General features: G+C 57.7%; 105 protein-coding genes, 2 tRNA genes and 1 pseudogene. 50 read left to right on the top strand and 58 right to left on the bottom strand.

The annotated features are described in order from the left end of the window. Positions 1 to 78 precede the first annotated feature (78 nt). Entirely contained in the window at positions 79 to 864 is a 786-nt protein-coding gene (gpr, locus tag DXB44_RS09475) for a GPR endopeptidase (RefSeq protein ID WP_118658551.1), read from the bottom strand. A 164-nt stretch (positions 865 to 1,028) separates the two neighbouring features. On the opposite strand from gpr, the gene rpsT reads away from it, so the two are divergent. After that, the gene (gene rpsT, locus DXB44_RS09470) at positions 1,029 to 1,289 is read left to right on the top strand and encodes a 30S ribosomal protein S20 (RefSeq protein ID WP_005943554.1); all 261 of its coding nucleotides are present in this window, start codon (positions 1,029 to 1,031) and stop codon (positions 1,287 to 1,289) included. A gap of 72 nt (positions 1,290 to 1,361) precedes the next feature. Here rpsT and DXB44_RS09465 read toward each other — a convergent pair whose 3' ends face one another. The 4 genes from DXB44_RS09465 to DXB44_RS09450 form a co-directional block, all read right to left on the bottom strand. Beyond that, complete coding sequence (locus DXB44_RS09465) at positions 1,362 to 1,610, bottom strand: peptidoglycan synthetase (protein WP_118658550.1); 249 nt, start codon at positions 1,608 to 1,610, stop codon at positions 1,362 to 1,364. A 109-nt stretch (positions 1,611 to 1,719) separates the two neighbouring features. Further along, entirely contained in the window at positions 1,720 to 2,076 is a 357-nt protein-coding gene (gene spoVAE / locus DXB44_RS09460) for a stage V sporulation protein AE (protein WP_055186569.1), read from the bottom strand. Between the two features lies 1 nt (position 2,077). Beyond that, a complete protein-coding gene (locus DXB44_RS09455) occupies positions 2,078 to 3,094 on the bottom strand; it encodes a stage V sporulation protein AD (RefSeq protein WP_118658549.1) in 1,017 nt (338 codons plus the stop codon). Positions 3,095 to 3,182: 88 nt separating this feature from the next. Further along, entirely contained in the window at positions 3,183 to 3,632 is a 450-nt protein-coding gene (locus tag DXB44_RS09450; RefSeq protein ID WP_097779383.1) for a SpoVA/SpoVAEb family sporulation membrane protein, read from the bottom strand. A 78-nt stretch (positions 3,633 to 3,710) separates the two neighbouring features. On the opposite strand from DXB44_RS09450, the gene DXB44_RS09445 reads away from it, so the two are divergent. The 6 genes from DXB44_RS09445 (at position 3,711) to DXB44_RS09420 (ending at position 9,211) form a co-directional block, all read left to right on the top strand. Beyond that, positions 3,711 to 4,565 (top strand): M15 family metallopeptidase, encoded by an 855-nt coding sequence (locus DXB44_RS09445; RefSeq protein ID WP_118658548.1) that lies wholly within the window; start codon positions 3,711 to 3,713, stop codon positions 4,563 to 4,565. Positions 4,566 to 4,890: 325 nt separating this feature from the next. Further along, complete coding sequence (locus DXB44_RS09440; RefSeq protein WP_118658547.1) at positions 4,891 to 5,460, top strand: DUF4358 domain-containing protein; 570 nt, start codon at positions 4,891 to 4,893, stop codon at positions 5,458 to 5,460. 166 nt (positions 5,461 to 5,626) lie between these two features. Continuing rightward, positions 5,627 to 7,045 carry an MBOAT family O-acyltransferase gene (locus DXB44_RS09435; protein WP_118658546.1) on the top strand — a complete coding sequence of 473 codons (1,419 nt, stop codon included), beginning with the start codon at positions 5,627 to 5,629 and terminating at the stop codon, positions 7,043 to 7,045. Positions 7,046 to 7,057: 12 nt separating this feature from the next. Next, positions 7,058 to 8,230: a DHHW family protein gene (locus DXB44_RS09430; protein ID WP_118658545.1), complete on the top strand. Its 1,173-nt coding sequence runs from the start codon at positions 7,058 to 7,060 to the stop codon at positions 8,228 to 8,230. A gap of 223 nt (positions 8,231 to 8,453) precedes the next feature. After that, a complete protein-coding gene (locus tag DXB44_RS09425) occupies positions 8,454 to 8,807 on the top strand; it encodes a hypothetical protein (RefSeq protein ID WP_055186576.1) in 354 nt (117 codons plus the stop codon). Between the two features lie 74 nt (positions 8,808 to 8,881). Then, positions 8,882 to 9,211, top strand: a complete 330-nt coding sequence (locus DXB44_RS09420) for a hypothetical protein (protein WP_005925259.1) — start codon at positions 8,882 to 8,884, stop codon at positions 9,209 to 9,211. Positions 9,212 to 9,396: 185 nt separating this feature from the next. Here DXB44_RS09420 and DXB44_RS14430 read toward each other — a convergent pair whose 3' ends face one another. The 6 genes from DXB44_RS14430 to hrcA all read right to left on the bottom strand — a co-directional run bounded on the left by DXB44_RS14430 (position 9,397) and on the right by hrcA (position 15,350). Beyond that, positions 9,397 to 9,621, bottom strand: a complete 225-nt coding sequence (locus DXB44_RS14430) for a hypothetical protein (RefSeq protein ID WP_147366428.1) — start codon at positions 9,619 to 9,621, stop codon at positions 9,397 to 9,399. A 10-nt stretch (positions 9,622 to 9,631) separates the two neighbouring features. After that, on the bottom strand, positions 9,632 to 10,150 hold the full coding sequence (locus DXB44_RS09415) for a hypothetical protein (protein ID WP_118658544.1): 519 nt from the start codon (positions 10,148 to 10,150) through the stop codon (positions 9,632 to 9,634). Between the two features lie 127 nt (positions 10,151 to 10,277). After that, positions 10,278 to 11,450, bottom strand: a complete 1,173-nt coding sequence (dnaJ, locus tag DXB44_RS09410) for a molecular chaperone DnaJ (RefSeq protein ID WP_118658543.1) — start codon at positions 11,448 to 11,450, stop codon at positions 10,278 to 10,280. Between the two features lie 284 nt (positions 11,451 to 11,734). Then, positions 11,735 to 13,561, bottom strand: coding sequence for a molecular chaperone DnaK (dnaK, locus tag DXB44_RS09405; RefSeq protein ID WP_118658542.1), 1,827 nt, complete (start codon positions 13,559 to 13,561; stop codon positions 11,735 to 11,737). Positions 13,562 to 13,662: 101 nt separating this feature from the next. After that, a complete protein-coding gene (locus DXB44_RS09400) occupies positions 13,663 to 14,280 on the bottom strand; it encodes a nucleotide exchange factor GrpE (protein WP_118658541.1) in 618 nt (205 codons plus the stop codon). Then, on the bottom strand, positions 14,277 to 15,350 hold the full coding sequence (hrcA, locus tag DXB44_RS09395; RefSeq protein WP_118658540.1) for a heat-inducible transcriptional repressor HrcA: 1,074 nt from the start codon (positions 15,348 to 15,350) through the stop codon (positions 14,277 to 14,279). The genes DXB44_RS09400 and hrcA overlap by 4 nt, the downstream gene beginning before the upstream one ends. Before the next feature lie 722 nt (positions 15,351 to 16,072). Between hrcA and DXB44_RS09385 the strand changes: the two genes are divergently transcribed. After that, a complete protein-coding gene (locus DXB44_RS09385; protein ID WP_118658539.1) occupies positions 16,073 to 17,791 on the top strand; it encodes a hypothetical protein in 1,719 nt (572 codons plus the stop codon). 70 nt (positions 17,792 to 17,861) lie between these two features. Here the strand turns inward: DXB44_RS09385 and DXB44_RS09380 are convergent, their stop codons facing one another. Beyond that, positions 17,862 to 18,404: a stage V sporulation T C-terminal domain-containing protein gene (locus tag DXB44_RS09380; protein ID WP_118658538.1), complete on the bottom strand. Its 543-nt coding sequence runs from the start codon at positions 18,402 to 18,404 to the stop codon at positions 17,862 to 17,864. A 157-nt stretch (positions 18,405 to 18,561) separates the two neighbouring features. On the opposite strand from DXB44_RS09380, the gene DXB44_RS09375 reads away from it, so the two are divergent. Then, on the top strand, positions 18,562 to 19,812 hold the full coding sequence (locus DXB44_RS09375; RefSeq protein ID WP_118658537.1) for an aminoacetone oxidase family FAD-binding enzyme: 1,251 nt from the start codon (positions 18,562 to 18,564) through the stop codon (positions 19,810 to 19,812). 50 nt (positions 19,813 to 19,862) lie between these two features. Here the strand turns inward: DXB44_RS09375 and DXB44_RS09370 are convergent, their stop codons facing one another. After that, on the bottom strand, positions 19,863 to 20,516 hold the full coding sequence (locus DXB44_RS09370) for an ECF transporter S component (protein ID WP_118658536.1): 654 nt from the start codon (positions 20,514 to 20,516) through the stop codon (positions 19,863 to 19,865). 166 nt (positions 20,517 to 20,682) lie between these two features. Between DXB44_RS09370 and DXB44_RS09365 the strand changes: the two genes are divergently transcribed. Beyond that, positions 20,683 to 22,125, top strand: coding sequence for a PLP-dependent aminotransferase family protein (locus DXB44_RS09365; RefSeq protein WP_118658535.1), 1,443 nt, complete (start codon positions 20,683 to 20,685; stop codon positions 22,123 to 22,125). On the opposite strand, the gene DXB44_RS09360 is transcribed toward DXB44_RS09365, so the two are convergent. Further along, positions 22,032 to 22,955 (bottom strand): hypothetical protein, encoded by a 924-nt coding sequence (locus tag DXB44_RS09360; RefSeq protein WP_118658534.1) that lies wholly within the window; start codon positions 22,953 to 22,955, stop codon positions 22,032 to 22,034. The two genes, DXB44_RS09365 and DXB44_RS09360, sit on opposite strands and share 94 nt — an antisense overlap. Positions 22,956 to 23,028: 73 nt before the next feature. Here DXB44_RS09360 and DXB44_RS15000 point away from each other — a divergent pair, with 73 nt between their 5' ends. The 3 genes from DXB44_RS15000 to DXB44_RS09350 all read left to right on the top strand — a co-directional run bounded on the left by DXB44_RS15000 (position 23,029) and on the right by DXB44_RS09350 (position 26,545). Next, positions 23,029 to 23,154 carry a hypothetical protein gene (locus DXB44_RS15000; protein WP_279220769.1) on the top strand — a complete coding sequence of 42 codons (126 nt, stop codon included), beginning with the start codon at positions 23,029 to 23,031 and terminating at the stop codon, positions 23,152 to 23,154. Between the two features lie 507 nt (positions 23,155 to 23,661). After that, complete coding sequence (locus DXB44_RS09355; RefSeq protein WP_118658533.1) at positions 23,662 to 25,101, top strand: alanine/glycine:cation symporter family protein; 1,440 nt, start codon at positions 23,662 to 23,664, stop codon at positions 25,099 to 25,101. An 88-nt stretch (positions 25,102 to 25,189) separates the two neighbouring features. Then, the gene (locus DXB44_RS09350) at positions 25,190 to 26,545 is read left to right on the top strand and encodes an MATE family efflux transporter (protein ID WP_118658532.1); all 1,356 of its coding nucleotides are present in this window, start codon (positions 25,190 to 25,192) and stop codon (positions 26,543 to 26,545) included. Between the two features lie 489 nt (positions 26,546 to 27,034). Here DXB44_RS09350 and DXB44_RS09345 read toward each other — a convergent pair whose 3' ends face one another. The 10 genes from DXB44_RS09345 to DXB44_RS09300 all read right to left on the bottom strand — a co-directional run bounded on the left by DXB44_RS09345 (position 27,035) and on the right by DXB44_RS09300 (position 38,078). Next, positions 27,035 to 27,883 (bottom strand): putative RNA methyltransferase, encoded by an 849-nt coding sequence (locus tag DXB44_RS09345; RefSeq protein ID WP_118658531.1) that lies wholly within the window; start codon positions 27,881 to 27,883, stop codon positions 27,035 to 27,037. Continuing rightward, on the bottom strand, positions 27,880 to 29,763 hold the full coding sequence (locus tag DXB44_RS09340; RefSeq protein ID WP_118658530.1) for a DEAD/DEAH box helicase: 1,884 nt from the start codon (positions 29,761 to 29,763) through the stop codon (positions 27,880 to 27,882). Before DXB44_RS09340 ends, DXB44_RS09345 begins: the two co-directional genes overlap by 4 nt. 10 nt (positions 29,764 to 29,773) lie before the next feature. After that, positions 29,774 to 31,066 carry a DUF1015 domain-containing protein gene (locus DXB44_RS09335; protein ID WP_118658529.1) on the bottom strand — a complete coding sequence of 431 codons (1,293 nt, stop codon included), beginning with the start codon at positions 31,064 to 31,066 and terminating at the stop codon, positions 29,774 to 29,776. A gap of 127 nt (positions 31,067 to 31,193) precedes the next feature. Next, complete coding sequence (locus tag DXB44_RS09330; protein WP_118658528.1) at positions 31,194 to 32,303, bottom strand: putative glycoside hydrolase; 1,110 nt, start codon at positions 32,301 to 32,303, stop codon at positions 31,194 to 31,196. A gap of 24 nt (positions 32,304 to 32,327) precedes the next feature. After that, on the bottom strand, positions 32,328 to 32,939 hold the full coding sequence (locus DXB44_RS09325; protein ID WP_118658527.1) for an Rnf-Nqr domain containing protein: 612 nt from the start codon (positions 32,937 to 32,939) through the stop codon (positions 32,328 to 32,330). Further along, positions 32,936 to 33,661 carry an Rnf-Nqr domain containing protein gene (locus DXB44_RS09320; RefSeq protein WP_118658526.1) on the bottom strand — a complete coding sequence of 242 codons (726 nt, stop codon included), beginning with the start codon at positions 33,659 to 33,661 and terminating at the stop codon, positions 32,936 to 32,938. Before DXB44_RS09320 ends, DXB44_RS09325 begins: the two co-directional genes overlap by 4 nt. Continuing rightward, positions 33,658 to 34,677, bottom strand: a complete 1,020-nt coding sequence (locus DXB44_RS09315; RefSeq protein WP_118658525.1) for an RnfABCDGE type electron transport complex subunit D — start codon at positions 34,675 to 34,677, stop codon at positions 33,658 to 33,660. Before DXB44_RS09315 ends, DXB44_RS09320 begins: the two co-directional genes overlap by 4 nt. A gap of 12 nt (positions 34,678 to 34,689) precedes the next feature. After that, a complete protein-coding gene (gene rpe / locus DXB44_RS09310; RefSeq protein WP_118658524.1) occupies positions 34,690 to 35,340 on the bottom strand; it encodes a ribulose-phosphate 3-epimerase in 651 nt (216 codons plus the stop codon). Between the two features lie 510 nt (positions 35,341 to 35,850). After that, entirely contained in the window at positions 35,851 to 37,380 is a 1,530-nt protein-coding gene (locus tag DXB44_RS09305; RefSeq protein ID WP_118658523.1) for a HAMP domain-containing sensor histidine kinase, read from the bottom strand. Then, positions 37,380 to 38,078 (bottom strand): response regulator transcription factor, encoded by a 699-nt coding sequence (locus tag DXB44_RS09300; RefSeq protein ID WP_005921458.1) that lies wholly within the window; start codon positions 38,076 to 38,078, stop codon positions 37,380 to 37,382. The genes DXB44_RS09305 and DXB44_RS09300 overlap by 1 nt, the downstream gene beginning before the upstream one ends. A gap of 240 nt (positions 38,079 to 38,318) precedes the next feature. On the opposite strand from DXB44_RS09300, the gene DXB44_RS09295 reads away from it, so the two are divergent. The 3 genes from DXB44_RS09295 (at position 38,319) to DXB44_RS09285 (ending at position 41,250) form a co-directional block, all read left to right on the top strand. Further along, the gene (locus DXB44_RS09295) at positions 38,319 to 39,215 is read left to right on the top strand and encodes a DNA-binding protein (protein WP_118658522.1); all 897 of its coding nucleotides are present in this window, start codon (positions 38,319 to 38,321) and stop codon (positions 39,213 to 39,215) included. A gap of 86 nt (positions 39,216 to 39,301) precedes the next feature. After that, positions 39,302 to 40,435, top strand: a complete 1,134-nt coding sequence (gene ychF, locus DXB44_RS09290) for a redox-regulated ATPase YchF (RefSeq protein ID WP_118658521.1) — start codon at positions 39,302 to 39,304, stop codon at positions 40,433 to 40,435. Between the two features lie 131 nt (positions 40,436 to 40,566). Next, the gene (locus tag DXB44_RS09285; protein WP_118658520.1) at positions 40,567 to 41,250 is read left to right on the top strand and encodes a 5'-methylthioadenosine/adenosylhomocysteine nucleosidase; all 684 of its coding nucleotides are present in this window, start codon (positions 40,567 to 40,569) and stop codon (positions 41,248 to 41,250) included. Between the two features lie 60 nt (positions 41,251 to 41,310). Here DXB44_RS09285 and DXB44_RS09280 read toward each other — a convergent pair whose 3' ends face one another. The 3 genes from DXB44_RS09280 to DXB44_RS09270 form a co-directional block, all read right to left on the bottom strand. Continuing rightward, on the bottom strand, positions 41,311 to 43,194 hold the full coding sequence (locus tag DXB44_RS09280; protein WP_118658519.1) for a heavy metal translocating P-type ATPase: 1,884 nt from the start codon (positions 43,192 to 43,194) through the stop codon (positions 41,311 to 41,313). Positions 43,195 to 43,452: 258 nt separating this feature from the next. Further along, positions 43,453 to 43,674, bottom strand: a complete 222-nt coding sequence (locus tag DXB44_RS09275; protein ID WP_055186604.1) for a cation transporter — start codon at positions 43,672 to 43,674, stop codon at positions 43,453 to 43,455. Between the two features lie 40 nt (positions 43,675 to 43,714). Beyond that, positions 43,715 to 44,050: a metalloregulator ArsR/SmtB family transcription factor gene (locus DXB44_RS09270; protein ID WP_055186601.1), complete on the bottom strand. Its 336-nt coding sequence runs from the start codon at positions 44,048 to 44,050 to the stop codon at positions 43,715 to 43,717. A gap of 895 nt (positions 44,051 to 44,945) precedes the next feature. Here DXB44_RS09270 and DXB44_RS09255 point away from each other — a divergent pair. Continuing rightward, positions 44,946 to 45,335: a hotdog domain-containing protein gene (locus DXB44_RS09255; protein ID WP_005922594.1), complete on the top strand. Its 390-nt coding sequence runs from the start codon at positions 44,946 to 44,948 to the stop codon at positions 45,333 to 45,335. Here DXB44_RS09255 and DXB44_RS14535 read toward each other — a convergent pair. Further along, positions 45,332 to 45,487, bottom strand: coding sequence for a hypothetical protein (locus DXB44_RS14535; protein ID WP_154251355.1), 156 nt, complete (start codon positions 45,485 to 45,487; stop codon positions 45,332 to 45,334). The two genes, DXB44_RS09255 and DXB44_RS14535, sit on opposite strands and share 4 nt — an antisense overlap. A gap of 303 nt (positions 45,488 to 45,790) precedes the next feature. Between DXB44_RS14535 and DXB44_RS09250 the strand changes: the two genes are divergently transcribed. Both DXB44_RS09250 and DXB44_RS09245 read left to right on the top strand, forming a co-directional pair. Beyond that, positions 45,791 to 47,464, top strand: a complete 1,674-nt coding sequence (locus DXB44_RS09250; protein ID WP_118658517.1) for a Na+/H+ antiporter NhaC family protein — start codon at positions 45,791 to 45,793, stop codon at positions 47,462 to 47,464. A gap of 278 nt (positions 47,465 to 47,742) precedes the next feature. Next, the gene (locus DXB44_RS09245) at positions 47,743 to 48,198 is read left to right on the top strand and encodes a MarR family transcriptional regulator (protein WP_118658516.1); all 456 of its coding nucleotides are present in this window, start codon (positions 47,743 to 47,745) and stop codon (positions 48,196 to 48,198) included. An 83-nt stretch (positions 48,199 to 48,281) separates the two neighbouring features. Here the strand turns inward: DXB44_RS09245 and DXB44_RS09240 are convergent, their stop codons facing one another. Then, positions 48,282 to 49,202 (bottom strand): sugar phosphate nucleotidyltransferase, encoded by a 921-nt coding sequence (locus tag DXB44_RS09240; RefSeq protein ID WP_118658515.1) that lies wholly within the window; start codon positions 49,200 to 49,202, stop codon positions 48,282 to 48,284. Positions 49,203 to 49,685: 483 nt separating this feature from the next. On the opposite strand from DXB44_RS09240, the gene thrS reads away from it, so the two are divergent. Next, positions 49,686 to 51,470: a threonine--tRNA ligase gene (gene thrS / locus DXB44_RS09235; protein WP_118658514.1), complete on the top strand. Its 1,785-nt coding sequence runs from the start codon at positions 49,686 to 49,688 to the stop codon at positions 51,468 to 51,470. Between the two features lie 76 nt (positions 51,471 to 51,546). Here thrS and DXB44_RS09230 read toward each other — a convergent pair whose 3' ends face one another. The 11 genes from DXB44_RS09230 to DXB44_RS09180 form a co-directional block, all read right to left on the bottom strand. Continuing rightward, positions 51,547 to 51,837, bottom strand: coding sequence for a type II toxin-antitoxin system YafQ family toxin (locus DXB44_RS09230; RefSeq protein WP_118658513.1), 291 nt, complete (start codon positions 51,835 to 51,837; stop codon positions 51,547 to 51,549). Continuing rightward, positions 51,834 to 52,106, bottom strand: coding sequence for a type II toxin-antitoxin system RelB/DinJ family antitoxin (locus tag DXB44_RS09225; RefSeq protein ID WP_097779340.1), 273 nt, complete (start codon positions 52,104 to 52,106; stop codon positions 51,834 to 51,836). Before DXB44_RS09225 ends, DXB44_RS09230 begins: the two co-directional genes overlap by 4 nt. Positions 52,107 to 52,367: 261 nt before the next feature. Continuing rightward, the gene (locus DXB44_RS09220; protein WP_118658512.1) at positions 52,368 to 54,107 is read right to left on the bottom strand and encodes an ammonium transporter; all 1,740 of its coding nucleotides are present in this window, start codon (positions 54,105 to 54,107) and stop codon (positions 52,368 to 52,370) included. Between the two features lie 237 nt (positions 54,108 to 54,344). Beyond that, the gene (locus tag DXB44_RS09215; RefSeq protein ID WP_015537140.1) at positions 54,345 to 54,761 is read right to left on the bottom strand and encodes a DUF1622 domain-containing protein; all 417 of its coding nucleotides are present in this window, start codon (positions 54,759 to 54,761) and stop codon (positions 54,345 to 54,347) included. 15 nt (positions 54,762 to 54,776) lie between these two features. Beyond that, the gene (locus DXB44_RS09210) at positions 54,777 to 55,412 is read right to left on the bottom strand and encodes an RpiB/LacA/LacB family sugar-phosphate isomerase (protein WP_055186868.1); all 636 of its coding nucleotides are present in this window, start codon (positions 55,410 to 55,412) and stop codon (positions 54,777 to 54,779) included. 43 nt (positions 55,413 to 55,455) lie between these two features. Beyond that, a complete protein-coding gene (locus DXB44_RS09205; RefSeq protein WP_081028488.1) occupies positions 55,456 to 55,800 on the bottom strand; it encodes a cupin domain-containing protein in 345 nt (114 codons plus the stop codon). Between the two features lie 96 nt (positions 55,801 to 55,896). Then, on the bottom strand, positions 55,897 to 56,706 hold the full coding sequence (locus tag DXB44_RS09200) for a gluconate 5-dehydrogenase (protein WP_006735344.1): 810 nt from the start codon (positions 56,704 to 56,706) through the stop codon (positions 55,897 to 55,899). A gap of 552 nt (positions 56,707 to 57,258) precedes the next feature. Continuing rightward, positions 57,259 to 58,032, bottom strand: a complete 774-nt coding sequence (locus DXB44_RS09195; protein WP_118658511.1) for an SDR family oxidoreductase — start codon at positions 58,030 to 58,032, stop codon at positions 57,259 to 57,261. 157 nt (positions 58,033 to 58,189) lie between these two features. Next, entirely contained in the window at positions 58,190 to 59,251 is a 1,062-nt protein-coding gene (gene trpS / locus DXB44_RS09190) for a tryptophan--tRNA ligase (RefSeq protein WP_118658510.1), read from the bottom strand. 220 nt (positions 59,252 to 59,471) lie between these two features. Continuing rightward, positions 59,472 to 59,548 (bottom strand) — tRNA-Asn (locus tag DXB44_RS09185). A gap of 41 nt (positions 59,549 to 59,589) precedes the next feature. Continuing rightward, positions 59,590 to 59,664: transfer RNA gene (locus DXB44_RS09180), tRNA-Glu, on the bottom strand. Positions 59,665 to 59,934: 270 nt separating this feature from the next. Between DXB44_RS09180 and DXB44_RS09175 the strand changes: the two genes are divergently transcribed. The 10 genes from DXB44_RS09175 to sstT all read left to right on the top strand — a co-directional run bounded on the left by DXB44_RS09175 (position 59,935) and on the right by sstT (position 69,068). Next, positions 59,935 to 60,462: a twin-arginine translocation signal domain-containing protein gene (locus DXB44_RS09175; protein WP_097779336.1), complete on the top strand. Its 528-nt coding sequence runs from the start codon at positions 59,935 to 59,937 to the stop codon at positions 60,460 to 60,462. Between the two features lie 37 nt (positions 60,463 to 60,499). Further along, positions 60,500 to 60,991, top strand: a complete 492-nt coding sequence (locus DXB44_RS09170) for a twin-arginine translocation signal domain-containing protein (RefSeq protein ID WP_118658509.1) — start codon at positions 60,500 to 60,502, stop codon at positions 60,989 to 60,991. Positions 60,992 to 61,232: 241 nt separating this feature from the next. Then, positions 61,233 to 62,126, top strand: a complete 894-nt coding sequence (locus tag DXB44_RS09165; protein WP_118658508.1) for a phosphate ABC transporter substrate-binding protein — start codon at positions 61,233 to 61,235, stop codon at positions 62,124 to 62,126. A gap of 208 nt (positions 62,127 to 62,334) precedes the next feature. Beyond that, positions 62,335 to 63,249, top strand: a complete 915-nt coding sequence (gene pstC / locus DXB44_RS09160; RefSeq protein ID WP_118658507.1) for a phosphate ABC transporter permease subunit PstC — start codon at positions 62,335 to 62,337, stop codon at positions 63,247 to 63,249. Further along, positions 63,242 to 64,099 (top strand): phosphate ABC transporter permease PstA, encoded by an 858-nt coding sequence (pstA, locus tag DXB44_RS09155; protein WP_118658506.1) that lies wholly within the window; start codon positions 63,242 to 63,244, stop codon positions 64,097 to 64,099. Before pstC ends, pstA begins: the two co-directional genes overlap by 8 nt. Before the next feature lie 17 nt (positions 64,100 to 64,116). Next, a complete protein-coding gene (gene pstB, locus DXB44_RS09150) occupies positions 64,117 to 64,884 on the top strand; it encodes a phosphate ABC transporter ATP-binding protein PstB (protein ID WP_097779331.1) in 768 nt (255 codons plus the stop codon). 19 nt (positions 64,885 to 64,903) lie between these two features. Continuing rightward, entirely contained in the window at positions 64,904 to 65,572 is a 669-nt protein-coding gene (gene phoU / locus DXB44_RS09145) for a phosphate signaling complex protein PhoU (RefSeq protein ID WP_118658505.1), read from the top strand. Positions 65,573 to 65,840: 268 nt separating this feature from the next. Then, positions 65,841 to 66,239 (top strand): helix-turn-helix transcriptional regulator, encoded by a 399-nt coding sequence (locus DXB44_RS09140; protein ID WP_118658504.1) that lies wholly within the window; start codon positions 65,841 to 65,843, stop codon positions 66,237 to 66,239. A 194-nt stretch (positions 66,240 to 66,433) separates the two neighbouring features. Beyond that, entirely contained in the window at positions 66,434 to 66,913 is a 480-nt protein-coding gene (locus DXB44_RS09135; RefSeq protein WP_347561812.1) for an N-acetyltransferase, read from the top strand. Positions 66,914 to 67,829: 916 nt separating this feature from the next. Continuing rightward, a complete protein-coding gene (gene sstT / locus DXB44_RS09125; RefSeq protein ID WP_199680595.1) occupies positions 67,830 to 69,068 on the top strand; it encodes a serine/threonine transporter SstT in 1,239 nt (412 codons plus the stop codon). 508 nt (positions 69,069 to 69,576) lie between these two features. Here sstT and DXB44_RS09120 read toward each other — a convergent pair. The 5 genes from DXB44_RS09120 to DXB44_RS09100 all read right to left on the bottom strand — a co-directional run bounded on the left by DXB44_RS09120 (position 69,577) and on the right by DXB44_RS09100 (position 76,143). Beyond that, positions 69,577 to 70,140 (bottom strand): hypothetical protein, encoded by a 564-nt coding sequence (locus DXB44_RS09120; RefSeq protein ID WP_118658500.1) that lies wholly within the window; start codon positions 70,138 to 70,140, stop codon positions 69,577 to 69,579. 173 nt (positions 70,141 to 70,313) lie between these two features. Further along, positions 70,314 to 71,885, bottom strand: coding sequence for a ribonuclease Y (gene rny / locus DXB44_RS09115; RefSeq protein WP_118658499.1), 1,572 nt, complete (start codon positions 71,883 to 71,885; stop codon positions 70,314 to 70,316). Positions 71,886 to 72,302: 417 nt separating this feature from the next. Continuing rightward, complete coding sequence (malQ, locus tag DXB44_RS09110) at positions 72,303 to 73,772, bottom strand: 4-alpha-glucanotransferase (RefSeq protein ID WP_118658498.1); 1,470 nt, start codon at positions 73,770 to 73,772, stop codon at positions 72,303 to 72,305. A gap of 16 nt (positions 73,773 to 73,788) precedes the next feature. After that, positions 73,789 to 74,607, bottom strand: coding sequence for an endonuclease/exonuclease/phosphatase family protein (locus tag DXB44_RS09105; protein ID WP_118658497.1), 819 nt, complete (start codon positions 74,605 to 74,607; stop codon positions 73,789 to 73,791). Between the two features lie 6 nt (positions 74,608 to 74,613). Then, entirely contained in the window at positions 74,614 to 76,143 is a 1,530-nt protein-coding gene (locus tag DXB44_RS09100; protein WP_347561811.1) for a PTS transporter subunit IIBC, read from the bottom strand. Between DXB44_RS09100 and DXB44_RS09095 the strand changes: the two genes are divergently transcribed. After that, positions 76,112 to 76,315 (top strand): substrate-binding domain-containing protein, encoded by a 204-nt coding sequence (locus tag DXB44_RS09095; RefSeq protein ID WP_347561810.1) that lies wholly within the window; start codon positions 76,112 to 76,114, stop codon positions 76,313 to 76,315. The two genes, DXB44_RS09100 and DXB44_RS09095, sit on opposite strands and share 32 nt — an antisense overlap. Positions 76,316 to 76,583: 268 nt before the next feature. Here the strand turns inward: DXB44_RS09095 and DXB44_RS09085 are convergent, their stop codons facing one another. Next, positions 76,584 to 77,372, bottom strand: a complete 789-nt coding sequence (locus DXB44_RS09085) for a hypothetical protein (RefSeq protein ID WP_118658495.1) — start codon at positions 77,370 to 77,372, stop codon at positions 76,584 to 76,586. A 193-nt stretch (positions 77,373 to 77,565) separates the two neighbouring features. Between DXB44_RS09085 and DXB44_RS09080 the strand changes: the two genes are divergently transcribed. From DXB44_RS09080 to DXB44_RS09010, 15 genes are all read left to right on the top strand, one after another. Further along, the gene (locus tag DXB44_RS09080) at positions 77,566 to 78,930 is read left to right on the top strand and encodes a hypothetical protein (RefSeq protein WP_118658494.1); all 1,365 of its coding nucleotides are present in this window, start codon (positions 77,566 to 77,568) and stop codon (positions 78,928 to 78,930) included. 12 nt (positions 78,931 to 78,942) lie between these two features. Further along, a complete protein-coding gene (locus DXB44_RS09075; RefSeq protein WP_118658493.1) occupies positions 78,943 to 80,604 on the top strand; it encodes a type IV secretory system conjugative DNA transfer family protein in 1,662 nt (553 codons plus the stop codon). A gap of 3 nt (positions 80,605 to 80,607) precedes the next feature. Beyond that, the gene (locus DXB44_RS09070; protein WP_118658492.1) at positions 80,608 to 81,615 is read left to right on the top strand and encodes a tetratricopeptide repeat protein; all 1,008 of its coding nucleotides are present in this window, start codon (positions 80,608 to 80,610) and stop codon (positions 81,613 to 81,615) included. Positions 81,616 to 81,793: 178 nt separating this feature from the next. After that, positions 81,794 to 82,399: an ATP-dependent Clp protease proteolytic subunit gene (locus DXB44_RS09065; RefSeq protein WP_118658491.1), complete on the top strand. Its 606-nt coding sequence runs from the start codon at positions 81,794 to 81,796 to the stop codon at positions 82,397 to 82,399. Continuing rightward, the gene (locus DXB44_RS09060; protein ID WP_118658490.1) at positions 82,396 to 83,157 is read left to right on the top strand and encodes a hypothetical protein; all 762 of its coding nucleotides are present in this window, start codon (positions 82,396 to 82,398) and stop codon (positions 83,155 to 83,157) included. The genes DXB44_RS09065 and DXB44_RS09060 overlap by 4 nt, the downstream gene beginning before the upstream one ends. 1 nt (position 83,158) lies before the next feature. Further along, complete coding sequence (locus DXB44_RS09055) at positions 83,159 to 84,946, top strand: type IV secretory system conjugative DNA transfer family protein (RefSeq protein ID WP_118658489.1); 1,788 nt, start codon at positions 83,159 to 83,161, stop codon at positions 84,944 to 84,946. 27 nt (positions 84,947 to 84,973) lie between these two features. After that, positions 84,974 to 86,545 carry a hypothetical protein gene (locus DXB44_RS09050; RefSeq protein ID WP_118658488.1) on the top strand — a complete coding sequence of 524 codons (1,572 nt, stop codon included), beginning with the start codon at positions 84,974 to 84,976 and terminating at the stop codon, positions 86,543 to 86,545. Then, a complete protein-coding gene (locus DXB44_RS09045; RefSeq protein WP_118658487.1) occupies positions 86,532 to 87,818 on the top strand; it encodes a hypothetical protein in 1,287 nt (428 codons plus the stop codon). The genes DXB44_RS09050 and DXB44_RS09045 overlap by 14 nt, the downstream gene beginning before the upstream one ends. A 111-nt stretch (positions 87,819 to 87,929) precedes the next feature. Continuing rightward, positions 87,930 to 88,538, top strand: a complete 609-nt coding sequence (locus tag DXB44_RS09040; RefSeq protein WP_118658486.1) for a hypothetical protein — start codon at positions 87,930 to 87,932, stop codon at positions 88,536 to 88,538. A 7-nt stretch (positions 88,539 to 88,545) separates the two neighbouring features. After that, entirely contained in the window at positions 88,546 to 89,838 is a 1,293-nt protein-coding gene (locus tag DXB44_RS09035; RefSeq protein ID WP_118658485.1) for a hypothetical protein, read from the top strand. A gap of 44 nt (positions 89,839 to 89,882) precedes the next feature. Beyond that, the gene (locus DXB44_RS09030) at positions 89,883 to 90,629 is read left to right on the top strand and encodes a hypothetical protein (protein WP_147366424.1); all 747 of its coding nucleotides are present in this window, start codon (positions 89,883 to 89,885) and stop codon (positions 90,627 to 90,629) included. Positions 90,630 to 90,656: 27 nt separating this feature from the next. Further along, the gene (locus DXB44_RS09025; protein ID WP_118658483.1) at positions 90,657 to 92,003 is read left to right on the top strand and encodes an FtsW/RodA/SpoVE family cell cycle protein; all 1,347 of its coding nucleotides are present in this window, start codon (positions 90,657 to 90,659) and stop codon (positions 92,001 to 92,003) included. After that, positions 92,000 to 93,403, top strand: a complete 1,404-nt coding sequence (locus tag DXB44_RS09020; protein WP_118658482.1) for a penicillin-binding transpeptidase domain-containing protein — start codon at positions 92,000 to 92,002, stop codon at positions 93,401 to 93,403. The genes DXB44_RS09025 and DXB44_RS09020 overlap by 4 nt, the downstream gene beginning before the upstream one ends. Then, positions 93,400 to 94,233: a protein phosphatase 2C domain-containing protein gene (locus tag DXB44_RS09015; RefSeq protein WP_118658481.1), complete on the top strand. Its 834-nt coding sequence runs from the start codon at positions 93,400 to 93,402 to the stop codon at positions 94,231 to 94,233. Before DXB44_RS09020 ends, DXB44_RS09015 begins: the two co-directional genes overlap by 4 nt. A 22-nt stretch (positions 94,234 to 94,255) precedes the next feature. Beyond that, positions 94,256 to 95,524 (top strand): protein kinase, encoded by a 1,269-nt coding sequence (locus DXB44_RS09010; protein ID WP_118658480.1) that lies wholly within the window; start codon positions 94,256 to 94,258, stop codon positions 95,522 to 95,524. A 184-nt stretch (positions 95,525 to 95,708) separates the two neighbouring features. On the opposite strand, the gene DXB44_RS09000 is transcribed toward DXB44_RS09010, so the two are convergent. From DXB44_RS09000 to DXB44_RS08960, 7 genes are all read right to left on the bottom strand, one after another. Next, positions 95,709 to 95,927, bottom strand: coding sequence for a DUF6061 family protein (locus tag DXB44_RS09000; RefSeq protein ID WP_118658479.1), 219 nt, complete (start codon positions 95,925 to 95,927; stop codon positions 95,709 to 95,711). A gap of 27 nt (positions 95,928 to 95,954) precedes the next feature. Further along, positions 95,955 to 98,297, bottom strand: a complete 2,343-nt coding sequence (locus DXB44_RS08995) for an FtsX-like permease family protein (RefSeq protein WP_243111108.1) — start codon at positions 98,295 to 98,297, stop codon at positions 95,955 to 95,957. Further along, on the bottom strand, positions 98,294 to 98,977 hold the full coding sequence (locus DXB44_RS08990; protein ID WP_005942816.1) for an ABC transporter ATP-binding protein: 684 nt from the start codon (positions 98,975 to 98,977) through the stop codon (positions 98,294 to 98,296). The genes DXB44_RS08995 and DXB44_RS08990 overlap by 4 nt, the downstream gene beginning before the upstream one ends. Before the next feature lie 101 nt (positions 98,978 to 99,078). Then, positions 99,079 to 100,116 (bottom strand): HAMP domain-containing sensor histidine kinase, encoded by a 1,038-nt coding sequence (locus DXB44_RS08985; RefSeq protein ID WP_118658478.1) that lies wholly within the window; start codon positions 100,114 to 100,116, stop codon positions 99,079 to 99,081. 9 nt (positions 100,117 to 100,125) lie between these two features. Continuing rightward, a complete protein-coding gene (locus tag DXB44_RS08980; protein ID WP_118658477.1) occupies positions 100,126 to 100,806 on the bottom strand; it encodes a response regulator transcription factor in 681 nt (226 codons plus the stop codon). A gap of 655 nt (positions 100,807 to 101,461) precedes the next feature. Then, positions 101,462 to 102,328: a MerR family transcriptional regulator gene (locus DXB44_RS08965; protein WP_118658476.1), complete on the bottom strand. Its 867-nt coding sequence runs from the start codon at positions 102,326 to 102,328 to the stop codon at positions 101,462 to 101,464. A 57-nt stretch (positions 102,329 to 102,385) separates the two neighbouring features. Further along, positions 102,386 to 102,649, bottom strand: a complete 264-nt coding sequence (locus tag DXB44_RS08960; RefSeq protein WP_118658475.1) for a hypothetical protein — start codon at positions 102,647 to 102,649, stop codon at positions 102,386 to 102,388. A gap of 223 nt (positions 102,650 to 102,872) precedes the next feature. On the opposite strand from DXB44_RS08960, the gene DXB44_RS08955 reads away from it, so the two are divergent. Together DXB44_RS08955 and DXB44_RS08945 are read left to right on the top strand one after the other, a co-directional pair. Beyond that, on the top strand, positions 102,873 to 103,046 hold the full coding sequence (locus DXB44_RS08955) for a hypothetical protein (protein ID WP_243111106.1): 174 nt from the start codon (positions 102,873 to 102,875) through the stop codon (positions 103,044 to 103,046). A gap of 547 nt (positions 103,047 to 103,593) precedes the next feature. Next, positions 103,594 to 103,842 carry a DUF6061 family protein gene (locus DXB44_RS08945; RefSeq protein ID WP_118658474.1) on the top strand — a complete coding sequence of 83 codons (249 nt, stop codon included), beginning with the start codon at positions 103,594 to 103,596 and terminating at the stop codon, positions 103,840 to 103,842. A 164-nt stretch (positions 103,843 to 104,006) separates the two neighbouring features. On the opposite strand, the gene DXB44_RS08940 is transcribed toward DXB44_RS08945, so the two are convergent. The 5 genes from DXB44_RS08940 to DXB44_RS08920 all read right to left on the bottom strand — a co-directional run bounded on the left by DXB44_RS08940 (position 104,007) and on the right by DXB44_RS08920 (position 113,205). Then, on the bottom strand, positions 104,007 to 105,653 hold the full coding sequence (locus tag DXB44_RS08940; RefSeq protein WP_118658473.1) for an RNA-binding domain-containing protein: 1,647 nt from the start codon (positions 105,651 to 105,653) through the stop codon (positions 104,007 to 104,009). 26 nt (positions 105,654 to 105,679) lie between these two features. Next, positions 105,680 to 106,903, bottom strand: a complete 1,224-nt coding sequence (locus DXB44_RS08935; RefSeq protein WP_118658472.1) for an ATP-binding protein — start codon at positions 106,901 to 106,903, stop codon at positions 105,680 to 105,682. A gap of 18 nt (positions 106,904 to 106,921) precedes the next feature. Beyond that, positions 106,922 to 111,025 carry an Eco57I restriction-modification methylase domain-containing protein gene (locus DXB44_RS08930; RefSeq protein ID WP_147366422.1) on the bottom strand — a complete coding sequence of 1,368 codons (4,104 nt, stop codon included), beginning with the start codon at positions 111,023 to 111,025 and terminating at the stop codon, positions 106,922 to 106,924. After that, positions 111,012 to 112,010 carry a restriction endonuclease subunit M gene (locus DXB44_RS08925; protein ID WP_118658470.1) on the bottom strand — a complete coding sequence of 333 codons (999 nt, stop codon included), beginning with the start codon at positions 112,008 to 112,010 and terminating at the stop codon, positions 111,012 to 111,014. Before DXB44_RS08925 ends, DXB44_RS08930 begins: the two co-directional genes overlap by 14 nt. A gap of 379 nt (positions 112,011 to 112,389) precedes the next feature. After that, positions 112,390 to 113,205 carry a helix-turn-helix transcriptional regulator gene (locus DXB44_RS08920; protein WP_118658469.1) on the bottom strand — a complete coding sequence of 272 codons (816 nt, stop codon included), beginning with the start codon at positions 113,203 to 113,205 and terminating at the stop codon, positions 112,390 to 112,392. Positions 113,206 to 113,656: 451 nt separating this feature from the next. Here DXB44_RS08920 and DXB44_RS08915 point away from each other — a divergent pair, with 451 nt between their 5' ends. Together DXB44_RS08915 and DXB44_RS14645 are read left to right on the top strand one after the other, a co-directional pair. Next, positions 113,657 to 114,259, top strand: a complete 603-nt coding sequence (locus tag DXB44_RS08915; RefSeq protein WP_243111105.1) for a CHC2 zinc finger domain-containing protein — start codon at positions 113,657 to 113,659, stop codon at positions 114,257 to 114,259. 73 nt (positions 114,260 to 114,332) lie between these two features. Then, positions 114,333 to 114,539, top strand: a pseudogene (locus DXB44_RS14645) (DNA primase); the annotation flags it as partial.

The following is a 114,539-nucleotide window of genomic DNA, read 5'->3' as shown; positions in this document are numbered from 1 at the left end:
TCTGGTTCTCTTTTGGTGTCAAAAGAGAACATCCCTCGGCAGCATCCTCCTGCCCCAGCGGAGGGCATTTCAAATCGTTCACCCCGTCAGCCAGCAGAGCTGCTGCACGGTAAGGCGGGGCTGCAAGGCGCGGTTGACCGCACACGCCAGCAGCGCCGCGCCGTGGGCGATGACGCTGTCCAGCGCCCGGGGCGTGACCACAAGGTCTGCGCCCTCCTGCGCTTGCATCAGGGTGGGGATGCCCGCCGCCACCACCGGCACGCCTAAGGTATCCCGGGTCAGGTGGCGGGTGTGGTCGGTTTGCGCCGGGTAAAGCCCCGAGTCCGAAAACTGCACCGTGCGCCCCAGCCGCTGCCCCTCGGCAGAGCAAAGACTGTCCACGCAGACCACCGCCGCCGGGCGCAGCTGCCCCACCAGCGCCGCCGCCAGCTGCTGAAGCGAAAGCCCGGTGGCTGCCGCCACCCCGGGCGCAACGGCTGCCACCGGGCGCAAGCCCCGCACCGGTGGAGCAGCGCCCGCGCCCATGGTGACAAGGATGTGCTGCACCGTGCGCGGGCCAAGGGCATCGGCGGTGATACGGCGGTTGCCCACCCCCAGCACCAGCACAGGGCCTTTGGGCGGCAAAAGAGCGCGCAGCTCCCGGGCGCACACCTCAATGACGGCGGCGTCCCGCTCGTCCAGCACGCTGACGCTGGGCATTTCCAGCGTGACATACCTGCCCCGGGGGCGGCTGAGCCCCTCGCGGGCAACTTCTACCCGCGTTACCGTCACCCCGCCGTGGCGGGCGGTGGCCAGCCGCACCCCTGCGGGCAGGGGCTGCGCCGCGCCGCTGAACAGCTCGTCGGCCATATCCGTAGTACGCATTTCCACACTCTCCGTTCCTTTTTGGGGCAAAAGCCCGCTTTCTTGCCGGAAAGTATGGGAAAAATAAAACTTTTCCAAACAAAAATCAAAAAAACGCTTGCGCTGGTACGCGAAATATGGTATCATAGGGTGCGCTGTTATAGGTAGCCAAGGAGGTGGAACGAATGCCTAACATCAAATCTCAGAAGGACCGCGTCGTGCAGGCTGCTGCAGAGCAGGCTCACAACAAGGCCATTAAGACCAACCTGAAAACAGTCGTCAAGAAGGCAGACGCTGCCATCGATGCGAATGCCGCTGACAAGGACGCAACCGTCCTGGCTGCTGTTTCCGCGATCGACAAGGCTCGCGCTAAGGGTGTCATCAAGAAGAACACCGCCAGCCGCAAGATCAGCCGTATGGCAAAGCGTGCTAACAAGAACGCTTGATCGCGCAGTTTGATTGACGAACAAAACCTCTGTACCGGGTATCCGGCACAGGGGTTTTTGTTTTTTCTGCCGTTATGTCCCGCACAGTGCGGCAAGGCTTTGCCGCTGCACCGGCTGTAGCAGCTGCTCCGGCGGCAGGGGCTGCGGCGGCACCATCCACCACACCGCCCACGCTGCAGGGACCACCGCCGCCAGCATAAGCCCCGGGTACAAAAGTGCCGGCTCGTGCAGCCACGGGCTGCCCGGCGGCAGCACCAGCGCCGTGCACAGGCACAGCGCTGCCCACAGCTCCCACAATACGGTCTGTCCGCTGTGTTTCATGCGCTTCACCTCCGTTTTGCCCCCAGTTTACCAGCCGCCGGGCGCAAAATATAGCGAAGCAGCGCAGGCAAGCAGCACTTTCCCGCAAGCCGCAAACGCATCCCATTATTCAGTTCTGGTCATGGCTTTTGCCCACAAGGCTGCACACCACGCCGCAGACAAGGCTTGCGGTGATGCCCGCAGAGGCAGCAGTCAGCCCGCCGGTCAGGATGCCGATGGCCCCCTTTTCCGCCACGGCGGTGCGCACCCCCTTTGCCAGCAGATGCCCAAAGCCCAGCAGCGGCACGCTCGCCCCCGCACCGGCAAACTCTGCCAGCGGCGCATACAGCCCCACCGCCGAAAGTACCACTCCCGCCACCACATAGCCGGTCAGGATGCGGGCCGGGGTCAGCTTTGTCAGGTCGATGAGCAGCTGCCCCACCGCGCAGAGGACACCGCCTATTAAAAATGCCCACAGATAGTTCATTTCAGCTCTCCTTTTCCGGTGCGGTCAGTTCCACCAGATGTGCCACCGCCGGGATGCTCTCCTTCTGCAAAAAGGTGGTCTGGCTCATCAGCGCCCCGGTGGCGATGAACAGCACCCGGCGGCTGCCGCGGCGCAATAGCTTTGGCAGGATATGTGCGCAGAGCACGGCGGCGCAGCAGCCCGCGCCCGAACCACCGCTCTTTACCCGCTGCTCCTCGGCATCGTAAAGCAGACAGCCGCAGTCCGCGTGGTTTTTCAGCAGCAGACCCTCTGCTGCCAACAACTCCCGCAGCATCTGACTGCCTACCAGCCCAAGGTCGCCGGTGTAGATGCAGTCAAAATCCCGCAGTTCTGCATGGGTATCGGCAAGATAATGCAGCAGCGTGGCGGCTGCTGCCGGTGCCATGGCTGCGCCCATGTTGTTGATATCCTTGATGTTATAGTCCTGCACCCGGCCAAGGGTTGCGGCGGCAATGCCCACCCCCTGCCCTGCCGGACGCAGCAGGCAGCACCCGGCGGCGGTAGCCGTCCACTGCGCGGTAGGGGTGCGCACCGCGCCGTAACTCAGCGGGGTGCGGAACTGACGCTCTGCCGCGCAGAAATGGCTGGAGCTCATGGTCAACAGGTTCTGTGCCGCCCCGCTGCTGCACAGTGCCGCGCCCAGCGCCAGCGCCTCGGCCATGGTGCTGCACGCGCCGAACAGCCCCGCAAAGGGCACGCCCAGCTCCCGCAGCGCGTAGCCGGAGGCGGTGCACTGCGCCTGCAAGTCCCCTGCCAGCGCAAGGTCTACCCGCTCTGCGGGCAGAGACGCCTTTTGCAGGCAGAGCCGCGCCGCCCGCAGCTGCAACTGCTTTTCGGCGGCTTCCCAGCTGCGCTGTCCCAGCCGGTTGTCGGTGGTCAGTTCATCAAAGCCCGCCGCCAGCGGGCCATCGCTCTCTTTTTTGCCGCCCACCGCCGCCTGTGCGGCGATGACCGGCGGGGTGTGGAACAACAGGGTATCGCCCCGACGCTCTGTCATAAAAAATTTCTCCCTTTCTGCAAAAAATGCCCCGGAACGTGCTATACTGTTGCTGCGGCGCTGCAATATCCGGCGGGGCTGTTCCGTATTATAGGATAGAAGCCCCCAGCAGCCACAGCACCGCACCGTACACCACCGCCGCCAGCGTGCCGTACACGATGACCGGCCCGGCGATGAGGAACATCTTGGCTCCCGTGCCCGTCACCCGGCCTTCGGCCTTGAACTCGATGGCCGCGCTGACCACCGCGTTGGCAAAGCCGGTGATGGGCACCAGCGACCCCGCCCCGGCCTTTGCCGCCAGCTTCTGGTACCAGCCCAGCGTGGTCAGCACCGCCGAGAGCAAAATCAGGGTGCAGCTGGTCAGGGTGCCCGCCGTTTCGGCGTCCGCGCCCTGCCGCAAAAACTGCTGGCGCAGCCCTTCGCCCAGCAGGCAGATGCCGCCGCCTACACAGAACGCCCACAGGCAGTCTGCCAGAAGCGGCGAATGCGGCCCTGCCTTTTGCACCCGGCGTGCGTATTCCTGCGCTGTCATCTTCATCTTCCCGCGCCCCCTTTTGCGGATAGTCTGCCCGGGGCGGCGGGTGCTTATCCTTTTTTGCGAAAGAAGGTATAGTCTATGCGTTCTTCCCATCATCGCAACCATCACGCCCGCCGTCTGCTCTGCCTGACGGCGCTGGCCTGTTTTGTGGCGGGCGGCGCTGCCTACGCCTGCACCCGCAAAGCTGCGGTGCCGCAGCTGCCCGAGCTGCCTGCCGAGAGCCTTGCGCAGCCTGCAAGCGCCCTGCCCGAAACGCCAGTGCAGCAGCCCGCCGAAAACGGCGTGCAGCAGAGCACCCTTACCGCCGCACAGGCACAGGCCATCCTGGACGACCCCCGTATGATCCTTGTCAACCGCACCCACCCGATAACGGAGGACTACCCCGTCGAGACCAAGGAATGCGGCTCGGCTACCGCCATCAACAAGACTTTGCAGACCGAAGCCGCCGATGCCTTTCTCTCCATGCAGGCCGCTGCCGCCAAGGACGGCGTGGATGTGCGGATGCAGAGCGGCTACCGCAGCGTCAGCTACCAGAAAAAGCTGTACGACAACAAGACCCAGTACTACCGTGATAAGGGTCTGAGCGAAGCCGCCGCCCGGGAAAAGGCGGCTGCCATCGTCAACCCGCCGGGCTGCTCCGAGCACAACTGCGGCCTTGCCGCCGACCTGAACAGCCCGGAGCACACCACCCTTGACACCGGCTTTGCCGACACCGCCGCTTTCCGCTGGCTGTGCGAGAACGCAGAGCAGTACGGCTTTATCCTGCGCTACCCCAAGGAAGCCGAAAGCGTGACCGGCATCACCTACGAGCCGTGGCACTGGCGCTATGTAGGCCCGGAAAACGCCGCCCTGCTCAACCGGAGCGGCCTGTGTCTGGAGGACGCCATCGCCGTTTTGCAGCGCATTGCCGCCGGGGAGACCGTGACCGGTTAAAATCCGATGAAAACTGCATGGAAATCAATATTCCGAATGATGGCTTCCCCCGGTCGGGGGAAGCTGTCACCGTAGGTGACTGATGAGGGTGCGCCTTTAGCTGCTGCCCGCGGGAAATTACCCCTCATCCGGCGCTACGCGCCACCTTCCCCCCAAGGGGTGAAGGCTCTTGTCCCGGGGCAAACTACAAAAAGGATTTTCGTGAAAACCCTGTGGGGTGCGTTGCAATTTACCTGCTGTTATGGTAAGATAAGTACAGTCTGCCCGTGTGCGCAATACCGCCCCGGGCTGTGACAAATGAATTCAACAAAAGAAGGAATATTTTATGATAAACCGCACAAAACTTTCTGTGATCGCCGTCAGCGCCGTGCTGGCTGTTGCCCTGACCGGCTGCGGCGGCAGCGCTTCTTCCGCGCCGTCCTCCGTGTCCAGCGCCTCTGCCTCTGCACCGGCTTCCAGCACTGCCGCCCCGGCGGCGGATACCGCTGAAAACGGCACCGCCGATCTGGGCAGCGCCGTGGAGACCCTGCTGGCTGCCAACCCCATCTCCAACCAGTTCGAGATCGCCGCCATGAACATCGAGTACGACTTCGGCCTGAAGGCGGAGGACGTAGCCGCCTACAAGGGCGTGAAGAGCAATGACAACGGCGACGCCGGCCTTGTGCTGGTGGTGGAAGCCGCTTCCGGCAAGGCACAGGACGTGGTGACCGCACTGGAAAGCTACAAGCAGGATCAGGTGGCTTTCTACGGCAACTACGCCGAGTTTGCACAGGCACAGAGCAACGTGGAAAACGCCATCATCTCCTCCAAGGGCGACCGAGTGGTCATGGTGATCGCCTCCAACGAGTGCTCCGCAGACCTGAACAGCGCTGTGGACAGCGCCCTGAACAGCTGAATCTGATCTTCCGAGCCGGTGCCATCTGCGGCATCGGCTTTTTTCAGTAGAAAGCCCCTGATGAGGGGTATTTCTGCTGAAGCTGCGCCCGCATCCGTCATGCCACCTTCCCCCGACCGGGGGAAGGCTGAGTTTGTAATTCCGTGTAAAAAAGGAGGCTGACCCCTTGGTTTTCAGCACCATCATCTTCCTGTTCCGCTTTTTGCCCATCACGCTGGCGCTGTACTATCTTGCCCCCGCAAAACTGAAAAACACCGTGCTGTTTTTGTGCAGTCTGGTGTTCTACTGCTGGGGCGAGGTGCGCTTTTTCCCGGTCATGGTGGCGCTTATCCTCATCAACTATCTCAGCGGCCTTGCCATCGAACATTTTGATGCAAAGCCCGCGCTGCGCCGCTTTTTTCTGCTGGTGGCGCTCATTGGCAGCTTAGGGATGCTGTTCTACTTCAAGTACGCAAACTTTGTGCTGCGCAGCGTGAATGCCCTGCTGGGCACCGCCTTTGCCGAAATTCAGGGCATCGGCACCCTGCCGCTGGGCATCAGCTTCTACACCTTCCAGACCCTTTCCTACTCCATCGACGTCTACCGCCGGGATGTAAAAGCCGAGCGCAATATCATCGACTTCGGCGCTTATGTGGTCATGTTCCCGCAGCTCATCGCGGGGCCTATCGTCAAGTACCGGGACGTCTCCGACCAGCTGCACGTCTACAAGCACCGCTATAACTTCAAGCAGATTGAAGAGGGCATGACCCTGTTCACCTTCGGTCTTGCCAAAAAGGTGCTGCTGGCGGACGCCGTGGGCGCACTGTGGACGGATATCATCGGGGTAGCCGACAGCCCCTCCACCACCTTTGTGGGTCTGGCAAATGCTTCCACCCCGCTGGTGTGGCTGGGCATCATCGCATACAGTTTGCAGCTGTACTTCGATTTCTCCGGTTACTCCCTCATGGGCATCGGCATGGGCAAGATGCTGGGTTTCGACTTCCCCGCAAACTTCAACTACCCCTATATCTCCGCTTCCATCACCGAGTTCTGGCGGCGCTGGCACATGACCCTGTCCGGCTGGTTTAGGGAGTATGTGTATATCCCGCTGGGCGGCAACCGCAAGGGGCTCAAGCGGCAGATCCTGAACCTGTTTATCGTGGAGCTGCTCACCGGCATCTGGCACGGCGCGAACTGGAACTTTATCTGCTGGGGCCTTTACTACTTTGTGCTGCTGGCGGTCGAAAAGCTGTTCCTGCTGCCCTACCTGAAAAAGGGCAAGGTGTGGCCGCATTTCTACACCCTGTTCCTCGTGGTGGTAGGCTGGGCGATGTTCGTGGGCAACGACACCGGCGTGTCCTTCGGGCTGCTGTTCCAAAAGCTCTTTGTCCCCTCCGGCGGGGTGTCGCCGCTGTATTTCCTGCGGAATTACGGCGTGCTGCTGGCGGTAAGCGTGGTGTGCTGCACCCCGCTGATCGAAAAGCTGTGGGATGTGCTGCGCAAGAACGCAGTTACCCGCTGCGCCGCCATCCTGACGCTGCTGGTGGTCTCCACCGCCTATGTGGTGGGCAGCACCAACAGCCCGTTCCTGTATTTTAACTTTTAAGGAGGCGGGAAGATGTCCAAACACGAGAAAAAGACCTCCTCCCTTTTGCACTACCCGGTGCTGGTGGTGTTCAGCCTGTTTTTCATCGGGCTGTTCGCGCTGGATATGGTCACCCCGGATCGCAGTTACAGCGAGCTGGAGAATACCACCCTGAGCCAGCGCCCAGCGCTGACCCAGTTCACTGCCAAGGGGCTGAACAGCTACTTTACCGCCTACACCAAATACGTCAAGGATCAGGTGGCGGGGCGCGACCAGTGGATCAGTCTGCAGAGCGTGGTGGAGACCACTCTGCTGCAAAAGCAGCAGAACGGCGGCATCCTGCTGGGCAAGGAGCACATGATGTTCCCCCGCACCTACGGGCTGCTTTCCAGCGAGGAGCGCACCCTGCCCAAAAACACCGCAGCGCTCACCAGCCTGTGCCAGCGCTACCCGGGCAAGGTGAATGTACTGGTGGCACCCGCTGCCAGCGATATTTATAAAGAGAACGTGCCCGCCAACGCCCCCCTGCTGGACGAGGACGGCTACCTTGACCAGCTTTCCGCTGCGGTGCAGGCGGCCGGCGGCAGCTTTGTGGACGTGCGCCAGACCCTTACCGCCCACAAGAGCGAGTATATTTATTACCGCACCGACCACCACTGGACGAGCCTTGGCGCTTACTACGCTTACAGCCAGCTGTGCGATGCCCTTGGCCTTACCCCCTTTGATACCGCCGCCCACACTGCGCTGACTGCCGATGGCTTTTACGGCACCCACTACGCCAAGGCGCGCACATGGAACGCCGTGCCGGACGTGATCACCTACTACGACCTTGACAACACCCTGACGGTCTGGAACGTGACGGCGGCAGGCCAGCCCGCCGAGGGGCAGACCACCGGCCTGTACGACACGGAGAAACTCGCCGTCTATGATAAATATGCCATGTTCCTGCACGGCAACAACGGTTTAAGCCGGGTGCAGGGCAACGGCAGCGGGCGCATCCTTGTCATCAAGGACAGCTACGCCAACTGCTTTGTGCCCTACCTGACCGCCAACTACGCCGACATTGACGTGGTGGATTTCCGCAACTACAACTACGGCTTGGACAAGCTGATCGCTGATAACAGCTACGACCAGATCCTTGTGCTGTACAATTTTGACAGTTTCAAGAGCGACCCCTACCTCTACCGCGCCGGGGTGACGGGGTAAAATAACCAAATGCCGAAATTATTGCAGTCTATTTTCACAAATTTATAGCTGCAATTTCATGCGTCCCGCCAGTTTTTGCACAGATGTGCCAAAACCCCTTGATAAAATCCGACCACTGTTGTAGAATGACCATATAGAGAACAATGCTCTATCGGCCTTGGGTATGGACGCCGGGGAATCGGGATGCAATGCGGCATTCCCCCTTGACAAAGGAGTATTGAAGATGAAAAAGATGAATTATCCCGCAGATTATGCGGTACTTTCCAACGAAGAAATGACCTATACCACCGGCGGCGGCGCAGTGGATAATGCTGCCGGTCTCGCCACTACCGCCGCAACGGTCGTAGGTGCTGTGGTGCTGGCCTCCAGCTATATCTGGGGCATCAAGCAGGCACGCACCTGGCTGCAGCAGGACGGCAACAAGGACGGCAACTTCTTTACCGTGATGGGCCGTGCCACCGATGCCATTGCTGCCGATATGGGCAAATCTGCCGGCAACTTTGTACGGGACGCCGTTTCCGCCACCATGGTAGTGGCACTGGCTCCCCTGAGCGCCATTCTGCTGGTCGTGCGCTGAGACCCTTTATTCAGAAAAAACGGTGCGTTTGGATACACCGTTTTGGATAGCTTTGTTTCAAAAGGAGTGTTATTATGGAAAAAATGATGATGCCCGCGTATTACAACGTCCTGTCCACTGAGGAAATGACCTACACCGAAGGCGGCGCTACTGCTACCATGTCTGAGGCTCTGCTGTGCTGGCTGATTCCTCCGTACGGCTGGTTCAAAGGCGTGACCGCTGTCCGCGACTACCGCCGTAAGAACCCCAACACTTGGATGGAGAAGGGTCTGGATGCTCTGGCTACTGATATGGAGAAGAGCACTGCCAACACCATCCGCGACCTCGCCTGCGCTGCATGGTTCGTCACTTCAACCGCTTCTGGTGTCGGTCTGGTCATCAACGCAGCGATCATCCTGCTCTGATCCATCTTATCTCATAAGACGGATCGGAGTACACCAAAGAACAAAGCAGGCGGAGGCGCTGCCCGAAAGGGCAGCGCCTCCGCTGTTTTTGTGGTTTCAAACGCAAAAAACGGCGGCACGCTCCGATGGAACGCGCCGCCGTTTGGTTTTTTATAATACAATCGACCCGGGTATCGTGCCTTTTTTCAGCAAGCGGTATCTCCAAAAAATGGTTTTACTGTATTGGGCGAAAGCCCGCTGCGCTGTGCTTTCTCCTGTTCGTAGGTCACACGGGTCGCTTCCTCCACAAAGGCTCTGACCTCCGGCGTTGCCGTAGACCATGTAACATTGAAACGGCGACAAATCTGATAAAACGTGCGATAAAACGCCTCCCGTTCCGGGTCACGCTGGAAATACTCTTTTGCATCCATCGAAAACACCTCACTTCAAATACGTCACAAAGATATTCATAGCCGCCTCGCCAGACAGTTCATAACGCGGCGCTCCGCCAAAACTCGGCAGTGGGCACGCGCCATAATCCCGGATATAGTGTTCTGCCAATTCCGGAACCTTTGCTTCAAATGTGACCGTCCCGCCACATCCATGATCGATCGACAGCTTGATACCGTAGGCAATCAAAACCCGTCCGATTCCCTGATATCTTTTGGAATGACCAACAATTGTCGGGTTGCTTTCCGGCTGGCTTTCAATATAGGTGATGTGCACCATCACATCATTTTCCAGTATTTCATACGCTGCCAGTGCAACCAATTCGCCATCCGTTGTTTTTAACGCATACTTTTCAAAAGCATCCTTCTGGATATAGGCAGACATCCAACTCGTCTGCCATACAGGCTCTTTTTCCGTCTGTGCCGCATCTGCTTTTTTCATGCGTGTGATCCGCACACCTATTTTCTGTTCATCATCTGTTTTCAGAATAAACGGTATAAACCTTGCCATATAAACCTCTTTCCCAAATGCGACGTCCCGAATCATCAGTTATATTATACTCGATTCTGTGTAGATTTTCAACAAAAACAAAAATCCCCTGAGCTGATGTTCCCGGCAGTTCAGGGGATCTCATATCTTATGCGTTGAACATATCCTTCAGCTTTTTGAAGAAGCCCTTACGCTTTTCGTAGTTTTCTTCTTTCAAAGTGCCCTCAAATTTTTTCAGGGCATCGCGCTGGGTCTTGTTCAGCTTTTTGGGGATCTCCACCTCGCACTTGACGTACATATCGCCGCGGCCACGGCCGTTCAGGTACTGGATGCCCTTGCCGCGCAGGCGGAAGGTGGTGCCGCTCTGGGTGCCCTCGGGCACGGTGTACTCCACCTTGCCGTCAATGGAGGGTACGGTGACGCTGTCGCCCAGCACAGCCTGACTGTAAGTGATGGGCACGGTGACCCACACATCGTATCCGTCGCGCTGGAACACCTCGCTGGGGCGCACGCTGACCATGACGATGACATCCCCGGCGGGGCCGCCGTTGGTACCGGCATCGCCCATGCCGCGCAGTGCAAAGCTCTGGTCGTCGTCGATGCCCATGGGGATGGACACCTCCAGCGTCTTTTTGGTAGCCACCTTGCCGCTGCCGTGGCAGACCTTGCAGGGGTTCTTTACCAGCTTGCCCTTGCCGCCGCAGCGGGAGCAGGGCTGCTGGGTCTGCATCACGCCAAAGGGGGTGCGCTGCTGGCGGATGACAAAGCCGCGTCCGCCGCAGTCCGGGCAGGTCTCGGGGCTAGTACCGGCGGCGCAGCCGGAGCCGTGGCACGCAGTACACTCCTGCTGACGGGTGATGGTAATGTTCTTCTTGCAGCCGTGCACGGCCTCGTCAAAACTCAGGGTGATGCGCACCCGGATGTCCTGACCCTTGCGGGGGGCGTTGGGATTTGCCTGACGGGACGAGCCGCCGAAGCCGCCAAAGCCGCCGCCGAAGATATCGCCAAAAATGTCGCCCAAGTCCACACCGTCGCCGCCAAAACCGCTGAAGCCGCCGGGGCCGCCGCCGTTCTGTGCTGCATAAGTGGGGTCAACACCGGCAAAGCCGTACTGGTCGTACAGCTGGCGCTTTTTCGGGTCCGAAAGCACCTCGTTTGCCTCGTTGATCTCCTTGAACTTTGCCTCGGCGTCCTTATCGCCGGGGTTATAGTCCGGGTGGTACTTCATGGCAAGCTTGCGGTATGCCTTTTTGATCTCGGCATCGCTTGCCCCCTTGGATACCCCCAGCACTTCGTAATAATCACGCTTTTCCTGTGCCATATCCACTCACCTCTCCAACCTCTCCCGTCACGGTCTTTCTCCGCCGAAACCCTCTCAGGCGCTGCCGCGCCAGCTCCCCCGAGGGGGGAGCTTAGACCGAGAAGGGAAACTTGTCCTCACCGCCAAAAGCTCGCCCATCGGGAGAGCTGGCATTGCGAAGCAATGACTGAGAGGGTTTACATTCTATAAACCAGCAAGAGCCGCTCCGGCCTAAACCGGAGCGGCTTTTGCTCTATTGCGCGTGTGCCCGCCGGTTTGGCCGGACACAGCGCTTTGTGTCAAACTTAGACTTCCTTGAAGTCGGCATCCACAACGCCGTCATCGTTGGGCTTTGCGTTGGCTGCGCCTGCGTCGGCACCGGGCTGTGCACCGGCGGCCTGCTGTGCGGCAGCGGCTGCCTGATACATCTTCTCGAACACCTGGCTCAGGGCTTCCTGCTTTGCCTTGATGTCGTCCACGTTGCCGGACTGGACAGCGGTCTTCAGGTCAGCAAGCTTTGCCTCGGCATCGCTCTTCACGTCTGCGGGCAGCTTGTCGCCGTTCTCCTTCAGCATCTTCTCGGTCTGGAACACCATCTGGTCGGCACCGTTGCGGATATCGACCTCTTCACGCTTCTTCTTATCGTCGGCAGCAAACTGCTCAGCTTCCTTCACAGCCTTGTCGATGTCCTCCTTGGACATATTGGTAGAAGCGGTGATGGTGATGTTCTGCTCCTTGCCGGTGCCCAGATCCTTAGCGCTGACCTTCACGATGCCGTTGGCATCGATATCGAAGGTAACTTCGATCTGAGGCACGCCACGGGGAGCCGGAGCAATGCCGTCCAGATGGAACACACCCAGACTCTTGTTGTCGCGGGCAAACTCACGCTCGCCCTGCAGCACGTTGACCTCAACAGAGGGCTGGTTGTCGGCTGCGGTGGAGAATACCTGACTCTTGTGGGTGGGGATGGTGGTGTTGCGGTCGATGATCTTGGTGCACACGCCGCCCAGAGTCTCAATACCAAGGCTCAGCGGGGTGACATCCAGCAGCAGCAGACCCTTCTTCTCGCCGTTCAGAACGCCGCCCTGAATAGCAGCACCGACAGCCACGCACTCATCGGGGTTGATGCCCTTGAAGGGCTCGCAGTTCAGTTCCTTCTTCACGGCGTCGTAGACAGCGGGGATACGGGTAGAACCACCGACCATCAGCACCTTCTTCAGGTCGGAAGCGCGCAGACCTGCATCCTGCAGAGCCTTGCGCACGGGGGTCATGGTACGATCGACCAGATCAGCGGTCAGCTCGTTGAACTTTGCGCGGGTCAGGGTCATATCCAAGTGCTTGGGGCCGGTAGCATCGGCGGTGATGAAGGGCAGGTTGATCTGGCTGCTCATTGCGCTGGACAGCTCGATCTTAGCCTTCTCGGCAGCTTCCTTCAAACGCTGTGCAGCCATCTTGTCCTTGCGCAGGTCGATGCCGTTCTCGGTCTGGAAGGCGTCTGCCATCCAGTCGATGATGCGCTGGTCGAAGTCATCGCCGCCCAGATGGGTATCGCCGTTGGTTGCCAGAACCTCGGTAACGCCGTCGCCCATCTCGATGATGGACACATCGAAGGTGCCGCCGCCCAGATCGTAGACCATGATCTTCTGGTCGTCCTCTTTATCCACACCGTAAGCCAGAGCAGCTGCGGTGGGCTCGTTGATGATACGGCGGACGTTCAGACCGGCAATGGTGCCTGCGTCCTTGGTTGCCTGACGCTGGCTGTCGTTGAAGTAGGCAGGCACAGTGATGACAGCTTCGGTGACGGTCTCGCCCAGATAAGCCTCGGCATCAGCCTTCAGCTTCTGCAGGATCATAGCGCTGACCTGCTGGGGAGTGTACTCCTTGCCGTTCAGGGTCACCTTGTGGTCGGTGCCCATCTGACGCTTGATGGAAGAAACGGTGTTGTCGGGGTTGGTGATAGCCTGACGCTTTGCAACCTGACCTACCAGACGGTCGCCGGTCTTGGTGAAGCCGACAACGGACGGGGTGGTGCGGGCACCCTCAGAGTTGGCGATAACAACAGGCTCGCCGCCCTCCATAACAGCTACGCAGCTGTTGGTAGTACCAAGGTCGATACCAATAATCTTACTCATAATGAAGTCTCCTCTCGAAAGAACAAATCTTGTTTATATGATGCTTATGATGATGTCAAGCGGATGTTATTGCAAACTCCCTTGCGGGAGGTTCGGCTTATTTATTCAGCCACCACAACGGTTGCATGACGGATGATCTTGTCACCCAGCTTGTAACCCTTCTGGAAAACGGTGACCACCGTGCCGCTCTCCTGCCCGTCCGGGGCGGGGATCTGCTGCACAGCATTCATAAAGTTGGGGTCAAAGGGCTTGCCCAGCACCTCGATCTCCTCCACATGGAGGGCTTCCAGTGCCTTTGCCGCCTTATCCAGCGTCATGACCACGCCCTTTTTGTAGTTCTCATCGGTGGTGGGGGCGTTGGCAGCCATATTCAGCGTATCCAGAATGGGGATGATCTTTTCCACTGCATGGGAAACACCGTCGCCAAACTTCTGGTCGGCCTCGCGGGTGGAGCGCTTGCGGTAGTTGTCGTACTCGGCAGCCATGCGCAGCAGCTGATCCTTGGCCTGTGCGGCGTTCTTTTCCGCTGCATCCAGCTTTGCCTTAATGGCTTCCATCTCCCGGGCCTTCTTGTTGAACCAGCCGCCGTCCTTCTTCTTGTCCTCTTCGGTGGCAGCTTCGGCAGCAGCCTGTTCGGGCGCTGCGGCAGCAGTCTTTTCCTCGGGGGCAGTCTCCGGCTGCTCGGTCTCGGGCACCGTGTTCTTTGCTTCTTCGCTCATTCCAGATCCTCCTTATAGATCACAGTCCGCCGTGGTACGGCAGCCTGCGGGGTGTCTTTTCGTTTGCCGCTCATGCCCTCGCCCAGCTGGTCTGCAAACTCGTGCAGCAGGGGCATCAGCTTCTGGAAGGGCATCCGGGTGGGGCCGATCAGGGCAATGGAGCCCCACAGCCCGCCGCCTACCAGATACCGGTCGCTCACGATGCACAGCCCGGGGATCTGCGGTTCCAGATCCTCGCCCAGCAGCACGCTTTCGCTGCGGTTTTCCGGGGGTGCGATCAGGTCTGCGGCCTGTTCTTCGTCGTTCAGCAGGGTAAGGATATCACCCACCCGGCCGTCCAGCTGCGGCCAGTCCAGCAGGTACTGCTCGCCGCCCAGAAATACATGGGGCTTTACGCTGTCCTGCAAAATTGCGGCTGCGGCGCTGACCACCGGCACAAGCTCCGGTGCGATCTGGCTGCACAGCTCGCTGAGCATCCGGGTGGAAAGATCCACCGGCGCCACAAAGGTAAGGTTGCGGTTGAGCAGCGCCGCAAGGGCAGCTGCATTTTCCCGGGAAAGCCCGGTGCGTACCCGCGCCACCCGGGTGCGGACGTAGCCGGCGGTGGTCACAGCCAGCACTGCGGCTGCGCTGCGGCCCACCTGCACCACCTCGTAATGGGCGATGCACAGATCCTCGGCGCAGGGGGTGCTGACGGCGGCGGTGCAGCCGCTGATGGCGGCCAGCGCCTTGGCAGCGCCCTGTGCCAGCTTTTCCGGCTCGTGGTCAAGGCTGGCGAACACCGCATCTACCCGGGCGCGGGTAACGCGGTCCAGCGGCTGATCATCGGTCAGCAGATTGTCCAGATAATACCGGTAGCCCTTGGCGCTGGGCACACGCCCTGCGCTGGTGTGGGGCTGCTCCAGCAGGCCCAGCTTTGTCAGCGCCGCCATCTCGTTGCGCAGCGTTGCGCTGGACACTGCCATGTCAAAGTAGTTTGCCAGCACGCTGCTGCCCACCGGCTCGCCCTCAAGGCCATACAGCGCCACGATTGCCTGCAAGACCCGTTGCTTGCGTGCATCCATCGTCATAGCGCCTGCCTCCTTTTTGTATTGCTTTTGTTTGTTTAGCACTCCTTGTTCCTGAGTGCTAAGACCATTATAACCGTTTTTGCCCTGCTGTCAAGCCCTTTGCAAAAATGTTTATAAAGATTCATAATTCTGTCATAAAGGGGGTGTGAACTCCCTCAGTCAAAGCCTGCGGCTTTGCCAGCTCCCTCTGGGAGGGAGCCTTTGGCATGGTGGCATAGTTTCCGGCTCAAGCGCAAAGTTTGCGGGCGTGCCCGCTCCCCCTTGGGGGAGCTGTCGCGCAGCGACTGAGGGGCTATGGATGGAGAAGCGAAAAAGCGTTAAAGCGATAGCGCCGACTGGCGCAGCGCTAGCTTTTTTGTGCTTCGACTTCTGCTTTAGGTTTGTCAAGGGCGTGCAGCCCTTGGCCCGTTGCGGGGCGGGTGGAGTCCAGAGGTAGGGAGGGGGGAGTCGGAACACCCCTCCCTGCCTCTGGCCCAGCGGAGCGTCCCTGCACGCTGAAGGCAGGCAGAAAGTCACCCCGCAAAGCGCACACTTTTCTGGTTCTCTTTTGGTGTCAAAAGAGAACATCCCCGGGCAGCAGTGTTTTAGTTTTCCCTCCTTTTCAGCCATTCGCGCAGTTTTAACCCCCATTCGCGCAGAATTTCTTTTGTTTTTGCCCAATTTGTGGTATATTTATAGTAACGACACCCCGTATAAACCCCACACGAAAGGAGCGAAATTTTATGAAAGCCAAACGCATTGTAAGCATCCTGCTGACCGGCAGTATGCTGCTGTCCCTGCTGCCGGTGTCTGCACTGGCAGCCGCCCCGGTGTTTGATGCACCTGCCCAGACCACGGCCAAAAAGGCTGCACCCCTTGTACAGGAGGCCGACGCCTCCCGCAGCACCGAGGAGGAAGCCGCCACCCGCAGCAGCCGTGATCTGGACGCGGAGAACGGCACCGCCGATAGCATTACCATCCAGCTGAACGCCGATGGCACGCCCGCAGGCAGCGGCGACGGTACCCATTGGTACTACAGCGCTGACTCCGGTTGTTGGCTGTACAATGGCGTTTTTGCCCTGCAGCCCTCCTCGGAGGCCGAGGCTGAAAGCGCATTGCAGGCAACTCTCCGTATTAAAGATGCCGAATTTAACAGCGGCACCGTCGGCGGTGAAACCAGCAATGACGGCACCATCTCCGGCGGCACCTTCCAAGGGATGGTGTACAACCACCGCAACTACAACGATCAGGGGTCCATCCCCGGCGTCATCCTTGACGGCACCTTCCAAGGGGCTGTTGTCAACTGGGGCACCATCTCCGACGGCACCTTCCTAGGAGAGGTGAACAACAACTACAGCTACGACAACAATAATATGTCCATCCCCGGCGTCATCTCCGACGGCACCTTCAAAGGGGAGGTGTTCAACTACGGCACCATCTCCAATGGTAACTTCCAAGGGGATGTGCGCAACTACCGAACCATCTCCGGCGGCACCTTTGAGGAAGTTGTCGAGGTATACGCCTCCTCCGACACGGAGGCCACGATCGCGGGCGGGACCTTTGAAAAGAGTATGAAGCTTGAGAATAATGACGCCCCCATCACCATCAGCGACGGCCTGTTTGACGGCGAGGTTTTCATCGAAAGATGTCGCTCCCCGCTTTCCATCACCGGCGGCCTGTTTACCCAAGCTGTGAATGTAAGCGACACCGACCCGACCAATCTTCAGATCACCGGCGGCTATTTTGTAAGCAAGCCCACCCTGCCGGAAGGCAGCGACACGACCTTTGCCACTGTGAGCGATCAGAGTTACCGAGCCTTCAAAGTGCCTGTAAATGGAGACTGGTCTGAAAACGGCTACAGCAAACTTTATGTGCCCCACGGTATGTCTGAGCGGCAGGCCAATACCATTACCGTAAAGACCAATACCAAACTGCTCTATTACCTTGCAGATGGTGAACAGTTCCCCATCCCTGACAGCGATAGCGACAGCTACATTTACGAGATCCCTGTGCAGAATTTTGAAAAGATCGTTCTGGTGACCGAGGAGCCTTCGGCACCCCCAACGGACGACCCCGGCGAGCTTGACCCGGCGTTCTCTTCCGGCGCAGCCGCACTTGGCATCGTGCTGGGCACTGCAGGTCTGGGTTATGCCACCTATGTCTACGGTTCTTCCCTGTACCTGCACTATGCGCTGCCGGACGGCTTTATCCCCTCTACCCGGCAGGAGCTGGCAAACGTCCTGTGGACGACTGCCGGCAAGCCCGACCCCGTAAGCACCGCACTGTATACCGATATCCCCGCTGACAATATCGAGCAGCAGAAAGCCGCCCGCTGGTGCGCAGAGCAGGGTCTGCTCTCCGACCACGGCGCAACCTTCGGCCCGGACACCAAGGTGACCAATGCCCGCATCATCCGCGCATGGAACAGCCTGAAAAAAGTGCCTGTGACCATCACCAAATAATCATCCTCACATTCATCCTTTCATGTACACCGCCGCCCGGCTTGCTTTCACAGGCCGGGCGGCGGTGTTTTCACTCCTCCATCTGCTTTGCCAGAAAGGCCGCTGCCACTGCAACCGCCTTGCACTGGGCGTCCTCCGGGCAGGCGGTGCGGTCCTCGGTCAACAGACCCACCGCGCCGGTCACGTCCCCGCCCGCCAGTACCGGCGCGGCGCACAGCAACACCCGGGGTGCGCCCTCGCAGGGCAGCAGGGTCTTTTCCGGGTTGCCGGGGCTCTGGTAGGGCTTGCGGGCCTCCATGAGCTTTTCCAGCGGCTGGCTGATGCTGCGGTCGGTCAGCTCCCGCCGTCCGCTGCCGCTGACTGTCAGAATGCGGTCCCTGTCGCACACAAAGGCGGTCAGTGCGAATTGGCGGCTGAGCACCTCTGCCAGCTGGGCGGCAAGGGTGTTCACCTCGCCCATGGGCGAGTACTTTTTAAAGATCACTTCCCCGTCGCCGGTGGTAAAGATCTCCAGCGGGTCGCCCCGCCGGATGCGCTGGGTGCGGCGGATCTCCTTGGGGATCACCACCCTGCCAAGCTCGTCGATGCGGCGCACGATACCGGTTGCTTTCATTATTTTGCCCTCCTTGCGGTTTCCTTTGTATGTAGTATCTGTCAGCGGCGGCAAATTATACCGGCAGCGCATTTTTTGCTTTGCCCGCCGCATTGCGTTCCGGGCGGGGTTCTGCTACAATAAATAGGAATAAAACCCAAAGAAAGCAGGTGTCCGCATGGCACACATCCTTATTCTGGGCGGCGGTGCCGCCGGACTGGCCGCTGCGCTGGCGGCTGCACAGGCCGCACCCGCTGCCCGCGTCACGGTGCTGGAGCGCAACCCCAAGGTGGGCAAAAAGCTGCTGGCTACCGGCAACGGCCGCTGCAATCTGGACAACACCGCCATCGCGCCGGAAAAATACTTCACCGCCGACCCCGCCGCGCTGCGGCCTTTGCTGGCGGCGGTGGATGCCGCCGCGCCGCTGACGTGGTTTGAGCAGCTGGGGCTGTACACCCGCACCGATGAGGCCGGGCGGGTGTACCCCTATTCCAATCAGGCAGCCGACGTGCTGGCGCTGCTGGAGCTGCATTTGCAGCGGCACACCGTACAGCTGCGCACCGGCTGCACGGTAAGCACTCTGCGGCAGAGCAAGGGCGGCTACGCCGTGCAGTTTACAAACGCCGAGGGCGGCACCGAAAGCCTGCGGGCAGATGCCGTTATCTGCGCCATGGGCGGCGCTGCCGGGCCGCAGTTCGGCACGGACGGCTTCGGCACCCGCTTTGCCGCCGACTGCGGCGGGCAGATGCGCCCGCTTTACCCCTGCCTGACCGCCCTGCAATGCGCAAAGCCGAACAAGAGCCTTGCGGGCATCCGCGCCAAAGCCGCCGCCCGCCTGCTGGACGGCGACCGGGTATTGGCTGAAGAAATGGGCGAGGTGCAGTTCACCGACTACGGGCTTTCCGGCATCTGTATCATGCAGCTGTCCGGCCTGCTTGCCCCCGGGCGCAGCCCGAAGCACCCGGCGGTGGAGCTTGATCTCTTCCCCGCTGTGCCGGAGACAGAGCTTGCCGCCCTGTTTGCGGCGCGTGCACCGCTGCTTGCCGAGGACACGGCGGCGGCGTTCTGGCTAGGGCTTTTACACGGCAAGCTTGGCCGCGCCCTCTGGGCTGCCGCCGCCCTGCCGGATACCACCCCCCACGCCCTGCCTGCAGGCAGCTGGCAGAAGCTTGCCCACACCGCCAAGCACTGGCGGTTCGAGGGGCTTACCCCCTGCGGCTGGCGGCAGGCGCAGACCACCGGCGGCGGGCTTGCCCTGACCGAGGTGGAACCGACCTTCCAGTTCAAGGGCTGTCCGAGGCTGTACTTCGTGGGCGAAACGCTGGACTGCGCCGGAAGCTGCGGCGGCTTCAACCTGCACTGGGCGTTCGGCAGCGGCCTTGCCGCCGGGCGGGACGCTGCAAAGCACCTTTGCAGCCGAAAACGGTAACAAAAAAAGGATCCTGAAACGCCAGCTGGCGCTTCAGGATCCCTTTTTATTTACTTGTTCTCGCCCTTGGAAAGCAGCTTTGCACGCTCCAGCGCGGGGCGCAGTGCCAGATACAGCACCACGGCGCAGGCAGTGGAAGCCACACTGTTCACAAAGGTGACGCCGCCGGCGATCTTGGTCAGCGCCTGTGCCACGGTGTACTCCTGCCCAAAGATGTACACGTTGCGGAAGTAGCCAAGGAAGGGGTCGGTGAACACGTTCAGCAGCAGGCCGGAACCCGCAGAGACGATCACCTTGACCAGATACCCGGCACTGTGACGATCCTGATCCCGCAGCTTGAACACCTTATGTGCCACGGCACCGCAGGTGATGCCGATGATGAACTTGAGCACGAAGGTGGTAATGGCGTAGCCCGGGTCACCGGCAAGGATATCTGCCAGCGCCAGACCGATGGCACCCGCCAGACCGCCGGATACACCGTCCAGCAGCAGCGCCGTCAGGGCAGTAAAGGTGTTGCCCAGATGGAACGAGGAGCCGCCGTAGAACGGGATGCGGAAGAACAGGTAGGCCACAAGGCTCAGCGCAGCCATCACGCCGGTAAGTGCCAGCTCGTGCACCGTAAAGCGGCGCTTGTACAGCACACTGAAAAACAGGATCAGGATAACGACGACTGCCAGCAGCAGCCACATTGCAGTAGTAGACATGATACTTTCCCTCCAATCGCGCCGATAACCCCACAAAACCACTTGACATTTGGGTGTTCGGCGGGTATGCTCCTATTATACGCTGAACTGACCCTATGAAAATACCCAGAACAAAGTTTTTTTATGGGGTCAGTTTAACGCAATGCCCAGATGGGAGGGACATTCTATGGTACATCTGACCACGGCGCTGGACCCGGCTTCGGCGGTGCCGCTGTACGAGCAGCTCTACCGCAGCCTTGCCGCCGAGATGCGGGCGGGCACCCTGACGGCGGGCACCCGGATGCCCGGCAAGCGGCGGTTGGCGGCAGAGCTGTCGATCTCGGTGAACACGGTGGACACCGCCTACCAGATGCTGGCAGCCGAGGGCTACCTGACCGCCCGGGAGCGCAGCGGCTTTACGGTGCAGGAGTATCTTGCCCTGCCGCAGGGGGTGCAGCCGCCCGCCGCCCATCCCGCGCCGCCGGCAGAGCACTCCGCCGAAACCGCCCCGCCGGTGCAGTTTGATTTATCCACCCGGGGCGTGGACCCGGGGCTGTTCCCCTTCCGCACATGGGCGCGGCTGCAAAAGGAACTGCTCTATTCCGCGCCGGAACTGCTCACTCCCGGGGATGCCCGGGGCGATGCCGCCCTGCGGCAGGCGCTGGCAGGGTATCTGGCCGAGTACCGGGGCGTGCAGTGCGACCCGGAGCAGCTGGTGGTGGGTGCAGGGTTGGAATATCTTCTGGGGCTGCTGGCACCGCTGCTGCCCGGCCCTGCTGCCGTGGAGACCCCCGGCTACCCCCGCGCCCGGCAGGTGCTGGAAAACAACGGCGTGCCCTGCCGCTGCCTGCCGGTGGACGCGGACGGGCTGTCCCTTGCCGCCCTTTCTGCCAGCGATGCGGCGGTGTGCTACGTCACCCCCAGCCACCAGTTCCCCACCGGGGTCACCATGCCCGCCGGACGCCGGGCGGAGCTGCTGCACTGGGCGGCCCGCGCCCCGGGGCAGCGGTACATCATAGAGGACGACTACGACTCGGAGTTCCGTTTCGACACCCGCCCGCTGCCCAGCTTGCAGGGCATGGCGGGCGCAGACGGCCCGGTGGTGTACCTGTCCACCTGCTCCCGCAGCCTTGCCCCGGGCATCCGCATCGCCTACATGGTGCTGCCCCGGCAGTTGCTGGGCGCGTGGCAGGCCAAGTACCGGCTGTACTCCGGCACGGTAGGGCGGTTTGAGCAGCAGACGCTGGCGCGCTTTATCACCGGGGGGTATTTCACCCGGCACTTAGCGCGGGAGCGCACCGCCTACAAAGCCCGGCGGGATGCACTGGTGGCGGCGCTGCGCACCTCCTTTGCGCCGGAGGAGCTGACCCTTGCGGGGCTGCACACCGGCCTGCACCTGCTGGCACAGCTGAAAGACCCGCCGCCGGACGCTGCCCTGCGGGCGGCTGCCCGGCAGTACGGGGTGCGCTGTTCCCTGCTGAGCGACTACGACCTGACCGGCACGGCGCATTCTGCCGCCGGGACGCTGGTGCTGGGCTATGGCTCACTGCCGGATGCAGACTGCGCCGCCGCCGGGGAGAGGTTGAAAAAGCTCTGCACCGCCGCCCGGGAGGCATCAGACACCGTATAGTGCCCGCCTGCCCAGTCCCCGGGCAGGGCGTCAGCGGTGATATCCACCGGCTCGGCGCTGGTGGCTAAAAATTCCAGCGTGCGTTCCAGTGTAGCAAGGTCTACGGCGGTCAGGCTGGTCAGCAGACTGCTGCTCACCTCCCGCAGACCCTGCGGCAGGGTGGTGGGCAGCAGCTCCAGCGCCTGCCGGAAAAACGCATCCCACACCGCCGCCCGTGCGGCGGCGCTGCGCCGGGGCGAAAGAGAAGTGTCAGCATCCAGCGCCGCCAAAAAGCTGTGAGCATCGGCGGCGGAGATGCCCTGCACCCCGGTGCCTTTGCCGTACCGCGTCAGCTGCTCTGGGGTGAGCGCCCCGGTAAAGCCCACCCGCACTGCGCCGTACCGCGCCGCCAGTTTTGTCAGCACCGCCGGGGCGATGGCAAGATAGTCGGTATCCTCCGGCAGGGCGAACACCTCGCCCAGCGCTTCCCGGCAGCGGGCGGGGCCTGCGGCGGTGTAGCAGTCCGCAAGGGGGACGTTCTTGCCCCCAAAGGGCACTTCCAGCGCGGCAGGCACCGCCAGCAGATGGATGCAGTTCTGCCCGGCGTTCAGGTAGGCCAGCACAAAGCCCGGGGTCTCGTCTGCCACGCACAGCAGCACGGTGCACCGGTCGGCGGCTTTGGGCAGACGGATGGGCACCCCGCTCTGGCTTTTTGCGGCCTGCCGCAGGCTGCTGCGCAGCTGGGCGCGGCTGAGCAGCACCGTGCCGCCCACCAGCGGCAGCAGCACCAGCAGGGCGGCGCATAGCGCCGCCCAGAAGGGACGCCAGCCGCTGCGTTTTGCGTGTTTCATGGCTCTGCCTCCTTTTTGTGCATAAAGCATAGCCCACCGGGCGACCCTTTATGCAGAAAGGCAGGGATGCTGTATGGATAAAACAAATACCCCCAACGAAAAAGACCGCGAGGAGCAGGAGGACTTCTGGCTGACACTGGAACCTCTTCCCGCACCCGACCCCGATAAATCTCCGCTGCCCGCACCGCATGAGGAGTAATGGCGCTGCATAGGATGGTAATGGGGTGGAGACGACCCCCTCAGGCACGGCTTTGCCGTGCCAGCTCCCCCAAGGGGACGCCAACCCTCTCAGTCATCGCTGCGCGATGCCAGCTCCCCCGAAGGGGGAGCTTTTGGCATAGCGGGAAAGTTTCCGGCTCAAGTGCAATGCTTGCGGGCGTGCCTGCTCCCCCGAGAGGGCCGACTTCCCCCGGCCGGGGGAAGATGTCACCGCAGGTGACAAAAAGGGGAATCTGTCGCGCAGCGACTGAGGGGCTTCAAATCGGCGGAGCCGAAAAAAACGGTTAAAAGATCTCCACGCCGAACAGGCGTGAATCTTCAGTTTTTTTCGGGGTAGCCCTCCGCTTTGGGGTTAAAAGGGGCGAGCAGCCCCTTTTTCGTGGCTCCAGCGCGTCGAAAGCGCTGGCACTTTTCTGGTTCTCTTTTGGTGTCAAAAGAGAACATCCACCGTCTAACAGTAATTTTCACCATCAAAGGAGGCCACAGGATGCCAGAGCGGTTCATGCGGGGAGTCGAGGCCGTGAACGGCATCGTGTGGGGGCCGATGGGGCTGGGGCTGCTCTTCGGCACCGGGCTGCTGCTGACGCTGCGCACCGGGGGCTTCCAGCTGCGGCAGTGGGGCTACTGGATGCGGCACACCCTCGGTGCTATCCTGACCGACCGGAGCGTCACCGCCCATACCGCCCGCGAGGAACAGGCCATCAGCCAGTTTCAGAGCCTGTGCACCGCGCTGGCGTCCACCATCGGCACCGGCAACCTTGTGGGGGTGGCCACCGCCATCCTTTCCGGCGGGGCGGGGGCAGTGTTCTGGATGTGGGTCATGGCGCTGCTGGGCATGATGACCAGCTACGCCGAAAACGTGCTGGGCATCTACTACCGCCGCAAAGACCCGGCGGGCGGCTGGCGCGGCGGGCCGATGTACTACCTGCGGGACGGCCTTGGCGGCAAGACGGGGCGGGTGCTGGCGGTGCTGTTTGCCGCGTTTTGTGCGCTGGCAAGCTTTGGCATCGGCAACCTGAGCCAGCTCAATTCCATCGCGGGCAATCTGCGGGCGGCTTTTGGCGTGCCGGAGACTGCTACCGGCGCGGTGCTGGCGGCAGTATCGGCGGTAATTTTGCTGGGCGGGCTGAAGCGAGTAGCTGCGGTGGCGGAAAGGCTTGTCCCCGCCATGGCGCTGCTGTACATCGTGGGTGCGCTCACCGTGGTGGGGGTGCATATCACCGCCGTCCCGGCGGCGCTTGCCGCCATCGTAAAGGGCGCGTTCGGGCTGCGCGCCGCCGGTGGGGGCATGGTGGGCTACGGGCTGTCCCGGGCGGTCACTTGGGGCTTCAAGCGGGGTGCTTTTTCCAACGAGGCCGGGCTTGGCTCCTCGGTGATGGTACACGCGGCTTCCAACGTAAAAGAGCCGGTGCAGCAGGGCATGTGGGGCATTTTTGAGGTGTTTGCGGACACCATGGTGGTGTGCACCCTGACAGCGCTGGTGGTGCTGACCTCCGGCTTTGTGGATCTGGACACCGGGCGCATCGCCGCCGGGGCGGCGGGCAGTGCGCTGGTGGGGCAGGCCTTTGACGCCGTTTTCGGCACGCTGGGGTCAAAGCTCATCGCGGTGTGTATCCTGCTGTTCGCCTATTCCACCGTGCTGGGCTGGAGCTGTTACGGCTGCAAGGCCGTGGAGTATCTCTTCGGCGCAGGGGCAGGGGCATTTTACCGGGTGCTGTTCGTAGCGCTGATGCCGGTAGGCGCGGTGATGCGGCTGGACCTTGCATGGACGCTTTCCGACACCTTCAACGGCCTGATGATGCTGCCGAACCTCATCGGCGTAGTGGCGCTGTCCGGCACGGTGGTGCGCATCACCCAGAACTATCTTGCCCGCAAGCTGTACGGCAGCCACGCGCCGCCGCTGTTGTCGGCGGGTGAAACGATTTAAAATCGTCAGCCCTGCCCCTTGTCCCGGGGCAGGGTTTGTGCTATGCTAAGGGGTACAAGCGATTTTTTGCGCTGAGAGGAGGAACCCCATGGCCGCCGTAAAAACACGGAATACCGCTACCCTTATGACCGAGGGCAGCATTGTAAAAAGCCTGCTGCTGTTTGCCCTGCCGCTGATCTTCGGCAACCTGCTGCAGCAGATGTACAACACCGCCGACAGCATCATCGTGGGCAATTTTGTGGGCAGCAATGCCCTTGCCGCTGTGGGTTCCAGTGGTTCGCCCATCTATCTGCTCATCGGCTTCAGTCAGGGACTGGCCGTAGGTGCGGGCGTGGTGGTCTCGCAGTATCTGGGCGCGGGCGACCACAAGGAGACCCGCGAGGCGGTGCACACCTCCCTTGCCATTGCGGTGGTCATGGGACTTTTGCTGACGGTGGGCGGCGTTGCCTGCGGGCGCGCTTTGCTGGTGGCCATGAATACCCCCGCCGAGGTGCTGGCGGACGCTGTGACCTATATCCGCATCTACTTTGGCGGCGTGCTGTTCAGCGTGGTGTATAACATGACCGCCGGCATCCTGAACGCCGCCGGCAACTCCCGGCGCTCGCTGGTGTATCTGGCATGGGCATCGGTGACCAACATCGTGCTGGACCTTGTGTTCATCGTAGGGCTGCGGATGGGGGTGGCAGGCGCTGCCATCGCCACAGACCTGAGCCAGCTGGTGTCCTGCGTGCTGAGCCTGCGTTTTCTGATGAAAAGCGAGGACGCCTGCCGGGTGGAGCTTTCCGCCATCCGGCTGCACCGCAAAATGGCAGGCCGCATCATCCGAGTGGGTCTGCCCACCGGCATTCAGAACATGGTCATCTCCTTTTCCAACGTACTGGTGCAGGCCAGCGTGAACAGCTACGGTGCCGCCGCCATGGCGGGCTTTGCAGCCTATATGAAGATCGATGGCTTCAACATTCTGCCCGTCAGCAGCATCAGCATGGCCGCCACCACCTTTGTGGGGCAGAACTACGGCGCGGGGCGTCTGGACCGGGTAAAGCGCTCGGTGTGGGTCACCATTGCCATCGGGGTCCTCTACACCCTTTGCACCGGCGCTGCCCTGCTGGCCGGGCAGGATGCCATCCTGCACCTGTTCACCGCCGACGAGGCCGTGGTCACCTACGGCAAGCTGGCCATGCGGTGGTTCTGCCCGTTCTACTTCCTGCTCAGCATCCTGCACGGCCTTGCCGGTGCCGTGCGCGGCACGGGTGCCAGCATCCCGCCCATGGTGGTGCTGCTGGTCTCGCTGTGCCTGTTCCGTGTGGTGTGGATCCAGTTTCTGCTGCCCTTCTTCTCTGGCATCGAGGGCGTGTTCATCCTCTACCCCGTCAGCTGGGGTCTGGGCGCATTGCTCATGATCCTGTATGCGTGGAAGGGCAAGTGGATGGAGTATCATACATAACGATTCAAAATGCGCTCCGCTGGAGCAGAAGTTGTTGCCGAGGGATGTTCTCTTTTGACACCAAAAGAGAACCAGAAAAGTGCCAGCGATTTCGACGCGCTGGAGCCACGAAAAAGGGGCTGCTCGCCCCTTTTAACCCCAAAGAGGAGGGCTGCACCGGAAAAAGCTGAAGATCCACGCCTGTTCGGCGTGAAGATCTTTTAACCGTTTATTCCGGCTCCGCCGATTTGAAGCCCCTTAGTCGCTGCGCGTCAGCTCCCCCAAGGGGGAGCGGGCACGCCCGCAAACTTTGCGCTTGAGCCGGAAACTGTGCCACTATGCCAAAGGCTCCCTCCCAGAGGGAGCTGGCAAAGCCGTCAGGTTTTGACTGAGGGAGTTCGTTCCAAACCCCTCCTGTGAAAACAGTGTTTGGAGCAGCGCGCATTTAAAATCGTCCCAGTATACAAAAAGGACTGCCGTACATCTGCACGGCAGTCCTTTTTTGTATTATTACAGCTTTTCAAACACCAGAAAGCGGAAGGCGATGGTGGTGGTGAGCTGCGGCAGAGCCGCAAGGCGGGCAGCACCGTCGCGGGGCGTTTTCCAGTAGTAGGGGGTCATGGCGAACAGGGCTTCCAGCTGGGCGGCGGGCACGGTGATGGTTCCCTGCACCTCCCGCTCGTCGATGGCACGGAAGCCCGGGTATTCCACCTGCTGCACCGGGTTCTTATAGGGCTTTTCATAGAGCACGGCCTTCATCTGGTACAAATGCTCTGCCCCCGGCACAACGTAGATCATGCGCCCGCCCGGGCGCAGCACCCGGCTGAACTCCTCCTGCGCAAAGGGCGAAAAGCAGTTCAGCAGCACGTCTGCCCAGCCGGTGCGTACCGGCTGGCTGAAGCTGGACGCCACTGCATACTGCGCGGCAGGCAGCGCCTTTGCAGCCAAGCGCACGGCGGGCTTTGCGATATCGAACCCAGCCAGCTGCAACGGTTTTTCCGCCGCCGCGAACTGCTGCGCGATGCAGCGGTCGTACCAGCCCTCGCCGCAGCCCGCATCCAGCAGATGCAGCGGAGCATCCGGGGCGGCGGGTACGCCGTGGGCAAGGCACAGCTCCCCCAGCGCCTGCCCGAAAATGCCGTAGTATCCGGCGTTCAGGAAGGCGCGGCGGGCGGCAACCATCTCCTTGCTGTCCCCGGGGGCTTTGGTGCGCATACTCTGCACCGGCAAAAGATGCCAGTAGCCCTCCCGGGCGCGGTCAAAGCAGTGGCCTTTTTCACATTTCAGGTCAGTTTTCCCTTGCAGTACGCCGCCGCACAGAGGGCACTGCCACGGGGCAAAGGCTTCGTTCCGGCTCATACTTCTTCACTGTGGTCCTCAATGGGTGCGGTGGCACCGCCGTGGGCGTCCATATACTCCTCAAAACTGGTGTACTTCTGCTGGGGCGGGCGGCGGCTGATGAGCATCAGCCCCGGGTCCTCGTCCCGGGCGGCAGCATTGCGGCCACGGCGGGCAGGCTCGGCCTTGGGAGCGCGGGGTACGCTGCCGGTGCGGTTCTGATTGCCTGCGCTGCCGCGCTCGTTACGGGCAGGGCGGGCGTTGTTGCTCTGGGCAGCGCGCTGCTCGCTGCGGTCATTGCGGCGGCTGCCGCTGCGGTTTGCGTTCTGATTATTCTGGGGCTCCTGTGCGCTGCGGATCGCAGGTGCTGCCGGAGCAGCAGGAGTCTTGCGTGCCGGGCGCAGCGGAGTAGCCTCCGGGGCGCTGACAAAATGGGGGTCAAACTTGGGCTGGACGTTGCTGCCCCGGGCGGGGGCGGCATTCTCGCGGCGGGCGCGAGGCGCTGCAGCCTCCTTGGGGGCGTTTGCGCCCCGGTTGTTGGCGCGGCGGTCGTTGCGGACCCCGCGCTTTGCGTTGCTGTCTTGCATCAATGTTTCCTCTTTTTTCGGTTTTGCAGGCACCGCGTTCTTTGCGGCCTTCGGCTCCTGCTTCGGCGCGGGCGCAGCTGCCTTTGCAGCTTTTGCGGGCGCAGTTTCGGCCTGTTTTTCTGCTTCGGGGCGGGGCTTTTTGCCGCGCACGGGCAGCACGGGGCGCACCGGGGCGGGCACGCCGTCCCACGGGTGGCCGGATACCACCGGGATCTTGCGGCGGTTCAGCTTTTCAATGCCTGCCAGATACTCCTGCTCCTCCGGGGCGCAGAAGCTGACGGCGGTGCCGTCCGCACCGGCGCGGGCGGTGCGCCCAATGCGGTGCACATAGGTCTCCGGCACCTCGGGCAGGTCGTAGTTGAACACATGGGAAAGCTCGCTGATATCAATGCCGCGTGCGGCGATGTCGGTGGCCACCAGTACCCGGGTCTTGCCGGACTTGAAATCCTCCAGCGCGGTCACGCGGGCGGTCTGGCTCTTGTTGCCGTGGATGGCGGCGGCGGGGATGCCCTGCTTTGTCAGGTCTTTTGCGATCTTATCCGCGCCGTGCTTGGTGCGGCTGAACACCAGTGCGTTGACCACCGGCGGCTGCAAATTTTTGATGAGCCACGGCAGCAAGAGCTTTTTGTTGCCCTTTTCCACATAGTACAGGCTCTGCTGGATGCGGTCCACGGTGCTGGACACCGGGTCCACCTTGACAAAGGCGGGGTCGCGCAGGATGCCGGCGGCCAGCTGCTCGATCTCGGCGGGCATGGTGGCGCTGAACATCAGGTTCTGGCGCTGGGCGGGCAGCTTTGCAATGACCTTTTTCACGTCATGGACAAAGCCCATGTCCAGCATCCGGTCGGCCTCGTCCAGCACAAAAATTTCCAGTGCGGACAGGTCGATAAAGCCCTGCCCGATCAGGTCGTTCAGCCGTCCCGGGCAGGCGATGAGGATGTCCACGCCCTTTTTCAGCGCTTCCACCTGCGGTGCCTGTCCCACGCCGCCAAAGATGACGGTGCTGCGCAGTTTCAGGTACTTGCCGTAGGCTTCAAAGCTTTCGCCGATCTGCAAAGCCAGCTCCCGGGTGGGGGTCAAAATCAGTGCGCGGACAGCACCCTTGCGGCGGGGCGCATTGGCGGTGAGCCGGTCCAGCATGGGCAGCGCAAAAGCCGCCGTCTTGCCGGTGCCGGTCTGGGCGCAGCCCATCAGATCCCGGCCTGCCAGCACCGGCGGGATGGCCGCTGCCTGAATGGGCGAGGGGGTCTCGTAGCCCGCTTCCTGCACAGCGCGCAGCAGCGGGGCGGACAGATTCAGTTCTTTAAATGTCATGGTTCTCCTATTATTCTGTGATCTTCCGGCACTCGATGTAGTAGCGCTTTTCCTCCGCGTGTCCCATGCTGAAGGTCTTGCGGGGCAGCACGCCGCCCATCACAACGCCGCGGAACAGGTCGCTCTTGGCGAAGGGCGGCATCAAAAACGCCACCGCGCCCTGCTTGCACAAAGCGCGCACAGCCGGTTCGTCATGCACATAGTCCACCTTTGCTTCCGGGTGGCGCTCGATATAATCCGAAATAAAATCGTCGATGGTGCCCACGGTCAGCGGCTCGGTGGGGTCCTCAAAGCTGAGCACATTGGCCATGTGGGGGCCTGCCAGCGTAAAGGGCTGCTTTTTGCTGCCGCCAAAGCAGCAGCCTGCCATGTTGGCATCGCTCCATGTAATCAGGCTCAGCAGCACGGTGGCGCAGTCCACGTTGAACAGTACCCGGTGGATGGGCTCGATCTCGATGGCCGGGGAGTGCACGTTGCACACCTCTGCCAAGCACCAGCGGGCGGGGTGATTTTCTGCCTGCTCCGGGGTCAGGGTCTTTTTCAGCTCCTCCCAGCAGGCCTTTGCGGTGGCCAGCGAGTGGTTGCCGTCGCCCACAGCCAGCGTCAGCGGGTCGCGGCGGGTGGCATCGGGGTATTTCTTGTCAAATTCTTCCTGACTGCCCAGCACGGTCAGCGCATTTTCAATCTGTGCAATGAGGGCGGGGTCCTCCACCGCCCAGCCTGCCACATGGCCGCCGCCCAGCATCAGCTCACCCTCGTACACCTTGGACAGGCTGTCCTTGTGGGCGGCAATGGGCTCGATGAGGGTGCAGTCCGGGTCATCTGCCAGCATCATGATGTGGGGCGTTTCCAGCGCAGCGCCGGTGCGCACCTTCATGCGGGGCGGGATGCGGCTTTCCACCGTGCACTCGCTGGGGCGCACGGCACATTTTTCGCCCCGGCGGTAGCTGTAAGCCTCCAAGTCCACACGCCCTACAAGACCTTGCCGCACCCGGCCGCTCTGCTCGGTGCGCTCTACATAGATAAAGCCGTCCACCGCCCGGGTGAGCACATTTTTGGCGTAATCCTGCATGGTGGCGTGGATCTTTTCCACCCGCGCGTCGGCGTCTCCGTCCTCCAGATACACCTCCGGCAGGATCAGGTTCAGGGTGCTGGGCGCACCCGCAGCGGTCTTTTCTGCCCGCTGCCAGTAGCTGCGGTCACTGGTAAACTGGTCACAGGCGATGCAGCCCCACTGCTCCAGCGGCACCTGCTCCGAAGGCAGCAGGATGTGTGCGGGTGCAAAACAGATAGTCGGTTTCATAGTCGTTTCCTCCCCTCTTTATTGCAATTCAACTTTTTTAATGCAACAGCAACAACGTTGAATTGCATATCGCAAATATGCTGTTTGAATGTTGCGCTAATTTTTAACTTGCGATAAAAGCCGCTTTTCAGCGGAACGCTGCGGTGTCGTGCACCACAAGATGCTGCACACCGGCGTCGGCAGCGGCCTGCTCCAGCGCAGCGCGGCTGTCCGCATCCAGTTCGGTGCTGCTGGTGACCAGCAGGTTTTCCATGCCAAGGGACGTACCGGTGGTGCCAAGGGCATCGGTGGCAGCGGTGCACAGTGCGTCCGGGTAGCTGACCCACAGGGTCACGCTGCCTGCAAAGCGGGTCTGCCATGCGGCGATATCAGCGGTCAGCTGGGCGGCGCGCCCTTCCCGGCTCTTGCCGCCGGAAGCGCCGAAGTCCTGCTTGCGGGTGATGATGTTGGGGAACTGCACCCCGGTAAGCACCACCTGCTCGTAGCCCATGCCCTGCACCTCCTCAATGAGGTCGCCGATATACTGCACCGCACTTGCGGCAAAGGGGTTCATCCACGCCTTGCCGCCCTTGGCTGCGCTGACGTTGTCCAGCCAGAGGCTGTTGCCGTCGTAGTGCACGCCCATGCTGCGGTCGGTGTACACCGACACCGGGTCGGTAAAGGCGGCAAGCTGCGCCGCCGGGATGATGCCCTCCTCCCGCAGGATGGCAGCGATATTGGCCGCATCCACCGGGTTTTCGGTGATGCTTTGCGCAGCAGCTGCCACGCCGGAAGCGTAGTACACCGTGCCAGCGGCGTCCTTCAGGGTGACAAGGGCGTAGTCTGCGCCCTGCTGCTTCAGCTGCCGGGCGGCGGCGCGGATGGCGGCATCATCGGTCAGGGCGGTCACATCCAGCTCTGCCCAGCTGCCGCCGGTAATGGCCTTGCCGTCCAGCGGCTTTTCCTCCTCCGGCTCCGGTTCAGACGACGCTGCCTGCGAGGCGGCAGCGCTGCTTGCCGCCGCAGAGGAGGCTGCTGCCTCGGCGCGGGAAGCGCTTTCGGCCTCGAGGTCCCGGTCCTTGACCACGGTATACCATGTGTGGGTGGCCCAATCCAGCACATGGGGTGCGGCAAACCATGCTGCTGCCAGCACTGCCACTACCAGCACCGCAATGCCGATGCCGCGCTTGACGCGCATTTCTCGGCTGTAAAAGCTGCGGTGATAATGCTTGACCTTCTGACGTTTATACTTAGCCATGGTATCCTTTCCTCCCTGTCTGCATTACAGGATAACGGAATGTCCGGTAAAGCCATAGATTGCCAGCGCCAGCACGCCGATATACACCAGCGTGATGGGCAGGCCGCGGAATGCTTTGGGGATAGCTTTGCTGCGCAGGCGATGGCGCGCCTCGGTGACCAGCAGTACCGCCAGCACATAGCCAAGGCCGCTGCCAAGGCCAAAGCCAAGGCTTTCGCCAAGGGTAAAGCTCTGGGTACGCTCCACCAGCACCGTGCCCAGCACGCCGCTGTTCAGCGCGGCCAGCGGCACGATGCGCAGCAGCTGGGCGCGGCGGGGCAGGCTGCGCAGCAGCCACAGCACCAGATGCTCCGCCAGACACACCACGGCAATGCTGGCGATATACACCAGCGGGCGCAGCTGGGCGCGGTTATCCAGCGGGGCGATGAACCGCCCGGCAAGGAAAGCCACCGGCGCCACCAGCACCTGCGTGATACACAGCATCATGCCGAACAACGCGCTGCTGGTGCGGTCGTCCCCCACCAGCTGCACCATGCGGGACACGCCCAGTGCACGGGTAAAGACAGCGTTCTGTGCAAAAATAGCCAGCAGTGCATAGCTGAAAAACACTGCCGAACTGCTTACAACTTCCTTCACGGTTCGCGGTCCGCCTCCTTCTGGTAGTGCACGGTCAGGGTATCCCGCGCTTCCTTTTGCAGATATTCCTTGCGCTTTGCAGCGGCAGCGCGCCAGATGGCGCACAGGATGCCCAGCACGATAAAGCCGCCCGCCGGCATCTTAGCCAGCGGCAGCAGCGCCCAGCGTCCCACCGGGGCACCAAACACGGTGCCAAGGCTGAGCCACTCGCGCACCACGCCCACCACGAGCAGCAGCAGCGCGTAGCCCACGGTGATGCGCACACCCTTGGAAACCGCCTTGTGCACCGTCTCCTGCACGCGGCCGAAGCGGTAGGTCAAAAGCGGCTCTACCACCAGCATGGGCAGGTAGATGCCAAGATTCAAAAGACCGGTGCCGAACACAAAGTTCAAAATGGGATACGCCGCCAGATACACCACAGCGGCGCTGGCCGCGTACAAAAGTGCACGGGGCAGCAGCTTTTTTTGCAGCTGCTCCGGGGTGGGCTCCTCGTCCCGCAGGGGCACAAGGCGGCTGAGCAGGCAGGCCAGCACGCGGGAGGGCACCAGCAGCAGCGCCACCGCCGCCGCCAGCATCAGGCTGTTCTGGCCGGTGGTAGCCACGACCACCAGCGGTGCCAGACCCATGCCCTGCATGACCACCGGGTTATTCAGAAATACGCGGTCGTGATGGGCAAACTTTTCGGGATCTTTTAAAATCAGCTCCGCAGTACGCTTTTTCATTCCGCAGCCTCCTTTCGTTCGGACGGCAGACGGTGCAGCAGACGGTACAGCCGCTCCTCGGTGCGGTCAATGAGCGCGGACACACTGTTGACTGCCAGCAGTGCAAAGCAGACGCCGGTCTCGTACACGCCGAAATAGCGGAAGCCCATGGTGGCGATGCCCACTAGTGCGCCGTACAGGATGCGCCCAAGCCGGTGATGGGCACAGGTGTAGGGCTCGTTGAGCAGGAACACCGCGCAGAACAGCATTGCACCGGTGTGCAGCTCGTCCCGGACGCCCTGCAAGCGGGGCAGCAGGCTGCTGAAGATGGTGCTGTCTGCCAGACCTACCTGCCGCGGGAAGAAGAAAGCGATGAGCCCGCAGGTGATGAGAAAGCTCGCTGATGCGCCGATGTGCACGTCCTTCTGGGTCCACAGCACAAGGCCGCAGGCCAGAATGACCAGCGCTGCGCCGGTGCCCATGGGGGCGGCAAACTCGCCCAGCGCGATGGCGAGGGCGTTCAGGTTCAGGATACCGCCGCTGCGCAGGGTATCCTCGATGGTGCTGCTCACCGGCACGGCAGAGGCGTTCCACAGGGGCAGCGGCGTATAGGGCTGCGGGTAGCGCACCACCTGCTCCGGCCACGATACCGCCGCCACGGCGTAGCCCACGGCAGCGGGGTTGAAGGGGTAGCTGCCGTAGCCGCCAAAGACCTCCTTGCCGATGAGCACGCCCGCCAGCACCGCCACCACCAGCACATAGATGTCCACGGTGGCGGGCATGAGCAGGGCGATGATCAGGCTGAAACTCTCGTTGGAGAGATCTTTATTGGTGTACACCCGATGGCGCAGCAGCGCCACCAGACGGTCGCACAGGTTGCCGGTAAGCAGGGCGATGCCGCACAGCAGCAGCGGACGTGCGCCGTAGAAATAGCAGGCCATGCACAGCAGCGGCACACACAGCCAGAAAACGTGCTCGTAGTACCGGCCGGTCTTTTGCAGCTGTCGTTCCTGCTCTTGGATCAAAGCTTCATCCATATACAGGCCTCCTTACAGGCTGGCCAGTGCGCCCACAGCCGCAGCGGGGTCGGCAGCGCCGAACACGGCGCTGCCCGCCACCAGCACGTCGGCACCGGCTTCTACGCACAGGGGTGCGGTGGCGGCATCCACGCCGCCGTCCACCTCCAACAGGTAGGAAAGGCCGCGTGCTCCCCGCTCTGCCTTGAGCCAGCGTAGCTTATCCAGCGCCGAGGGCATGAACTTCTGCCCGCCGAAGCCGGGCTCCACGCTCATCACCAGCACCAGATCCAGCTGCTCCAGCCACGGTGCCAGCGCCTCGGCCGGGGTGCCGGGCTTGATGGTCAGACCCACCTTGCAGCCCAGCGCACGCACGGCGTCAATGGTGGCCTGAATATCATCTTCGCACTCCAGATGGAAGTTATACAGGGTCGCACCGGCCTTGATGAAGGGCTCGGCGTATTGCAGCGGGTGGCTGATCATCAGATGCACGTCATAAAAGGCATCCGGCAGCGCCTTGTGCAGGCTTTTGAGCACCGGCACGCCAAAGCTGATGTTGGGCACAAAATGCCCGTCCATCACGTCGTAGTGCAGCATCTGTGCGCCGGCGTCCAGCACCATGCGGCAGTCTGCACCCAGCTTGCCAAAATCAGCAGAAAGAATCGAAGGACTTACGATGGCCATAATATTTTATTACGCTCCGTTATTTTTAGCAATTTTTATCCCATGCGTTGCGCGTTTTGCAGGGTTCTGCCGGGCAAAAAATACGCGGGCATGGTTATCTTTTAGTTTACATGAAAACGGCCAAAAAATCAAACCCGCAGCCGTTTTTTTCACCGAAAAGTCGTAAATGGCGCAAAAAGTCCATAAGGCGAAACTCCCTCAGTCAAAGCCTATCGGCTTTGCCAGCTCCCTCGGGGAGGGAGTCTCTGGCGCTCCCGGAAGGTTTCTTATTGCGCTTGATACTTTAGCGACAGGGCTGACAGCGTGCGCCCTCTCCGTCACCTGCGGTGCCACCTCTCCCAAAGGGAGAGGCAAGAGCACGTCCGGAAGCTTTCTCGTTATACCTGGTGCTTTAGCATCGGGGCTAACGGCTTGGCTCCCCCTCTGGGGGAGCTGGCGCGGGAGCGCCTGAGAGGGCGACAACGCCAAAGCAGCCAGACTGCCCGGGCGGGGCAGTCTGGCTGCGGGGTCTTATTCTACCGGCTTCATGCTGGCGGGGTCTTCCACCGCGCCGGGCTGACCGGCGGCGTCCGGCAGGCGCTTCATGCCGCCGGGATTGGGGGAACAGGTGGGCAGGGTGAACACAAAGCGGCACCACTCGCCCTGCTGGCTCTCCACGCGGATCTGCCCGCCGGACAGGTTGACCAGCACCTTGCAGATATTCAGCCCAAGGCCGGAGCCACGGGCGTGCAGGCCGCGGGAGCGATCCTCCTTGTAGAACCGCTCGAACACATAGGGCAGCGCCTCCGGGCTGATGCCCTGCCCGGAATTCCAGATGGAGATCTCGGCCTCGGGGCCAAGCTTTTCCACGCTGAAGCGGATGGTGCCGCCCGCCGGAGTGAACTTGATGGCGTTGTCCAGCAAGTTATACGCCACCTGATGGATCAGGTCGGGGTCGGCGTAGACCAGCACCTTTTCGTCCATGGTCAGGCCTTCCAGCTCGATCATGCCGTCATTGATGCGCTGCTCTGCCGCCAGCGCCACGCCGGTCAGGGTCTCCCAGATGTTGAACATCCGGGCGTTCACCTGATACTCTCCGCTTTCCAGCTTGGAGAGATCCAGCATATTCTGGATGAGCCGCGCAAGGCGTCCAGTCTCCTCGCTGACCAGCTGCAAATAGTGGTTCTGCAGCTCGGGCGGGATGGTGCCGTCCAGAATGCCGTCCACAAAGCCCTTGATGGTGGTCATGGGGGTGCGCAGCTCGTGGGCGATGTTGCCCATGAACTGCCCCCGGGAGTTATCGTTGGACTGGATATTCTCCGCCATCTGGTTGAAGGTGCGGGCAAGGTCTGCCACCTCGCCATCGCCCTCCACGCCCTCCACGCGGACGGAGAGGTCGCCGCCGCCAAAGCGCTGGGCGGCATCGGTGACCTTTTGCAGCGGGTCGGTGAGCTGACGCATCAACAGGCGGGTCAGCACGCTGGCGCACAGCAGCATCACGCAGGCGGACATGAGGAAGTTCGACCAGAACTGCTGCTTGAAATCGGTGAGCTGCGCACCGGAGGAGCACAAAAACAGCCAGCCGCTGAACAGGCTCTGGTCGTCGATGGTCTCCACCGCCGCGATATAGCTTTTTTCGGTCAGGGCGCCGCCCAAGTCGCCGAAAGCGTGGTAGTGCCGGGCGTCCGGGTCAGCCACTGCATTGGCGCGCTGGCAGATATCCAGCGGCACAGTGTCGGTGGTAAGCTTTGCCGGGTCGGAGGCAATGAGCACATTGCCCTGCCGGTCGGTGAAAAACAGATACGCCTCGGCGCTCTCGCCGATGATCTCCAGCTTGGTGTTCAAGGCGTCCAGCTCTGCGCCCTGCGGCATGGTCTCGCTGTTTACCAGATACTCCGCGGTGCGCTTGGCAACGTTTACCACCTGATCCAGCGTTTCGTAGCGATCCTTCGCAAAATAATTTTTGAACAGCACCCACTCCGAGCAGCCCATCAGCACGATGCCCAGCACCATCAGGGTGGACACCATGGAGAAAAAGGCTGTGGAGATACTTTTACGCATTACTGACGCACCTCAAACTTATAGCCCACGCCCCAGACGGTTTTCAGCTCCCACTTATCGGAAGCCCCGGCCAGCTTTTCGCGCAGGCGCTTGACGTGGACGTCAATGGTGCGGCTGTCGCCGTAGTACTCAAAGCCCCACACCTCGTCCAGCAGCTGGTCGCGGGTGTACACGCGGTTGGGGTGGGAAGCCAGACAGTTGAGCAGTTCCAGCTCCTTGGGGGGAGCTTCCACCACCTTGCCCTTGACCCGCAGCTCGTAGCTGTTCATATCCAGACGGAGGTTGTCGAACTCGATGACACCCTCGGTGCTCTCGGCGGCAGCGGAGGTAGTCTGGCAGCGGCGCAGCACCGCCTTGATGCGTGCCACCACCTCTTTTGCGTCAAAGGGCTTTACCATGTAATCGTCCGCGCCAAGCTCCAGCCCCAGCACCTTGTCGAAGGTCTCGCCCTTGGCGGTAAGCATCATTACCGGGGTGTTGCCCGCCTTGCGGATGCGGCGGCAGACCTCAAGGCCGTCCATGCGGGGCATCATCACGTCCAGCAGCACCATGTCCGGCTTGACCGCGTTGAACTTTTCCAGTCCTTCTTCGCCATCGTTTGCCACCGTGACCTGATAGCCCTCCTTGGTCAGGTACAGCCGCAGCAGCTCGCAGATGTTGGCGTCGTCGTCCACCACAAGGATCTTTTCGTTTGCCATAAGTTTTCCTCCCCTAGTTTTATGTTCATGCCCATGCGGGCGGGTGTGCAGAGTATTCCATCTCTTATTATACGGAAGAGTTATGACAAAATAAAGAAGGAAGTGTAGTTTTTTTCACATTTCTGCCTAGGGTACGCCTTACGCAGCCGCGCTATCGGCAAGAAACGTTTGCGGAAGAACATCCGAAATTTGATTTCTTGCCGATAAAATGGTATAATCGTTTTACTGGGAGGTGTTATCATGAAGTACCATTCTGTCGCTGATACGGCAAAATTATGGAATATTTCAGAACGAACTGTCCGCAACTACTGTGCTACCGGCAAGATCCCGGGCGCAGTGCTTACCGGCAAGACTTGGAACATTCCGCAGGATGCAAAGCGCCCGGCGCGCACCAACAAAAAGCTAGAAGCACCCAGAACCCTGCTGGATGTTTTGCAGAACGAGATGACCGGGCAGGTCAAGGGCGGCATCTACCACAAAATCCAGATCGACCTGACCTATAACTCCAATCATATTGAGGGCAGCCGCCTGACCCATGACCAGACACGGTATATCTACGAGACCAATACCATCGGCATGGAGAATGGTATTGTCAATGTGGATGATGTGGTCGAAACAGCCAATCACTTCAAGTGCATTGACCTTGTCATCCGGGAGGCAAAGAAACCCATCAGCGAAGCGCTTATTAAAAAGCTGCACCTTACCCTGAAAAGCGGCACCAGCGATTCCCGCAAAGACTGGTTTGCTGTCGGTGAATATAAAAAGCTCCCGAACGAGGTCGGCGGCAGAAGCACCACTGCGCCGGAACTGGTTGCCCCGCAGATGAAAGAGCTTTTATCTGCGTACAATCAAATTTCTGCCAAGTCGCTGGAAGACCTGCTGGAATTTCATTACGCCTTTGAATCCATCCATCCGTTTCAGGATGGAAATGGCCGTGTCGGGCGGCTTCTGCTCTTCAAGGAGTGCCTACGGAACAACATCGTGCCGTTTATTATCACGGATGACCTCAAAATGTTCTACTATCGGGGTCTGCACGAGTGGAAAACCGAACGCGGGTATCTGCTGGACACCTGCCTGACCGCGCAGGATCAGTTCAAAGCCGTCCTGGATTATTTCAGGATTCCTTATTCAAGATAGCCCCGCCCCCTTGCGCTGGCGGGGTTCATCGCGTATAATGGTAAATGTATCGTTATGTCAAAAAACGTGTAAGGAGCGTATTTTATATGAAGTTAGGTATCGTCGGCCTGCCCAACGTGGGCAAGTCCACTCTGTTCAACGCCATCACCTCCACCAAGAATGCGGAGGCTGCAAACTATCCCTTCTGCACCATCGAGCCGAACTCCGGCATCGTGGCAGTGCCGGACAAGCGGCTGGACAAGCTGGCCGAGATCTGGCAGACCAACAAAAAGACCCCTGCTATCGTGGAGTTCGTGGACATTGCCGGTCTTGTAAAGGGCGCAAGTCAGGGCGCAGGCCTTGGCAACAAGTTCCTTGGCCATATCCGCGAGTGCGACGCCATCGTGCACGTGGTGCGCTGCTTTGACGATGACAACATCATCCATGTGGTGGAGGACGTGACCAAGGCCGAGGCCGTGGACCCCATTGCCGATATTGAAGCCATCGACTACGAGCTGATCCTCTCCGACCTTGAGGTGGTGCAAAACCGCGCTGGCCGCATGGCAAAAGCTGCCAAGAGCGGCAACAACAAGGGCGCTGCCGCCGAGGCCGCTTGGCTGCAGCAGCTGGCCGACCATCTGAGCGCCGGCAAGCCCGCCCGCAGTTTCGATTTTGACCCCGCCGACACCGAGCAGCAGACTGTTCTGCACGAGATGGGTCTGCTGAGCGCAAAGCCGGTGCTGTACGCCTGCAACGTGGGCGAGGACGACCTGATGGAAGGCATTGAGAACAACAAGTACGTCCCGCTGGTGGCTGCCCGCGCCAAGGAAGAGGGCGCCCGCTACATCCCCATCTGCGCCAAGACCGAGGAGGATATCGCGGATTACAGCCCCGAGGAAAAGAAGGCGTTCTTGGCCGAGATGGGCATCGAGGCCAGCGGTCTGGACAACCTCATCACCGCCAGCTACGACCTGCTGGGTCTGATCTCCTTCCTGACCGACGGCAAGAAGGAGTGCCGCGCATGGACCATCCGCAAGGGCACCAAGGCTCCGCAGGCTGCCGGTAAGATCCACAGCGACTTCGAGCGCGGCTTCATCCGCGCCAGTGTCATCGGCTACAACGATCTGGAGGCCAACAACTTCGACTACGCCGCCGTCAAGGCCAAGGGCCTGCAGCGCACCGAGGGCAAGGAGTACGTTGTGCACGATGGCGACGTCATCGAGTTCCTGTTTAATGTTTAAAGTCCTTCCCGTGAAAAGTGGAACCCGAACCGCCCGCAGGCGGTTCGGGTTCCTGAATTAAAAAGAATCATTCCTCTGAATATGGCCAAAGCGCACGCGGCGGCCATTTTTGATCGTAAAAGGAGCTTACCATGATCTTGGGTATTATGGGCGCTATGCCCGATGAAGTAGACCAGCTGTGTGCAAAGCTGGAAAATGTCACCGTTGAGCCCTACGGCGGCGTGGAGTACCACAAGGGTACGCTGGCCGGCAAGCAGGTGGTGGTGTGCTGCGCCGGTATGGGCAAGGCCAACGCCGCCGCTACCACGCAGGTGCTCATTACCAAGTTCGGCGCGGAGAAGATCATCTTCTCCGGCATTGCAGGCAACATGACCAGCAAGATCGGCATCGGGGATGTGGTCATCGGCAAAACGGTGCTGTACCACGACGCCCAGCTGGATATGATCTGCCAGAACCCGCCGTTCCTGAAGGAATACACCGGCGACCCGGCACTGATCGCCGCCGCCGAAGCCGCCTGCGCCGAAGCCGGGGTAAAGGCACTGGTGGGCAAAATTGCCACCGGCGATTTGTTCGTGGGCGACAGCGAGACCAAAGCTGCCATTGAAGCCAAGTGCGCCCCGGACTGCGTAGAGATGGAGGGCGCTGCGGTAAGTCAGATCGCCGCCAAGAACGGCGTGCCCTGCGTCATTCTGCGCGCCATGAGCGACAACGCCGACGAGGACGGCCACGAAGTTCTGGTGGTGAAGAAGTTCTCCATCAGCGAGTATGTCGCCACCGCCACCAAGATCGTGGCAGCGATGGTGGAAAAGCTGTAAGATTCCCTGAAACAACAACAGCCAGACCGGCACTGCCGGTCTGGCTGTTTTGCGTTTATGTCAGTTTTTGGTCAGGTCCTTAGTATACAGTGCGCGGGTGGCGTTGAGCACGGCGATGACCATCACGCCCACGTCCGCAAAGATAGCTGCCCACATTCCGGCAATGCCCAGTGCGCCCAGCAGCAGGCACAGCGCCTTGATGCCCAGCGCAAACACGATGTTCTGGTGCACGATGCGCAGGGTGCGGCGGGCGATGCGCATCGCCAGCGCGATCTTGGCGGGGTCGTCATCCATCAGCACCACGTCTGCGGCCTCGATGGCGGCATCCGAGCCCAGCGCGCCCATGGCGATGCCCACGTCTGCGCGGGACAGCACCGGTGCGTCGTTGATGCCGTCACCCACAAAGGCAAGGTTCTCCTTGGGCTGCTTTGCGGCAAGCAGCTTTTCGATCTGGTCTACCTTGTCACCGGGCAAAAGACCGGCGTGGTACTCGTCCAGACCCAGCTGCTGCGCCACCGCCTGTGCCACCGGCTGTGCGTCGCCGGTCAGCATGACCGTCTTGCGCACACCGGAGGCCTTCAAAGCGCGGATGGCATCGGCGCTGTGGGGCTTTACCACGTCCGAAATCAGCAGATAGCCCGCGTAGCTGCCCCCCACGGCAACGTGCACGATGGTGCCCACGCCGTCCACGGCGGGCACGGTCAGCCCCAGCTTTTCCATCAGGCGGGCGTTACCGGCGGCAACGGTCTTGCCGTCCACCTTCGCGGTCACGCCATGACCGCCAAGCTCCTGCACATCCGTGACCCGGGCGGCGTCGATGGGCTTGCCGTAGGCAGCTTTGATGCTCAGGGAGATGGGGTGCTTCGACCAGCTTTCCGCCAGCGCAGCGGCTTCCACCAGTGCGGTGTCGGTCACGCCCTCGGCGGGATGGATGCCGGTGACCTTAAAGGCGCCCTGCGTCAGGGTGCCGGTCTTATCGAACACCACAACGCCGGTGTTTGCCAGCTCTTCCAGATAGGTAGAGCCTTTGATGAGGATGCCGCAGGAGGAAGCGCCGCCGATGCCGCCGAAAAAGCTCAGCGGGATGGAGATGACCAGCGCACAGGGGCAGCTGATGACAAGGAAGGTCAGGGCGCGGTAGACCCAGTCGCCAAAGCGGGCGGGCTGTCCCATAAGCAGCAGCACCACCGGCGGCAGAAGCGCCAGCGCCAGTGCGCCGTAGCAGACGGCGGGGGTGTACACCCGGGCAAAGCGGGTGATAAAGTTTTCTGCCCGGGCTTTTTTCATGCTGGAATTTTCCACAAGGTCGAGAATTTTAGAGACGGTGGACTCGCCAAATTCCTTGGTGGTGCGCACTTTCAGCAGGCCGGTCATGTTCACGCAGCCGCTGATGACCTCGTCCCCGGCGTTCACATCCCGGGGCAGGCTTTCGCCGGTCAGGGCGGCGGTGTTCAGGGCAGAAGCGCCCTCCACGATGACGCCGTCAATGGGCACCCGCTCGCCGGGCTGCACCACGATGACGGTGCCCACCTCGACCTCATCCGGGTCCACCTGCTCCAGCTTGCCGTCCTCGCCCTCAATGTTGGCGTAGTCCGGGCGAATGTCCATCAGGCTGGCAATGCTCTGGCGGCTCTTGCCCACGGCGACGCTCTGGAACAGCTCACCGATCTGGTAGAAGATGATAACGGCGCAGCCCTCCACATAATCGCCCAGCGCAAACGCGCCCACGGTGGCAACTGCCATCAGAAAGCACTCGTCAAAGGGCTGACGGTTCTTGATGCCCTTCAGCGCCTTGCGCAGCACGTCCCAGCCCACCACAAGGTAGGGGATGCAGTAGAGCGCCAGCTCCACCGGCATGGGCAAGGCGGGCAAAAGCTTGAGCACGATCACCAACGCCACGGCGATCAGGATCCGCTCAAGGGTCTTTTTTTGTTTCTTGTTCATAAGCAACGCTCCTCATTTTGCGGTGCACCGGATGAAAAACGGGTGGTTTTCCACAAGTTTTTCGGCAAAAAATGGTTATTCCACAGTTTTACCCAGGTTTTCCACACAGTTTTCCGGCAGAAAAGCACTTTTCCACGCTTCTTTTTTGTTTTCCTCACGAAATCCGTTGAAAACCCGGTGGAAATTGTTGAAAAGTGGTGGATTTTTCCACAGAAAAACTCTCCCAGTCCGTACCGACCGGGAGAGCTTTGCCGCACATCAGATATCAAAGATCTCGCAGTCGTCCTCTACCTTCTTGCAGGCAGACAGCACATTCTCCATGGTGGCGTGGGGGTCGGCACCCTCGGCGAACTCCACCTTCATCTTCTGGGTCATAAAGCTGACGGTCGCCTTTTCCACACCAGAAACGGTGTTGGCGGCATCCTCCATCTTCTGGGCGCAGTTGGCGCAGTCCACTTCGATCTTGTAGGTCTTTTTCATAATAAGTACCAGCCTTTCTTTTCTGCGGGCGTGTGCCCGGTTATTCCTCGATATGATCCATCCCCATGGAAAGGATGCTGCGCACATGGTCGTCGTCCAGTGCGTAGAAAACGGTTTTGCCTTCCCGCCGGAAGCGCACAAGCTTGGAGTCTTTGAGCACCCGTAGCTGGTGGCTGACGGCAGACTGGCTCAGCTGCACGGCGTCCGCGATATCCTGCACGCAAAGTTCGCTGTCGTGCAAGGCATACAGAATTTTGATGCGGGTGGAATCGCCGAACACGCGGAACAGGTCTGCCAGTTCGTACAGCACCTCATCGTCCGGCATCTCTACCGGCTGCTTTTCCTTTTCCGGTGCGGTCTGTTCTAGCCCGGTCATGCTGTCCTCTCCCTTCGTTTTGATATATGAGCATCTGTTCATGTGTTCATGATAACACGCAGACGGCTCCCTGTCAAGCAAAAACCGCAAAGTTTTTTACATCCCCGCAAAATTGCTGAAAATCGCCGTAAAACGCAAAAAAGATGCAAATTTAATTTGCAAACAGGGTGCGGGTTGGGCAGCAGAACGATTTGAAATGGCTTCCGCTTCTTCCGGGTTGCGGCACCCAGCATCCGCATCGTGCCTTGGGCGGCACTTGCGTCTTGCTGGCCGCTGCCCCAACAACTCCTCCCTGTTTCCGCCGCTGGCGGCGGTCGTCGTCGTTGCTAGCCATGTTCAGCGGAAATAATATTTATATTTTCGCGTTTGGAGCGCTCCAAACGCTATTTTCACGGGAGGGGTCGTAGAGGGAAACGGCATTTGCAGCGCCGCTTTCTGCGAAAGCGCAGCGCTGCGGGCGGGCGCTCGCTCCCCCTTGGGGGAGCAGTCGCGTAGCGACTGAGGGGCTTTTAATGGAGAAGCGAAAAAAGCGTTAAAGCGATAGCGCCGACTGGCGCAGCGCTAGCTTTTTTTGTGCTTCGACTTCTTCTTTAGGATTATCAAGGGCGAGTAGCCCTTGGCCCGTTGCGGGGTGGGTGGAGTCCAGAGGTAGGGAGGGGGGAGTCGGAACACCCCTCCCTGCCTCTGGCCCAGCGGAGCGTCCCTGCACGCTTGCGGCAAGCAGAAACTTTTCCCGCGGAGCGCGACACGCTTCCAGTCCTCCCGCTTTCCGGGCGCTTCCCTGAAAAAATATGCAAAAAATAGTGCATTCCGGCGCGTTTTGTGATATCTTATAAAAGTGCGTGAAAACAAACAACACAACTGCGTTCAAAGGACGCATAAGGAGGAACTGTATATGAAGTTGGAAACCGGAATCTGCGGCGAGCAGAGCGTGCGCGTGAGCGCAGAGAACACTGCAAAGACCATGGGCAGCGGCACGCTGGACGTGTTTGCTACCCCTGCACTGGTGGCACTGGCCGAAAAGACCTGCTGGCAGAGCGTTGCCCCTGCGCTGGAAGCGGGCAGCGGCACGGTGGGCACCAAGCTGGAGCTGGAGCACACCGCACCCACCCCGGTGGGCATGACCGTGACCTGCCACAGTGAGCTGGTGGCTGTGGAAGGCCGCAAGCTGACCTTTAAGGTGACGCTTGCGGACGAGAAAGGCCCTGTGGGCGGCGGCACCCACGAGCGCTTTATCATCTTTGAGGAAAAGTTTGCCGCTAAGGCCGAGGCCAAAAAGGGCTAAGAATCGCTTTTATCTGTTTCGTCCAGCCGCAGCGGCGGCAAGTCTGCAGCCAGCAGCTGCTGCTCGGCGCGGGTCTGCGCGTCCTGCAAAAGCTGCACGGCCTGCACACTGGCGCGGAACAGTTCAAAGTACATGGCCTTGTAATCCGGCACGGTGCACACCCCCTTTGCATTTCTGTGGGTAGTCTGCCCCGCAGCCTGCGCCCCGATACGCCGGAGCGTTTCCCGCCACGGAAATCAACTTTTGAAATTTTCCCCGGTGCAAAAGCCTTCACCCCTTGGGGGGAAGGTGGCGCGCAGCGCCGGATGAGGGGTAATTTCCCGCAAGCAGCCGCTTGCCTGCGCCCTCATCAGTCACCTGCGGTGACAGCTTCCCCCGACCGGGGGAAGCCTTTAGAGGAAAACTGATTTCCGTATTTTTCGCAGACAATGATTGACACCTGATATGAGGAGCTTATGAAAAACAAAAACTTATCCTGGGTGGGGGCGCTGTTCGTCTTTGCCCTGCTGCTGTGGTGCACGGCGGTGACCCCCGGCAAGGTAGCCGACCCCGCCACCTACACCTGTGCGGTGTACAGCACCTTCTTTTCCCTGCTGCCGCCGGTCATTGCCATCGTGCTGGCGCTGAACACCAAGGAGGTGTACACCTCGCTGCTGGTGGGCATTGCCTCCGGCGCGCTGCTGTACGCCAACGGCAACCTTGAGCTGGCGCTGAACACCCTGTTCTTCAACGAGGACGGCGGCATGATCACCAAGCTGTCGGACTCCGGCAACGTGGGCATTCTGGCCTTTCTGGTGATGCTGGGCATTTTGGTGGCGCTGATGAACAAGGCGGGCGGCTCGGCGGCCTTCGGGCGCTGGGCGTCCACCCACATCCACAGCCGGGCGGGCGCACAATTTGCCACCCTGCTGCTGGGCGTGATGATCTTTGTGGACGACTACTTCAACTGCCTGACCGTGGGCTCGGTGATGCGCCCGGTGACCGACCGGCAGAAGGTGTCCCGCGCAAAGCTGGCCTACCTGATCGATTCCACCGCCGCACCCATCTGCATCATTGCGCCGGTGTCCAGCTGGGCGGCTGCGGTCACTTCCAGCGTCCCGGCGGGTTCCGGCATCAACGGCTTTACCATGTTCCTGCGCACCATTCCTTATAACTATTACGCCGTCATGACCGTTGTGATGAGCCTGTTCCTCATCTTTACCGGGGCAGAGTTCGGCCCCATGAAGCTGAACGAGGACAACGCCAAAAACGGTGATCTGTTTACCACCGCCGACCGTCCCTACGGCGACGATGTGGACGATGGGAATGACGCCAACGGCCATGTCATCGACCTGATCGCGCCGGTGCTGGTGCTGATCGCGGCTTGTATCTTCGGCATGGTATACACCGGCGGCTTCTTTGAGGGCGTGGACTTCATCACCGCCTTTGCGGACTGCAGCGCCTCGGCGGGTCTGGTGCTGGGCAGCAGCATCGCTTTGCTGTTCACCTTTGTATTTTACCGGGTACGCGGCGTGATGACCTTTCAGGACTTTGCCGCCTGCATCCCCGAGGGCTTCAAGGCCATGGTCAGCCCCATGCTGATTTTGTCCCTTGCATGGACGCTGTCCGGCATGACCGGCCTGCTGGGCGCAAAGTATTATGTGGCAAACCTGCTGGGCAGCTCTGCGGCGGCTTTGCAGTATCTGCTGCCGTTCATCATCTTCCTTGTGGCGGTGTTCCTTGCCTTTGCCACCGGCACTTCCTGGGGCACCTTCTCCATCCTGATTCCCATCGTCTGTCAGGCCTTCCCGGACGGCGAGATGCTGGTGGTGTCCATTGCCGCCTGCCTGTCCGGCGCGGTGTGCGGCGACCACTGCTCTCCCATCTCGGATACCACCATCATGGCTTCGGCAGGCGCACATTGCAGCCATGTGAACCACGTTTCCACCCAGCTGCCCTATGCCATTACGGCGGCGGCCTGCTCGGCGGTGTGCTACATCATCACCGGCCTTGCACAGGCGGTGCTGGGCAGCCGCGCAAGCCTTGTCACCTCGCTGGTGCTGCTGGTGGTTGCCATCGTGCTGGAACTGGCGGTGCTCGGCGTCATCCGCGCCCGCACCCGGGCAAAAACTTCCGGGGAAACTACGTAATATGGAAATCAATTTTTGAAGATTGACCCGGGGCAAAAGCCTTCACCCCTTGGGGGGAAGGTGGCGCGTAGCGCCGGATGAGGGGTGACTTTCCCGCAACCTGCTGCTTGCCTGCGCCCTCATCAGTCACCTGCGGTGACAGCTTCCCCCGGCCGGGGGAAGCCTTTAGCGGAAAATCGATTTCCATGGCTGTGTAAAAATTCCGCTATGCAGCGGGGCATTTTCGTGGTATACTAGCCGTATAGCAAGAAAACTAAAGCATCGGAGGCGCATGACCCATGCTGGAAAAAGCTTTTCAGGACGTCTATACCAAATTCAAGCTGCATTTTTATCAGAACGTGTTCCAGCGCTTTGCCACCCGTGAGGCTACCCTGACCACGGTGGAGTCCTTCTGCATGGAGGGCATCATGGCGATGGGCGAGCCCACCATTGCGGAGTTTTCCCGCATGATGCAGATTTCCACCCCCAATGCGGCGTACAAGATCGGCAGTCTGGTGAAAAAGGGCTATGTGGAAAAGATCCAGTCCACCACCGACCGGCGGGAGTACCATCTGCGCCCCACCCAGAAGTATATCGACTACTACAACATCAGCTACTCGTATCTGCACACCGTAGTGGAGCGTGCCCGGCAGCGCTTTACCCCCGAGGAATGCGCAAAGCTGGAACAGATGCTTACCATTGTGAGCACCGAGCTGATGCCGGAACTGGACATCCTGAAAAAAGGCGAGGCATAAGAACGATAAAACGCAAAGACGGGCAGCCCGCAGGCTGCCCGTCTTTGTTTTTGTCAAAATAATTTTACGCGATCAAAAAGCATTTACTTCCATAGGTTTTCGGGGTACTGACCCTCGGCGGTCTTGCGGGCGATGGCATCCACCACCAAAGGCTTATCCTCCCGGTAGGTGACGCCGAACCACTTATCCGTGCTGCGCAGCACCTGAATTTTTGCCTTGTGCTCCTCGATCAGCTCGGTCACGACCAGCGGCAGGAAATACTCGCACTTCAGGGGGTTCACCGGCAGATTCTCGGTCAGCCAGCCCGCAAAGCGCTGCTCGGCCTCGTCCAGAAAGCTTTTACCGAAGCCCCACAGGTTCATACTCACGGGGGTGTCGCCGGGCAGATCCACCCAGCTCTCACCGCCATCTTCGGTGTAGTGTGCGCCGCCATCGCAGGGCTCGATGCGGGTGCGCTCGGTCACGCTTTGCAGGGTGCCGTCCTCGTTTTTGATGCACACGCCGCGCGCCACGCTGCCGTTTTCGGACAGGGTGTTCTTCAACAGGTAGCTGACCATGCAGTAGCGGTAGAAATCATCATCGGCGTGGGTGGACAGGTAATCGTACATCACCTGAAAGGCCTCCGGGCCGTAGTAGTCGTCCGCATTGATGACCGCAAAAGGGCCGTCGATCAGGGGCTTTGCAGCCAGCACGGCATGGCAGGTGCCCCAAGGCTTTACACGGCCTTCCGGCACGGCAAAGCCTGCGGGCAGCTCTTCCAGCTGCTGAAAAGCGTACTTCACGTTCATTGCTTTGGCCACGCGGTCACCGATGGCAGCTTTGAAGGCGTCCTCGATCTCGTGCTTGATGACAAAGATCACGGTCTCAAAGCCGGCGCGGCGGGCGTCGTAGAGGGAATAGTCCATAATGACCTGTCCGTTGGGGCCCACCGGGTCGATCTGCTTCATGCCGCCGTAGCGGCTGCCCATGCCGGCTGCCATGACGACCAGTACCGGTTTATTCATCTTCATTTCCTCCTGTATCTGCCGGGGTTTCCGGCGTTGTAGCGTTCTGAGGCTATTATACACTGCTTCGCCGCCTGTGGCAAGGTGCAGCGGGGGAGAACGATTTTATACATTTCTGCCGCTATCCCTTGATTTTTTTGTTCCGGCGTGCTACAATCAGCGTAGTTTCATCCTGTCCAAAACATTGATGCGGACAAACTGAAGCCCCGCTTTTCATGCCGCAGAGAGGGCTGCCCCGGGTTTCCGGGTGCTGCAAGCAGCCTGCCATGACCCCGGCTTCTACCACCGCAGAGTGCAGAGGCGAACCTCTGCCGGGCGTGCCCGTTACAGCACTGCGAGGGGCGCGTTTCCCCGCCGGGGAGCGCGCAATTCGGGTGGAACCGTGGAACGCAGACATTTGATCGGCGCTTCATCCCGTGAGTTTTACGGGGTGAAGCGCTTTTTGTTTTTGTTCAACACCGCATTGTCAAAGGAGAATCTACTATGAAGATCATCTACAAGGACGGTCATGTGGACGAGTGCCCGCAGGATCAGGAGCTGCACGTTATCCGTCACACCGCTGCTCACGTTATGGCACAGGCCATCAAGCGCCTGTACCCGCAGGCTGATTTTGCTTTCGGCCCTGCCACCGAGAACGGCTTCTACTACGATGTCGATCTGGGTGACCAGAAGCTGAGCGACGAGGATCTGGCCAACATCGAAAAAGAGATGCACAAGATCGTCAAGGAGAACCTGCCCATCAAGCCCTTCATCCTGCCCCGTGCCGAGGCTGAGAAGCTGATGGAGGAGCGCAAAGAGAACTACAAGATCGAGCACATGGCAGATCTTGCCGACGAGACCGAGTTCAGCTTCTTCCAGCAGGGTGAGTACGTGGATATGTGCATCGGACCCCACCTGACCTACACCAAGGCACTGAAGGCTTTCAAGATCACCCAGCAGTCCGGCGCATACTGGAAGAACGACAAGGAAAACAAGATGCTGACCCGTATCAACGGCGTGGCCTTCCGCAATCAGGAGGAGCTGGACGCATGGGAGAAGGAGCAGCAGGAGGCCCGTGAGCGCGATCACCGCAAGATCGGCAAGGAGATGGGCCTGTTCATGACCGATGATCTGGTGGGCCGCGGCCTGCCCATGTTCCTGCCCGCAGGCTACACCGTCTGGCAGGAGCTGGAGAACTATATCAAGGAGAAGGAGCGTGCACGCGGCTACCTGCACGTTATGACTCCCTGCATCGGCACTGTGAACCTGTATAAGACCTCCGGTCACTGGGATCACTACCGTGAGAACATGTTCCCCGCCATGGAGATGGAGGGCGAGAGCTATGTTCTGCGCCCGATGAACTGCCCCCACCACATGATGATCTACGCAAATCGTCCCCATTCTTACCGTGACCTGCCCATGCGCATCGGTGAGATCGCCCACGATTTCCGTTACGAGTCCTCCGGCACCTTGAAGGGCATCGAGCGCGGCCGTCACTTCTGCCAGAACGATGCTCACCTGTTCTGCACCCCGGAGCAGATCAAGAGCGAGGTCGCAAACGTGTGCGACCTGATCTTTGAGGTGTACAAGGACTTCAACATTACCGATTACCGCTGCGTGCTGAGCCTGCGTGATCCTGCCGACAAGAAGAAGTACCACGACGATGATGCCATGTGGAACCATGCAGAGCAGGCCCTGCGCGAGGTGCTGACCGAGCTGGGCATCCACTTCACCGAGGAGATCGGCGAGGCTGCCTTCTACGGCCCGAAGCTGGACGTGAACGTGAAGCCCGCCGTGGGTGCCGAGTACACCCTGTCCACCTGCCAGCTGGACTTCTGCCTGCCCGCAAAGTTCCACCTGACCTATGTGGACAAGGACGGCTCTGAAAAGACCCCCGTGGTGCTGCACCGCGCAATTCTGGGCTCTCTGGACCGCTTCATGGCTTACCTGATCGAGGAGACCAAGGGCAAGTTCCCCACCTGGCTGGCTCCCACGCAGGTCAAGGTGCTGCCCGTGTCCGAAAAGACGCTGGAGTACGCACAGGATGTGACCGAGAAGCTGTCTGACGCCGGTATCCGTGTTGTGCTGGATGACGACAACCAGAAGATCGGCTACAAGATCCGTGCCGCACAGCAGGTGGACCGCGTGCCCTATATGCTGGTGCTGGGCGCCAAGGAAGCCGAGGCCGGCAACATCTCCGTGCGCGATCGCAAGGGCGAGACCACCGAGATGAGCCTTGAGGACTTCATCGCCAAGGTCACCACCGAGATCCGCACCCGCAGCCTGTAAGGTATAATATAAGAACGAGGGCGCTGCACAGCATTTTGTGCAGCGCCCTCGTTTTTTGATTACAGAGAAAAGAGATTTACTTCCCAAACAGATCACTATGGGTGCCGGTGCGGGTCAAGGTCAGCACCAGAACATCGTTCTGCACCCGATAGACCAGCAGCCAGTCCGGCTGGATATGGCACTCCCGGTGCCCGACCCAATCACCCGTCAGGGCGTGGTCGCGGTTCTTCTCCGGCAGCGGCTCTCCCATTGCAAGGCAGGCGATCACGTCCTGCAGCAGTTCAATTTTTAGTCCCCGTTTTCTGGCCAGCTTATAATCCTTGCGGAACTGGGTGGTGGGGATAATGGTCAGCTTTGTTTCTCTCATTTTTCCAGATCCGCAAACAGCTCATCCAGATCCCGATACTTCTTTGCCTTCGGGTCTGCCGCGATATGCTCTGCTTCCAGCATAGCGGCCACGGTCTCCTTGTTCGGGCGCTCGGTGCGGATCTCGAAGGGAATACCGCCCTCCCGCAAGGACTGCCGCACAAAGATGTTGAACGCGGTGGAAAGGTTCATGCCCAGTTCTGCAAACAGGGCATCGGCCTGCGCCTTCAGGTCGGAATCCATCCGAATACTGACATTGGTAGTTGCCATACAGATCAGCTCCTTTCGCCTTTATTATAAGTGCATTGCACGAAGATTGCAATACGCTGCACATAAAATTTACAAATTCGCGGCACAGCAAAAGCCCCGCTCCCTTGTGCGCAGGAGCGGGGCTTTCGACTTACTGTTGAATCGAACAAAAAAGGAAAAGGAAAAAGGAGAACGATCTATCTGTCACGCCGGGCGGCGGGGACTGTGTCGGAGCAGCCTGACTGCCGCCGCAGCGGGAACAGCGGAGAATTTTGTGGAGGGTTACTCCACATCCTGCAGCGCGGCGTAGTTCTCTTCGCCGGTGCGGATCTTGACCACGCGGGTCACGTTGTAGACAAAGATCTTGCCATCGCCGATGTGGCCGGTGTACAATGCCTTCTTGGCAGCTTCCACCACAGCGTCCACGCTGATGCGGGAGACGATGACCTCCACCTTGATCTTGGGCAGCAGGGTGGTATCCACCGGCACGCCGCGGTACTTTTCAGGCGTGCCCTTCTGGATGCCGCAGCCCATGACCTGCGTCACAGTCATGCCGGTGACCCCCAGATCATTCAGAGCAGTCTTGAGCTGATCGAACTTTGCCAGCTTTGCAATGATGGACACCTTATGCATACCGGTGTCGTAGACGCCATCGTGGATCACAGGCTCGCGCACCACCGGCACGGCAGCATCCATCTGCTTTGCCGAAGCCTTGGTGACGTCGTCCTCGCCCAGATCAGTGTTCTCGTTGGGGGTCATGGCAGCGGAGTTTGCATCCGAGATGGCAAAGCCTGCATAAGCGGAAGCCAGACCGTGCTCGTGGATGTCCAAACCGTCGATCTCCACCTCGGCGGGCACACGCAGGCCAAGGGTCTTATCAATGATCTTGAAGATGATGAACATCACCACCACAACGTAGACATCCACGCAGACCAGACCCAGCAGCTGGGTGCCCAGCTGTGCCAGACCGCCGCCGTAGAACAGACCGGCATGGGCCGTGTTGGATCCGGTGGAGAACAGACCCACCGCAATGGTGCCCCAGACGCCGTTTGCAAAGTGGACGGAAACAGCACCTACGGGGTCATCCACCTTGGCGATCTTATCAAAGAATTCCACACTCAGCACCACAAGGATACCGGCCACAAAGCCGATGAAGAAAGCGCCAAAGGGGGAGACGGTATCGCAGCCTGCGGTAATGGCCACAAGGCCTGCCAGAGAACCGTTCAGGGTCATGGAGACATCCGGCTTACCGTAGCGCAGCCAAGTGAAAATCATGGTCACGCAGGTAGCAACGGCTGCGGCAAGGTTGGTGTTGAAGCAGACCAGACCGGTCAGGGTCATAGTGGCATCGGTGGACAGGCTCAGGGAAGAGCCGCCGTTGAAGCCGAACCAGCAGAACCACAGGATGAACACGCCCAGAGCACCGGCGGTCAGGTTGTGACCGGGGATGGCGTGGGGGTTGCCGTCCTTATCGTACTTGCCAATACGGGGGCCAAGCATCCAAGCGCCCAGCAGAGCGATGACGCCGCCCACGTTATGCACGGCTGCGGAGCCTGCAAAATCGTGGAAGCCCATGCTCTGCAGCCAGCCGCCGCCCCACATCCAGTGGCCGCAGATGGGGTACACCACCAGCGAGATGGCGGCGGAGTACACGCAATAGGCCTTGAAGTTGGTGCGCTCGGCCATGGAGCCGGAGACGATAGTGGCTGCCGTGGCACAGAACACGGTCTGGAACACGATGTACACCCACAGGGGGATATCCAGACCCAGATGGCTGTAATCGCCCTGAATGAAGGGATCGAAGCCGCCGATCAGTGCGCCGGTGCCGCCGAACATCAGGCCGAAGCCGATGAGCCAGTAGCAGGGCGTGCCGATGCAGAAATCCATCATGTTTTTCATCAGGATGTTGCCGGTGTTCTTTGCCCGGGTGAAGCCGGCCTCGCACAAAGCGAATCCGGCCTGCATGAAGTACACTAGAAACGCTCCTACGAGCGTCCAGCAGGTGTTGACGGAGCTAAACATACTTTCCTACCTCCTACGGTCATTTTTTTGCACAGGGAGCCCTCTATTCTCTCCGTGCGGCAGTATCCCCGAAAACACAAAAGGCGCTGGCGGAATTGCTTCCGTCAGCGCCTTTGCTTTCGATGGCACGAGTATAGTCTCTTTGTGCAAACCTGTCAAGTATTCATCTCAAGGTTTTACGTTTTTCACAACACGGTGAAACTTTGCCCTGCTAAAGTTTGGCAAATCTTTTGCCTGTCAGCCGTTTTTGCCGTCCTTCGGGGAGCCGGACTTGTCCTTTTCCTTGGCGTTTGCCGGGCGGTGGCCGCCCTCCATCTCCCAGTGCAGCAGCATACTCATCAAAGCGCGCAGCGCAAAGGTAGCCGCCAGCGGCACCACGGACTCCAGATTTTGCAGCAAAAAGGTCTTGGCGATCTCTGCTGACATCAGAAATTCCAGCGCGGTGGTCAGGCCGCTGCTCATTTCATGGTGGAAGTCCCGGTGGTCGTTGAAGAAGGTGGCGCGGACATAGTAGAAGGTGGCCTTGGCCAGACTGGTGATGATGATGAACAGACCCACCACCTCCGCAAGACCGGCGATCATGGGCACTGCAGTTTCCAGAAAGGCATCCAGCAGGTGGGTGAGGTTCAGGTTGAACAGGGTCAGTCCTTGCATGATCTCCTCCGCAGCTTACAGCAGGGTCTTGATGTAGGCGGCCAGCTCCTCGTCCTTGCAGGAAGCGAAGAACAGCTCAGAGAACTTTGCACCCGCCACAGCGCCCTTCAGCAGATCCTGATCGATGCTCTTCAGGCACTCGATGAGGGGCTTGAAGGTGGCGGCGCGCACGCCGTCCAGAATCTTCTTGTTGCGCTGCTCGGGCACAACGCGCTCCTTGGGGTAGCCCTGACCGTGGCCGAAGCCGAACAGCTTCTCGAAGCAATACTCGAGGTTCAGTTCGCCGCCCCAGCCGAAGCCCTTGGCAAAGGGCATGGCAACGGCGTTGCCGTCGTTGACGTGGGCAAAGGTGTAGGCATCCACGGGATCCTCCACATGGCCGCAGATGACACCGGGGAAGCTGTTCAGTGCCAGCATGGCGCCCTCGCCGGTGCCGCAGCCGGTAACAACGTAGTCCGCAGCGCCGCTGTTCAGCAGAATAGCAGCCAGAATGCCGCACTGCACATAGGTCAGCTGTGCAGCATCGTCGGCGGCGTACATACCGTAGTTGACCACCTCATGACCCATGGGCTCCACCACCTTTTTCAGGGCGGCTTCAATGATGCCGTTTTTGGCGGCCTGACTGTTCTCGTTGATAAGTGCGATCTTCATAACAATGGTTCTCCTTCTTATTTTTCCCTGCGGTACGCAGGGATTATACAAAGTCCTCCCGCATGGGGGTAAAGAAATCCAGCATCACGCCGCCCTCCAGACAGACACAGCCGTGCATGACGCCGTTCTGCTTGAGCAGGGTGTCGCCGGGGCCTACCTCCCGGGTCTCGTCCCCGATGGTAAAGCGGTACCGCCCGGAGACGATATAGGTGATCTGGGTGTGGGGGTGGCAGTGCATGGCACCCACGCCGCCGGTCTCAAAGGTGTTTTCCACACACATGGCGTCCTTGCTATACGCCAGCACGCGGCGCTGCACCCCGGGGCCGCAGGGTTCCGGGGAAATTTCGGCATGGGGCACCCAAGGGATATCCTGATGTGCTTTTTCCATTATAGCATAACATCCTTTCCCGTACAAACAAAAGGGGACTGCCACACAACGCTGTGCGGCAGTCCCCGGTCAAGAACTGCGGAGTGCCCTCAGCGTTTACTGGGGCTGCTTGCCGATGTAGGCCAGAATGCCGCCGTCCACATACAGGATCAGGCCGTTGACAAAGTCAGAAGCCTCAGATGCCAGGAACACAGCGGGTCCGCCCAGATCCTCGGCCTCGCCCCAGCGGCCTGCGGGGGTCTTGGCAACGATGAACTGGTCGAAGGGGTGACGGCTGCCGTCGGGCTGGATCTCGCGCAGCGGTGCGGTCTGCGGGGTAGCGATGTAGCCGGGTCCGATGCCGTTGCACTGGATGTTGTAAGCACCGTACTCGGAAGCGATGTTCTTGGTCAGCATCTTCAGGCCACCCTTTGCTGCTGCATAGGCAGAAACGGTCTCACGGCCCAGCTCGCTCATCATGGAGCAGATGTTGATGATCTTGCCGCCGCCCTGTGCGATCATATCGGGGATGATGGCCTTTGCCACGATGAAGGGAGCGTTCAGATCCACGTCGATGACCTGACGGAACTGAGCAGCGCTCATCTCGGTCATGGGGATGCGCTTGATGATACCGGCGTTGTTGACCAGAATGTTGATGTGGCCGACTTCCTCGGTGATCTTTGCCACCATAGCGTTGACGGCGTCCTCATCGGTGACGTCGCAGACGTAGCCGTGGGCCTTGATGCCTGCCTCTGCATAGGAAGCCAGACCCTTGTCCACCAGCTCCTGCTTGATATCATTGAACACGATGGTAGCGCCGTTGGCTGCCATAGCCTTTGCAATTGCCATGCCGATGCCGTAGGATGCGCCGGTGATCAGCGCCACCTTGCCGGTCAGATCAAAAGATTTGGGAGTGCACTGTGCCATAATAAAGTCCTCCTGTCAAAAAACCATATTTTACACGGGGCAAAACCGCACCGTGCTGCTTTGCAAAGCGCGTCGTATCCGGCCGTGCCGGAGCGCGCTCTTACTTGTATACCAGTCTAGCATCCTTTGCAGGAAGTGTCAAGGCACATTCTTATGAAGTTTTATGGTACTTTCTTTAGATTTCCGTTTTTTCACCACAAAACAGTACGTCAGCCCGCTGTTTTTTAGTCATCAGTTTGTGTGGGCTGACGTGCCTTGTCACGGTGCACAAGATATTCCGGCTTAATTTGGGCTTGTTGACAAGTTTAGGCGACCTTTGGCTTTTACCTGCTCAGAATACCACAGAAATCAGCTTTTTCAGCTTAACCCGGGGACAAAAGCCTTCACCCCTTGGGGGGAAGGTGGCTGCGAACGCAGTGAGCAGACGGATGAGGGGTAATTGCCCGATAGCTGCTGCTTGCCTGCGCCCTCATCAGTCACCTGCGGTGACAGCTTCCCCCGACCGGGGGAAGCCTTTATTCGGAAAATTGATTTCAATGCCGGAATACGGCTTCATCCCAGCTTTTTCTTCTGCTGGCGTGCCACAATGGGCATCAGCAGAGGAATGGGCACAAGGCGCTGGGCGCTGGTGCACAGCCGCATAAAGGCAGAGGGCACAATGATGGTCTTGCGGTGCATCATGCCCAGCAGAGCCTCCTCCACACACAGCTCCGGCGTGATGCCCCGCAGGGCAAACACCACACCGGCGTGGTCGTTGAACTCGGTATCCACCGGGCCGGGGCAGAGGGCGCAGACATAGACCGGGCTGTGCATCTCCCGCAGCTCCTCGGCCACGCCGCGGGTCATGCTGACCACATAGGCCTTGCTGGCGTAGTAGCCCGCCATATAAGGCCCGCCGGGCAGCAAACCCGCAGAGGACGCCACATTCAGGATGGTGCCGCCGCCCTGCGCGTGCATCTTGCGCACCACGGCGCGGAACAGCCGCGCCATGGCAGCAACATTCACTTGGACCATCTCTTCCTCGCGGGCTTCCTCCGTTTCCAGAATGCTGCCGCAGACGCCGAAACCGGCGTTGTTGATGAAGATGTCGATGTGTTCATCAGCCAGCACCTCGCACAGGCGGCTGCACTCCTCGGCGCGGGAGAGGTCGGCGGTCTCAATACGGCATTCCGTGCCATGGGCTGCGTGCAGCTCCTTGGCAAGAGCCTGCAAGCGGTCGGCGCGGCGGGCAGTCAGGATGAGCCGACAGCCCATGGCGGCGTACCGGCGGGCGAACTCCCGGCCGATGCCGGAACTTGCGCCGGTGATCCAGATGGTCTTTTGCATGGTGGTTCTCCTTTTTTCTTCTCGCCCCCAGAACGGGGCTTTCTGTACTTGTTGCCGCTATTTTAGCATAGTTTGACCGCATTTTCTATGCAATTTTCGTAAACGATGCAAAAGAGAGCCCGAAACGCCTGCGGCGTTTCGGGCTCTCTCATAAATATTATTTCAGCAGGTTATCGTTGTCGAAGTAGTCGATGCGCATGGCCTTGCGCACCTCGTCCAGTGTGGCGGCAGCGGTCTTTTCGGCGTAGGCGCTGCCCTCTTTGAGGATTTCCACCACCTCGGGCAGACGCTGCTCCCACTCCTTGCGGCGGGTGCGGATAGGCTCCAGCTCAGCCTGCATGACGCTGTTCAGGAACTTTTTCACCTTCATATCGCCAAGACCACCGCGCTGATAGTGCGCCTTGACCTCGTCCAGATTCTGGTACTCCGGCCAGAACTCGGCAAAGTGCTCCGGGCGGCAGAAGGCGTCCAGATAGATGAACACCGGGTTGCCCTCCACCTTGCCGGGGTCCTGCACACGCAGGTGGTTGGGGTCGGTAAACATGGACTTGACCTTCTTCTCGATCTCCTCCGGTTCCTCGGACAGATAGATGCAGTTGCCAAGGCTCTTGCTCATCTTGGCCTTGCCGTCAATGCCGGGCAGACGCAGGCAGGCGGCGTTCTGGGGCAGAACGATCTGGGGCTCTACCAGCGTTTCGCCGTAGACGGAGTTGAACTTGTGCACGATCTCGCAGCACTGCTCGATCATGGGTTTCTGATCCTCACCGGCGGGCACGGTGGTAGCCTTGAAGGCGGTGATATCGGCAGCCTGACTGATGGGGTAGCAGAAGAAGCCCACCGGGATGCTGGCTTCGAAGTTGCGCATCTGGATCTCGCTCTTCACGGTGGGGTTGCGCTGCAAACGGCTGACGGTGACCAGATTCTGGTAGTAGAAGCTCAGCTCGGTCAGCTGGGGCACCATGGACTGGATGAAGATGTGCACCTTGTTGGGGTCCAGACCGCAGGCCAGATAGTCCAGTGCCACCTGCAGAATGTTCTGGCGCACCTTCTCCGGGTTGTCGGCGTTGTCGGTCAGCGCCTGCGCGTCGGCGATCATGATAAAGATCTCGTCATATTCGCCGGTGTTCTGCAGCCGCACCCGCTCCTTCAGAGAGCCGACATAGTGGCCAACGTGCAGGCGGCCGGTGGGACGGTCGCCGGTCAGAATAACTTTTTTCATGATGTTCTCCTTTGTCAAGGGTTTGACCCCCTCCGTCAATGCCTTACGGCATTGCCAGCTCCCCCAAGGGGGCGCCTTTCTGCCTTACTGCACCGTAAAGCTGCGCGGCAGGAGGTTCCTTTTATACTTTATAGTGTGTTAAGTATAGCCCCCCGGGGCGGTGCTGTCAACAAGACTGCCGGAAAAAGAAAAAAGCGATGGAAATTTTCCATCGCTTTGCTGGCGCCTCTTGCCTGACTCGAACAGGCGACACCCTGATTAACAGTCAGGTGCTCTAACCGACTGAGCTAAAGAGGCATCTATATAAAACGGCACATGACCGTTTTACTACTATAAAATGGTGACCCGTACCGGAATCGAACCGATGTTAAAGGCGTGAGAGGCCTCTGTCTTAACCGCTTGACCAACGGGCCATACGTCCATTTTGCATCAGGTGTTCGCACCCGACTTGGCTATTTTAGCATACCGGGTGCCCTTTGTCAACAGCAAATTTCGATTTTATTGGAAAAAAGTAAAATTTTCGCCGCAGCCCCGGAACGGCGGCAGACACTGCGCCCGCTGCCGCGCTGCGATATCTACTATAAAGGAACGATAAAATGGTGAAACCTAAGTTCCGATAGTTGACAATGTGGTAAAATGTGGTACTCTTAGGGTGCAAAAAGCATTTGAGGAGGGTTTGTATTATGGCTATGAAAATGGATCGTCGTGCGTTTTTAAAGACCTCTGCTGCGGTGGCAGTGGCAGTATCCATGACCGGACTGCTGGGCGGCTGCGGTGAAAGTGACAGCGGCACCGATCTGGGTGGCTTTACGGTTGCTGTGGGTGAATGGAGTGCCGTCCCTCATGATCAGGGCATAGGTACCGGGAAATCCTGGTATGCAGATTTCGCAGTGACTGTGCGCGTTCATAATCTGGATAATTCCAATGGCTTCAGTTTCCCCGCAAAATCCGTGTTTGTGCTTAAGATCGACGGTCAGAAAGTCGCGCTGCAGGGCGGAAATCTGCTGAGCAATATCACGCTGGTCATGAAAAAGGGCGAGCGCAAAACGGGTGTGCTGACCTTCCGTCTGGATGAGAGCCAGAAAAATCTCTATCAGGCAATGGAAGCTCAAACCGCAGATATCAAGCTTAGGGTTGGCGTAGACCCCACCGAGACCTATACCGGTGTTTATGAAGGCTATACCTTTAAGAAGGATTCCAAACTTGCATAATTGAACCCAAACAGCCTAATACAGGAGGTGCATCGCTATGATCGACCGCAGAACATTTCTCAAGCTCAGCGCCGGGGCACTGGTGCTGACCGCCGCAGGGGCTTTGACCGGCTGCGGGGATACTGTGATCGACAAGACCAGCGGTGTGGCGAAGATCGGTGATGTCACCTTTATCTGCGCAAAGCCGTTTCCGGGCGGCGGCGATACCTTTACATTGACCTATCAGACACAGTTCACCATCCAGAACAAAAGTGCCGAAAAGGTAGTCATCAAGCCGGAGGACATCACCTGCATCTTCCGGGAGGCGGACACCAAGGAAACGCTGTATTTCAAGCGGAACGAACTGGTCGCAGAGCCGGGGCAGACGATCAACTACAATGGCTGGCAGGAGTTCTATCTGGAAACCAAGGAGCGTGTGCAGGAAAAGAACAGTCCCGGCACCTACGAACTGCGTGTGCGCTACAATGGTCAAACCGCTGTATTCCTCTATGGGAATAACGGCAAAAACGTAACGGGCCGCGTAGAGTAAAACCGAATACACCCCGCCGCCGGGCACTTCTGGAAACAGGAGTGCCCGACGGCTTTTTGTTTTGTGCCGCGTTACCTGTTCTTTACATTGGGGCTGGCATTGTGCACAAAGTTTTACGCACTTTTTGCACGTCCATGGTCGCGGCAAGGGGGGAAAAGCGGTAGAATAAGGCCGTTCCCAAGGAAAACACAAAAGACAGTGCCGGGCGGACGCCCGGGTTTTTAATGGAGGAAATTTTATCATGAAAAAGATCTCTCGTCGTTCGTTTCTGACCGTTTGCGGTGCAGCTGCTGCGGCTGCTGCCCTGACTGCCTGCGGCGGCTCTGCTTCTTCCGCATCCAGCACCGCTGCTTCTGCTTCCAGCACCGCTTCTTCCGCTGCCGGGCAGGCAGCCGGCACCCTGAGCGGCAACGTTGCTACCGGCGGTTCTACTTCCATGAAGAACGTCATCGCAGCCCTGACCGAGGGCTTTGCCGAGGTCGAGCCGGGCGTCACCGTCAGCTACGACCCCACCGGTTCCGGCGCAGGCATCACCGGCGCTACCGACAAGACGCTGGACATCGGCCTGTCCTCCCGCGCCCTGAAGGACGACGAGAAGAACGATGTGGACGGCACCACCGTGGCGCTGGACGGCATCGCCATCATCGTGAGCAAGGACAGCAAGGTCGCTGACCTGACTGTGGAGCAGCTGAAGAAGATGTTCACCGGCGAAATTACCAACTGGAAGGAGGTCGGCGGCGATGACGGCGAGATCGTTCTGGTGGGCCGTGAGGCCGGTTCCGGCACCCGCGATGGCTTTGAGAGCATCGTGGACGTGAAGGACAGCTGCAAGTACGCACAGGAGCTGACCGCTACCGGCGCTGTCATCAGCGCCGTGGAGGCAAACCCGCTGGCCATCGGCTACGCTTCTCTGTCCGCTGTGGGCGACACCGTTGCCATGGTCACCGTGGAGGGTGTGGAGTGTAGCGAGGATACCGTGAAGGACGGCAGCTATAAGATCCAGCGTCCCTTCGTGTTCGTTACCAACAAGAGCGTTGCCCTGTCTGAGCAGGCACAGGCCTTTGTGGACTTTGCCACCAGCAAGGACGCTGCCGACCTCATCCGCACCGCAGGCGCTGTGCCTGTGAACGAGTAATTACCGGGTGGTTTGCCGGGGAGTTTCCCCAGCGAATGATCCGAGGGTGGGACCCTGTTGCCGCAGGCAATAGGGCGGGAGCTGGAAGCCCCGAATTTCGCGGGGAAAGCTCCCCGGTGAACCGCCCACCCCGCATCTGAACAAGAGAACTGCCGCGTCGGCCTGCCCTAAAAGGCTGGGCTGGTGCGGCTTTTTATAGGATTGCGTTATGAAAAATACAACCTCTTCTCTGCGCCGGGTACGGCTGCCCCGCACCCCCGCCGACTGGCTGGAAGCGGTGATGAATTTCATCTTCTTCCTGTGCGGAATGCTGGCGGTGTGCTGTGTGGTGCTTATCTCGGTGTACATGGTGGTCTCCGGCGTGCCGGCTATCCATAAAATTGGCCTGTTCAAGTTCCTGTTCGGCACAAAATGGGCATCCACCGCGGCAGAACCGCTGTTCGGCATTCTGCCCTTCATCCTGTCCAGTGTCTACGGCACGCTGGGCGCTACCATCCTCGGCGTGCCCATCGGCCTGCTGACGGCAGTGTTCCTCTCCAAGGCCGCAGACCCCAAGCTGCGCACCGTGGTGGTCACCGCCATCGAGCTGCTGTCCGGCATCCCCAGCGTGGTGTTCGGCCTTTTGGGTATGCAGGTGCTGGTGCCCGCCGTGGCAAAAGCTTTCGGCAAGGCCTCCGGTGCCTGCCTGCTCAGCGCCATCGTGGTGCTTTCCATCATGATCTTACCCAGCATCGTGTCCGTGTCGGTGACGGCGCTCAACGCCGTGCCGCCGGAGTATGAGCAGGGAAGTCTTGCGCTGGGTGCCACCGACACCGAAACATGGTTCAAGATCAGCATTCCGGCGGCGAAAAGCGGCATTGCCGCAGGCGTTGTGCTGGGCATCGGCCGCGCCATTGGCGAGGCCATGGCCGTGATGATGGTGGCGGGCAACAGCCCCAATATGCCGGACAGCCTGTTCCGCAGCGTCACCCTGCTGACCACTGCCATCGCCAAGGAAATGAGCTACGCCGGCGGCTTGCAGCGGCAGGCACTGTTCAGCATCGCGCTGGTGCTGTTCGTGTTCATCATGCTCATCAATGTTGTGCTGAATGTGGTACTGAAGGGAGGAAACCGCGATGAATAACAGCTTTTCGCCCTCCCGCCGGGCATGGAACCGGGTAATGACCGTGCTGGTCTGGGCAAGCGCAGTGCTGGTGATGGTGCTGGTGGCCGGGATCATCGGCATGGTGCTGGTGCGGGGCACCCCCCACATCAGCTGGAAATTCCTTTCCACCACCGCCAGTGTGCTGAAAAAGACGGACGGCATTCTGCCCGCCATCCTCAACACCCTGTATGTCATTGTGCTGACATTACTCATCGTATTGCCGCTGGGCGTAGGTGCGGCGGTCTACCTGACCGAATACGCCTCTAACCGACGGCTCATCGAGGTCATCGAGTTCACCAACGAAACGCTGGCCGGTATCCCCAGCATCATCTACGGCTTGGTGGGTATGCTGGTGTTCAGTCAGGCGCTGGGCTTCCAGACCTGTCTTTTGTCCGGCAGTCTGACGCTGGTGGTGATGAACCTGCCCACCATCATCCGCACCACGCAGGAATCCCTTAAAACGGTGCCGCAGGGCTACCGTGAGGGTGCCATGGGTTTGGGTGCGGGCAAGTGGCATATCATCCGCACCATTGTGCTGCCTTGCAGCATTGACGGCATCGTCACCGGCTGCATTCTGGCTGTGGGACGCATCGTGGGCGAAAGCGCCGCGCTGCTGTTCACCGCCGGTGCGGCAGAGGTGATCGCCAAGAGTGTGTTCAAAGCCTACACCTCCAACGGTGCCACCCTGTCGGTGCTGCTGTATCTGCGCGCCTTTGAGGACGGCGATTTTACCTCCGCATGGGGCATCGGCGCAGTGCTGCTGGTGCTGGTGCTGCTGATCAATCTGGCAGCACGGCTGGCGAAAACGAAACTGAAACAGAAGCAGTAAAAACAAAGAGGTACTCTATGGAAAACACGAATGTGCCGGTGATATCGGCAAAGGATCTGAACCTCTGGTACGGCGACTTCAAGGCGCTGAAAAGCATTTCGCTGGACGTGGGCGAGCGGGAGATCACCGCACTCATCGGCCCCTCCGGCTGCGGAAAGTCCACCTTTTTAAAGACCCTCAACCGCATGAACGACCTTGTGCCGGGCGTGCGCATCGAGGGCGATGTACGGCTGAAGGGCGAGGATATCTTTGCCCGCGAGATGGAGCTGACCGATCTGCGCCGCCGCGTGGGCATGGTGTTCCAGAAGGCAAACCCCTTTCCCATGAGCATCTACGACAACATCACCTACGGCCCCAAGCTGCACGGCGTGCGCAATAAGGCCGAGCTGGACGAGCTGGTAGAAAGCTCTCTGCGGGGCGCAGCCCTGTGGGACGAGGTGAAGGACCGCCTGAAAAAGAGCGCCCTTGGCCTGTCCGGCGGGCAGCAGCAGCGTCTTTGCATCGCCCGGGCCTTGGCGGTCAAGCCCGAGGTGCTGCTGATGGACGAGCCCACCAGCGCACTGGACCCCGGCTCTACCATGAAGGTGGAGGAGTTGATGAACGAACTGAAAAAGAACTACACCGTGGTCATCGTTACCCACAATATGCAGCAGGCGGCCCGTATCAGCGACCGCACCGCCTTCTTCCTGCTGGGGGAGCTGGTGGAAGTTGGCCCCACGAACCAGATCTTCAGCACGCCCCGGGACAAGCGCACCGAGGACTACATCTCCGGTCGGTTCGGTTAATGCAGGGAGGAACAAAGCAATGAGCATTCGCAAACAATACGACAGCGATCTGGAGTCTCTTAAGACCGCACTGGTGGAGATGGGGCAGGGCGCCGCCGAGGCCGTGGAGAACGCGCTGGAAGCGCTGTGCACCGCCGACACCGCAGCCGCCCAGAAGATCGTGCAGGGGGACGACCGCATCAACAACATGGAGCGGGACATCGAGCACCGCTGCATGACCTTGCTGCTGCGCCAGCAGCCGGTGGCGGGCGACCTGCGCCACATTTCCACCGCCATGAAGGTGGTCACCGATATCGAGCGCATGGGCGACCACGCTTCGGATATCGCGGAGATCATCCCACATCTCGTCACCGTGCGTAAGGAGAGAGACCCCGCTGTCAGTCAGGCTATTGCCATGGGACGCAAGGCCTACCAGATGATCTTAGACGCCATGGATGCCCTGACCGCCGAGGATGAGATCGCCGCCCGCCGCGTCATCGCCGCAGACGACGCCGTGGACTACGACTTCAACGCCATCAAGCACACGCTGGCACAGGAGATCGCCGCCGACCCCGCCAAGGTGGACGCCGCGCTGGATCTGCTCATGGTCATCAAGTATCTGGAACGCATCGGCGACCACGCCGTGAATGTAGCCGAGTGGGTGCAGTTCGTGCGCACCGGGCGCTACAAGGACGAAAGTATGTTCTGATACTCACTCTGCCCCTTTGGGCGCGTGTTTTCCTTATTTTCTTCTGAAAAAGGCTGTCTGCCACCCGGCAGACAGCCTTTTTCTGTGGGAAAGCTCCCCCTACAACGAAAATTGACTAAAAAATTTTTATCTTTTCTGCAATGTTTGCGGCAGGTCATTCGTATTCAGGGTATAAGAGCCCGGAAAGGGCTCCGCAGTTATCGTGCGGCGGGTGGTTCCGGCTTCCCCCAGTCCCCCGCCAGCCGCACCGTTACGGAGGACAGATACAATGATGGCAAAGCTTGAACGCTCCACGCAGCCCGCCCGCATGGAGGCCGTGAGCCGCGATGCACTGGTGCAGGCGGCGCTGCAGGAGATCACCCAAAATTATCGTGAGGCCAGCCTTTCCAATGTGGCAAGGGCTTATGGTGTTTCGCTGGCGTATGTCAGCGAGTGCGTGCGCGCCCAGACCGGGCGCACCTACAAGGAGCTGCTGCAAAAGCACCGCATGGAGACTGCCGCGCGGCTGCTGCGCCGCAGTGATCTGAACATCCAGCAGATCATTGCGCAGGTGGGCTACGAGAACACCAGCTACTTCTACCGCCTGTTCCACGAGCGCTACGGCCTGAGTCCCCGGGAGTACCGGCTGGTGCGCACCGGTGCCGCTCCCCGCCGCCCCACCGCATGAAGCCCTCTTTTGATTTGCTGCCCCCGACCGCCGTGCTGCCGCCCCGCGCACGGCGGTCTGTTTTTGCCGCAAAATGGAGAAAAATCTGGTGCTTTATGGAAAATTGTGTTATACTGAAATAAATGTACCCCGCGCAGCAGGGCGCGGGCAAGAGAGGATGAGTGGATATGTTTCGCGGAGCAGTAAGAGCGGATATGGCAAAGATCCTTGAAGTCTATGCCCGTGCGCGGGATTTCATGGCGAAAAACGGCAACCCCACCCAGTGGGGGGACAACTACCCCAGCCCGGAGCTGCTGGAAGAGGATATCGACACCAACCGGCTGTTCGTGTACATGGTAAACGGCCAGATGCAGGCGGTGTTTGCCTTTATCCTTGGCGAGGACCCCACCTACAAGGTCATCGAGGACGGGCAGTGGCTCAACGACACCCTGCCCTATGGCACACTGCACCGGCTGGCTTCGGCGGGCGAGAGCAAGGGCGTGGGCAAAGCAGTGGTGGAGTGGTGTCTGGAGCACTGCGAGAGCCTGCGCGCCGACACCCACGCCGACAACAAGGTAATGCAGCATCTGCTGGAAAGCGAGGGCTTTACCCGCTGCGGCATCATCCATGTAGAGGACGGCACCCCGCGCATTGCCTACCAGCGGCTGTCTCTGACCCAGAGCCAGCTGGGGTAAGCGGGAAAATAATTTTAATTTTGTGGTTCTGAAAAGTCTGCGGGCTTTTCAGAACCTTTTTTCATGGGTGGGGTCGTAACGGTGAACGGCAGTTGCAGCGTTGCTGCTATGGCAACTTTCTGCCTGCCGTCAGCGTGCAAGGACGCTCCGCTGGGCCAGAGGCAGGGAGGGGTGTTCCGACTCCCCCCTCCCTACCTCTGGACTCCACCCACCCCGCAATGCAACAACTGCGACCGCCGCCAGCGGCGGAAACAGGGAGCAGCTGTTGGGGCAGCGGCCAGCAAGACGCGAGTGCCGCCCAAGGCGCGAAGCGGATGCTGGGTGCCGCAACCCGTCGCCAAGGGCTGCACGCCCTTGACAATCCTAAAGAAGAAGTCGAAGCACAAAAAAGCTAGCGCTGCGCCAGTCGGCGCTATCGTTTTAACGCTTTTTTCGCTTCTCCATTCGTAGCCCTTCAGTCGCTGCGCGACAGATTCCCCTTTTTGTCACCTGCGGTGACATCTCCCCCCGGCCGGGGGAAGTCGGCCCTCTCGGGGGAGCGGGCACATCCGCAAGCTTTGCACTTCAGGCGCAAACTTTCCCGCCGTGCCAAAGGCTCCCTCCCAGAGGGAGCTGGCAAAACCGATAGGTTTTGACTGAGGGAGTTAAAGCTCCCCCCTCGGGGGAGCTGGCATCGCGCAGCGATGACTGAGAGGGTTTCCCTCGTCAAAACCGCAAAACTGTATTTTATGCAAGTACAGTTTTCAAGGTGATTTTGCAAAAGGTTACAAAAAACGTGATTTGAGGCGTCAAAATGCCTGAAAACACTTCCTCTTTTTTGCCGTATGTGCTATAATGACAACTGTTCTTGCATAAGAAACAGGAAAGTGTACGCGCTAGGCGTACAGTGTAAGAGGAGTGTTACGATATGAAAACCTTGAAAGCGGTTGTAGCAAAATACAACCAGACCAGCCTGATCCTGCGCATCCTGATCGGCCTGGCAGTCGGTTCGGTGCTGGCGCTTGTTGCGCCGGGCGCGGGTTGGGTAGGCGAGCTGGGCAGCCTGTTCGTCGGTGCGCTGAAGGGCATTGCCCCGGTGCTGGTGTTCGTCATTGTGGCAAGCGCACTGGCACAGGGCTCGTCCAAGCTGGACCGCCGCTTTGGCACCGTGATCTGGCTGTACATGCTCACCACCTTTCTGGCGGCAGCCATTGCGGTCGTCACCAGCTTTATGTTCCCGGTCACGGTGGTGCTGGCCGATGCGGCACAGTCCGATGTGATCCCGCAGGGCTTGGGCGAGGTGCTGAGCACCCTGCTGACCAACTTTGTGGCCAACCCCGTCAGCGCCCTGATGAACGGCAACTACATCGGCATCCTGTTCTGGGCCTGCATGTTCGGCATTGCCATGAAGAACATCGGCGCAGAGAGCACCAAGGTCTTTCTGGCAAACACCGCCGATGCCGTTTCTCAGATCGTGCGCTGGATCATCAATCTGGCACCCTTCGGCATCATGGGTCTGGTGTACACCAACGTTTCCGGCAACGGTCTTGCCATCTTTACCCAGTACGGCAAGCTGCTGGCGCTGCTGGTGGGCACCATGCTGTTCATGGCGCTGATCGTTTCCCCCTTTATCATGTTCATCTACCTGCGCCGCAACCCGTACCCGCTGGTATTCCGCTGCCTGAAGGAATCCGGCCTGACCGCTTTCTTCACCCGCAGTTCTGCCGCCAACATCCCTGTGAATATGTCCCTGTGTGAAAAGCTGGGTCTGGACAAGGATATGTACTCCGTGTCCATCCCGCTGGGCGCTACCATCAACATGGACGGTGCCGCCATCACCATTACCATCATGACGCTGGCAGCGGCCAATACGCTGGGCATTCAGGTGTCCCTGCCCGCCGCCATCGTGCTGAGCGCCATGAGCGCTCTGGGTGCCTGCGGCGCTTCCGGCGTGGCTGGCGGCTCCCTGCTGCTGATCCCCATGGCCTGCTCGCTGTTCGGCATCTCCAACGACATCGCCATGCAGATGGTGGGCGTGGGCTTCATCATCGGCGTGGTGCAGGACTCGGTGGAAACTGCCCTGAACTCTGCCGGTGACGTGGAATTTGCCGCCACCGCCGAGTATCACCAGTGGCTCAAGGAGGGCAAGCCCCTGCCGGTTTTCCTGAAGGGCTGATCGCATCCTAGCACAAACAAAGCAGCCGCTGCACGAGAAAGTGCGGCGGCTGCTTTTTGCGTGGGACGATTTTGAATGCGCTCCGCGGGGGAAGTTTCTGCTTGCCGAGGGATGTTCTCTTTTGACACCAAAAGAGAACCAGAAAAGTGCCAGCGATTTCGACGCGCTGGAGCCACGAAAAAGGGGCTGCTCGCCCCTTTTAACCCCAAAGCAGAGGGCTGCACCGGAAAAAACTGAAGATTCACGCCTGTTCGGCGTGAAGATCTTTTAACCGTTTTTTCCGGCTCCGCCGATTTGAAGCCCCTCAGTCGCTGCGCGCCAGCTCCCCAAAGGGGAGCGTTCCCGCCTGTAAACTTTGCGGTTCAACCGGAAACTGTACCGCCATGCCAAAGGCTCCCTCCCGTGAAAGCAGGGGAGCGGAACGTCCGCAGACGTTCCGCTCCCCAAATTTAAATCGTATTTCCGCTATTGATGTGCATAGCGAACGCGGCGCACATTTAAAATGGTTTTACCCAAACAGCACCACGGCGTAGCTTACGCCCTTGTCTACCACGTAGGCAACGCCAAGCTTGGTCTTGCCCTCTGCGGCTTTGGTCATGGTGTCGGTCACGCTGCCGTCCTTCGGCAGGGTAAAGCTGATATAGTCTTTTCTGGAATCCAGATCTGTATCAATGTAAAAGCCCGGGATAAAGTCATCTGCGCCCATACCGCCGCCGATGCCCTTGCCGATGCCCATGCTGTCAAACGCAGTGGCGTAGTTGTGCTGTAAAAGGTTGATTTTCGCGCTGTCATTGGCACTGCCCACACGGTAAAGTTCGGTCTTATTAGCATTGGTCGAACAGGACACCGAAGTACCGGCGACCCAGTAGGCAATATAGTAAGCCTTTTCGCTCAGTTCTTCATCGTAGGTCACGCCTTTAAAGCTCTCGCACAGCTTCTTTACGCTTTCGCTTTCGGCGTTCGAGCGCTTGGCCCCCATGGGTGCGCCCACACTGGCATCGCAGGCGGTGAACACGGTCAGTGCCATCAGGCTGACCAGCAGACAAGCCAGTAATTTCTTCCAGTTTTTCATAGAACGATGCTCCTTTCCGTTCCGGGGTCGTTGCGGGTCTGCGTCCGCACGGACGCAGTTCTTTTTGCTTTCTTCTGCATCCATGATACCTTTTTTTAGCAGGAAATGCAATCGTTTTGGCGTAAAAAAACAGGCTGCCGTGCAAAAAACACGGCAGCCTGCGGAAAAAGGCTTTATTTTGCGTACTCCACAGCGCGGCTCTCGCGGATGACGTTGACCTTGATCTGGCCGGGGTAATCCAGCGTATCCTCGATCTTTTTTGCGATAGCGCGTGCCAGCAGGATGACCTGATCGTCGCTGATGACGTCGGGCTTGACCAGAATGCGCACCTCGCGGCCTGCCTGTACGGCAAAGGCCTGCTCCACGCCCTCGAAGCCGGAGGAGATCTCCTCCAGATTTTCAAGGCGCTTGACGTAGCTTTCCACGTTCTCGCGGCGGGCACCCGGGCGGGCGGCGCTGATGGCGTCGGCAGCCTGAATGATGAAGGCCAGCGGGGTCTTGGGCTCCACGTCGCCGTGGTGTGCCTCAATGGCGTGGATGATCTGGGTGTTCTCCTTGTACTTGCGGCAGATGTCCACGCCGATCTGGACGTGGCTGCCCTCGATCTCGTGATCCAGTGCCTTGCCGATATCATGCAGCAGACCGGCGCGGCGTGCCATGGTGACGTTCACGCCCATCTCGCCTGCCAGCAGACCGGCCACCCAAGCCACTTCCATGCTGTGGGTCAGGGCGTTCTGACCAAAGCTGGTGCGGTACTTCAGTCGGCCGATCAGCTTGATCAGGTCGGGGTGCAGGCCGTGGATGCCCAGCTCCATCACCGCACGCTCGCCCTCGCGCTTCATCTGCAGTTCCAGATCGTGGCGGCACTTTTCCACCGTCTCCTCGATGCGGGCAGGGTGGATACGGCCATCGCCGATCAGGCGCTCCAGCGTCATGCGGGCCACCTCGCGGCGGGTCTGGTCGAAGGAGGACAGGGTAATGGCCTCCGGGGTATCGTCGATGATCAGATCCACGCCGGTAGCGGTCTCCAGTGCGCGGATGTTGCGGCCCTCGCGGCCGATGATGCGGCCCTTCATTTCATCGCTGGGCAGCGGCACCACGCTGACGGTGGTCTCGCTGCAATGGTCGGCAGCGCAGCGGCTGACGGCCTGTCCGATGAGGTTGCGGGCGATGTTATCGCAGTTTTCCTTCAGGTCGGTCTCGTAGGCGGCAACGCGCACGGCCTTTTCGTGGGTCAGCTCCTCGTCCACCTTATGCAGCAGCACCTCGCGGGCGTCCTCCTGGCTCAGGCCGGCCAGCGTTTCCAGACGCTCCATCTCCTTGGCGCGCAAAGCGTCGATCTCTGCCAGACGCTCCTCGGCGTCGGCAGCGCGCTTTTTCAGCTCTTCTTCCTTCTTTTCCAGCGCTTCGGTCTTGCGGTCCAGCGCCGTTTCCTTCTGGTCAATGCGGTTCTCCTGACGGCTGATCTCCGCACGGCGCTGCTTGATCTCCTTGTCGGCCTCTGCCTTCTGGGCATCGACCTCGGCTTTCAGACGGAAAGCCTCGTCCTTTGCTTCCAGAACCGCTTCCTTGCGCTTCTGGTCGGCGGTCTTGATCGCCTCGTTCACCAGCCGGGTAGCCTCGGCCTCGGCGCTGCCGATCTGGGCTTCGGCGGTCTTTTTACGGTTGTTGTAACCAATAAAATAGCCCGCAGCCACGCCGACAACAGCAACGATCAAGGCCACGATCACTCCGATCGCGGTCATTGCGTTCACTCTCCTTTGTTTCAATTCAATGCAAAATTAAAAGCAGGAGACGCTGCGCAGCAGGACACGGGCAATGATATAGAAAGAGCTTTCAATCCAAAAAGTGACACCAAAAGCATACGCACCGCCCAAAACCGGCGGCACGGGCAAAAGCATACGGCTTTTCTCTCTACGGTTCCATTTTATATCAAACAGGCACGCTTTGCCTGAAATGGGTACAGGGTCACACTGAAACCTGCGTACAGCGTCTTTGATTCCATACTACTAAATATAGTACGAAACATTTGCCCGCTTGTCAAGAGGAAAACCCTGCCCGCAGAACATTTTGTGCAGAAAAACAAAAATAAGCAGCAGCACCCCGCCGCCGGGAAAGGCGTGCGGGGTGCTGCTGCTATTCTTTAAAAAAATCTCTTGCGGTTACGCCCAGTTCATCCGGCCGTAGCGGGTGGTCAGCTGGGTCTTTTTCAGCCGCCAGCGCCAGTTTTGGCCTACGGTGGAGGGCTTATTGATGCGAGCGGCGTTATCCAGCCCAAGCCAGTCCTGCATGGGGATGATGCACCTTGCCGCTGCACTGCGCAAAATCAGTGCGATCATGCTTTTATAAAGCTGCTCGTCCGGGGTGGCGTAGTCGTACAGGTAATCCCGCACCATGGCGCGCTCGGCGTCCGAGATGGTTTGGTACCAGGAGACCAGTGTCTCGTTGTCGTGGGTGCCGGTATACGCCACGCTGTTCACCGGGTAGTTGTGGGGCAGGTAGTCGCTGGCGCTGCCGGTATCGCGGGAATCAAAGGCAAATTCCAGCACCTTCATGCCGGGGAAGCCGCTGTCCCGCACCAGCTGCCGCACAGTGTCGCTCATATAGCCAAGATCCTCGGCAATGATCTCCCGTTTGCCCAGTGCCTGCTCCACCGCGCGGAACAGCTCGATGCCGGGGCCTTTTTCCCAGTGCCCATCCACGGCAGTCTCGCTGCCGTAGAGGATGGAGAAATACTCATCAAAGCCGCGGAAGTGGTCGATGCGCACCACATCGTACAGCTCAAAGCAGTACCACAGCCGGGTGATCCACCACTGATAGCCGGTTTCGCGGTGGGCTTCCCAACGGTAGAGCGGGTTGCCCCACAGCTGACCGGTGGGAGAGAAGCCATCCGGGGGAACGCCCGCCACCGCCGTGGGGATGTTGTCCTTGTCCAGCTGGAACAGCCCCGGGTTTGCCCATGCGTCCGCAGAATCCAGCGCCACATAGATGGGGATATCTCCGATGATCTGGATGCCCTTGCTGTTGGCGTAGGCTTTCAGCTTGCGCCACTGCTCGTCGAACTTGAACTGAAGATACTTGTGGTACTCCACCTCAAAGTACAGCTCCCGTCGGTAGTAGTCCATGGCGGGCTGCCAGCGCAGACGGATATCCTCTGCCCACTCGATCCACGGCTTGCCCTCAAAGCGATCCTTCACCGCCATGAACAGGGCAAAATCGTCCAGCCACCACTTGTTTTTCTCGCAGAATGCCGTAAACGCTTCGTTGTGGCCGATGTCGCTGCGGGAGTACGCCAGCCGCAGCAGACGGCCGCGCTCGGTATACAGGCGGCTGTAATCAATGTCATCTGCCTTGCAGCCGAAGTTTGCCTTTTTGCACTCGGCGGCGGTCAGCACGCCTTCCTCCACCAGTGCATCCAGACTGATAAAATAGGGGTTGCCCGCAAAGGCGGAAAAGCTCTGATACGGGCTGTCGCCGTAGCTGGTCACACCCAGCGGCAGGATCTGCCAATAGGTCTGTCCGGCTTCCTTGAGCCAATCCACAAAGTCGTATGCTTCCTGCGAAAAGCAGCCGATGCCGTAAGGGGACGGCAGACTGCTGATGGGCAGCAAAATGCCTGCACTTCTCTGCATCTTCTTTTACCTTCCTTTATAACTCGATCATAACACCGGCGTGGTCAGACACCTGCGGCTCCTGCAGGCCATTGAACACCACCCGGCTGCTCTTGACAGCCACCGCCTTGGAGCACCAGATCTGGTCGATGCGCTTTTTTGCCGCTGCATCCGGGGCATCCCGCCAGCCGTCAATGGCTTCCACCACCGTGTAGCCAGCGTCCCGCTGCTGCGCAAGGCGGTAGGTATCCTGCCAGCCGCTGCCCAGCACGAGGTCGTAGCCCTCGCCCCGCACGTCCGCTTCACTGTTGAAGTCGCCCAGCAGAAAGGCGGTCTTTTTTGCGCCCGCTGCCTTTGAAAGCTTTTCCCACTGGGGAACGAAAGGCTCTACCTCGTCCTTCCACCAGCCCAGATGCACCGTATAGTACCAGACGTCTCCTGCACAGACGCCCAGCGTGCGGCGGGTCTTCCAGTTGTTGTAATCATTAATCTGGCTCAGCAGCAGGTTTTCGGCGGCGGTGATGGGTGCACGGCTGAACACCGCCGTGCCCTCATCGTAAATGTCGTAGCCCACCTTTGCCGGGAGCCAGCTCCAATCGTAGTGCACGCCCCGCGCTTCCAGCATTTTTGCCACGGCTGCGGCGTGGTTGTCCGCTTTCAGCAGCACCATATTGCCGGGGCAGGGATAGTACCCCGCCGGAGCCTCTGCCAGCAGCGGCGCAGCGGCGGTCTGGTTCACCTCCTGCAGGGCGAACACCTCCGGCTGCTCCTTTGCGATGAAGTCTACAAATATCTCCCGCTTTGCCTCATGCTCCGGGATGATAAGGCTGTGGGTATTCAATGTCAGCAGTTTCATAGTTTTTTACAGAATATCGTTGATGTCAGATTTCAGAACGTCTGCCTTGGGGCCGTACACGGCCTGAATGCCGTCGCCCTTCACCAGCAGGCTCAGCGCGCCCTCGGCCTTCCATGCGGCAAGGTCGGCAACCTTGGCGGGGTCTTTTACGGTAACGCGCAGACGGGTCATGCAGGCGTCCACCAGCACGATGTTCTCCCGACCGCCCAGCAGGGCGATAATGCGCTCGGCCTGACCGTTATCAGCCTTTTTGTCGGCCTTCTTCTCGGTCTTTGCGGCGGCGGCAGAATCGTCCGCGTTGTCATCGGTGTAGTTGCCCAGACGACCCGGCGTTGCCAGCTGAAGCTTGCCGATCATGAAGTAGGCCACGAAGTAGCCAATGACGAAGAATGCGATCACGCAGATCACAAAGTTGATGATATCGCCGCCCAGACCCGCCTGCAGGGACATGGGAATGCGGGTGATGAACTCCAGATTGCCGAAGGAGTGCAGGCGCAGATGGATGATGCCCGCCATGGCGAAGGCGCAGCCCTGCAGCAGTGCGTACACGATGTACAGCGGCATGGCGCAGAACATGAACATGAATTCCAGCGGCTCGGTGACGCCGGTCAGGAACACTGCCAGCGCGGTGGAGATGAACATGGACTTATAGTTTGCGCGCTTGTCGGCATCCACCCGACGGAACATCGCCAGTGCAATGCCCAGCAGCAGACCGGTTGCGCCGATCATCTGACCCACCTTGAAGCGGGCGGGGGTGACGGTAGCCAGCAGATTGTTGTAAGCGGCCATATCGCCGGCCTTTTTGAAGTTGATGAGGTCGTTTGCCCATGCCAGCCACAGCGGGTCCTGACCAAACACCTGACTGCCTGCGTTGACGCCGGTGGCAATGGTGTAGGTGCCGCCGAAGGAAGTGTAGTTCATGGGGATGGTCAGCATGTGATGCAGACCGAAGGGCAGCAGCAGACGCTCCAGCGTACCATAGATGAACGGAGCCAGAATGGGAGAAGTCTCGGAAGAGTTGGCGATCCAGATGCCGAAGTTGTTGATGCCGGTCTGCACCACAGGCCAGAACAGCGACAGCACGATGGAAATGACCACCGAGTAGGCAATGACCACCATGGGCACGAAGCGCTTGCCGTTGAAGAAAGCCAGCGCATCCGGCAGCTTGCGGAAGTTGTAGTATTTATTGTAGGCCACGCCGCCCACAAAACCGGCGATGATACCCACGAACACGCCCATGTTCAGCGCCGGTGCGCCCAGCACGGAGGTGAAGTAGCCGTTGACGGCGATCTCCTGCCCGAACAGGATGTGGGTCACGGCGTTGGGGTCTGCCAGCATGGCACTGGTGACGCCGAAGATGTTGCCGGTAATCACGTTGATGAGGGCAAACGCCAGCACGGCGGCAAAGGCACCGCCCGCACGCTCCTTTGCCCAGCTGCCGCCGATGGCAACGGCGAACAGGATGTGCAGGTTATTGATAACCGCCCAGCCGATATTCTCCATCGTGTCCTTCAACAACTCGCTGTTCTCCCGCATCACCAGCCCGCAGCTGACCACCGTGGACGTCAACCCCTACCAGCTGGGCATGGAGGCCGCCAGCCAGACCATCAACCACATCGAGAACCCGAACCTTCTGGCCACAAAGATCATCGTGCCGCATAAGCTCATCCCCCGGGAGAGCTGCTGCCCGCCGGAGGAGCGGCACTAAGCAAGTGCTTTTTCAGCAATACAGTGTCCGCTTCCGGGAGCTGCCGCGCAGTGCCCGATATGCCGCCCCCAGAGTAGACAGCGTAAAAAACGCTGCATCCTCCGGGGGTATTTTTATGCCAAAAAGGCACAAAAGAATGCCCGCCCAGCTGTGGAAAACCACGGTGGGCGGGCATGTGGGTTTGTTCCTTATTGACAAAAAGCAGCTATGGATAGAACAATTCATCAAACACGCTTGAAAAAATGGCGCGCCTGTTTTACTATATAAGTCAGGATACTTTTTTCAGTTTCAGGCTGCGGCGTTTCTCGAAAACGTTCAAGATCTTCTTCCGTGCCCTGTAACGTGCCAAGAGGATCGCCTTCCTCGGATCCGCCGCGTTTTTCAGCATACGGACCGCGTCGCGCTCCTCTGCATCACTCACGTTAATTCCATAAATCGCCTTCGCCTCGCAAACAAGCTCCTCTACAAAAGCTTCCACACTCTGTGCACTGTTATGCACAGCCATCAATTCACACAAGCTGTTGTCGAGAAACAGTCCCATGAGCTTTTCGGCCGGAGAAAGCGTCACATTCTCCAACATAAACTCGATCATCTCGCAGCCGACAGGGTCCGCTTCCATTTCACCAGAAAGCAGCTCCAGCGTCTGATCGTCAATTGCCGTCACGATCTTTTCTGCATCAACGTCTTTCGTTTTGCGCCTTCCATGCCTAATCAGATCAACGAGGTAGTTTGCCAGGCAGCGCCACAGCCATTTGGAATGCCCCGCGTCACGGCATTTCAAAAGGGCATCGATCTTGCCATCCTTCTCCATGTACTCAAGGACGAAGCCCACCGCCACATCGTCAGCCTCCAAACCGGACGCCTTGAGCATGTCTTTGGACTTCTTCGTTTTGAGCGCAGCATCGCGCACAAAATTATAGATTGCTTCGATGGCCTCCTGATAATATTCCGTCTGGCGCAGCTGTTCCGCCGTGCGGATACCGTTTGCTGTGATCTTGTTAAAACAGTTGACGAGGGCGATCTCGGACAAAGGTTTTTCGTTATGATATGTAGCCATGGTGTTCCTCCTTAGCACTCAATGTGTGTTCGACCATGACTATAGAATAGCCTCTATTTCTGCCAAAAAGCGATTAAAAACATCGTTAATTCGACGTTAATTTCAGCGGCACAAAAAATAATTTTATTTTTATGAGAAAATTAATTGAAATTTAATAATCCGTGTGAAATAGTAATGAAGGGAGGAAACCGTCATGTCAGAGATTATCCGTATCACCTTTGAAAACGGCGCCTACATCGATGTAGAAAGCGGCAACGCTTACGACTGCGCTGGCCAACAGGTAGCCACTTTGAAGAGAAAATCTCTGAAAGTCTTGCGGTGCATTGCAGAACATACCATAACCGCTTCTGACGGAACCCTGACCAGCGACATCTCGACCGAAGAAATTTTTAAGCTCTGCTGGACAAATAACGTGCAGCTGCAGAATGTTAACCAGCAAATCGGAAAGATTCGCGGATGCCTTTCGATGATTTATCCCGAAAAAGCTTCCACGGATATCCTTCAGCAGAATCACAAAAAGATCTTTCTTTGTCATTGCGATGTCGTGAGGAAGTCTACTCTTTTGATCGATGTAACGTTGGAAGAGCTCTATGCACGGGTCACCGATGACTTCCGCTTCGTCACGGCTGGAGATGACTCCATTTTTCCTCAGGACGAAACCGGCACCGAACAGCTTACCAAGCGGGTGCTGCTCTTCACAGGCGACTGTTTCCTGGGGATGGAGCATAAAACAGCTGTTCCAGACAAGCTCCTTGCAGATCTTTTTTGCAGCAACACAGCCGATGACCGGGTTTCGGAATCCATTTTCTCCAAGTGTCTGAGCCCGGAAGAAAGGGATCAGGAAGAGCTTGACTACAAACGGATGTGTGCGGTTTGGGATGAACTGGCGGGATCCGATAAACGGGCGGAATCCGATAAATTGGTGGAATTCGATAAACTGGTGGGATCTATTGGGAAGAACCTGATCAATTCTTCCCGCGCGACCTCTTACGCAAACGATTATAATAAGATCCCGTACAGCATGGCAGAAATAAAGCTGAGCGAATATCCGCAGGTACTGATCGATGCACGATACCAAAATATACTGAACCGGCTTGCACCCTATGTAGCCGAAAAATGCGGCGAGAAATTGCGCAGTCTGGAATGTGATACCGATCTCATCCATGCGGCACAGAACGGCGACAAGAAGGAAACGGACGGCGGCAAAAAGGTCGTTTATGCCTATATTGCGGCACTGGTTCTGCTCTTTTTTGACCGAGCGATCCCGGCGCATTCCAGTAAGTTTTCACAGAAAAAGAAGCGCTACCAAAAAGCGCTGGATCGCTGTATTCAGAAAATGCTCCCGTCTGAAACGCCCCCCTCGAAACAGGTAGCCGAGAAGCTCAAAGAAATTCTCAGCGGGAAGTCCGAAAAGGAGATTGAGGAGATTCTCACGGATCTGTTTGGTTCTCTCGACGATGAATATGTAAAAGCGATAAGAGACCATCTAAACCGCAAGAATATTTCGATCGAAAATACCGATCAGCTCATCGATCCTCCCCCCAAGCTGACCTTATAATAAGGAGTTTTTATGCTGAATCTCGATAATCCTAATTTTGAAAAGCCGTCTGCGATCCTGCGTGAAAATTCTCGGTTCCTTGTGGAGCAGAACCGCTTCACCGGCCCCAAAAGCTACGATGGCTTTGTAGGCGGCCCGCCGCTGGCCTATGACCGGGAGCACGGTGCCGTTGCCGTGGACAGCTCTGATAACCACACCCTGGTCTACGGTGCGACCGGCAGTAAAAAAACGCGATGTATCGTCATGCCCACCATCCGAATGCTGGGCTTTGCAGGGGAAAGTATGATCATCAACGACCCAAAAGGCGAACTATATCGTACCATGGCTCGTTTTTTGGAAGATCAGGATTACAACATCATCACGGTAAACTTCCGAGATGCCTCTGTGGGCGACTGCTGGAATTTCCTAGAGATCCCATATCGTTTCTACAAAGAGGGAAACCTCGACAAGGCCGGCGAATTCATCGAGGATGTTGCCCGTACCATAACCGCCAACACCGGAACAGATGATCCTTTTTGGAGCAGCTCTGCAGCATCCTGTCTGTACGGCCTGATCCTGTGTCTGTTCCGCTACTGCAAGGAATACGATAAGCCGGACGAGGCCGTGAACATCGGAAACCTACTCACGCTACGCCGCGAAATGTTCGCCCAAAAGGCCCGGTTTTCTTCTGCCCACAATCCCATTTGGGAGTGGGCCAAGAAAGACGAGCTCATCGCTGCCAGCATGACCGGCACGGTAGAAACGGCCTCCGATACACAGAAAGGGATACTATCCGTATTAGATCTCGGCTTGAAAATGTTCATCATCTCTCCTTCGCTAGTGGACATGCTGAGTCACACTACCTTCTCTTTTGACCGTATTGCGCAGGAAAAGACCGCCGTCTTTCTCCTTACGCCTGACGAAAAAACAACCTACCATCGTCTTGTGTCTCTTTATATTTCACAGTCGTATCAACAGCTTGTACAATTTGCGGACCGCAGCGGCGGTAAGCTGCCCGGACGGGTCAATTATGTTTTGGATGAGTTCAGCTCTCTGCCTTCCATCGGCGGATGCGATTTTGTTCAGTATCTTGCTGCGGGCAGATCCCGCAATCTGCGTTTTATCCTTTGTCTCCAGAGCAAAAATCAGCTGGTGCACACTTACAAGGAAAATGCGCAGACCATCACCGCCAACTGCACCAACTGGATCTACCTGTTCTCGCGTGAACTGGAACTGCTGAAAGACATCTCTGCGCTCTGCGGCGAAAAGAAAGACCACACCCCCAACCTGTCCGTTTATGATCTCCAGCAGCTGGACAAAGAAAAGAATCAGGTGCTTCTTCTCTCGTCCCGCTGCAAGCCCGCCATCGTAAACCTTCTGGATATTTCGGGCTATGCCCCCGCCTATCCGGTGCTTCCCATCAAAACGCCGACAAGAGGTGTTCGTGTTTCTCTGGATTTCAATGAGATCAAAAAAGAAGAACTAAGGTCAGACCGGTTCTCGGGTTCCAACAATCCTTTGTTTAACCCGTTCTCCCCGGATTCCGATACACCCGAACCTGACACAAAGTCTGCCAGCTCCGATAAACTTGATCTGGACGCAATGCTGGCAGACATCGATCGAAAAATTGCGGAGATCGATGCGCAGGAAAAAGCCAAAAAAACCGATCCATCTGACAACGAAAGCGAGGTATAAACCATGGCATACGAGACAGAATACACCGACTTTGATCCTCAGGAGGATTCTTCGGCCTGTCTGACCCTCGGCCTTGCGACCGATATCGTGGAGAGCCGTTATCTGCGGGACTTTTCCACGGCAGAGCCCGAGGAAAAGCAGCAGATCCTGAAAGATCTCTCGACTTTTTTGGAGCAGCTTCTGCGTCAGCCCCAGATCAGCGGCAGTGCGGATGCGTGGCATAATCTATGCGTCGTTCTGGCACAGTGCGATCTCTATAACTTAGCCTGCATTACGCTGGAGCGCGGACTGGACTTTTATCCCAAGAGCGTCGATCTTCTGGCCGACTATCTGCAATACGGCATGGAGTGCGGTCAGGGAGAACGCTGCAAAGCCGTTTGCAAGACGCTGGTAAAAATTCCCAAGTTCTTCTGGTCATGGAGAGGCTATCGCTTCTTAATCGGGTACGAGACACAGCTATCCCTTTCCGGAAGCGAAAAAGAGCTGGAAAAATACAAAGCCGAGATCGATCAGCTGCTGAAGCTGTACCGCCAGCAGTTCCCGGATGACGAGGGCAGTTACGACTGCGAAGCCGATGTCTGCCGGGATTTCAATGACCACCGGCGGGAAGAAGCCGTCCTGCGGGAAGCACTGGAAACGTTGAAGGTCGCACCCAAATGCGCCATGCAGCTGGCCGTGATGCTCTTTGAGCGCGGTGAATATCAGGAGGCTCTGCGCCACGCACAGCGCGCATTGAGGGACTCCATCCAGACCCAGATGGGCGTCAACGAGGCGCATCTGTCCTACCTGAGCGGCCTTGCCAAGTTTGCCATTCTGCTGCTGGACGAAGAGGCCAACGGCTACCCCGAAGCTGCTGTGCTGGATATCTATACCGACTTTGAGACCGCCCTGCGTCAGGGCCTGAACTCCACCTACCGCAGCACCTTAAAGCAGCGGGCCATCCGGCTTGTCGTAAAGTCGAAGATCAATGTTCCCTCTGACTGCGAAGAACTGAATTATCTGCTCAGCTGATCTGAGCCGTTTCTTACAAAAGATCCCACTTCCGACCGGAAGCGGGATCTTTTTTGCTGTTCAGATGATAAAACCGGGTCGCTGTGCGTTATAGAGAGCGAAAGGCAGAGAACAGACTCCCCCGGCGGGCAGAAGTCCGCCGGGCCGGACCCCTGCAAAAAAAGGAGGTCGATTTTTTATGTACCACATCCCGGAAGTAAGCGTCAGCGTAAACGGCAAGGAGCAGATCATGAGCGTGCTGAGCCGCGATCTGATGTCCAAGCGCACCATTTATCTGAACGGTGAGATCAACGACGAAGCCGCCCTGAGCATCATCACCCAGCTGCATTATCTGGAGGACAATTCTCAGGAGCCTATCACCCTTGTGATCAACAGCCCCGGCGGCTCGGTCTCGGCCGGGCTGGCCATCTACGATGTCATGCAGGCGCTGTCCTGCCCGGTGACTACGGCCGCCGTCGGGCTGGCGGCCTCCATGGCGGCACTGGTGCTGGCAGCCGGCACGAAGGGCCGCCGCTATGCCTCGCCCAACAGCCGCATTATGATCCATCAGCCGCTGGGCATGGCGCAGGGGCAGGCCACCGACATTCAGATCGCCGCAGAAAATATCCAGCGCACCAAGTACAAGCTGGCCGAGCGCCTCGCTGTCCATTCCGGCCACACGGTTCAGGACATCCAGCAGGATTGTGAGCGTGACAGCTGGATGGACAGCAGCGAGGCTTTGCGTTACGGTCTGATCGACCACATCGGTTTTCCCTGCAAGGAAGAACAGGAGGCAGCAATATGAATCAAATTCCCGCACCCATCGGCATGGAGCCTCTGGTGGACGCAGTGCAGCAGTGCTGCTTCCGCGCCCAGCAGTATCATCGTCTCGGCATCCAGCCCGGGCATTTCATCCTGACGCTGGATGAAGGCAACGGCCGCACCACCGCAGCCAACTACCTGAGCCGTGCCTTTGCGCAGGCCGGTGTACGCAGCTTTGGCGGACTGGATCTGATGCTGGAATATCAGCTGGACGGCAGCATGGATCAGCTCTGCCAGACGCTGCGCAGCATCCGCGCCAGCGCCGTGTACACCAACGAGTACGAGGGTGTCATTGCCTGGGACATCACCGTTCTGGCCGCACATTTCGGCGAAGAGCAGACCCGGCTGTTTTTCCGCGAGCTGCCCAGTATGGCAGCGCATGCCACCCTGCTCTTTTTCCTGCCGTCGGCACCGAACCGCAGCCAATTGCTCCTGATGGAAAAGATCAGCGCCCTGCTGGACCCGAATCAGATGCACTGGGTCCGGATCCCTCCCTATTCCGAGCAGACGCTGGCCGGCATCACCCGCCAGACGCTCATCGATCAGCTGAACATCCGTTTGGAAGATCTTCCCGAAACGGATGCGATCCTGCAAAAACTGGTGCACCAGACCGGCACCCGGAACGCGCGTCAGGCGGTGCGGCTGGCCTGCACGCTGGCCCAGCAGGCTGATTTTTCCGAGTTTATTCCGCTGCTGAAGCTGAAAACCCTGTATTCTTCTCTGAAAAAGGAGGTTCGATAATATGATCCGTGGAGAAAGCTGGACAAAACCGGAGAATATCAAAGCAGCGCTGTCCCTGGCGGGACAGGCGGGCGGCGGCCCGGTGCTGTACTGCGAAAACAACCGCTGCTGGGTGCACGCCGGGGAGAGCAACGGCATTTTTCTGGGTGTGACCGGTGCCGGAAAGTCCTTTTGCGGCACCCAGAATCTGGTGCGCAGCCTGATCGAGGCGCAGGAGTCCTTTTTGGCTGTTGACCCCAAAGGCGAACTTTACCGCCGCAACGCCTGCCGGATGAGCAAAGACTATACCGTACATGTCATCGATTTCCGCAATATGCTGGCATCCGAGTGCGTCAATGTGCTGAGCGCCCCTGCGGAGCTGTACTTATCCGGCGACCCCATGCGCATGAAGCAGGGCGGCGAAATGCTGGAAGATCTGGCATACACGCTGTATGCAGAAAGCAAGAGCGATCCCTTCTGGATCAACAGTGCACGCTCGGTATTCATTGCCGCAGCCTATGCACTGATGGAGTGCGCCCAACCGGAAGAGATCAACATCGCCAGTGTCCAGAACCTGATCATGCAGGGCGACCGGCACTATTCCGGCCACGGCAGCACCGTTTTCGGCCGGGACACCTATCTGGAGCACCTGATGCATCATCTGCCGGAAGATTCCATCGTGAGCAGTGAGCTTTACAGCTATATCAGCACTGCCTCGGATACGCGCGGCGGCATCCGCTCCACAATGCTGGAGGGTCTGTCCCGTTTTCTGCGCAGCAATGTGCTGCGCGGCTTTATTGCCAACGATGATCTGCACATCAACGAGCTGGACGGGCAGAAGCCTTTGGCCATCTGGCTGATCCTGCCTGACGAAAACCCGATGTATTCTCCACTGGCCGCAGTCATCATCGACCAGATCATGCGGCATTTCGTCAGCCTTGCGCAGGAGAAATATAATGGCCGCCTGCCCCGGCGGATGAATTTTCTGCTGGAAGAAGCCGGCAACATCGGCCGGATCTCATCGCTGAGCCGCATGATGGCAGCCGGGCGCTCCCGAAACATCCGCACTTTCATCGTGCTGCAAAGCCTCAAGCAGCTGGAGACCATTTACGGCGAGTCCGAAGCGGAGACCATCCGCTCCAATGCCGACCTCACGGTGATGTACCGCACCAACGACCTCTATACTCTGGAAAAAATGAGCAAGCTCTGCGGCGACCGTGTGTCGGACGACCGCGTGGAGCACGATTCCTGTTCGCTCATCACGCCGGCACAGCTGGCCTCCCTGAAAACGGGGCAGGCACTGGTCATTCTGCACGGAAGCATTAAGTTCGTGACCGAACTGCCTCCCTGCACCACGGCCTTTGATCCCAGCGGCTGGCAGGAGCCCCAGCCCCGGCAGGATCTGCCGCCGCACCAGAAGCCGAAGCTGTTTGATCTTGTCCATTATGTGGACAGAAAAGAGGACCCATTGCTGGACCTTATCGAGGAGTATGAAAGCACGGCTGACGACCTCTGTTCTTTCATCACCAGCTCCCTGCAGGACTCCCACCCGAAGCATCCGTTCGACCTCGACCCCAGCAAGAAATATCAGGTCGTGATCCAAAGCTGGAATGGTCGCTTTATCCGCGGATTAAAGATCCTGAAGGATCACTATCACAGCGCCTCTCTCTCTGACCTCAAAAACGCCGTAGAGACCCTGCCGTACGCACTTCCGTTTGACGACAAAGCCGACGCGGAAAAGATCTATCATCAGTTGAAAGAAGAGGACATCAAGGTGGAGCGCTTCGGCTTTGAGACCGATGACGCATGACCCCTTTGCCGCAAAGGAGGAATCATCATGAAGTTCAACAAAGAAACCCTTGCCGGCGCAGTTTTCGTGTTTTTTCGCGTTCTGCTCTGGCTGCCTGTGCTGGCAGCGGCGGCGTTTTTCGGCGCGGCACTGGGCGACCTGCTGGTCTTTTTCGCTGCGGAGCATCTGTCCCCAGCAGCTGTCGGCATTCTGGCAGGCCTGCTGACGCTGGCTGTTGTGCGCAGCAAGACCCCCTTGCATACGCCGTTTGAACGGATGGAGCAGTTCAAGCAAAAACATCACCTTGACCGGCTTGCTTCCTTTCAGCTGGAGTTCACCCTGCTGTGCATGGTCGCTTTCTTTCTGAGCATCTCCGGCATCGCAGTTTTTTCTGCCGCCTTTGACAGCCTGTGCGCCGAAGATCTCATTGTCCCTGTCGGGTGGATCGTGTGTACCTGCCTGTGCCTTTTTGTCTCTTCCTTTTTCATCTTCAACCTTTTTGATCTGGTGATCATCTGGAGCGCGCTCTCCATCCTTGCAGTAGGCTGTGCGCTGCTCGTCAGTTTTACCTCATACGCCGTATATGTGCCGTTTACTGCGGCTTTTGGCGCTGCCGCCCTGTTTCTGGGCGCAGCGGCGGGGCCTGCCTTTCTGAAAAAAATGGAAGATGACGCCGCGCTGTTTTGTATGTTGCGCCGGCTGCGGCTGGCAGAAATTGCCGTTTATCTGCTTTTCCTGCTGCTGGGGCAGAATGGCATGCTTGCCCTTTCCGATCTGCGCATCAACCTGTTCCTCACAAGCATGATTTTTCCTCTGATCGTACTGGAGTTCTGCACCCTTGCTTTTTTGCAGCCCTTCCGGCATCGTCGGCTGGAAGCCTGTTTTGCGGCATTGTTCCACTGCATCCTGCTTTACTGCGGAGGCTGCCCCGGCGGAGATCTGCTCCTGACCGCAGCGCTCTGTGTACTGGTTCTTCTGGTCACTGCGCCGCAGCCCCATCCGCAGCGCCGGAAGCGCCCCGCTGTCCGGCATCCGGGCCTGCTTCTGGCGCTGGGCGGGGCAGCAGGCTTTCTTCTGCCCTACGCCGCAGCCTTGTGGAACGCGTTCTGTGACTGGTGCGGCGGGCAGTTTGCAGTCGGTCCCCGCGGGCCTACATGGTCGGAAGTCGCCGCCAGTCAGCACTGGCTTCTGGTCGTCAGCTCCGGCAGCGCCGGCACAAACAAAACCACTCTGGCTTTCTTTGGGCAGATCCTGATCGCGGCAAATCGTCTGGGTCCCGCTGCTGCGGTGCTGTTTGCCGCACTGCTGGCCCTGCTGCTGTTGGGCGGTATGGCAGCAAACCGCGGCGATCCCCGCCGCAGCACCATGGCGGTGCTCATTGTGAGCTTTTTTGCCACCCAGATGCTGCTGCACACCCTGGCCTGCACAGGCGTGCTGCCCAGCTTTCTTGGCCTGAACCTGCCCTGGCTGGACGAATACCCGATCAACGGACTGCTTGCCCGCTGCGGCTGCATGTTCCTTACCGGACTGTTGATCGCACCCCCGCAGACCGCTGCGCAGCCGCTTTTGCTGCCGGAGCAAATTGAAATGGAGGAGGAGATCCGCTATGACGAAGCATAAGATCCGCCGTCGTGATTTTCTGGCCGCTCTGGCTGCCGGTACCGTTGCCGCCACGGCCTGTGGGCTGCATCGGACGTTTGCAGAAGCCAGCCGCACCTTTGAATACTGGGTGCTGAACCGTGAACTGTCCTTTCGCAGAACACGGGAAGGCATCATTTACAGCTGCGAAGGCTATCCGCTTACCGATGGCGAAACTTCCTCCCCGGGATTTGACAATCAGACGCTGGACCCGGCGTTTGACTGGTTTCTGGGCCGCAATTTTGGCGATCCCGACAACGGTTTCGGCCTGCGCCACATCCTGTACGACACCCTGTATGATCCGCAGCTGGGCACAAACGGCTACGGCCAGCCGGTCTGCCTGAGCCTGTCCCAACCGCTGCAGGATCTGGTGTATTATCAGCTGCCCCAAAAAGACTCCTCATTCGGCGTCGGCCGCTGTTTTACCATCGTGCGCCAATCCGGCGAAACGAAGGCTTGGGCAGAAAATTCTCTTTCGCAAAGCGTCAACGACCTGTTGTTTTATTACTGCCCCGCAGTCAGCTATTCCTCGGGTGCAAACGTCCTGTGCAATGTGTCCGGGGCTTTGGAGATCGTCACCACTGCCGCACTGCTGGAGTATGATATCCCCTTTGCACCGGATGCTTCCGCAGAGGAAAAAGCTGCACTGGCGGCAGAAGCTCTGGACAGCAGCTGCTACTGCGATGTGCTGCGGCGCTATCTTGCCCCGGAAGGACTGCTGTGCCCGCTGCCCAACGGCGCACTTTTGCAGACAGACGGCGGCTTTTTGTTCAACGACGAAGATCTTGCCACGCAGGAAGCTTTCCGTGCCGCTTATTCCCGCATCGCGAATGGTGCCGTGCTGTGCAGCCTGCTGCTGCCCCTGCTGTGGATCGAAAGCGTTGCGGATGGCTGCCTGCGTTTTCAGTTCGAATGCCTTGCGCCGAACGATTTTCGGCGCACAGAGCATGGCACGACCCCGGCCAACAGCACTCGGCAGATCGGGCTGCCGGAAGAAAAACAGGCACAGCTGGCCGAAGTGTTCCGGCACCGGGCCGAGAGTTTGGGTCTGCGTGCACCCGAGGGCGCACAGCTGGCGGCTGTGGACACCGGCATCTGCCGTACAGAAAACGGCGAGGAGATGCACTGCCTGTATCTGCACTGCAAGCTGCCCTCCGCTGAGACCGGTTACAGCATCCTGCTTGGGCGGGCATCGAATGCCGATCAGAACCTTCTCCGTGATGCACAGCAGATCCTGGATACGCTGGCCGAGTAGTGCGAAATGTGAACTTTCTGTGAAGTTTTTTGTAAGAAGTCATCCTTCCGTGTCGGATTTCGTTTATGAGGGTGAACGAACCACCCCGGAGAACCAAGGAGGCGAACCGACATGAAGCATGACCGCAGACAAACGCCCCGCGAGGCCGTCGATTTGAACAACATCGACGATGATGCGCAGGGCACTGCACCACAGGAACAGAACCGGCTCCGCATCGCGCTGGGCCATACAGCAGCGGGGGTCCTGCTGCGCTGGCTGAGCTGTCTCTTTCTGTTCTGCATTCTTTGTCTTGCCCTCCTTTTCCTTCCGGTCGCGGAAGGCTTTGTGCAGCTGCTGCAAGCGCTGGCAGCGTTCCCCGCCATGCTGCCGCTGCTGCGGGATGCCGGGATCGGCTTTGTATACCTGACAGCTATTCTGGCGGGCTGCGGCGTGGCCGGAAAGCTCTTCTGCCGGCTCTGGAAAAGCCACTGTCTGGACAGGCTGCTGGACGGCCTTATCGCCATTCTGCAGTTCCTTGATATCCATTCGATCGATAAAAACGAGCAGTTCCCGGAGCCAGACAAAGGCAAGCCGAAGCCCAAACCTGCTGCCCCGCCGGAAGAAAAGGATGCCATTCCTTCCGACCTGAATGGTCTACTGGACGACCTGTTTAAGGCCGCCCCTTCCGCGCAGCCGCAGGACGTGGACGAACCACCCACCCGCATCCAGAAAGGAGCATGAGGAGATCATGACGGACAAAGAAAAAATCAGCTGGCGGCAGCAGGCCAAGCTCTGGGTCTTGCAGGGCATCCTTCTGGTTGCTGCGGGCATCAGCCTGTTCAGCACGATGGCGGGTTTTCATACCGTGTTTTTTCCAAGCTCGGCGATGGTGGCGGTGCTGGCCAGCCTGCTCGTGCAGGGTATCGAGCTGGTCTGTGCGGAGCGCTTCCATCTCGCCGGCTGCGCCGCGTTCTTGCTCTCTGTGGCATTCAGTGCTATGAGCTTTATCAACATCGGCACACCGACCTCTGTATACATGCGCCACACCATGACCACATTAAACAGCGCCTACTCCACTCAGCTGTTGCCCGATGTGCAGTCCGCTATTTCTTCCGACATGGGCAGCCTATACAGCACGATTTCCGGTGAACTGACAGCCCTGCGCACCGAAGCACAGGTCATGCAGGAACAGAACACCGCTAGCAACATGCTGACCGAAGGGGATTACGACCTCATCCGCAGCCGCTATAACGATGCCCAGAAGAAGCAGACCGAATACTTTGAACTCGACCAACTAATTGGATTGCTCCAAAATAACGACCTTGAGCGAGCCTATGCCCTGATGGATGCCATTGAAGCAGAAGCGGGAAGTGGCGCCACTTTGAAGAAACTGAAGGCCGACGTCCGCTCCCTCCGCATCCGGTTGCAGGCTCTCAACGCGGATGCAGCCACCACCGCAGAAGAGACGGCTCACGCCATCCAATTACTCCTTGCACAGGCCAGTGTTGATACATCGGCATTGTCCGAGCAAATCAACAAGCTCATTACCGCCGCTCTGAACGCCGGGCTCAAAACCGACCCGCTCCCATTGCGGGACCACCTTGAACGCTATCTTCAGCTTGCAGAACTCAACCGGACGATCTCCGAACATGTTTCCGCAGAGGCTGCATTTCTGGAAAACGTGGAGCAGGCTGCTGCCGGCCCGGATGCCGATGCTGCATGGCAGCAGGTAAAGGCGCTTTGGAGCCACGAACTCAGCAGCCTCCGCACGGCGCTGGCCGGGTCGGTGCTGTCCACCCGGACGAAGCACATGGGAACGATCGACACACTGACCCGGCAAATTCTGGAAGGCGACCGCACCCTCGTGCAGAAGGCGATCACGATGCTGTGGTATAACCACGATCTCACCTCCTTTGCCGCCTGTGTGCTGGCTTTTATGCTGGATGAAATTTCCATTTATTGCATCCACGCAGCCTGTGAGATCCGCCGACAGATCGCCCAGAGCCGCGCTTCTTCCGCCAAGGCTGAAAGCGCTGCCTGACAGCCGTATATCCCATTCAAAAAAAGGAAAAGGAGTGGTCAAAAGTGAAACTAATGTTGCTCGTTGTATGTATTGTTGCTGCCCTGCTTATTGTCTTTGTCCTGCTCGTGATGCTGTATCACAGCAACGGTCGCACTGAGGTCCAGCGCAAAAGCGCACAGTTCAAAAAGGACGTCGAAAACCGGCTTCAATATGCCGTGCATTTGGGCGATGATACATTCATTCTTGACAAGCAGGACAAGCTGCTGGTCTACCAAAAGAGCGCAAAGAACCCTGAGAAGTTTTTGCCTCCACAGGTCATCGGGCTTCCATCTGAGGGCGGCGACTTCATCTCGATCATTCCCTTCGGCGGACTGCCAAGCGAAGGCTGCTGTAGTAATTATCTGACTTTGCGGGAGAACGGTTACAACGCCAAGTTTATCTCCCATGACGCACCCCTTTTAATTTATCGCAGCCAAAAAGACGATCATTACTACTTGAAGCTGAACGGAAACAACCAAAATGCCAGCAGTTTTCAGGGGAAGATCATCGAGGATGAAATCGCACTGGATCAAGTGCTCACCTGTGACCCGAGCAAGGCGAAACTGTTCTCGCTCTGTGGCAGCCCTCTGGCCTTCGTGCTGCTGCCCGGCGATGAACCGGAGACAGAGCCGCAGAAGGCAGACCTCAACAACATTGAAACCGAGCCCCCCAAACGCTCCATGGGGGACAAAATCCAAGACCTGTTCCATCAGGCCGGTGTCGATGCCGCACCGAAAAAGCAGTCCCGCCGTCCGACATTCAAAAATTAATCCCGCCGCCGAGAGGAGGAAGGCCGCATGTTCCGTCATAAGCATAAGCACCCTGCATTCAAAGCCCTGCGCGACACGGTGGCCTTTGTCGTTCTCTGTGTGGCGCTGCAAGGCTATGTTGCCCGCACGGACGGCGCAGAAGCCGCTGCGGCTTTCCGCACCGTATGGCCAACGCTCGCTTTTTTCTGTTCCTGTGGTGGTGCCTTGCTGGTTCACTGGGCCGGTGCCGCAGCCCTTCCGCTGCGGGTGTCCGCCATCTTCAGTGCCTTAGGCATGGCCTTGCAGGTAAGCCTGCACCCCGCAAACGCAAATGAGCTGAAGCTTTTTTGCCTGCTGTCCTTTGTGGGCTGCATCTGCACCGCCCTTGTTTTTGCACTGCTGCGCGTACTGCCGCAGACGCTTATCTACAATTTTTGTGTTGCTGGAAGTGCTGTGTCCTTCCTCTTTTTGCGGTTCTTCTCTAAACCCATCAACAGCACGTATGCATGGGTGTCGGTTGGAGGGCACTCTTTCCAGTTGACCGAAGTCGTTAAGCTGATTCTCATTATAGGATTTTCCGCTGCCGTGACAAATGAAGCCTGGCACGAAGGGGTCCGCTTCCGCGCCGCACTGCTGCTGCTCGCCGTGTGCACCGGAGGCTTTTTTGTACTAAACGAGCTAGGCACGCTGCTTGTCTGTCTTCTGGATTGCGGGGTCATGGCGCTGCTTTATTGTTCGATAAAGCACACGCTTTCCCTCGTTGCGTTTGGTACCCTGACGGGTGGGGTAGGGTATGCGTTTTTAAAGCTGTGCAGCGGGATGCAAAACCCGGCAGGGCCTTTTCGGCTTGGCCAGCTGGTATACCGCAAACTAGCCGTCCGGCTGCACTATTTTGGAATCAGCGATTTCTCCACGCTCTCATCAAAAGAGGTCAGCAGCTCCGCATACCAAGCGTATACCACATGGCGCTCGTTGCTCTTGGCGCGCCCTTTCGGTTCTGCCCCCTACCGGGTCAGCACCCCGGTAGCAGATTCCGATTTGATTTTGGCAACACTGGCGAATAGGGGCGGCTGGATTTGTCTTCTCCTGGCTCTATTGGGCACGTTTTTGCTTATATTGGCCAGTTTACTGCTTAGTACGCGCTGCGGCGGCTGGCTGAGCTGTGTGGGCACCGGTGCAGGCTGTGCTGTCGGGTTAGCCGGACTTGTCAATTTATTCTCTACGGCCAGCCTGCTCCTCATCGGCGTGCAATTTCCCTTTCTGGGCGCAGGGGGCAGCAGCTTCATCTGCTCTTGGGCCGCAATCACCCTGTTGCTGTGCAGCACCATTCCTACACGGCAGGGCAGCCGGGAGCTGCTCGCTGCATCACAAATCACGAAGGAGGATGTATCATGATGAACCGCCGTCTTTTCCTCAGGTTATTCCTCGCTCTCTGCTCTGCGCTTGGACTATCTGGGTCCGTAGTGCTGCTGCTGGAACGCCTCGGGCTGCTGGACAGCACCCAGCGGCCTCAGATCGAAGCGCAGCGCGCCGAATTTGAGAAAGCCGCCCGGAAAGCAAACACCATCGAGGGCGCGATCGTCTCCCGCGATGGGATCCCTTTTACAAGCGCTTCGGAGCCCGGAAAGCCCGCACTGGTGACCGCACTCTGCTACAGTTCTCTTGTTGGCTACAGGACTTCCACTTCCTCTTCCGGTCTGCGCCGTGAATTTGGTGATACACTCTATTACGCACGGGAAGAGGGGGGCGGCACCGCAGACAGTCTGGTCATGACCATTTGCGCAGAGCTCCAGCAGATCGCATACGATCTGGTAAAGGGGCAGGGAAGAGGCGTGTGCTGCGTAGCGAATGCCCGGACCGGCGAAGTCTATGCATTGGCGTCCTGCCACGGGGACGTGGAATTTGACGCAAATCATTTTTCGCAGAACTTTTCGTTATATACAGAGACAGAAGGCTATCTTCTCCCCCCATGGCTGGATGTGAACCCTCCCGGCTCCGTAGCAAAGATCTTGACAACTGCCGCCGCTGTGGAAGCCGGCGTGGATTTGACGTATGAGGACAGCACAGGGGAGTACAAAGGAATTCGCACTGCCTCTCGCGCACCGGGCGGTACGCTGGATTTACACAAGGCAGCCAGAACGAGTAACAATCCGTATTTTGCGGTACTCGCGGACAGAATGAGCCTTAGCGATTTGATCCGCGCACAGGAAGCCTTTGGCATCAACCAGAATTTTTTACGTCTCGGCACTTCCATTCTCCCGGCAGAGAGCACCCTGACCGCCGACTCTGCCCGCAGTGAAGCACGGCTCCAAGCCATCGGGCAGGGCGGGCTCTCGGTCTCACCGCTGACATCCATGGCATGGCTAGGTGCAGTGGCCACGGGCGAATTGACGACCCTCCGTATTGCAGACCATTTTGAGCACACCCTGCCTGATGGAAGCACGGAGGAGACCCCTCTGCCGGAAGCATACGAGGTCGAGCACCGCAGCTTGAACCTCCGTCCCGAGACCCTGACGACCTTACAGGACGTCTTTTCGGAAACGGCAAAATCCTATGGGTTGGCGCTTTCAGGAAACGCCCGCGTATTCGGCAAAACCGGAACGGCGCAGGTAGGCACTTCCGGGCTTTACACCATCTATCTGGCGTTTTCTCTGGTCTACCCGGACGGCAACGCCTATGAAGCCGTTTTAATGAGGGAAAAGTCCAGCGAAATGAGCAGTGTACTGAAGCCGCTGGCAAAACAATTGCTTGCCGCCATCGACCGTCTGCATCCCGCGTGGGAGGAAACAACATGAAAATTAAAATCAGTGCCTGCACCGCCAAAGGTTCCCACATCGAAAATCAAGACTGCCTTTGTGCCACCGGCCTTTGCCCGGAACAGACAAGCTTCTGGGCTGACCGGAAGGAAGTGGAAGTTCCCTTCCTTTATGCCGCGGTCTCTGACGGCATCGGCAGCGGCGCAGAAAGCCAGTACCTCGCGCGCCTTGCCTGTGAAACATTTGCCAAGGCCGTTGAGGCTGTCCCCCCTATTTCTCTCTACGACATTCCGGGCGGCGGCGAACTCCATGCTGACCTGCCTTATTGCGGGGTCCTGAAAGCCGCCCATGCCGTGTACGATACGTTGCAGACCCTCCACGCAGAAGGCGGCTGTACACTGACCGGCTGCTGCCTGACTGCCCCTGCTCCAAACCCGGACCCGGATATCCAGCCGCACACACACTTTTCGATGGCCTCGGTCGGCGATAGTGCCTGTTTCTGGTATCGACCGCACCGGCAGGTGGGCGAACCGGTTCAGCTCCTTAATTACCCGCAGAACCTATTTTATAGCCGAAAGAAAGCGGGGCTTGCGACCAGCGTTTTTGAAAAGCGGATCCTGGAAGCCTATCTTGGGATGCCAGCGGAAAAGCTGGAGCGGTCACGGTGTATCCAAGTCGTTACGATAGACGACGTGTGGCCGGGCGACCGATTTTTGCTTTGCAGCGACGGCGTTTATGGGCAGCTGCCGGAAGCACTGCTCAAGAAGCTGCTGGGGTTGCGGTGGATCACTGCGAAAACGCTGGTAAACGCCGCCACGTTCGTCCCGCACAGTGATAATGCCACCGCTATACTGATCGATATTCTATAAAAGCAGCAGAGGGGGAAGTTTTATGGAGATCGTCTATAACAAGACGGAAGCAGAGGAGCGCGTCTTTGTCCAAAAACTGGTGGACACCGCATGGCCCTTCCTCAACCCTGTGGTCGGGCAGGTTCTCGGGCGGGGGGGTCAGGCCACTGTATATGCAGATGGGCACAGCGAAGCGCTGAAGGTGATCGATACCTCTGTCTATCGGGACCCCGCCCGCCGGAAGGACGCCAACCGCCGGGGACGTTCAGAGATTTATTACCATCAGCAACTGACTGCCAAGACCGACACCGTGGTCAGGCTTTTCGATACCGCTTCCATCCCTCTCAGCCGCGAACGCGGTCAGGACGCCCCCATGTGCTTCCTTCTGCGGATGGAACTGCTCACACCCCTTGACCCCAAAAATCTGGTCGCACTGGACCCGGCAAACCGGGAGAAAGCCGTTCTGCAAATCATGCGAGACGTTTTAGAAGGACTGTGCCAGACCGAGGACGCAGGAATTGTACATAGGGACGTCAAATGTGGAAACATCCTCCTGCGGCACGATCCAGCCACCGGCCAGAGCCGCTTTGTGCTCAGTGATTTTGGCTTGGCAAGACCATTCCATACACGAACCGACCGAAGTTTCTTCACCGTCTGTGGTTCCAGCGACCACATAGCCCCCGAAATCATTCGGCGCGGAAAGCTTATTGCCGGCAGATCGGACCTTTACAGCGCCGGTGTGATGCTGTTCCATCTGCTGTTCCCGGAGAACGACGACTACTTTGATCCCGTTGGCTTCCGGCAGAAGTCCGCCGATTTTCCCTTCAGCCCGGAGATCAAAAAACTCCTTTTCAGCCTGACCGAAGTTTCCCCCGCCAGCCGGCCATCCCCAGCCGTTGCACTGATCGAGGTAAACCGGCTTTTGATGCAGCGCGATGCGGAATATTTCCGCTGCATCCGACAGCAGCTCCTTTCCGATCTTGCTCAGAGCCGCCAGCCCGCTCCCGAATTAATGGCCGCCATGCCGGAAAGCGAAGCAACACACCTGCTCCGCGCCTGTTCCGCAGCGCTGGCCGATAACACACACCAGATGGCGGAGGAGCTTCTTCGCGGTGCTGCCGCACAAAATAACAGCGGCTGTGCGCTGTACTATCTTGCCGTACTTTTTTTCCAGAATCGCTCGTGCCGCCAAAAAGCGGCAGAACTTTTTCGTCTTTCTGCCAGTCGCGGGTACCTTCCCGCATGCAGCGCTCTAAAGGGTGAAAAAATCGATTCCGCATCATTTCTGAGCAGCATATTACTTGCCGTATAGGCATCAGATTTTAACGGCTCAACGGCTTCCCGGATGATCGGGCAAGCCGAACAGGCTCATCATGCAAACAACGAAAAACAGGGCGTTTCCCGATGGAAAACGCCCTGTTTTACATATCGCTATTGTCTGTGGTCTTTGGCAGGGTGCGTCCTATTCAGGGGCGCACTCTGTTTTTTGTTTGCGTTTAATCTTTTAATCCATGGCTCCCGGTTACGGTTTTCAAGTATTTCTCCGGATCGCCATTCAGGATCAAATCGGCATAGCCAAGCGGGTCATTGTAGATGAGGTAGTCCAACTCCGACCTCTGCGCCATGGTCACATCCAGTGCATCCTCGACCCCAGTGCAGTCAATAGAGATCATTCTCCCATCCCGGAGCAGCAGCTCCACACAGCCGGTGTCCATAAGCTGGTGGGCATCTGTTGTTCTGGTTTATAATTCACTGATGGTTGCAGTAATGGGTTGCATGAGGATTCGTCTGACCGGGTTATATACTGCCAGTACCACAGCCGCCAGCACGACTACGACAATCACGGCAAAACAGCCCCACGGCACCTGCCACGCTGCACCGAAATAATGGGTGATGAGCAGGATATACAGCTTCCGATTCAGCACAAGACCCAGCGCAATGCCCACCACAAGACCGGACACCGCATAGGTGCCAGCTTCGGCAGAGATCATGCGTTTCAGCTGTGCATCATCCATCCCGATGGCACGCAGGATGCCATACTGCTTCATTCGTGCCGACACGCTCATGGAAATGCTGTTGACGATGTTCAGCAGGGAAATGCCGCCAATAATGGCAAGAAATCCATACAGTACGATCCGTGCCGCATAATAAGTCCCACGGTCCTGCCGGTTGCTTTCCCGCAAATCCTGCACAACGATCTGATCACTGGAAAAAGCCGCCAGCGCCAGCACGGTCTCGTCACTGGCGGTGCGGTCCAGCTGCACCCCGATCATATTGTAATTCTGTTCTCCTGCTACACGGCGGAACAGCGTTTCAGGCGCAATAATGGTCACATCGTCCGGAAATATTCCCTGTGAGAATGCGCCCACGACCGTCAGCGGCACACCGTTCACCGTGATGGTATCCCCGACACGGATGGGGTTTGTTTTGTTGTACATCGTCATCACTTCATTGTCTGCACCGGAATTTTTTGCCATTCTTCCCTTGACCACCATGCTTTTGCTGGATTCCAGCATAAAATCATCGTACGAACAGAATGTGACCTGCTCGACATTGTTCCGGTCGCTGCTGGCAGGTACATGGACAAGACCCGTACAGCCCCATACACGTGCAACACCGGGCATCCTTCGCAACTGCTGCGCCATGGTATCCGGCAGCACCCGTTCGTTGTCATAACCGGTGTATATCACATCCGCCTGCCATGGTGCCAAACTTGGCAACAGCAGAGAAGCAAACTGCAAAATAACGATAAATCCCAGTGCAAGCACAATGCTTAATGCAAAGCTTGCGGTAATCAGGAACCAATTCTTTTTGCTTGCGGTAGCATGGTATATGCCCAGTGCAGTTTCAGTCCGACCGGAGCCAAGATTCGCTGCATGATGCACAACTGCCGCCTGTTCACTCCCGGAAGCCGCCGCCACAGGCGGGACCTCTGCAGCCTGCTTGGCCGGAGCCTGTGCTGCCAGCAGCACCGTTACTACGCCCACCACAGCACCGGCACACAGACCGCCCATACTCAACCGGAATACCGGCGTTGTCGCAAACTCACCGCCAATGCCGTACCGCAGTGCGCCGCACACCGCCCAACTGGAAAATGTCCCCAGAACAAGGCCGATCGGGATCGCAATCCTGCACCAGTTGAGTGCTTCCATCCGGACAAAATGAACGACCTGCTGTTTGCTCATTCCGAGACAGCGCATCATACCAAAGAACCGGGTGCGCTGCGCAATATTGCTGTTCATGGTACCGGAGATCATCAGCACACCGGCAAGCAGCACCAGAGCAAACAGCACACCCGCCATGCCGTACACCGTCCGGAACGCAGTGCTGTTGCTCTGTCCGGCAGAACCCATCACATTCAAATTTTCATGCACGGCATCCTCGCCATACTGCTGCTGTAGCTGCGGCAGAGCTTTTGCCGCCTTGGCAGCGCTGGTATACTGCAGATCGTACACAGTCTGCGGCAGAGCTTCTCCCTGCCCAGTCAGAAGCGATTCAAATGTCTCCTGCGGCAGATAAATATCCACCAGTGCAAATTGCATTTCGTAATAGCTTTCGTCCACACCGCCGATGCCAGTCACAGTCAGTGTCCGGCTCTGCCCGTCCGGCAGCTTCAGCGTGACCGAATCTCCGATTGCCACACCAAAAATCCGGGCGGCACCTTTTCCAAGCAGCACCTCTCCGTCCTGTTCCGGAAAAGTCCCCTCAAAGGCTGCGGAACGGTTCACACGCAGAAATTGCGCATCACAACCGTAAAGAACCACCCGTTTTCCGTTCAGGCGGTAATCCTCTTCTCCGCCCTCATTGAACACCGCTCCTACACCTGCGCACACCACGTCCTGCTGCTGTGCCAGCTGTTCTGCCTGACTCTGTGTAATTCCGGCAATCTGCAAATGCCAACTACCATCTTTTCCTGCTGCGCGATTCATTTGGGTGCGCAGCATCATATCCGCTACACTGAAAATAGCACTGACCAGAAACACCGCAATGACGATGCACAAAATCGTCATGCGGTTCTGCCGTCTGCGTACCTTGGCAGAAATCGGGATCAGGCTCAGATAGCTTTTCATTTCTGTGCTGCTCATTCCCGGCACCTCCCAAAATCGGTCAGGCAGCCGTCCGATACCTGCAACACCCGGTCTGCCGTCTGCGCAATGCTGCGGTTGTGGGTGATCATCAGGATGGTCTGCTCGTATTTCCGGGATGTTTCTTTTAGCAGGGCAATGACCTCGCTGGTGTTCTGGGTGTCCAGATTGCCGGTCGGCTCATCCGCCAAAATCAGGGAAGGGCGGGTCATCAGGGCGCGGCCAATGGCTACCCGTTGCTGCTGCCCACCGGAAAGCTGGCTTGGCAGATGCTTCCGACGGTCTTTCAGATTCAGCACGGTCAGCAGTTCTTCCAGATATGCCCTGTCCGGCTTTTGGTAGTCCAGCAGCACCGGGAACAGGATGTTCTGTTCTACGGTCAGTTCCGGGATGAGGTTGAATGCCTGAAAGATAAAACCGATATTGCGGCGGCGGAAGATCGTCAGCTCCCGGTCTTTCATGGCAAAGACATCCTTGCCATCAATCAGCACCTTGCCGGAAGTCGGCGTATCCAGTCCGCCAATCAGGTTGAGCAGGGTGCTTTTGCCGGAGCCGGATTCGCCAACGACCGCCACATATTCGCCTTTCGGCACTGAAAAGCTAACATCTTTCAGCGCATGGACAGCGGTCTCTCCGCTGCCGTAGGTCTTGCAGAGATGGTTGACTTCTAATAGTTCCATAGTGTATCCCTCACTTTGCAGGTTCCTTCGATTCAGACGGATCATCTCTGTCTGTGCAGAAAAGGATAACACGTCAACCTTACTGCAAGCCTACACGCAGCCTACAATTTTGTAGGAATCGGAAAATTCAGAGTAAAGGTCGTGCCCTTTCCCAGCTCGCTGTCTACTTCAATGGTGCCGTGATGGGCTTCCACAACGGCTTTTGCCAGCGGCAGACCCAGCCCGATGCCCTGTGTATCCTGTGAAAAGCGGCTGCGATAAAACCGTTTGAAGATATGGTACAAATCTTCCGGGTGGATGCCGCTGCCGTTGTCGCGCACTTTGATCTGAACCATGGACGGCAGTGCATTCCACTCTACCTGAATCGTATCTCCGTTCTTTGTGTGGTCAAGGGCATTCTTTACAAGATTGTCCACAGCTTCCTGCATCCAGTCACGGTCGCACCAAAGTGTAACCGCCTCTGAGCCGGACAGAACAAGCTTTTTCTGTTCCTGCTTGGCACGATAGTGATACTGCCGCGCGATGTCCTGCACCATTTCAGCAACATTTTCGTTTTTCTTCTCCAAGACGACCGAACCGGCATCCAGCCGGGTGATTTTGAGCAGATTCTGCACCAACGTTTCGATGCGGTCCAACTCCTGTTCGGACAGGTCTGCAAACTCTTTGACCTCCGACGGCGAAACAGCTTCGTCCTGAAGCAGACCGTTGTAGATATTCAACGCCGCCAGCGGTGTTTTGAGCTGGTGCGAAATATCTGCAATGGTATTTTTCAAAAAACGCTTCTCCCGCTGCTCGTTGTCTGCGTGTGCGCTCAGAACTGCCGCCAATGCATTAACGGAGTGAAACAGACGGTAAAATTCTCCCTCCCGGTCGCAGTCCAGTCGTGCATCCGGGTTGCCATCCAGACAGCTTTGGATTTGCTGGACTGCCTGTTCCAGAAGCGCGCTCTGCCTTTGGAAATAGCGAAAAAGTACGCCCCAGAGACAGCCGCCCAACAGAAGAAAAACCAACAGTAATGCGAAAGAGAATGCGTGCGTCGTATGCCATACGATGCCCTGCGTAAGCGCCAATGCCACCGCCCAGACCGCCAGCACGGCTTGGAACAAATTTCGGATCTCCCGGTTTGCGAATACTTTCATACGGCACCTTTACCCATTCCATTTATAGCCCATGCCGCGGACAGTCAGCAGCATCTGCGGTTTGCCGGGGTCGTCCTCAATCTTCATCCGCAGCCGCCGGATGTACACTGTTAAGGCACTGCTGTCAATGTAATCCCCATCGCAGTCCCACAGTGCATCCAGAATTTGTTCCTTGGATAGCACGGCATTCGGATGCTGCATAAAGAAGCAGAGCAGCTTGTACTCTGCGCCGGTCAGTTCCAGCAAGATTCCGTTTTTGTATGCCTGCCCCTGCAACAGCCGGACGGTGATGCTGCCCGATTCCAGTACGGGTTCTCCTGCGCCGGACGCATTTGCACGGCGAAGCAGTGCATTGACCCGCGACAACAGGACACCCAGCTTGAACGGCTTGGTCAGGTAATCATCCCCGCCCAGTTCCAGCCCCATGATGATATTCATTTCCTCATCCGAAGCGGTCAGGAACAGAATCGGCACGTTGGATGTGCGCCGCACCTTCTGGCAGAAATCGAAGCCAGAGCCATCCGGCAGGGAAACATCCAGCACCAGCAGGTCATATTTTCTGTCTGACCACAGCACCTCGGCTTCTGCCAGCGTCCGGGCTGTATCCAGTGCAAAGCCCTGTTTCTTGAATGCAAAGGTCAGCCCACTGATCAGGCTCAGATCATCTTCCAAAAGGAACAGTTTTCTCATGATTCCCTCTCTTTTCTGCGTTTTGTGTGTCCTACAGGTTCAAAAGCATTATAAGTTTTTTCTGCGAACATTACAATGTGCGAAACGGAAATTGTTTCTTGCCGTGTGTTAAATATAAGTCCTACTATCACTGCTTTACTGCAATAAAATTTGCAAAAACATCTTGGCGTGCCCTGCAATCCGTGATACCCTTTATCGCAAATCCCACCGAGCTTATCGGGGCAACGCCCCTCCATCTTGCTTGCGCAAGACCGCTCTGCCGCTTAAAAGCCCCACTGGGGCTTTCATTGCTACGCAAACGCGGACTTTCAGAAAAGTACAGAACAGCGAGGATTTATTCCCCATGAAAATTTTTACCGCCCCGCAACACACCCGATCTATTTTGCCGCTTACTTCATCCGACAAAATCATCGCTGCGCTGCGTGGGCGGTATTTTTCTTTTTCACAAATAAAATCTTATGTAGTTGTTCAATCTTCCAAAATTTGTTTTTGGTTGTTGACTGCACAACCGCAAAGTGTTATTCTTGTGCTTGAAAGAAGCAGGTTGTAGTGTCCGCACTCACGAACTTTCGGCTGAAAGCCGAAGGGCAGCAGCCCACCCAGACCGTCTATCAGACTGAACTGGACAAGCTGCGAAAGCAGATCTACGCTTGCATTAAAAACGAACTCCGCGATAACTTTTTAAGAAAACTTCGTTTGCTTTCAATAGCTTTTCATAGTATTCACGATAAGAACTGCTCAATCGCCGCATAGCAGGGATAAAGACATCATTGTACCCGTTTTCTCGATTTAACTGTGCGAATAGTTCTTGAAGTCTGTAACCCGGAGTGTTTTTGTACGCGTCAGATGCTTTGACTTCCTTATACCGCTCAAACATCTCCCTATTATCTTTCAGATATTGTTCAGGGTCTTGTATTGCAGCAGCAACACTTGCAGCAGCTTTTTTTGACACGTCAACAAGATCAATGGTTTTCGCAGCATCGTCGAGATATTCTTTCAAATCATCCGGGATAACAATATTCACACCGTCTAAAAAATCAATTATCGTTTCAAATGCATCTTGCTGTTCGTCTGTTGCAACCCTCTCATTCAGGTACGGTGCAAAATGGAGACTGATAAATTTCCCGAAATATCCCGGAAAACGGTCAAGCAATCTTGAAAGAATAGAGCGCTTCATTTCGAGCCGACTCAATTGCGCCCGGGCATCCTCCCAATTCTGGTTTCTCGCAAGCATGTGGAGTAATTGTTGTTTCGCTTGTATATCCGAAATTTCCAGTTCTTTCTTGTCGCATATAGTTTGAAAAGACAAATAGTCATTCTCTGCCAAAACCGTTTTAATGTCCGATACTGATATTCCAAACCCGCGTAAAACTGCGATTTTGTTTAATTGGATGACATCATCCTCTGAAAACACCCTGTAACCATTTTCCATGATTTGAGGGCGAGTTAAGCCTTGTTCCTCATAATACTCAATCGCCTTTTTTGTAAGGCCACATCTCTTGCAGACTTCATTGATAAGCATATCATCGCCTCCACTGGTATGATAAGCCCACCCCCAAGGGGACAGTCAATAGCTTTTTCAAAAATTTTCTTGATTGGGCAAGGTGTGTACGATATGGAATGCCATTTCCGCATTTTCTTTGTCCACAAATACTTCCGTGATATACTTCGGTTTTATACCCAGCGTTCCGATTCTTGCTTGATCGAACGCATTACGCCGATTGACATCTTTCGTTTTACAATAGAACTTGATTCCCGCAGCCGCCAACGCATCCGTAATGCGATTGCATTGGTAAGGATCAGAAACTGTTGCGATTTGCGATTTAAAAAACTGCTCTAACATAAATACCCCTCCTACCGGTCGTCTGAAAAGGATATAATTTCAAATATCTTTATTGGAATAACGTAATTTAATCTCAATTTATTTCGTTCGTCCATAAATTTCCAAAAGTTTGTGTGTCTGCACATGAATTTCAAGAAAATTTATAGCACAATCACAATGTTTTTCATTTGGATAAATCGATAGAACCACTTCGTACGCCGCTTATATCCAGCAGTCCTCCCGTGTGGAACTGGGCAAGAAGTTTGAAAGCGGCTTCTATGCCAAGCCCGACACCTCCAGCCCGCAGGCTGTACCCGCCGCAGGCGAACCCACCATCTCCATGACGGCTCTTTTGGAATTGCTGAAGGATGCCGACCCGGAAATGAAGGCAAAGCTGCGCCTGGCACTGCTCACCTGATGCAAAAAAGGGCACTGATTGCAATGCAATACAGCGCCCTACATCATCGGACATGGATAACACCGACCGTGCAAAAACCGTGCAGAAGCCGTGCACCCATGGCTTACAAAACAAAAAAGCCATGAAATCTTTCGATTTCACGGCATTTTCTGGGGCGATGGAAGGGACTCGAACCCCCGGCCTACTGATTCGTAGGAACCGAATGGCACATTTTGTCCATTTCATCATTTGACGTTAAAACGTCATTTTAATCGAATCACCGTTATTTTGCCGTTGTTCTTCTATTGCATTCTTTGCATTGCTTGCACGCCTTTGCACCTGTTATCCATCCTTGCGATGTACAGAAAATGTGCAAAAGTGTGCAGAGCCAAAATCAGCCCGGCAAAACAGGCTGTTTCGCACAGCCCCAAAAGCTGGATTTCAACGGTATTTATTGTGCAAAATCTTCCAGTTTTATCCAAGCAACAATCTTACATGACACACCGGTTCTATGGCAGGGTTTAGGACATCCGAACAGACACCGTTTGATATAGAAATGAGGTTCACCATGAACAAACTGCTTTCCTGCCGCTTCAATATGGACACCAACCGGGTGGAAGCCCGGTTCGAGGATGGCACCAACCTTGCCATCGACTGCATCGCCGTGGAGGACGAGTACGGCAACACCCCGGCACAGCGGGCAGAGCTGGACTGGCTGCTCTACAACAAGCCCTTGGAGTATGCACAGATGGTGCTGAGAGGGGAGATGGAGCACTACCTGTCGCTGGGGTGTGAGCACGGCAGGCTGGAGGATTGAGCCACAGAAAACGCGCGGCAAAATCGCTAATCGCGCGGCGCGCGTTTCTCAGCGTAAATTCAGCGCAAACCATGCCAAGTCAGCGTATTTTCAGCGTAAATCCCGGAAAGTCAGCGTAAATTCAGCGCAAATCAAACTTTCAGCGTAAAAGTCAGCGTAAATTTTCACTTCACGCTCTTGTACTTCGTTCCCCGGCCTATGCCATCAGGCTGCAAGATGCCGTCCTTGCACATCTGGTGCAGGATATAATAGGTTTGATTCTTGTTAAACCCACACAGCTCTTGTGCTTTCTGATTCGTAATCGACGGCTTATGCTTCAGATATTCAAGAATCCGATCCTTTGCCTGAATCTGGCTGACCGTCTTATCCTGCACATAGGCCACATCGGTTTTCACCGTTTCGTAGACCTTGAGGGACAGCATATAGGTCTTGCCGTTGAGTTCCAGAAGCCCTTCGTCCCGGAGAGCGTTCAGAACCTTGTGGGCGTTGTCATCGGTTTCCTGAATCCTCTTTGCCGCCTGCTTCAGGGTGATTTTCTGGTGCTCCCGCAGATAGTGCAGAATCATCAGCTCCGACAGCGTGAACATCTTGGACCGCTTATCCTGCGTCTCTGCGATGAAACGCACGAAGCTCTGATTCTCCATCGTGCTGCGAAGGGTCAGCCGGACGGAGTTGGGCGTGCTGGCGTACTCCGGGTAGGGCTTGCCCTCGGTGAGCATACTCTGGAACATGATGTCCACGCCCTGCCCGGAACGCTGCACATACTTCAGGTGCTGAAGGGTCATGGCAATCAGTTTATTCCGGGGAATGGACTGGTGGGTGATGATGTTGCTTTCGTTGATGTCCCCCGGAAAGCCGCCGGGGTTCTCAATCACGATCTTTGTGGGGTAGTGCTTGACGTAAACCGGTGCCATGTCCTCATAGGAGCGGTGCGCCAGCGCATTCAGCAACGCCTCCTGAAAAACCGCTTCAGAGAAATCGTACACCTCTAGCCGGAACAGCCCCACCTGCACATTGGTCAGGCGGTTATAGGTGCGGATGCGCTCGGTCAGCTTATCCAGAATCGAGATCGCCGGCTCCTGCATATCCATGCGGTTGTCGTATTCCGTCTGCGCCTCGTCGCTGTAATGGAGGTAGATCACCTCTGCCTGCGGCAGCAGCCGTGCAATAGACGCTGCCTTGCCCACAAACAGCAGCCCTGCCACCGTCACACGCACTTCGTCCTTGTCCATGCGGATCAGGTTCAGGTTGTCCAGAAAGGTGGTATCTGCCAAATCCGGCAGGGCAGAGCCTGCATCCCGAATCCGCAGCTTCTCTTTCAGGCGGTACACTTCCAGCAGGTCAATGTCGCTTTCGGTTGCGCCCTCCACGATCTTTGCCGAAAAATCCGGGTTATCGGCAGGGGAGTACACATCGTTTGCCGGGTAGTCGGGCTTTGTCACGTTCCCCAGCCTTCTGTAATAGATGCCGCCGGTGGTGGCAACATGAGAACTGGATTTCTCCACCGATACCACCAGCACCACGCCGTCAGAGGTTTCCACCGGCTCAATTTCGGTAAACAGGCTGGGCCGGGTCATATCGTAGATGGCTTCCATCAGTGCCTGCGGGTCGCTCTTGGGGCAGCCCGTAATGGTGCCGTCATCTTCTACGCCAAACAGCAGAACGCCGCCCTTTGTATTTGCCAGCGCAACCGCACTTTTCACCGCAAGGTCTTTCCGCTGCCGGTAGTCCTTGCACTTCACCCACGACTTAAACTCCTGCCGGGTGCTCTCCCCTGCAGCAATCATTTTGCGGAGTGCTTGTTCGGTCATGGTGGGGACCTTCTTTCTCAAGTGAGTTATTCTTGTCCTTTTGAAAACGGAGAATCGATATATCCTAAATTGGTAAATTCAGAGCGGAATAATTCATCATACAAACTATCTTGACCGTACTTGATTTCTAAGTTATCAAAATAACGTCTGTCTATCAATAAATAATCGTTTCTTGGATATCGATTGTTCTCAATAATCAAATTGTTTCCATATTTATAACGATGTCGATTTAAATATGCACCAAAATCTTTTCTTCCGTTAGACGCATCGGAAATCAAATTATATGCTGGGATAAACTGCTTTAACACTCTCAAATTTTCGTATTTGTAAGCATAAATAAATTCTTTGTATAAATCGCCCTCAAAAAACATCGAATATATTTTCTTAAACGCCATATCCAAGTAATAAATAAACGTTGAAATATCAACTTCATATGACTTGGGATCAGCCGTTAAAAGTATTCTACCACGAGCACTTCCATCCGGAAAAATCTCCATGAAATCATGGATTCCAGCACGCATTGGATATAAGTTTCCTCGATCGTCTTTTGCGGTAAGATCTCCAATGCTAAACAAATAGGATGCTCCAACTCGTGAAATGCTAAAGTCCTTATTTATAGTCCGAACATAGTTCGCAATATTTTCCAAATCAGCTTTATTGTATTTTCGCCAAATAGCATCCTTATCGGATGTAGCCACAAAAAAGCCAAAATCCAAATATGCGAATATATTTTGAGGAAATTTCTGGTCTATCTCAAGTGGTAGAAGCTCAACAATATTCTTCACACGAACCAATTCGTCTTTTTTCTTTTGGTACAACTGGTTTAATCTTGTTGAATCTTTTATCGGAAACGACCCAGAAGATACTCTCTCGTAAATGTCACCACGATTTGTAATATAGGGCGGCATTGCACCTTCTTCAATTTTAATAACGAAAATATGCGTTCCCTTTGATGTAAATTTTCTCACATCAAAATTCGGAGTTGGCGTAATACAGTCATGTATTGTAATATGAATTCTCTGCTCTGTCCATTTTTTACAGCCACCAATAGTTTTATCATCATTAACACCGAGCAGAATATATCCTCCATAGGTGTTTGCAAATGCAGAAATTTCCTTGATTAGTTTCTTTGGCTCTTCGTCATCTGATTTGAACTCAAAGAAGAAGTTTTCATCGTCTGCTTCAGACAAGAATTTTTCAATATCATGAAATCGAAGTTTGTCCCAAGGCTTATTATTAATATTGACCACTTGTACTTCACCTCATTTTCATTCATGGAATACATATTCCATCGGTCGGATAATAGATTCAATCATCGAAATTTCTTCTTCATTGCAACCATATCTCTTAAACAATTCTTTATCCGTCCATTCTTTTGAATAATCCAAGAATGGAACAAAACGGAAGTTCTGTTTTGAGATGTTCATAGACGAATAGGTTTCGTGAAGCAAAAAGCGAGGGAACCTCAAGCACATATATTCCGCAAAATGGATAGCCTCTGCTTTACTGTCAAATGCCGCAAGCAAAAGATACGAATCCGTAAAGACAGAACCCGGAGACAGCACTTGCAAGGTAGAAGTAACACGGTAGCCGACACCGGGGTCAACACCCACTTCGCCACCACGAGGAACGACTTTTCCCATAATAACTTTATACTTTCCAATAAGCTCGTGCTGTTTCTGCACTTCATCACCAGAAATGTAGCTCATTGCCATGCTGTTGCTCTTTTGACTGGAAAACAAAGCAAGCTGATGTTTTTCGTCCTTGTTGTCCTGCCCACGCAAATCAGAAGAAATGCCGAATACATTTCTCGGATAAACCACATCATCCATCTTGCGGTCGTTAGACGCTTCCATCCGTCGAATCAACTGCAATGCGTTATTATTTCGGATAAAAATATCATATTCAGACAAATCACGGTTTAGTGTTACTGCATTCTCGCCACGAATCGAAGTAACTTCACAGTCTCCATTATAAGACGAATCCCACAAGAAGTAGTTTACACCGCCAACAATCGAAACATTGGAAAACAATGCTTCATTGTCCGCATAGTCAACTATTTTTCTCAAGTGTTTGTCTTGTAGCATTTCTGCACGAAAATCATCCAAGCCCTTGCCACCAGAGAACCAACGAGAAGGTGTTATCATTGAAATATAGTGCGGCTCAATGGCTTTTGCTTCGCCCACAAAGTAATTATAGACAGGCTTTGCACTGTAACCCTTTCCACCGCCATCCATCTCCTGATACGGCGGATTACCCACAATGGCATCAAATTTCATGGGCTGTCCCTCCTTTCCCCATGTATCGGTTCGCTGCAGCTTCTTTGCCAGACGCTGCGGGTCGTTTTCCATCCGTTCCAGCAGGTGCGGAATGTAGGTGGTGTTGACCGTCCAATCCTGATAGCCCACCAGCGTCCGCCGGGTGATGCTTTCTGCCATCCGGGTCTTGCACAGAACAAAGATCTGCTGCTCCACGGTCTCCTGCCAGAGAGCCTGTGTCTGCTCCAGCGGCAGCTTGTCCTCCGGGCCGGGCAGCTTCATGGCGTACAGGCTGTATGCCATATACAGGGGATACAGGCCGGATTTGGAGTTCATTTCCAGAATCCGCGCGTCCGGGTTGAGGAAGATGTCCTCCGTGACCTGTCCCTGATCCACCAGACGAGGCTCTTCCAGAACCTCCTGTGGATCGAACTGCTCGTTGAGGAAGCAGTAGCCGCCCACCATGTTGCTCAGATGGAGGTTCACCACCCGCCACGGAGTCAGAACGGTTTCCTTGTCGGGGTTGCGGAAGTGGCTGAAGATCTCGGCAATGCGCTTCACACGCTCAGTAGGCGGCAGCTCGTCCGCAGCCTTTGCCATGCGGCGGATGCGTAGACCTGCGCCGCTGACAACATCCTCATCATAGTATTTCAGCAGCTTGCGGAACAAAGCAGTGCTTACTCCTTTTGGCATGAACTCCTGCCAAGATTCAGGGTCTACCAAGTCGATAAAATCCGCCATGTGGATTTCTTCGGTCAAATCGACCTTTGCGCCGTAAATCAACAGCGGCAGACGAATCGAAACATTCCGCAGCAGCCGAATGACCTTATCGCGCTCCTTGCGCTGGTCTTGCAGCTTTTTGAGCAGTTCTTCGTCCTCTTTGCTGCGCTCCCGCTTGGGCTTGTTGGAGAGCTTGGAGGCTTCTTCGTACTCTTCGTTGGTCAATCCTTGATTGTTGATGTGGATTTTTGTCTCTTTCTTGGCGGCTTTCTGCTCGCTGAGCTTGTCGGACAGGGTATGGAACAGCTCCACATCTTCCTCATCCATCACCATGCCGGTATCCTGCTTGTAGACCGATTCATCGTCAAAGCCGCTCTTGATGGCCTTGTCCACGGTCAGCCGCTTGATTTGGCGCATCATCTTCGGTACGCTGTACTCGGTCATTTGCGTACCGTCCACGGCAATCACCGGGCAGAAGTTCAGGAATTCGCCCAGAGCCTTACGGTATTCTTCCTCGTTGGTTTTGCCACGTTTGGTGACGCGGTTGACCTCGGAAAGAACATTCAGTGCGCGGTCGGGCGCAAAATCAAAGACGTAGCAGCGTTCTTTCTGCTTGCCGTCCAGCACTCCTGCCGACTGCACCCGGAAAATGGTCTGCATATAGCCGGGCGCAGCCGTGCTTGCCGACCCGGTCAGCATCATCACAGCCGTCCATTCCGGCACCGTCACGCCGGTGGTCAGCTTGCCGCAGGAAATGGTAATGGTGTAGCGGTTCGCCTTGATGACCTGCTTTACCAGTGTCAGGGCGTTGTCGTAGGGCATTTCGGCATCGCCGTCGCCTGCAACGTTAGCGACTTTATAGGCTCCAAACACAGGGTGGTCTTTCAGCAGCCTGCTCAGGGCACTGGCTTCTTTCACGCCCGGAACCATCCAGAGGGTATGCCGGAACATCTCCCGGTACTCCAGCGTGGAGTAGGGGTAGTTGCTCTCCGGGTTCTCCGAAGAAATCAGGTCCAGAAAGCTGCGCACATCGGCCTCGTGGACAAAATCACCCACCTGTGCGCCAGCCGGCAGAGGACGGAAATCCCGTGCAGGGTCGCCCGTCCACACCCGGAAAAACTCGGTAAAGTTGAACGCCATCTCCAAGGTCTCGTAGCGGTAGGAGGTGGGCAGACTTTTCCCAAGGTCGAAGGTCAGGATGCGAAGTTCCGGCAGGTCTGCATAGGGGTTATGGTCGCCGGGGTGCAGGGTGTCCCACTCCCGCTTACGCTTTTGCTCCATGACGTAGTCCCATGTGTAGACGTTGTTCTCGTACTTCTGCATCAGGTTGTACGGTGTGCCGGACAGCTGCAGAACCTTGGGAGCCTTGCCGTTCTTTTCCGCTTCCAGCAGAGACTGCACCTTCTGCCCTCGCTGGGTCTGGGTGCCCTCGTGGGCTTCATCGTAAATCACAAGATCCCAGTCCATATCGAAAACGGCGTTATTCTTGTCAAACTTGCCGTCTGCCCGCTGAGAGCCGCGCAGGTCCTGCATGGAGGCAAAGTAAACAAATGCCTTACCGGAATTCTGGTAGGCTGTCAGGTTTGCATCGTTGCGTGCATCCATTGCCGCATCGTAAACGGACGAATCCGTATCGAAACGGTCTTTTTTCAGGAAAGCACGGTTGTCTCCTTCGCCAAAAATCAGGTCAAAATCGTTGCGCCAGCCATCTTCCACCACTGGGCGGTGAGTGACCACAATCACCTTCTGGTAGCCTGCTTTTTTGATGAGCGCATAGGCCGTGACCGTTTTGCCGAAACGCATCTTGCAGTTCCAGAGCATCGAGTTCTGCTTGCGGAACACCCGCAGCGTCTGATTGACGCAGTCCATCTGCTCATCCCGCAGGGTAATGGCTCTCTTTTTGGGCGCAGCAGGGACAGTCTGCGGCAGAAAGCTGATCTGCCCCTCACTCTTTTCGGCAGCGGTCAGAGCCGTGCGGCCCTCTTTTACCGCCTGAATCGCACGAATGGCAACGGACAGCGGCACCTCAAACCATTCGCTGTCCTGATTGGAATTGGAGAACTTCCGGGCCGAAAAGCCAGAATTGTACAGCACGTTATGGACATCGTCATCATCGAACAATTCCGTATCGGTCGTACCATCCGGGAAGGTGACGGTTCTGCGTGCCAGCTCGGTATATTGCAGGTCGTATTCAACCATCGCCGTCTTGGTATACTGGTCGATGCGGTCACAGGCAGCACAATTCAGCTCCGCACAGTTGGGCGGAAGCTGTTTGTAACTGTTCACGCTGTCAAAATTTGTCTTTCCGATCTTCCAGTAGCCCTCGTGCTGGGCATCGTGAATCGTAAAGATGTAAATCAACCGATACGACATGGTTGGCTTATACGCTGCCACTTGCTTTTCCTCCTCTCACCATTGAAAGGAACGTCATTGTCTGATTGGAACGCCAGTCTTTTATGATGCTGTAAATCCCATTGTGCGCCCGGATATTTCCGCTTTTGCATCCGGGGCAGAGGTCAATTTGTTCCTCACTGCCGAACCAGCTGATAATTTCAATTTTGTTTTCCTTACAGCTGCCCGGAACCACATACTTTGTGCCGTCCATCTGCCAGAGGTTCCATGCAATGATGTTGGCGATCACCTTCATCTGCCGCAGGTGGGGAAGTTTGCCAAAGCGTTCCCGGTAAACCTCCACAAAGGTCACAAACAGGTTTTCCCGTGCCAGCAGCAGGCTGTCGCCCTGATACTCAAAGCCGTACACGCTCTGGAACGCCCGCTTCGTCCATGTGAACCATTCTTCTTCGGTGTCCGTGTTTTCGCTGATAACACGTAGCTTGCGGTCCAGCAGGCCAATTCGCTGGGAAATGGGAATGGTTTCGCCCGTTACGGTGTCGTAGCGGCTTACCAGATAGGGAGCCTCGCCGCAGGAGATTTCCAACCGCTGTGCATCCACATATTTCTGCCATGTGTGCTGACGGTCATCCGGGAAAGCGATTTTGTCAGCCGTTGCTTTCCACGCCATCTCCTTCTGGATGTTGAAAACATCCTTCCTGCCAAACCACTGCTCATCCACCAGATTGTTCTGTGCGTTGCAGATCCAACTGGGGGTAAATACCTCTGCTTTGTCACGGGTGCGGTTGGTCTGGTGCTCCAGTGCTTTTTCCACTCTGGGCTGAATCAGGCTGTCCTGTTCGCCTGTAACCAGTTCCGGCAGGATTTCTTTTTTGAAGCTGTACTGTTTGCCCAGTTCAGCGTAATCATCGGTTGCCCAGATGATGTTTTTCTTGGTGGTCTTGTCCTGAAGCAAAATCTCAAGGAGGGTGCGTTCATGGTCCAAAAGCTCCTGCTCCAACAGGTCAATTCCTGCAATGCTGAACATCCGCCGCCCTCCCTTCCATTTATTGATGGTACTATAATAACACACCTTTCGGGGTTTGTGAATGTGTACCATCCACCGTTTTCATCAGGGCACCCCATTTTCCAGTGCCCTGCCGGGAAGAATCCAAAGAGCGGCGGAACGCTCGTTGGCACACGACTTTGCCCGCAAAGTCTAGTGTGTTACACCTTGGTTCCGGCTGATGCGGAAAAGGGGCTGCGAGAGGCTCCGGCAAGCACCTGTTCTGTGGCAGAAGGATGCGCGGATGGGCATGGCAGTTGACGATCTCCGCCCACCCATCGCAGGCTTTCAGAGGAACCAATGGTGTACGTTCTCCTTCCTGCCGCAGCAGCGCTCCCCCTATAAGGCGCAGGGCAAATGATCAGCGTCTGTGCTTGCCCCGGTTGCCTGCAAGTGTCCCCGGTTTCAGCATTGCCGTTTTATAAAGAATCTTCTTTATCAGCTTTCTTTCATCTTCTGTCAGCTTATCGTAGTTGATGCCGATTGCCTTCAATGCCGTTCGGATCTTCTTTTCATCCGCAGACCCTTCAAGTTTCTGTGCATCCTCCAGTTCCTTCATCAGGTTGTCGATCATTGAACCATCCGAAGTGGTCTTGTCCTTGCGGTGTTCCGTCTTGATGTTCTTCAGGATAGCCACCAACTCGTCATACAAGACCCGACCAAAGTACTCATCTTCATCGATCTGCCCCAGCTTCAAGGTGCTCATGTATAGATCGTTTTCATCTGCTGCATACTTCTTTTTCAGCATTTGCCGGGTCGCTTCCAGACCAGCATTGAGGTTTTGAATGTTTGCGCTGACATATCCATCCACATAGATTTCCAGATCGGTCATGAACCGCCGGAAATTCTCATGCACGATCAGTTCGCACAGCAGCCGATGATTGAATCTTCCATTTCTTAATACGTCCACTGCACCATCGCTCAGATGCAAGTCCGAAAGGACTGCATCTGGGCGTTTTTTGTTTTCCGTCACACCCAGCAGGTAGTCCGTGGTCACACCATAAAACTCAGCCAGCGTTGTCACCGCATAAATACTGAGGTCGGTCACATCGTCACTCTCGTATTTCGACAGTGCCGATTTGGACAGACCCGTCTGCTCTGCCAGCGTTTCCAGCTTCAGATTCCGCTCCACACGCAGGTCTTTGAGCCGTTCTCCCAGTGTCAGCTTGATGTTCATGGTCGCACCTCCGATGTTTTTTGCACAGTATACCACTTCCGGCGGTTCCTGTCCATAAGCGTGGAATTTTGCAGTTTCTGCACCTGTTTTCCGACATTATGGATATACGGCACAGCGGCCATTGCGGTGCTATCCTATAGACAGAAAGAAAACATATTAACTCCCCGGCAGCGAACATATTAAGGGCTTCCCGCGAAAGCCCTCTGAAATATCTTTCATACCAGGACCTTGAAAACCGAATGACCGTCCGAACTGCCCAGACCGCCAAGACCTCCCATCGGGGGAGCGAGCGCCCTGCATAGGGCCGACACAGAGTCCAAAAAGATTTCCTGTCGGGAGGCAGCAAGGGAGACCGGCTTCACCGAAGTTCCCATTTGGGGAACACCGGTGATTTTGAACGTGGCAGGGATCAAAATGATCCGTGCCAAAACCTTTGAGCAAAGGAGAAATTTTGAGTTTATATCAAAAGATCAAGTCCGCCATCACCGTTCGGCAGGTGGGAGAGATGTACGGCATGGAGCCCGACCGCCATGGCATGGTGTGCTGTCCGTTCCATTCTGACAGCGACCCCAGCATGAAGCTGAACGACACCTATTATTACTGCTTTGGCTGCGGAGCCAACGGCGATGCCATCGACCTCACCGCCAAGCTGTTCGACCTGAACCCCCGGCAAGCCGCTGAGAAGATCGCAAGTGACTTCGGGCTTGACCCGGATAAGCCGCCCGCCAATGCCATCGCCCTGACGCCGCCCAAGCGTGGCCTGACGGACGAGCAGTGGGCAGACATCGCCTACTGCCTGCGGGTGCTGACCTATTATCTCGACCTGCTGCACGACTGGCGAGAGCGTTACAAGCCCGCCAGCCCGGAAGAACCGCTGGACGAGCGGTTCGTGGAAGCCCTCCACATGACCGAGACCGTCGAGCACCTGACGGACTGCGTTGCTTTTGGGACGCCCCAGCAGAAGGCCGCTGCCGCCGCACAGCTGCTGTCCGGGTCGTACCTGCTGATGCTGGAGGAGCGCACCGACCGCCTTGCTCTGGCAAAGTGCGCCTGATAATTTATTCACCCAAAGTGGTGGGTCTCACCGTGAGACCCGCCACTTCACTTTCCCAAAGGAGAATTGCCCTATGAAGAAAAACATTTCCCGCAATCCCTTATGGCCGGACTGGTACAACGGCAAGAAGATCGATGAAGTCCAGTTTGGACGCGCCTTTCTGGAACAGTGGCCGCTGAAATGCGTCAACGGTACACTGTACACGCTGGACGGCCCGGTAGAAGACGAAAGCGAGATCAAGCAGCGCATCTTGGAGAACATCGAGGAATATGTCACCTCC

It is taken from the genome of Faecalibacterium sp. OM04-11BH, from assembly GCF_003482185.1.
Taxonomy (GTDB): Bacteria; Bacillota; Clostridia; order Oscillospirales; family Ruminococcaceae; genus Faecalibacterium; species Faecalibacterium tardum.
The sequence above is the reverse complement of the archived record's forward strand: the minus strand, read 5'-3'. Positions and strand labels throughout refer to the sequence as shown.

Coding starts and splice junctions, on each gene's coding strand:
- DXB44_RS08945 (WP_118658474.1), top strand. CDS start 103,594: ATGAACAAACTGCTTTCCTGCCGCTTCAATATGGACACCAACCGGGTG.
- DXB44_RS09165 (WP_118658508.1), top strand. CDS start 61,233: ATGAAAAAGATCTCTCGTCGTTCGTTTCTGACCGTTTGCGGTGCAGCT.
- DXB44_RS09445 (WP_118658548.1), top strand. CDS start 3,711: ATGCGTTCTTCCCATCATCGCAACCATCACGCCCGCCGTCTGCTCTGC.
- hrcA (WP_118658540.1), bottom strand. CDS start 15,350: ATGACGATGGATGCACGCAAGCAACGGGTCTTGCAGGCAATCGTGGCG.
- DXB44_RS09080 (WP_118658494.1), top strand. CDS start 77,566: ATGTCAGAGATTATCCGTATCACCTTTGAAAACGGCGCCTACATCGAT.
- DXB44_RS09230 (WP_118658513.1), bottom strand. CDS start 51,837: ATGAGAGAAACAAAGCTGACCATTATCCCCACCACCCAGTTCCGCAAG.
- trpS (WP_118658510.1), bottom strand. CDS start 59,251: ATGAAAAAAGTTATTCTGACCGGCGACCGTCCCACCGGCCGCCTGCAC.
- DXB44_RS09380 (WP_118658538.1), bottom strand. CDS start 18,404: ATGAAAGCAACCGGTATCGTGCGCCGCATCGACGAGCTTGGCAGGGTG.
- ychF (WP_118658521.1), top strand. CDS start 39,302: ATGAAGTTAGGTATCGTCGGCCTGCCCAACGTGGGCAAGTCCACTCTG.
- DXB44_RS08965 (WP_118658476.1), bottom strand. CDS start 102,328: ATGCTTATCAATGAAGTCTGCAAGAGATGTGGCCTTACAAAAAAGGCG.
- DXB44_RS09020 (WP_118658482.1), top strand. CDS start 92,000: ATGATGAACCGCCGTCTTTTCCTCAGGTTATTCCTCGCTCTCTGCTCT.
- DXB44_RS09135 (WP_347561812.1), top strand. CDS start 66,434: ATGGCAAAGATCCTTGAAGTCTATGCCCGTGCGCGGGATTTCATGGCG.
- DXB44_RS09035 (WP_118658485.1), top strand. CDS start 88,546: ATGACGGACAAAGAAAAAATCAGCTGGCGGCAGCAGGCCAAGCTCTGG.
- DXB44_RS09335 (WP_118658529.1), bottom strand. CDS start 31,066: ATGAAACCGACTATCTGTTTTGCACCCGCACACATCCTGCTGCCTTCG.
- DXB44_RS09430 (WP_118658545.1), top strand. CDS start 7,058: ATGTCCAAACACGAGAAAAAGACCTCCTCCCTTTTGCACTACCCGGTG.
- DXB44_RS09400 (WP_118658541.1), bottom strand. CDS start 14,280: ATGAGCGAAGAAGCAAAGAACACGGTGCCCGAGACCGAGCAGCCGGAG.
- DXB44_RS09280 (WP_118658519.1), bottom strand. CDS start 43,194: ATGAACAAGAAACAAAAAAAGACCCTTGAGCGGATCCTGATCGCCGTG.
- DXB44_RS09315 (WP_118658525.1), bottom strand. CDS start 34,677: ATGGATGAAGCTTTGATCCAAGAGCAGGAACGACAGCTGCAAAAGACC.
- DXB44_RS09245 (WP_118658516.1), top strand. CDS start 47,743: ATGCTGGAAAAAGCTTTTCAGGACGTCTATACCAAATTCAAGCTGCAT.
- DXB44_RS09450 (WP_097779383.1), bottom strand. CDS start 3,632: ATGAAGATGACAGCGCAGGAATACGCACGCCGGGTGCAAAAGGCAGGG.
- DXB44_RS08920 (WP_118658469.1), bottom strand. CDS start 113,205: ATGAACATCAAGCTGACACTGGGAGAACGGCTCAAAGACCTGCGTGTG.
- DXB44_RS08985 (WP_118658478.1), bottom strand. CDS start 100,116: ATGAAAGTATTCGCAAACCGGGAGATCCGAAATTTGTTCCAAGCCGTG.
- DXB44_RS09425 (WP_055186576.1), top strand. CDS start 8,454: ATGAAAAAGATGAATTATCCCGCAGATTATGCGGTACTTTCCAACGAA.
- DXB44_RS09065 (WP_118658491.1), top strand. CDS start 81,794: ATGTACCACATCCCGGAAGTAAGCGTCAGCGTAAACGGCAAGGAGCAG.
- rny (WP_118658499.1), bottom strand. CDS start 71,885: ATGACCGCGATCGGAGTGATCGTGGCCTTGATCGTTGCTGTTGTCGGC.
- rpe (WP_118658524.1), bottom strand. CDS start 35,340: ATGGCCATCGTAAGTCCTTCGATTCTTTCTGCTGATTTTGGCAAGCTG.
- DXB44_RS09320 (WP_118658526.1), bottom strand. CDS start 33,661: ATGAAAAAGCGTACTGCGGAGCTGATTTTAAAAGATCCCGAAAAGTTT.
- DXB44_RS09060 (WP_118658490.1), top strand. CDS start 82,396: ATGAATCAAATTCCCGCACCCATCGGCATGGAGCCTCTGGTGGACGCA.
- DXB44_RS08980 (WP_118658477.1), bottom strand. CDS start 100,806: ATGAGAAAACTGTTCCTTTTGGAAGATGATCTGAGCCTGATCAGTGGG.
- DXB44_RS09015 (WP_118658481.1), top strand. CDS start 93,400: ATGAAAATTAAAATCAGTGCCTGCACCGCCAAAGGTTCCCACATCGAA.
- DXB44_RS09350 (WP_118658532.1), top strand. CDS start 25,190: ATGGCCGCCGTAAAAACACGGAATACCGCTACCCTTATGACCGAGGGC.
- DXB44_RS09415 (WP_118658544.1), bottom strand. CDS start 10,150: ATGGCAAGGTTTATACCGTTTATTCTGAAAACAGATGATGAACAGAAA.
- DXB44_RS08940 (WP_118658473.1), bottom strand. CDS start 105,653: ATGACCGAACAAGCACTCCGCAAAATGATTGCTGCAGGGGAGAGCACC.
- DXB44_RS09220 (WP_118658512.1), bottom strand. CDS start 54,107: ATGTTTAGCTCCGTCAACACCTGCTGGACGCTCGTAGGAGCGTTTCTA.
- DXB44_RS09170 (WP_118658509.1), top strand. CDS start 60,500: ATGATCGACCGCAGAACATTTCTCAAGCTCAGCGCCGGGGCACTGGTG.
- malQ (WP_118658498.1), bottom strand. CDS start 73,772: ATGCAGAGAAGTGCAGGCATTTTGCTGCCCATCAGCAGTCTGCCGTCC.
- pstA (WP_118658506.1), top strand. CDS start 63,242: ATGAATAACAGCTTTTCGCCCTCCCGCCGGGCATGGAACCGGGTAATG.
- DXB44_RS08925 (WP_118658470.1), bottom strand. CDS start 112,010: ATGTTCAGCATTGCAGGAATTGACCTGTTGGAGCAGGAGCTTTTGGAC.
- DXB44_RS09140 (WP_118658504.1), top strand. CDS start 65,841: ATGATGGCAAAGCTTGAACGCTCCACGCAGCCCGCCCGCATGGAGGCC.
- DXB44_RS09345 (WP_118658531.1), bottom strand. CDS start 27,883: ATGAGCCGGAACGAAGCCTTTGCCCCGTGGCAGTGCCCTCTGTGCGGC.
- DXB44_RS09240 (WP_118658515.1), bottom strand. CDS start 49,202: ATGAATAAACCGGTACTGGTCGTCATGGCAGCCGGCATGGGCAGCCGC.
- DXB44_RS09120 (WP_118658500.1), bottom strand. CDS start 70,140: ATGAAAAACTGGAAGAAATTACTGGCTTGTCTGCTGGTCAGCCTGATG.
- gpr (WP_118658551.1), bottom strand. CDS start 864: ATGCGTACTACGGATATGGCCGACGAGCTGTTCAGCGGCGCGGCGCAG.
- DXB44_RS09205 (WP_081028488.1), bottom strand. CDS start 55,800: ATGGAAAAAGCACATCAGGATATCCCTTGGGTGCCCCATGCCGAAATT.
- DXB44_RS09025 (WP_118658483.1), top strand. CDS start 90,657: ATGTTCCGTCATAAGCATAAGCACCCTGCATTCAAAGCCCTGCGCGAC.
- DXB44_RS09255 (WP_005922594.1), top strand. CDS start 44,946: ATGAAGTTGGAAACCGGAATCTGCGGCGAGCAGAGCGTGCGCGTGAGC.
- DXB44_RS09305 (WP_118658523.1), bottom strand. CDS start 37,380: ATGCGTAAAAGTATCTCCACAGCCTTTTTCTCCATGGTGTCCACCCTG.
- DXB44_RS09375 (WP_118658537.1), top strand. CDS start 18,562: ATGGCACACATCCTTATTCTGGGCGGCGGTGCCGCCGGACTGGCCGCT.
- DXB44_RS08960 (WP_118658475.1), bottom strand. CDS start 102,649: ATGTTAGAGCAGTTTTTTAAATCGCAAATCGCAACAGTTTCTGATCCT.
- DXB44_RS09385 (WP_118658539.1), top strand. CDS start 16,073: ATGAAAGCCAAACGCATTGTAAGCATCCTGCTGACCGGCAGTATGCTG.
- DXB44_RS09215 (WP_015537140.1), bottom strand. CDS start 54,761: ATGCAAGGACTGACCCTGTTCAACCTGAACCTCACCCACCTGCTGGAT.
- DXB44_RS09275 (WP_055186604.1), bottom strand. CDS start 43,674: ATGAAAAAGACCTACAAGATCGAAGTGGACTGCGCCAACTGCGCCCAG.
- DXB44_RS09300 (WP_005921458.1), bottom strand. CDS start 38,078: ATGGCAAACGAAAAGATCCTTGTGGTGGACGACGACGCCAACATCTGC.
- DXB44_RS09070 (WP_118658492.1), top strand. CDS start 80,608: ATGGCATACGAGACAGAATACACCGACTTTGATCCTCAGGAGGATTCT.
- phoU (WP_118658505.1), top strand. CDS start 64,904: ATGAGCATTCGCAAACAATACGACAGCGATCTGGAGTCTCTTAAGACC.
- spoVAE (WP_055186569.1), bottom strand. CDS start 2,076: ATGAACTATCTGTGGGCATTTTTAATAGGCGGTGTCCTCTGCGCGGTG.
- DXB44_RS09040 (WP_118658486.1), top strand. CDS start 87,930: ATGAAGCATGACCGCAGACAAACGCCCCGCGAGGCCGTCGATTTGAAC.
- DXB44_RS09195 (WP_118658511.1), bottom strand. CDS start 58,032: ATGCAAAAGACCATCTGGATCACCGGCGCAAGTTCCGGCATCGGCCGG.
- dnaJ (WP_118658543.1), bottom strand. CDS start 11,450: ATGGCACAGGAAAAGCGTGATTATTACGAAGTGCTGGGGGTATCCAAG.
- thrS (WP_118658514.1), top strand. CDS start 49,686: ATGAAGATCATCTACAAGGACGGTCATGTGGACGAGTGCCCGCAGGAT.
- DXB44_RS09440 (WP_118658547.1), top strand. CDS start 4,891: ATGATAAACCGCACAAAACTTTCTGTGATCGCCGTCAGCGCCGTGCTG.
- DXB44_RS09085 (WP_118658495.1), bottom strand. CDS start 77,372: ATGGCTACATATCATAACGAAAAACCTTTGTCCGAGATCGCCCTCGTC.
- DXB44_RS09050 (WP_118658488.1), top strand. CDS start 84,974: ATGAAGTTCAACAAAGAAACCCTTGCCGGCGCAGTTTTCGTGTTTTTT.
- DXB44_RS14430 (WP_147366428.1), bottom strand. CDS start 9,621: ATGGATGCAAAAGAGTATTTCCAGCGTGACCCGGAACGGGAGGCGTTT.
- DXB44_RS09225 (WP_097779340.1), bottom strand. CDS start 52,106: ATGGCAACTACCAATGTCAGTATTCGGATGGATTCCGACCTGAAGGCG.
- DXB44_RS09295 (WP_118658522.1), top strand. CDS start 38,319: ATGAAGTACCATTCTGTCGCTGATACGGCAAAATTATGGAATATTTCA.
- DXB44_RS09360 (WP_118658534.1), bottom strand. CDS start 22,955: ATGAAACACGCAAAACGCAGCGGCTGGCGTCCCTTCTGGGCGGCGCTA.
- DXB44_RS09270 (WP_055186601.1), bottom strand. CDS start 44,050: ATGACCGGGCTAGAACAGACCGCACCGGAAAAGGAAAAGCAGCCGGTA.
- DXB44_RS09175 (WP_097779336.1), top strand. CDS start 59,935: ATGGCTATGAAAATGGATCGTCGTGCGTTTTTAAAGACCTCTGCTGCG.
- DXB44_RS08990 (WP_005942816.1), bottom strand. CDS start 98,977: ATGGAACTATTAGAAGTCAACCATCTCTGCAAGACCTACGGCAGCGGA.
- DXB44_RS09100 (WP_347561811.1), bottom strand. CDS start 76,143: ATGCGGGAGAACAGCGAGTTGTTGAAGGACACGATGGAGAATATCGGC.
- pstC (WP_118658507.1), top strand. CDS start 62,335: ATGAAAAATACAACCTCTTCTCTGCGCCGGGTACGGCTGCCCCGCACC.
- DXB44_RS09370 (WP_118658536.1), bottom strand. CDS start 20,516: ATGTCTACTACTGCAATGTGGCTGCTGCTGGCAGTCGTCGTTATCCTG.
- DXB44_RS09465 (WP_118658550.1), bottom strand. CDS start 1,610: ATGAAACACAGCGGACAGACCGTATTGTGGGAGCTGTGGGCAGCGCTG.
- DXB44_RS09200 (WP_006735344.1), bottom strand. CDS start 56,706: ATGGCACAGTGCACTCCCAAATCTTTTGATCTGACCGGCAAGGTGGCG.
- DXB44_RS09010 (WP_118658480.1), top strand. CDS start 94,256: ATGGAGATCGTCTATAACAAGACGGAAGCAGAGGAGCGCGTCTTTGTC.
- DXB44_RS09355 (WP_118658533.1), top strand. CDS start 23,662: ATGCCAGAGCGGTTCATGCGGGGAGTCGAGGCCGTGAACGGCATCGTG.
- DXB44_RS09420 (WP_005925259.1), top strand. CDS start 8,882: ATGGAAAAAATGATGATGCCCGCGTATTACAACGTCCTGTCCACTGAG.
- DXB44_RS08995 (WP_243111108.1), bottom strand. CDS start 98,297: ATGAGCAGCACAGAAATGAAAAGCTATCTGAGCCTGATCCCGATTTCT.
- DXB44_RS09340 (WP_118658530.1), bottom strand. CDS start 29,763: ATGACATTTAAAGAACTGAATCTGTCCGCCCCGCTGCTGCGCGCTGTG.
- DXB44_RS09250 (WP_118658517.1), top strand. CDS start 45,791: ATGAAAAACAAAAACTTATCCTGGGTGGGGGCGCTGTTCGTCTTTGCC.
- DXB44_RS09285 (WP_118658520.1), top strand. CDS start 40,567: ATGATCTTGGGTATTATGGGCGCTATGCCCGATGAAGTAGACCAGCTG.
- pstB (WP_097779331.1), top strand. CDS start 64,117: ATGGAAAACACGAATGTGCCGGTGATATCGGCAAAGGATCTGAACCTC.
- DXB44_RS09455 (WP_118658549.1), bottom strand. CDS start 3,094: ATGACAGAGCGTCGGGGCGATACCCTGTTGTTCCACACCCCGCCGGTC.
- DXB44_RS09105 (WP_118658497.1), bottom strand. CDS start 74,607: ATGAAACTGCTGACATTGAATACCCACAGCCTTATCATCCCGGAGCAT.
- rpsT (WP_005943554.1), top strand. CDS start 1,029: ATGCCTAACATCAAATCTCAGAAGGACCGCGTCGTGCAGGCTGCTGCA.
- DXB44_RS09210 (WP_055186868.1), bottom strand. CDS start 55,412: ATGAAGATCGCACTTATCAACGAGAACAGTCAGGCCGCCAAAAACGGC.
- DXB44_RS09330 (WP_118658528.1), bottom strand. CDS start 32,303: ATGGCTAAGTATAAACGTCAGAAGGTCAAGCATTATCACCGCAGCTTT.
- dnaK (WP_118658542.1), bottom strand. CDS start 13,561: ATGAGTAAGATTATTGGTATCGACCTTGGTACTACCAACAGCTGCGTA.
- DXB44_RS09045 (WP_118658487.1), top strand. CDS start 86,532: ATGACGAAGCATAAGATCCGCCGTCGTGATTTTCTGGCCGCTCTGGCT.
- DXB44_RS15000 (WP_279220769.1), top strand. CDS start 23,029: ATGGATAAAACAAATACCCCCAACGAAAAAGACCGCGAGGAGCAGGAG.
- DXB44_RS09075 (WP_118658493.1), top strand. CDS start 78,943: ATGCTGAATCTCGATAATCCTAATTTTGAAAAGCCGTCTGCGATCCTG.
- DXB44_RS09055 (WP_118658489.1), top strand. CDS start 83,159: ATGATCCGTGGAGAAAGCTGGACAAAACCGGAGAATATCAAAGCAGCG.
- DXB44_RS09365 (WP_118658535.1), top strand. CDS start 20,683: ATGGTACATCTGACCACGGCGCTGGACCCGGCTTCGGCGGTGCCGCTG.
- DXB44_RS09000 (WP_118658479.1), bottom strand. CDS start 95,927: ATGGACACCGGCTGTGTGGAGCTGCTGCTCCGGGATGGGAGAATGATC.